The sequence below is a fragment of the Tepidibacillus sp. LV47 genome (assembly GCF_048381575.1).
Classification (GTDB): Bacteria; Bacillota; Bacilli; order Tepidibacillales; family Tepidibacillaceae; genus Tepidibacillus.
This window is the reverse complement of the sequence record NZ_JBLWIF010000003.1, coordinates 57,672-173,014: the sequence shown is the minus strand read 5'-3', so window position 1 is coordinate 173,014 and position 115,343 is coordinate 57,672. Positions and strand designations below refer to the sequence as shown.

General features: G+C 35.4%; 127 protein-coding genes, 4 tRNA genes and 1 pseudogene (1 of these 132 only partly in view). 127 read left to right on the top strand and 5 right to left on the bottom strand.

Going from position 1 to position 115,343, the window contains the following annotated elements; all coding sequences use genetic code 11:
• The 3 genes in view from aroQ to efp are tightly spaced (at most 32 nt apart) and all read left to right on the top strand, a layout consistent with a single transcriptional unit that may run on beyond the window.
• Positions 1-340, top strand: partial view of a type II 3-dehydroquinate dehydratase gene (aroQ, locus tag ACMW72_RS05795; RefSeq protein WP_418367900.1) — the 3' portion only. The gene continues 104 nt to the left of window position 1, outside the view; only the last 340 of its 444 coding nucleotides appear in the window; its start codon lies beyond the left edge, outside the window; it ends in the stop codon at positions 338-340.
• 17 nt (positions 341-357) lie between these two features.
• Entirely contained in the window at positions 358-1,428 is a 1,071-nt protein-coding gene (locus ACMW72_RS05790) for a M24 family metallopeptidase (protein ID WP_418367899.1), read from the top strand.
• 32 nt (positions 1,429-1,460) lie between these two features.
• Positions 1,461-2,018 carry an elongation factor P gene (gene efp, locus ACMW72_RS05785; RefSeq protein WP_418367898.1) on the top strand — a complete coding sequence of 186 codons (558 nt, stop codon included), beginning with the start codon at positions 1,461-1,463 and terminating at the stop codon, positions 2,016-2,018.
• Between the two features lie 15 nt (positions 2,019-2,033).
• Here the strand turns inward: efp and ACMW72_RS05780 are convergent, their stop codons facing one another.
• A complete protein-coding gene (locus ACMW72_RS05780; RefSeq protein ID WP_418367897.1) occupies positions 2,034-2,762 on the bottom strand; it encodes a 2-phosphosulfolactate phosphatase in 729 nt (242 codons plus the stop codon).
• 158 nt (positions 2,763-2,920) lie between these two features.
• Between ACMW72_RS05780 and ACMW72_RS05775 the strand changes: the two genes are divergently transcribed.
• From ACMW72_RS05775 to ACMW72_RS05535, 49 genes are all read left to right on the top strand, one after another.
• Complete coding sequence (locus ACMW72_RS05775) at positions 2,921-3,196, top strand: YqhV family protein (RefSeq protein WP_418367896.1); 276 nt, start codon at positions 2,921-2,923, stop codon at positions 3,194-3,196.
• Between the two features lie 55 nt (positions 3,197-3,251).
• Complete coding sequence (locus ACMW72_RS05770) at positions 3,252-3,692, top strand: CD1247 N-terminal domain-containing protein (RefSeq protein WP_418367895.1); 441 nt, start codon at positions 3,252-3,254, stop codon at positions 3,690-3,692.
• Between the two features lie 272 nt (positions 3,693-3,964).
• Positions 3,965-4,933, top strand: a complete 969-nt coding sequence (gene spoIIIAA / locus ACMW72_RS05765) for a stage III sporulation protein AA (RefSeq protein ID WP_418367894.1) — start codon at positions 3,965-3,967, stop codon at positions 4,931-4,933.
• Positions 4,926-5,444: a stage III sporulation protein SpoIIIAB gene (spoIIIAB, locus tag ACMW72_RS05760; protein ID WP_418367893.1), complete on the top strand. Its 519-nt coding sequence runs from the start codon at positions 4,926-4,928 to the stop codon at positions 5,442-5,444. Before spoIIIAA ends, spoIIIAB begins: the two co-directional genes overlap by 8 nt.
• 11 nt (positions 5,445-5,455) lie before the next feature.
• Positions 5,456-5,659, top strand: coding sequence for a stage III sporulation protein AC (gene spoIIIAC / locus ACMW72_RS05755; RefSeq protein ID WP_418367892.1), 204 nt, complete (start codon positions 5,456-5,458; stop codon positions 5,657-5,659).
• Positions 5,660-5,680: 21 nt separating this feature from the next.
• Complete coding sequence (gene spoIIIAD / locus ACMW72_RS05750) at positions 5,681-6,067, top strand: stage III sporulation protein AD (RefSeq protein WP_418367891.1); 387 nt, start codon at positions 5,681-5,683, stop codon at positions 6,065-6,067.
• A gap of 12 nt (positions 6,068-6,079) precedes the next feature.
• On the top strand, positions 6,080-7,249 hold the full coding sequence (gene spoIIIAE / locus ACMW72_RS05745; protein WP_418367890.1) for a stage III sporulation protein AE: 1,170 nt from the start codon (positions 6,080-6,082) through the stop codon (positions 7,247-7,249).
• An 11-nt stretch (positions 7,250-7,260) separates the two neighbouring features.
• On the top strand, positions 7,261-7,950 hold the full coding sequence (spoIIIAF, locus tag ACMW72_RS05740; protein WP_418367889.1) for a stage III sporulation protein AF: 690 nt from the start codon (positions 7,261-7,263) through the stop codon (positions 7,948-7,950).
• Between the two features lie 11 nt (positions 7,951-7,961).
• The gene (gene spoIIIAG, locus ACMW72_RS05735; RefSeq protein ID WP_418367888.1) at positions 7,962-8,594 is read left to right on the top strand and encodes a stage III sporulation protein AG; all 633 of its coding nucleotides are present in this window, start codon (positions 7,962-7,964) and stop codon (positions 8,592-8,594) included.
• Positions 8,595-8,613: 19 nt separating this feature from the next.
• Positions 8,614-9,177, top strand: coding sequence for a SpoIIIAH-like family protein (locus ACMW72_RS05730; RefSeq protein ID WP_418367887.1), 564 nt, complete (start codon positions 8,614-8,616; stop codon positions 9,175-9,177).
• A gap of 179 nt (positions 9,178-9,356) precedes the next feature.
• Positions 9,357-9,887 (top strand): acetyl-CoA carboxylase biotin carboxyl carrier protein, encoded by a 531-nt coding sequence (accB, locus tag ACMW72_RS05725; protein WP_418367886.1) that lies wholly within the window; start codon positions 9,357-9,359, stop codon positions 9,885-9,887.
• 13 nt (positions 9,888-9,900) lie between these two features.
• Positions 9,901-11,256 carry an acetyl-CoA carboxylase biotin carboxylase subunit gene (gene accC, locus ACMW72_RS05720; protein ID WP_418367885.1) on the top strand — a complete coding sequence of 452 codons (1,356 nt, stop codon included), beginning with the start codon at positions 9,901-9,903 and terminating at the stop codon, positions 11,254-11,256.
• A 240-nt stretch (positions 11,257-11,496) separates the two neighbouring features.
• Complete coding sequence (gene amaP, locus ACMW72_RS05715; protein WP_418367884.1) at positions 11,497-12,048, top strand: alkaline shock response membrane anchor protein AmaP; 552 nt, start codon at positions 11,497-11,499, stop codon at positions 12,046-12,048.
• 10 nt (positions 12,049-12,058) lie between these two features.
• Positions 12,059-12,274 (top strand): DUF2273 domain-containing protein, encoded by a 216-nt coding sequence (locus ACMW72_RS05710; protein ID WP_418367883.1) that lies wholly within the window; start codon positions 12,059-12,061, stop codon positions 12,272-12,274.
• Between the two features lie 86 nt (positions 12,275-12,360).
• On the top strand, positions 12,361-12,795 hold the full coding sequence (gene nusB / locus ACMW72_RS05705) for a transcription antitermination factor NusB (protein ID WP_418367882.1): 435 nt from the start codon (positions 12,361-12,363) through the stop codon (positions 12,793-12,795).
• An 8-nt stretch (positions 12,796-12,803) separates the two neighbouring features.
• On the top strand, positions 12,804-13,775 hold the full coding sequence (locus tag ACMW72_RS05700; RefSeq protein WP_418367881.1) for an O-sialoglycoprotein endopeptidase: 972 nt from the start codon (positions 12,804-12,806) through the stop codon (positions 13,773-13,775).
• 71 nt (positions 13,776-13,846) lie between these two features.
• Positions 13,847-14,704: a bifunctional methylenetetrahydrofolate dehydrogenase/methenyltetrahydrofolate cyclohydrolase FolD gene (gene folD, locus ACMW72_RS05695; protein ID WP_418367880.1), complete on the top strand. Its 858-nt coding sequence runs from the start codon at positions 13,847-13,849 to the stop codon at positions 14,702-14,704.
• A gap of 23 nt (positions 14,705-14,727) precedes the next feature.
• Positions 14,728-16,089, top strand: coding sequence for an exodeoxyribonuclease VII large subunit (gene xseA / locus ACMW72_RS05690; RefSeq protein WP_418367879.1), 1,362 nt, complete (start codon positions 14,728-14,730; stop codon positions 16,087-16,089).
• Positions 16,079-16,339 carry an exodeoxyribonuclease VII small subunit gene (gene xseB, locus ACMW72_RS05685; protein ID WP_418367878.1) on the top strand — a complete coding sequence of 87 codons (261 nt, stop codon included), beginning with the start codon at positions 16,079-16,081 and terminating at the stop codon, positions 16,337-16,339. Before xseA ends, xseB begins: the two co-directional genes overlap by 11 nt.
• Entirely contained in the window at positions 16,336-17,247 is a 912-nt protein-coding gene (locus ACMW72_RS05680; RefSeq protein ID WP_418367877.1) for a polyprenyl synthetase family protein, read from the top strand. The genes xseB and ACMW72_RS05680 overlap by 4 nt, the downstream gene beginning before the upstream one ends.
• A 741-nt stretch (positions 17,248-17,988) precedes the next feature.
• Positions 17,989-18,612, top strand: coding sequence for a hypothetical protein (locus ACMW72_RS05675; protein WP_418367876.1), 624 nt, complete (start codon positions 17,989-17,991; stop codon positions 18,610-18,612).
• Complete coding sequence (gene dxs, locus ACMW72_RS05670) at positions 18,593-20,473, top strand: 1-deoxy-D-xylulose-5-phosphate synthase (protein ID WP_418367875.1); 1,881 nt, start codon at positions 18,593-18,595, stop codon at positions 20,471-20,473. The genes ACMW72_RS05675 and dxs overlap by 20 nt, the downstream gene beginning before the upstream one ends.
• 4 nt (positions 20,474-20,477) lie before the next feature.
• A complete protein-coding gene (locus ACMW72_RS05665) occupies positions 20,478-21,290 on the top strand; it encodes a TlyA family RNA methyltransferase (protein ID WP_418367874.1) in 813 nt (270 codons plus the stop codon).
• Positions 21,291-21,402: 112 nt separating this feature from the next.
• Entirely contained in the window at positions 21,403-21,849 is a 447-nt protein-coding gene (gene ahrC, locus ACMW72_RS05660; protein WP_418367873.1) for a transcriptional regulator AhrC/ArgR, read from the top strand.
• A gap of 13 nt (positions 21,850-21,862) precedes the next feature.
• Positions 21,863-23,587, top strand: a complete 1,725-nt coding sequence (recN, locus tag ACMW72_RS05655; protein WP_418367872.1) for a DNA repair protein RecN — start codon at positions 21,863-21,865, stop codon at positions 23,585-23,587.
• 99 nt (positions 23,588-23,686) lie between these two features.
• Positions 23,687-24,997 (top strand): SpoIVB peptidase, encoded by a 1,311-nt coding sequence (gene spoIVB / locus ACMW72_RS05650; protein WP_418367871.1) that lies wholly within the window; start codon positions 23,687-23,689, stop codon positions 24,995-24,997.
• A 175-nt stretch (positions 24,998-25,172) separates the two neighbouring features.
• On the top strand, positions 25,173-25,961 hold the full coding sequence (spo0A, locus tag ACMW72_RS05645) for a sporulation transcription factor Spo0A (RefSeq protein WP_418367870.1): 789 nt from the start codon (positions 25,173-25,175) through the stop codon (positions 25,959-25,961).
• Between the two features lie 13 nt (positions 25,962-25,974).
• Positions 25,975-26,697 carry a M15 family metallopeptidase gene (locus tag ACMW72_RS05640; protein WP_418367869.1) on the top strand — a complete coding sequence of 241 codons (723 nt, stop codon included), beginning with the start codon at positions 25,975-25,977 and terminating at the stop codon, positions 26,695-26,697.
• 138 nt (positions 26,698-26,835) lie between these two features.
• Positions 26,836-27,990 (top strand): putative cytokinetic ring protein SteA, encoded by a 1,155-nt coding sequence (gene steA, locus ACMW72_RS05635; RefSeq protein ID WP_418367868.1) that lies wholly within the window; start codon positions 26,836-26,838, stop codon positions 27,988-27,990.
• Between the two features lie 12 nt (positions 27,991-28,002).
• Positions 28,003-28,665 (top strand): copper transporter, encoded by a 663-nt coding sequence (locus tag ACMW72_RS05630; RefSeq protein WP_418367867.1) that lies wholly within the window; start codon positions 28,003-28,005, stop codon positions 28,663-28,665.
• Positions 28,655-29,350 carry a glycosyltransferase family 2 protein gene (locus tag ACMW72_RS05625; RefSeq protein ID WP_418367866.1) on the top strand — a complete coding sequence of 232 codons (696 nt, stop codon included), beginning with the start codon at positions 28,655-28,657 and terminating at the stop codon, positions 29,348-29,350. The genes ACMW72_RS05630 and ACMW72_RS05625 overlap by 11 nt, the downstream gene beginning before the upstream one ends.
• Positions 29,347-30,135 (top strand): hypothetical protein, encoded by a 789-nt coding sequence (locus tag ACMW72_RS05620; protein ID WP_418367865.1) that lies wholly within the window; start codon positions 29,347-29,349, stop codon positions 30,133-30,135. The genes ACMW72_RS05625 and ACMW72_RS05620 overlap by 4 nt, the downstream gene beginning before the upstream one ends.
• 13 nt (positions 30,136-30,148) lie before the next feature.
• Complete coding sequence (locus tag ACMW72_RS05615; protein ID WP_418367864.1) at positions 30,149-31,867, top strand: sigma 54-interacting transcriptional regulator; 1,719 nt, start codon at positions 30,149-30,151, stop codon at positions 31,865-31,867.
• 175 nt (positions 31,868-32,042) lie between these two features.
• Positions 32,043-32,975: a phosphate butyryltransferase gene (ptb, locus tag ACMW72_RS05610; protein ID WP_418367863.1), complete on the top strand. Its 933-nt coding sequence runs from the start codon at positions 32,043-32,045 to the stop codon at positions 32,973-32,975.
• A 2-nt stretch (positions 32,976-32,977) separates the two neighbouring features.
• Complete coding sequence (locus tag ACMW72_RS05605; RefSeq protein ID WP_418367862.1) at positions 32,978-34,075, top strand: Glu/Leu/Phe/Val family dehydrogenase; 1,098 nt, start codon at positions 32,978-32,980, stop codon at positions 34,073-34,075.
• A gap of 53 nt (positions 34,076-34,128) precedes the next feature.
• Positions 34,129-35,241, top strand: coding sequence for a butyrate kinase (gene buk / locus ACMW72_RS05600; protein ID WP_418367861.1), 1,113 nt, complete (start codon positions 34,129-34,131; stop codon positions 35,239-35,241).
• On the top strand, positions 35,231-35,917 hold the full coding sequence (locus tag ACMW72_RS05595) for a hypothetical protein (RefSeq protein WP_418367860.1): 687 nt from the start codon (positions 35,231-35,233) through the stop codon (positions 35,915-35,917). Before buk ends, ACMW72_RS05595 begins: the two co-directional genes overlap by 11 nt.
• A gap of 21 nt (positions 35,918-35,938) precedes the next feature.
• On the top strand, positions 35,939-36,169 hold the full coding sequence (locus tag ACMW72_RS05590; RefSeq protein ID WP_418367859.1) for a 4Fe-4S binding protein: 231 nt from the start codon (positions 35,939-35,941) through the stop codon (positions 36,167-36,169).
• 18 nt (positions 36,170-36,187) lie between these two features.
• Positions 36,188-37,249 (top strand): 3-methyl-2-oxobutanoate dehydrogenase subunit VorB, encoded by a 1,062-nt coding sequence (locus ACMW72_RS05585; RefSeq protein WP_418367858.1) that lies wholly within the window; start codon positions 36,188-36,190, stop codon positions 37,247-37,249.
• Positions 37,249-37,998, top strand: coding sequence for a thiamine pyrophosphate-dependent enzyme (locus ACMW72_RS05580; protein WP_418367857.1), 750 nt, complete (start codon positions 37,249-37,251; stop codon positions 37,996-37,998). The genes ACMW72_RS05585 and ACMW72_RS05580 overlap by 1 nt, the downstream gene beginning before the upstream one ends.
• Complete coding sequence (locus ACMW72_RS05575) at positions 37,998-38,534, top strand: 2-oxoacid:acceptor oxidoreductase family protein (RefSeq protein ID WP_418367856.1); 537 nt, start codon at positions 37,998-38,000, stop codon at positions 38,532-38,534. The genes ACMW72_RS05580 and ACMW72_RS05575 overlap by 1 nt, the downstream gene beginning before the upstream one ends.
• 171 nt (positions 38,535-38,705) lie before the next feature.
• On the top strand, positions 38,706-40,133 hold the full coding sequence (lpdA, locus tag ACMW72_RS05570; protein WP_418367855.1) for a dihydrolipoyl dehydrogenase: 1,428 nt from the start codon (positions 38,706-38,708) through the stop codon (positions 40,131-40,133).
• A gap of 94 nt (positions 40,134-40,227) precedes the next feature.
• Positions 40,228-40,962, top strand: coding sequence for a DNA/RNA nuclease SfsA (sfsA, locus tag ACMW72_RS05565; RefSeq protein WP_418367854.1), 735 nt, complete (start codon positions 40,228-40,230; stop codon positions 40,960-40,962).
• A 130-nt stretch (positions 40,963-41,092) separates the two neighbouring features.
• Positions 41,093-42,745, top strand: a complete 1,653-nt coding sequence (locus ACMW72_RS05560; protein WP_418367853.1) for an acyl-CoA mutase large subunit family protein — start codon at positions 41,093-41,095, stop codon at positions 42,743-42,745.
• Positions 42,746-42,762: 17 nt separating this feature from the next.
• Positions 42,763-43,584 carry a methylmalonyl-CoA epimerase gene (mce, locus tag ACMW72_RS05555; RefSeq protein ID WP_418367852.1) on the top strand — a complete coding sequence of 274 codons (822 nt, stop codon included), beginning with the start codon at positions 42,763-42,765 and terminating at the stop codon, positions 43,582-43,584.
• Positions 43,585-43,596: 12 nt separating this feature from the next.
• On the top strand, positions 43,597-45,144 hold the full coding sequence (locus ACMW72_RS05550) for an acyl-CoA carboxylase subunit beta (protein ID WP_418367851.1): 1,548 nt from the start codon (positions 43,597-43,599) through the stop codon (positions 45,142-45,144).
• Positions 45,145-45,198: 54 nt separating this feature from the next.
• Positions 45,199-45,435 (top strand): hypothetical protein, encoded by a 237-nt coding sequence (locus tag ACMW72_RS05545; protein ID WP_418367850.1) that lies wholly within the window; start codon positions 45,199-45,201, stop codon positions 45,433-45,435.
• A gap of 24 nt (positions 45,436-45,459) precedes the next feature.
• Positions 45,460-46,578: a M20/M25/M40 family metallo-hydrolase gene (locus tag ACMW72_RS05540; RefSeq protein WP_418367849.1), complete on the top strand. Its 1,119-nt coding sequence runs from the start codon at positions 45,460-45,462 to the stop codon at positions 46,576-46,578.
• A gap of 337 nt (positions 46,579-46,915) precedes the next feature.
• Positions 46,916-48,028 carry a DUF3866 family protein gene (locus tag ACMW72_RS05535; protein WP_418367848.1) on the top strand — a complete coding sequence of 371 codons (1,113 nt, stop codon included), beginning with the start codon at positions 46,916-46,918 and terminating at the stop codon, positions 48,026-48,028.
• Here ACMW72_RS05535 and mciZ read toward each other — a convergent pair.
• Positions 48,019-48,150 (bottom strand): Z-ring formation inhibitor MciZ, encoded by a 132-nt coding sequence (gene mciZ, locus ACMW72_RS05530; protein ID WP_418367847.1) that lies wholly within the window; start codon positions 48,148-48,150, stop codon positions 48,019-48,021. The two genes, ACMW72_RS05535 and mciZ, sit on opposite strands and share 10 nt — an antisense overlap.
• 101 nt (positions 48,151-48,251) lie before the next feature.
• Between mciZ and ACMW72_RS05525 the strand changes: the two genes are divergently transcribed.
• From ACMW72_RS05525 to ACMW72_RS05375, 31 genes are all read left to right on the top strand, one after another.
• Positions 48,252-48,806, top strand: a complete 555-nt coding sequence (locus tag ACMW72_RS05525) for an NUDIX hydrolase (protein WP_418367846.1) — start codon at positions 48,252-48,254, stop codon at positions 48,804-48,806.
• Positions 48,803-49,963: an endonuclease Q family protein gene (locus ACMW72_RS05520; RefSeq protein WP_418367845.1), complete on the top strand. Its 1,161-nt coding sequence runs from the start codon at positions 48,803-48,805 to the stop codon at positions 49,961-49,963. The genes ACMW72_RS05525 and ACMW72_RS05520 overlap by 4 nt, the downstream gene beginning before the upstream one ends.
• A gap of 58 nt (positions 49,964-50,021) precedes the next feature.
• Positions 50,022-50,672, top strand: coding sequence for a stage II sporulation protein M (gene spoIIM / locus ACMW72_RS05515; protein ID WP_418367844.1), 651 nt, complete (start codon positions 50,022-50,024; stop codon positions 50,670-50,672).
• A gap of 103 nt (positions 50,673-50,775) precedes the next feature.
• On the top strand, positions 50,776-51,246 hold the full coding sequence (locus tag ACMW72_RS05510) for a Fur family transcriptional regulator (RefSeq protein WP_418367843.1): 471 nt from the start codon (positions 50,776-50,778) through the stop codon (positions 51,244-51,246).
• An 87-nt stretch (positions 51,247-51,333) separates the two neighbouring features.
• A complete protein-coding gene (locus tag ACMW72_RS05505; protein ID WP_418367842.1) occupies positions 51,334-51,582 on the top strand; it encodes a DUF4227 family protein in 249 nt (82 codons plus the stop codon).
• A gap of 89 nt (positions 51,583-51,671) precedes the next feature.
• The gene (gene xerD / locus ACMW72_RS05500) at positions 51,672-52,559 is read left to right on the top strand and encodes a site-specific tyrosine recombinase XerD (protein ID WP_418367841.1); all 888 of its coding nucleotides are present in this window, start codon (positions 51,672-51,674) and stop codon (positions 52,557-52,559) included.
• A 117-nt stretch (positions 52,560-52,676) separates the two neighbouring features.
• Positions 52,677-53,855, top strand: a complete 1,179-nt coding sequence (deoB, locus tag ACMW72_RS05495) for a phosphopentomutase (protein ID WP_418367840.1) — start codon at positions 52,677-52,679, stop codon at positions 53,853-53,855.
• A gap of 12 nt (positions 53,856-53,867) precedes the next feature.
• Entirely contained in the window at positions 53,868-55,169 is a 1,302-nt protein-coding gene (locus tag ACMW72_RS05490) for a pyrimidine-nucleoside phosphorylase (RefSeq protein WP_418367839.1), read from the top strand.
• Between the two features lie 304 nt (positions 55,170-55,473).
• On the top strand, positions 55,474-56,637 hold the full coding sequence (locus ACMW72_RS05485) for a D-alanyl-D-alanine carboxypeptidase family protein (protein WP_418367838.1): 1,164 nt from the start codon (positions 55,474-55,476) through the stop codon (positions 56,635-56,637).
• Between the two features lie 154 nt (positions 56,638-56,791).
• The gene (spoIIAA, locus tag ACMW72_RS05480; RefSeq protein WP_418367837.1) at positions 56,792-57,142 is read left to right on the top strand and encodes an anti-sigma F factor antagonist; all 351 of its coding nucleotides are present in this window, start codon (positions 56,792-56,794) and stop codon (positions 57,140-57,142) included.
• A gap of 15 nt (positions 57,143-57,157) precedes the next feature.
• Positions 57,158-57,583 carry an anti-sigma F factor gene (gene spoIIAB / locus ACMW72_RS05475; protein ID WP_418367964.1) on the top strand — a complete coding sequence of 142 codons (426 nt, stop codon included), beginning with the start codon at positions 57,158-57,160 and terminating at the stop codon, positions 57,581-57,583.
• Between the two features lie 10 nt (positions 57,584-57,593).
• Positions 57,594-58,346 carry an RNA polymerase sporulation sigma factor SigF gene (gene sigF, locus ACMW72_RS05470; protein ID WP_418367836.1) on the top strand — a complete coding sequence of 251 codons (753 nt, stop codon included), beginning with the start codon at positions 57,594-57,596 and terminating at the stop codon, positions 58,344-58,346.
• A gap of 124 nt (positions 58,347-58,470) precedes the next feature.
• Positions 58,471-59,082: a stage V sporulation protein AA gene (locus ACMW72_RS05465; protein WP_418367835.1), complete on the top strand. Its 612-nt coding sequence runs from the start codon at positions 58,471-58,473 to the stop codon at positions 59,080-59,082.
• Between the two features lie 11 nt (positions 59,083-59,093).
• Positions 59,094-59,513 (top strand): stage V sporulation protein AB, encoded by a 420-nt coding sequence (locus ACMW72_RS05460; protein WP_418367963.1) that lies wholly within the window; start codon positions 59,094-59,096, stop codon positions 59,511-59,513.
• 83 nt (positions 59,514-59,596) lie between these two features.
• Positions 59,597-60,013 carry a stage V sporulation protein AC gene (gene spoVAC / locus ACMW72_RS05455; RefSeq protein ID WP_418367962.1) on the top strand — a complete coding sequence of 139 codons (417 nt, stop codon included), beginning with the start codon at positions 59,597-59,599 and terminating at the stop codon, positions 60,011-60,013.
• 12 nt (positions 60,014-60,025) lie between these two features.
• Positions 60,026-61,036 carry a stage V sporulation protein AD gene (gene spoVAD / locus ACMW72_RS05450; protein WP_418367834.1) on the top strand — a complete coding sequence of 337 codons (1,011 nt, stop codon included), beginning with the start codon at positions 60,026-60,028 and terminating at the stop codon, positions 61,034-61,036.
• 3 nt (positions 61,037-61,039) lie between these two features.
• Entirely contained in the window at positions 61,040-61,393 is a 354-nt protein-coding gene (gene spoVAE, locus ACMW72_RS05445; RefSeq protein WP_418367833.1) for a stage V sporulation protein AE, read from the top strand.
• A gap of 8 nt (positions 61,394-61,401) precedes the next feature.
• Complete coding sequence (locus ACMW72_RS05440) at positions 61,402-61,989, top strand: stage V sporulation protein AE (protein WP_418367832.1); 588 nt, start codon at positions 61,402-61,404, stop codon at positions 61,987-61,989.
• Positions 61,990-62,041: 52 nt separating this feature from the next.
• Positions 62,042-63,511 carry a spore germination protein gene (locus ACMW72_RS05435; RefSeq protein WP_418367961.1) on the top strand — a complete coding sequence of 490 codons (1,470 nt, stop codon included), beginning with the start codon at positions 62,042-62,044 and terminating at the stop codon, positions 63,509-63,511.
• Between the two features lie 93 nt (positions 63,512-63,604).
• The gene (lysA, locus tag ACMW72_RS05430; protein WP_418367831.1) at positions 63,605-64,939 is read left to right on the top strand and encodes a diaminopimelate decarboxylase; all 1,335 of its coding nucleotides are present in this window, start codon (positions 63,605-63,607) and stop codon (positions 64,937-64,939) included.
• 26 nt (positions 64,940-64,965) lie between these two features.
• A complete protein-coding gene (locus tag ACMW72_RS05425) occupies positions 64,966-65,742 on the top strand; it encodes a segregation and condensation protein A (protein ID WP_418367830.1) in 777 nt (258 codons plus the stop codon).
• A complete protein-coding gene (gene scpB / locus ACMW72_RS05420; protein ID WP_418367829.1) occupies positions 65,732-66,304 on the top strand; it encodes an SMC-Scp complex subunit ScpB in 573 nt (190 codons plus the stop codon). Before ACMW72_RS05425 ends, scpB begins: the two co-directional genes overlap by 11 nt.
• Before the next feature lie 71 nt (positions 66,305-66,375).
• Positions 66,376-67,014, top strand: coding sequence for a DUF2953 domain-containing protein (locus ACMW72_RS05415; protein ID WP_418367828.1), 639 nt, complete (start codon positions 66,376-66,378; stop codon positions 67,012-67,014).
• A gap of 96 nt (positions 67,015-67,110) precedes the next feature.
• On the top strand, positions 67,111-67,569 hold the full coding sequence (ytfJ, locus tag ACMW72_RS05410) for a GerW family sporulation protein (protein WP_418367827.1): 459 nt from the start codon (positions 67,111-67,113) through the stop codon (positions 67,567-67,569).
• A gap of 98 nt (positions 67,570-67,667) precedes the next feature.
• Positions 67,668-68,789, top strand: coding sequence for a D-alanyl-D-alanine carboxypeptidase family protein (locus ACMW72_RS05405; protein WP_418367826.1), 1,122 nt, complete (start codon positions 67,668-67,670; stop codon positions 68,787-68,789).
• A 3-nt stretch (positions 68,790-68,792) separates the two neighbouring features.
• Positions 68,793-69,371, top strand: a complete 579-nt coding sequence (locus tag ACMW72_RS05400; protein WP_418367825.1) for a nucleoside recognition domain-containing protein — start codon at positions 68,793-68,795, stop codon at positions 69,369-69,371.
• 26 nt (positions 69,372-69,397) lie between these two features.
• Positions 69,398-69,928 carry a spore maturation protein gene (locus tag ACMW72_RS05395; protein WP_418367824.1) on the top strand — a complete coding sequence of 177 codons (531 nt, stop codon included), beginning with the start codon at positions 69,398-69,400 and terminating at the stop codon, positions 69,926-69,928.
• 95 nt (positions 69,929-70,023) lie between these two features.
• Positions 70,024-70,764: a pseudouridine synthase gene (locus ACMW72_RS05390; protein WP_418367823.1), complete on the top strand. Its 741-nt coding sequence runs from the start codon at positions 70,024-70,026 to the stop codon at positions 70,762-70,764.
• A gap of 59 nt (positions 70,765-70,823) precedes the next feature.
• A complete protein-coding gene (locus tag ACMW72_RS05385; protein ID WP_418367822.1) occupies positions 70,824-71,546 on the top strand; it encodes a response regulator transcription factor in 723 nt (240 codons plus the stop codon).
• Positions 71,547-73,310, top strand: a complete 1,764-nt coding sequence (locus tag ACMW72_RS05380; protein ID WP_418367821.1) for an ATP-binding protein — start codon at positions 71,547-71,549, stop codon at positions 73,308-73,310.
• A gap of 187 nt (positions 73,311-73,497) precedes the next feature.
• A complete protein-coding gene (locus ACMW72_RS05375) occupies positions 73,498-74,694 on the top strand; it encodes a M14 family zinc carboxypeptidase (RefSeq protein WP_418367820.1) in 1,197 nt (398 codons plus the stop codon).
• Positions 74,695-74,762: 68 nt separating this feature from the next.
• Here ACMW72_RS05375 and ACMW72_RS05370 read toward each other — a convergent pair whose 3' ends face one another.
• Positions 74,763-75,257, bottom strand: a complete 495-nt coding sequence (locus ACMW72_RS05370; RefSeq protein ID WP_418367819.1) for an inorganic diphosphatase — start codon at positions 75,255-75,257, stop codon at positions 74,763-74,765.
• Between the two features lie 131 nt (positions 75,258-75,388).
• Positions 75,389-75,598, bottom strand: a complete 210-nt coding sequence (locus ACMW72_RS05365; protein WP_418367818.1) for a ferredoxin — start codon at positions 75,596-75,598, stop codon at positions 75,389-75,391.
• A 264-nt stretch (positions 75,599-75,862) separates the two neighbouring features.
• Here ACMW72_RS05365 and ACMW72_RS05360 point away from each other — a divergent pair, with 264 nt between their 5' ends.
• The 15 genes and pseudogenes from ACMW72_RS05360 to ACMW72_RS05290 all read left to right on the top strand — a co-directional run bounded on the left by ACMW72_RS05360 (position 75,863) and on the right by ACMW72_RS05290 (position 91,240).
• Positions 75,863-76,453 carry a CPBP family intramembrane glutamic endopeptidase gene (locus ACMW72_RS05360; RefSeq protein WP_418367817.1) on the top strand — a complete coding sequence of 197 codons (591 nt, stop codon included), beginning with the start codon at positions 75,863-75,865 and terminating at the stop codon, positions 76,451-76,453.
• 96 nt (positions 76,454-76,549) lie between these two features.
• Positions 76,550-77,143 (top strand): LysM peptidoglycan-binding domain-containing protein, encoded by a 594-nt coding sequence (locus tag ACMW72_RS05355; RefSeq protein ID WP_418367816.1) that lies wholly within the window; start codon positions 76,550-76,552, stop codon positions 77,141-77,143.
• Positions 77,144-77,535: 392 nt separating this feature from the next.
• Positions 77,536-78,531, top strand: a complete 996-nt coding sequence (locus ACMW72_RS05350; RefSeq protein WP_418367815.1) for a 2-oxoacid:acceptor oxidoreductase family protein — start codon at positions 77,536-77,538, stop codon at positions 78,529-78,531.
• 17 nt (positions 78,532-78,548) lie between these two features.
• On the top strand, positions 78,549-80,831 hold the full coding sequence (locus ACMW72_RS05345; RefSeq protein WP_418367814.1) for a transketolase C-terminal domain-containing protein: 2,283 nt from the start codon (positions 78,549-78,551) through the stop codon (positions 80,829-80,831).
• Between the two features lie 165 nt (positions 80,832-80,996).
• Complete coding sequence (locus ACMW72_RS05340; protein ID WP_418367813.1) at positions 80,997-81,914, top strand: MerR family transcriptional regulator; 918 nt, start codon at positions 80,997-80,999, stop codon at positions 81,912-81,914.
• A 322-nt stretch (positions 81,915-82,236) separates the two neighbouring features.
• On the top strand, positions 82,237-83,862 hold the full coding sequence (locus tag ACMW72_RS05335; protein ID WP_418367812.1) for a lactate permease LctP family transporter: 1,626 nt from the start codon (positions 82,237-82,239) through the stop codon (positions 83,860-83,862).
• A 111-nt stretch (positions 83,863-83,973) separates the two neighbouring features.
• Positions 83,974-84,049, top strand: a tRNA-Asn gene (locus ACMW72_RS05330).
• Between the two features lie 192 nt (positions 84,050-84,241).
• A tRNA-Met gene (locus ACMW72_RS05325) sits at positions 84,242-84,318 on the top strand.
• Between the two features lie 5 nt (positions 84,319-84,323).
• Positions 84,324-84,397, top strand: a tRNA-Trp gene (locus ACMW72_RS05320).
• Positions 84,398-84,534: 137 nt separating this feature from the next.
• Positions 84,535-84,804 carry a hypothetical protein gene (locus ACMW72_RS05315; protein ID WP_418367811.1) on the top strand — a complete coding sequence of 90 codons (270 nt, stop codon included), beginning with the start codon at positions 84,535-84,537 and terminating at the stop codon, positions 84,802-84,804.
• A gap of 262 nt (positions 84,805-85,066) precedes the next feature.
• A complete protein-coding gene (locus ACMW72_RS05310; RefSeq protein ID WP_418367810.1) occupies positions 85,067-85,657 on the top strand; it encodes a genetic competence negative regulator in 591 nt (196 codons plus the stop codon).
• An 83-nt stretch (positions 85,658-85,740) separates the two neighbouring features.
• Positions 85,741-86,679 (top strand): D-alanine--D-alanine ligase family protein, encoded by a 939-nt coding sequence (locus tag ACMW72_RS05305; protein WP_418367809.1) that lies wholly within the window; start codon positions 85,741-85,743, stop codon positions 86,677-86,679.
• 109 nt (positions 86,680-86,788) lie between these two features.
• Positions 86,789-88,285 (top strand): DnaB-like helicase C-terminal domain-containing protein, encoded by a 1,497-nt coding sequence (locus ACMW72_RS05300; RefSeq protein ID WP_418367808.1) that lies wholly within the window; start codon positions 86,789-86,791, stop codon positions 88,283-88,285.
• A 78-nt stretch (positions 88,286-88,363) separates the two neighbouring features.
• Complete coding sequence (locus tag ACMW72_RS05295; protein WP_418367807.1) at positions 88,364-89,659, top strand: Glu/Leu/Phe/Val family dehydrogenase; 1,296 nt, start codon at positions 88,364-88,366, stop codon at positions 89,657-89,659.
• Positions 89,660-89,796: 137 nt separating this feature from the next.
• A pseudogene (locus tag ACMW72_RS05290) lies at positions 89,797-91,240 on the top strand (IS1182 family transposase).
• 131 nt (positions 91,241-91,371) lie between these two features.
• Here the strand turns inward: ACMW72_RS05290 and ACMW72_RS05285 are convergent.
• Complete coding sequence (locus tag ACMW72_RS05285) at positions 91,372-92,346, bottom strand: asparaginase (RefSeq protein WP_418367806.1); 975 nt, start codon at positions 92,344-92,346, stop codon at positions 91,372-91,374.
• 259 nt (positions 92,347-92,605) lie between these two features.
• On the opposite strand from ACMW72_RS05285, the gene ypeB reads away from it, so the two are divergent.
• The 29 genes from ypeB (at position 92,606) to ACMW72_RS05140 (ending at position 115,193) form a co-directional block, all read left to right on the top strand.
• Entirely contained in the window at positions 92,606-93,952 is a 1,347-nt protein-coding gene (ypeB, locus tag ACMW72_RS05280; protein WP_418367805.1) for a germination protein YpeB, read from the top strand.
• A gap of 103 nt (positions 93,953-94,055) precedes the next feature.
• The gene (locus ACMW72_RS05275) at positions 94,056-94,724 is read left to right on the top strand and encodes a flagellar brake protein (protein WP_418367804.1); all 669 of its coding nucleotides are present in this window, start codon (positions 94,056-94,058) and stop codon (positions 94,722-94,724) included.
• Positions 94,725-94,775: 51 nt separating this feature from the next.
• Positions 94,776-94,988: a hypothetical protein gene (locus tag ACMW72_RS05270; protein ID WP_418367803.1), complete on the top strand. Its 213-nt coding sequence runs from the start codon at positions 94,776-94,778 to the stop codon at positions 94,986-94,988.
• A 99-nt stretch (positions 94,989-95,087) separates the two neighbouring features.
• Entirely contained in the window at positions 95,088-95,771 is a 684-nt protein-coding gene (gene cmk, locus ACMW72_RS05265) for a (d)CMP kinase (protein WP_418367802.1), read from the top strand.
• Positions 95,758-96,351 (top strand): lysophospholipid acyltransferase family protein, encoded by a 594-nt coding sequence (locus ACMW72_RS05260; protein WP_418367801.1) that lies wholly within the window; start codon positions 95,758-95,760, stop codon positions 96,349-96,351. The genes cmk and ACMW72_RS05260 overlap by 14 nt, the downstream gene beginning before the upstream one ends.
• A gap of 370 nt (positions 96,352-96,721) precedes the next feature.
• Positions 96,722-97,882 carry a 30S ribosomal protein S1 gene (gene rpsA, locus ACMW72_RS05255; protein ID WP_418367800.1) on the top strand — a complete coding sequence of 387 codons (1,161 nt, stop codon included), beginning with the start codon at positions 96,722-96,724 and terminating at the stop codon, positions 97,880-97,882.
• Positions 97,883-97,975: 93 nt separating this feature from the next.
• Entirely contained in the window at positions 97,976-98,590 is a 615-nt protein-coding gene (locus ACMW72_RS05250; RefSeq protein WP_418367960.1) for a hypothetical protein, read from the top strand.
• Positions 98,580-99,482 (top strand): YIEGIA family protein, encoded by a 903-nt coding sequence (locus ACMW72_RS05245; RefSeq protein WP_418367799.1) that lies wholly within the window; start codon positions 98,580-98,582, stop codon positions 99,480-99,482. Before ACMW72_RS05250 ends, ACMW72_RS05245 begins: the two co-directional genes overlap by 11 nt.
• Positions 99,466-99,660 carry a capping complex subunit for YIEGIA gene (locus tag ACMW72_RS05240; protein ID WP_418367798.1) on the top strand — a complete coding sequence of 65 codons (195 nt, stop codon included), beginning with the start codon at positions 99,466-99,468 and terminating at the stop codon, positions 99,658-99,660. Before ACMW72_RS05245 ends, ACMW72_RS05240 begins: the two co-directional genes overlap by 17 nt.
• 83 nt (positions 99,661-99,743) lie before the next feature.
• Positions 99,744-101,063, top strand: coding sequence for a ribosome biogenesis GTPase Der (gene der / locus ACMW72_RS05235; protein WP_418367797.1), 1,320 nt, complete (start codon positions 99,744-99,746; stop codon positions 101,061-101,063).
• A gap of 19 nt (positions 101,064-101,082) precedes the next feature.
• Positions 101,083-102,138 (top strand): NAD(P)H-dependent glycerol-3-phosphate dehydrogenase, encoded by a 1,056-nt coding sequence (locus tag ACMW72_RS05230; protein WP_418367796.1) that lies wholly within the window; start codon positions 101,083-101,085, stop codon positions 102,136-102,138.
• A 5-nt stretch (positions 102,139-102,143) separates the two neighbouring features.
• Positions 102,144-102,491 carry a 2Fe-2S iron-sulfur cluster-binding protein gene (locus tag ACMW72_RS05225; RefSeq protein ID WP_418367795.1) on the top strand — a complete coding sequence of 116 codons (348 nt, stop codon included), beginning with the start codon at positions 102,144-102,146 and terminating at the stop codon, positions 102,489-102,491.
• A gap of 343 nt (positions 102,492-102,834) precedes the next feature.
• Positions 102,835-104,316, top strand: a complete 1,482-nt coding sequence (spoIVA, locus tag ACMW72_RS05220) for a stage IV sporulation protein A (protein ID WP_418367794.1) — start codon at positions 102,835-102,837, stop codon at positions 104,314-104,316.
• Between the two features lie 216 nt (positions 104,317-104,532).
• Complete coding sequence (locus ACMW72_RS05215; RefSeq protein ID WP_418367793.1) at positions 104,533-104,805, top strand: HU family DNA-binding protein; 273 nt, start codon at positions 104,533-104,535, stop codon at positions 104,803-104,805.
• 129 nt (positions 104,806-104,934) lie between these two features.
• Positions 104,935-105,498: a GTP cyclohydrolase I FolE gene (gene folE / locus ACMW72_RS05210; protein WP_418367792.1), complete on the top strand. Its 564-nt coding sequence runs from the start codon at positions 104,935-104,937 to the stop codon at positions 105,496-105,498.
• A 76-nt stretch (positions 105,499-105,574) separates the two neighbouring features.
• Positions 105,575-105,651, top strand: a tRNA-Pro gene (locus tag ACMW72_RS05205).
• Between the two features lie 134 nt (positions 105,652-105,785).
• The gene (gene mtrB / locus ACMW72_RS05200) at positions 105,786-106,007 is read left to right on the top strand and encodes a trp RNA-binding attenuation protein MtrB (RefSeq protein WP_418367791.1); all 222 of its coding nucleotides are present in this window, start codon (positions 105,786-105,788) and stop codon (positions 106,005-106,007) included.
• A 65-nt stretch (positions 106,008-106,072) separates the two neighbouring features.
• Positions 106,073-106,594, top strand: coding sequence for a hypothetical protein (locus ACMW72_RS05195; protein WP_418367790.1), 522 nt, complete (start codon positions 106,073-106,075; stop codon positions 106,592-106,594).
• Between the two features lie 108 nt (positions 106,595-106,702).
• Positions 106,703-107,593, top strand: a complete 891-nt coding sequence (locus ACMW72_RS05190; protein WP_418367789.1) for a heptaprenyl diphosphate synthase component 1 — start codon at positions 106,703-106,705, stop codon at positions 107,591-107,593.
• A 32-nt stretch (positions 107,594-107,625) separates the two neighbouring features.
• On the top strand, positions 107,626-108,357 hold the full coding sequence (locus ACMW72_RS05185) for a demethylmenaquinone methyltransferase (protein ID WP_418367788.1): 732 nt from the start codon (positions 107,626-107,628) through the stop codon (positions 108,355-108,357).
• Positions 108,358-108,360: 3 nt separating this feature from the next.
• Complete coding sequence (locus ACMW72_RS05180) at positions 108,361-109,821, top strand: menaquinone biosynthesis decarboxylase (protein WP_418367787.1); 1,461 nt, start codon at positions 108,361-108,363, stop codon at positions 109,819-109,821.
• Positions 109,808-110,677, top strand: coding sequence for a UbiA-like polyprenyltransferase (locus tag ACMW72_RS05175; RefSeq protein ID WP_418367786.1), 870 nt, complete (start codon positions 109,808-109,810; stop codon positions 110,675-110,677). The genes ACMW72_RS05180 and ACMW72_RS05175 overlap by 14 nt, the downstream gene beginning before the upstream one ends.
• Positions 110,677-111,288: a UbiX family flavin prenyltransferase gene (locus ACMW72_RS05170; RefSeq protein WP_418367785.1), complete on the top strand. Its 612-nt coding sequence runs from the start codon at positions 110,677-110,679 to the stop codon at positions 111,286-111,288. Before ACMW72_RS05175 ends, ACMW72_RS05170 begins: the two co-directional genes overlap by 1 nt.
• Entirely contained in the window at positions 111,275-112,156 is an 882-nt protein-coding gene (locus tag ACMW72_RS05165; RefSeq protein ID WP_418367784.1) for a menaquinone biosynthetic enzyme MqnA/MqnD family protein, read from the top strand. Before ACMW72_RS05170 ends, ACMW72_RS05165 begins: the two co-directional genes overlap by 14 nt.
• A gap of 10 nt (positions 112,157-112,166) precedes the next feature.
• Positions 112,167-113,132 carry a polyprenyl synthetase family protein gene (locus tag ACMW72_RS05160; RefSeq protein ID WP_418367783.1) on the top strand — a complete coding sequence of 322 codons (966 nt, stop codon included), beginning with the start codon at positions 112,167-112,169 and terminating at the stop codon, positions 113,130-113,132.
• Positions 113,133-113,276: 144 nt separating this feature from the next.
• Positions 113,277-113,720 carry a nucleoside-diphosphate kinase gene (ndk, locus tag ACMW72_RS05155; RefSeq protein ID WP_418367782.1) on the top strand — a complete coding sequence of 148 codons (444 nt, stop codon included), beginning with the start codon at positions 113,277-113,279 and terminating at the stop codon, positions 113,718-113,720.
• Between the two features lie 145 nt (positions 113,721-113,865).
• Positions 113,866-114,648 carry a CheR family methyltransferase gene (locus tag ACMW72_RS05150; protein ID WP_418367781.1) on the top strand — a complete coding sequence of 261 codons (783 nt, stop codon included), beginning with the start codon at positions 113,866-113,868 and terminating at the stop codon, positions 114,646-114,648.
• Positions 114,649-114,673: 25 nt separating this feature from the next.
• Positions 114,674-114,979 (top strand): hypothetical protein, encoded by a 306-nt coding sequence (locus tag ACMW72_RS05145; protein ID WP_418367780.1) that lies wholly within the window; start codon positions 114,674-114,676, stop codon positions 114,977-114,979.
• A 61-nt stretch (positions 114,980-115,040) separates the two neighbouring features.
• Positions 115,041-115,193, top strand: a complete 153-nt coding sequence (locus ACMW72_RS05140; RefSeq protein ID WP_418367779.1) for a hypothetical protein — start codon at positions 115,041-115,043, stop codon at positions 115,191-115,193.
• Positions 115,194-115,343 lie beyond the last annotated feature (150 nt).

The window sequence follows — 115,343 nt, the reverse complement described above, 5'->3', positions numbered from 1 at the left end:
AATGAATGATTTGGCGCTAAGGTTTGATGTTGAGTTAACTTTTTTTCAATCCAATCATGAAGGAGAAATCATCGACAAAATCCATGAGGGTATGGGTACCTATGATGGGTTAATCTTAAATCCAGGTGCATTTACTCATTATAGTTATGCAATACGGGATGCGATTGCAGGAACAAAAATCCCAACAGTTGAAGTTCATATTTCCAATATATATCAACGTGAATCCTTTCGCCACCAATCGGTGATTGCCCCGGTAGCTATTGGTCAAATCTCGGGTTTAGGGATGTTTGGTTATATAGCAGCCCTTTATTTTTTTGTTGATCTTTTTAAACAGGGGTAGAAGGAGGTGAAAATGGGATGGAGAAACGAATTTTGCGTTTAAGGGAAGTGTTGAAAGAGCGAAATTTAGATGGGATGTTAATCACAAGCTTAAGTAATCGGCGTTACATTTCAGGGTTTACAGGAAGTGCGGGCACTGTACTTATCACTCAAAATGAGGCTTTTCTTGTTACTGATTTTCGCTACATCGAACAAGCGACCGATCAGGCTCGAAATTTTACTATTATTAATCAAGAAAGTTCACTAATAAACAAATTAAAAGAATTAGTCACAAAAACAGGGATTCATACCTTAGGATTTGAGCAAGATTATGTTACATATTCACAATATAAACAGTTTGAAGAAAGTTTTTCGCCCATGAAACTCGTCCCGCTATCCCAAGTGATTGAACAATTGCGAATGATAAAAGATGAAACAGAAATTCAGTTGATTCGTAAGGCAGCACAGATTGTGGATCAGACTTTCAATCATATCCTTACCTTAATAAAACCTGGAATACGTGAAGTTGAAGTGGCGTTAGAATTAGAATATAAGATGCGTCAACTTGGCGCACAAGGAGCCAGTTTTGATACCATTGTAGCATCAGGATATCGCTCCGCCCTTCCTCATGGTGTTGCTAGTGAAAAGAGAATCGAAGTGGGGGACTTTGTCACGATCGATTTTGGTGCGATCTACCAAGGATATGTCTCCGATATCACTCGTACAATCGCTATAGGAAGAGTAGATGAAAAACAAAAAGAAATATATAATATCGTTTTGGAAGCGCAGGTTAATGGTATAAACCATGTAAAAGCAGGGATGACAGGTAAAGAAGCGGATGATTTAACAAGATCCATTATTTCCCGTTATGGTTATGGTAAATATTTTGGTCATAGTACTGGGCATGGAATTGGTTTGGATGTACATGAAGGTCCTTTACTCTCCATGAAAAGTGATGTAATCTTAAAACCAGGTATGGTCGTTACCATCGAACCAGGAATCTATATCTCTAAATTTGGCGGCGTTCGCATTGAAGACGATGTATTAATTACTGACTATGGTAGAGAGGTATTAACATATTCACCAAAAGAGTTAATCATTATTGAATAGGAAATGAAATATAGAATTTAGGAGGTTTTTTCATGATTTCATCCAATGATTTTAAAACAGGATTAACGATTGAAGTAGACGGAGATATCTGGCAAGTTATTGATTTCCAACATGTAAAACCTGGTAAAGGGGCAGCATTTGTTCGCTCAAAATTAAGGAACTTACGCACTGGTTCCATTCAGGAAAAAACATTCCGTGCTGGAGAAAAAATTGCAAGAGCTCGTATTGAGACGAAAGAAATGCAATACTTGTATAATAGTGGCGATGATTATATTTTTATGGATACCAACACCTATGATCAAATCTCTATTCCTGCTTCAAGATTAGAAAGAGAAAAAAAATTTCTATTAGAAAATATGAATGTATTCATCATTAGCTATCAAGGTGAAATTATTGGTATTGATCTACCAAATACCGTGACTCTTGAAGTGATTGAAACAGAACCTGGCATCAAGGGAGATACTGCAACAGGTGCTACTAAATCCGCAACTTTAGAAACGGGGTTGAAAATCCAAGTTCCCCTTTTTGTTAATGTAGGAGATAAAGTGATTATTGATACACGTACTGAATCTTATGTATCAAGAGCTTAAAAAAAACTACCCTCTTCAATCTGAAGAGGGTTTTATCTTATTTAAGGAAGGATCATAAATCGGGGAAATGGAATAAAGATTAAGCTGACTACTAAAATCGATGTCTTCTGTAAATCCTAGTTGAGTTAATTTTTTTCCTGTTTCTGTATTTTTCAAAATATCAGGGAGTTTATCCTCGTAATATTTGTACATCCCATATACAGCTTTTCCAAAATCATTGATCTCATAGGACTGATCCGATTTTTTCAACAATAAATCGATGAAAAATCCAGCAGCTAATCCATCTTCTAACGCAAATTCGTTTCGATTTCCCACACATAATATCACAAGATCCCGTTTTAACTTTAGTGCCTCACTGATACAGCTATCCCCATTTATAAATCCGCCGATTAGAATGTGTTCAGCTCTTCCAGCCTTTTGCATAGCTCTTGTTCCATTCGTTGTAGTCATGATGATTTTTTTATCTTTCATTGTGGATGATATATATTCCAAAGGTGAATTTCCTAAATCGAATTCCTGTATTTTTTTAGAAAAACGATCACCGGCCAAAAGGACGCTACTTTTGATATTTTTCATCGTTTTTGCTTGGCCGATCGTTTCAACAGGAATGATCCATTTTACTCCATTGGCTAACGCAGTAATCATTGTTGTGGTAGTTCGAAAAATATCGACGATGATGACTGTTTTTTTATAAAGAGTTTCAACCTTCATCTCATCTACAGTGGGAATGACATCGACATACATCTTTCCCTCACCTTCCTTATATGGGGGATGATTCCCCATGCCATTAATATATGCGTTAGGCAAGAAAAAGTTCTTAGATGGACATTTATGGCATTTCTTGGACAATCAAACATATTAGTAGTAATAGGGAAAAACGACGAGATTTATGGAGGGGAAGCATGAGGGATGTAAACAAGTTCGTACTCGGTATGGCGTTTTTGCGCTTTTTTTCTGGTTTAATGGAATTACTAGCGGGGATGATTATGTTAAAATTAAATGAAATCAGTAAAGCGTTAATGGTTAATTCTCTGCTTGCTTTTCTAGGTCCTACGATTCTTTTATCTACGACAGCCATTGGCTTAGTTGGAATCTCTGATAAATTGTCATATGGTAAAATATTGGTGATTTTTATTGGTGTCGGTTTGATTTTATATGCGGTCAGGAAAGTAGGATAAACGATTTCATTAAGGTACATACTATAAAAGATGAATTTATAGGGGGTGTATCTACATGGATCGAATCCAAGAAAGAATTTCTTATTTACAAGGTCTAGCCGAAGGTCTAGATTTATTCCAAAATAAAAAGGAAGGAAAATTTCTCCAAGAATTAATAGATGTTATAACGGAACTAAACGAAAACTTACAGCATACAACGAATCGATTAACAGAATTAGAAGAATATGTTGAAGCGATTGATGATGATCTTAATGATTTAGAAGTGGATTATTATGATGAGCCTGATTTCGATGTTATAGATGAAGAAGATACAGAGACTCATGACGAAGAAGAGGATGACGATATTCAATATTTTGAAGTTGAATGTCCATCTTGCCACGAATTGATCATGGTTGATCAAGATTTATTTGAAGATGAAGGACCTACAAATGTGGTTTGTCCAAACTGTGAGCATGTTTTTATCCTGAACGATGAAGAATCAATGGCTAATACATAAAAAAGAATATATATTTTAAATATTGAGCTTTTTCTTGAAATGGCTTGTATGTTCTAACACTGCTCCTAACCTTACGGCTTTCCGTAAATAAGGTTGGTGGGAAATCACGCTCTAAAGAATCAGCTTATAGAACATACAAGCCAGTGGTTCTAAGGGTTTGTATATTTCCATAAGCATTGGAATATACAAACCTTTTTTAATTTTTTCCTAGCATAATTTGTCCAAGTCAGAATATGTATTAGTGAAGAATGATAATGGACAGGAGGGACAAAATGAAAAAAGAGATATTAGCCATATTCCCAAATCCTATAAGACAACTCATACAAACGCTTGAATCATCAGTAGCAAAAGAAATAGAAGAAATTCGCTTAAGAGAGAACCGTCCATTAGAAATTTCTTACTTGAATCAATTTGCTTTTCTTTCGCCTAAAGGAAAAATGACGTTAAAAGAACAGGAAGCTTATATTGTTACGCATGAAGATATGGTGAAAATGTTGAATTTAATTAGTAACCATTCGATCTACCGCTTGGATGAAGAGTTAAAACGAGGATATATTACCGTAAGTGGAGGCCATCGAGTTGGGATTAGCGGGAAAGTGATCCTTGAACATGGTGAAGTAAAAACAATCAAAGATATTTCTAGTTTCAATGTCCGAATTGCAAAACAAAAAATCGGTGTTGCTGATAAAGTCATTCCCTATTTGCTATTAGACCGGGAAAAGGTTCATAATACTTTGATTATCTCTCCGCCTCAATGTGGAAAAACCACGATTCTGCGAGATATTGCAAGACAATTAAGCTCAGGGATTAAAAGCCTTGGATTTTCCAGCAAAAAAGTAGGGATCGTCGATGAAAGGTCTGAGATTGCCGGGTGTGTATTTGGTGTTCCCCAAAATGATGTTGGACCCCGCACAGATGTTTTAGATGCATGTCCAAAAGCCGAAGGAATGATGATGATGATTCGTTCTATGTCACCTGAAATACTCATTGTCGATGAAATAGGTCGTAATGAAGATGCTGTAGCAATCTTTGAAGCGCGAAATGCAGGGGTTTCTGTCATTGCTACAGCACATGGAAGCAATATTGCAGATATAGCAAAGCGTCCTTCGATTTCTTCATTAATTCAGCAAAGGGCTTTTACTCGCTATGTCATCTTAAGTAGAAATCAAGGTGTAGGAACCATTGAGCGTATTCTTGATGAAGAATTAAACTCAGTGTTTAGGGAGAAGGCGTATGCTTAAACTAATCGGTTCAACATTAATCATTGCTGCCTCCACATATGGTGGAATGATTATCGCAAAATCATACCATGAAAGGCCAAAACAATTACGTTATCTTCGCCAAGGACTACAAATGCTTGAAACGGAAATTGCCTATAGTTCAAGACCACTTCATTTGGCTATGGACTTAATTGGTGAACGGATCCCTGGCATCATCGGCCAATTATTTCAAGAAATGGGGAAAAATTTACGGGATCAAGATGCCATCTCAACGTTTGAATGTTGGCAAAAAGCGATTGATGCGATATTCTCCAAAACCTCATTAAAGATCCAAGATAAGCAAATTCTGCTCCAATATGGCCATACATTAGGAATGACGGATAAGAACGATCAAATCAAACATATCCAATTAACTATACAACAACTAGAAACAGAAGAAGAATTAGCACGAGATGAGCAAAAAATATATGAAAAATTAAGTAAAAACTTAGGTGTTTTATTAGGGTTGTTAATTGTAATTCTAATGTATTAGGCGGTGAATCTATGGGCTTTGATGTGAATACCATTTTTCAGATTGCTGGGATCGGTATTATTTTATCAATGATACACACGATTTTAAAACAAATGGGAAAAGAAGATGTTGCCCATTGGGTTACGTTGATTGGTTTTGTTGTTATTCTTTTTATGGTTGCCTCATTTGTCAATGATTTATTTCAAGAAATTCAGAGAGTGTTTCTTTTTCACTAACCTTAAAAGAGGTTGTTCAATATGGAAATTATTCAAATTGTTGGTATTGGGTTGATTGCAACAATATTAGCAATACTGTTAAACGATCAAAAACCCCAATTTTCTTTTTTAATTGCTTTATTTACTGGAATTGTAATTTTTCTTTTTCTTATCGGTAAGATTTCATCAGCCATTCAAGTGTTAGAGAGATTAGCCGTCCAATCGAATATTAATATGGTTTACCTAGAAACGATTTTAAAAATTATTGGAATTGCATATATTGCAGAATTTAGTGCGCAAATGGTAAAAGATGCTGGGCAAGGAGCCATCGCCTCTAAAATTGAACTTGCAGGCAAAATCTTAATTATTGTCATGGCGATCCCAATCATTACTGTAATTATTGAAACCATTATCCAATTGTTACCTTAAAGGATGATCAAAATGAACAAAAATCTAGTTGTCTTTTTTCTATTTTTCGTTGTCTTTCTTACATTTTCTTCACAAACAGTTCTAGCAGAGAACAATTTGGACGAAATGGTAAAAGAGCAACTTAAACAGGTAAATACACAAAAAATTGAACAATTTTGGGATAAATTGATGAACCAATATGGTGGTTTTTTTCCCGAAAACCAAAAAAGTTTGTTTGATCTTGTGGTACCTGGTCATCATTTTGAATTTCAATCTTTTTTTATGGGGTTAATTAAATATATTTTTTACGAAATTTTCTACAACAGCAAATTGATCGGGACGATCATTTTACTTACGGTATTTAGTACGGTTTTGCAAAACATTCAGACTGCCTTTGAGCAAAGCACAGTGAGTAAAGTGGCGTTTTATATCTCCTATATGGTTGTGATGATCATTGCGATTAATAGTTTTACTGTTGCGATCAATTCTGCAAAAGATTCCATTCAAGAAATGATCAATTTTATGATTGCATTAATTCCCTTAGTCCTTGCCCTTGTAGCCTCATCAGGGGGAGTTATCTCAGCAGCAATGTTTCACCCGTTTATCATCTTTTTAATCCATGTGATTGGTGCGATGATTTATAAAATCATCTTTCCTTTAATTTTCTTTTCAGCTGTTTTATCGATTGTAAGCAAAGTATCGGAAAAATATCAAGTTTCACAATTGGCCAAGCTTCTGCGCAATATTAGTATTGGAGCGCTAGGAATCTTTACGACCATCTTTCTTGGAGTGATTTCAGTACATGAAGCAACTGCTTCAATCGCTGATGGTGTTACTTTACGAACGGCAAAATATATAACAAGCAATTTTGTTCCCGTAGTGGGAAAAATGTTTGCCGATGCGACAGATACTGTAGTTAGCGCATCATTGCTTGTAAAAAATGCAGTAGGAATGGCAGGAGTTCTGATTCTTTTATTAATTGTAGTTTTCCCATCTATTAAAATTTTAACTTTAGCTTTTATCTATCAATTATCTTCAGCGATTATGCAACCTTTAGGCAATAATCCAATGAATGAAACCTTAAATATGATCGGAAAAAATTTAATCTTTGTTTTTGCGGCATTAGCAACCGTAGGTTTAATGTTCTTTTTAGCACTAACGATTATTATTTCGGCAGGTAATATTACTGTTATGATGAGGTAAGGTGTATGCAGATGATGGAATGGATAAGCCATTGGCTTCAAAACATTATTCTAGTGGTTTTACTGGCTACTTTTGTTGATTTATTGCTGCCAACAGCGAACATGCAAAAGTATGCAAAAATGGTATTAGGATTAATTGTTATTTTATCGATGATTACACCGATTTTAAGTCTTATCTCAAAAGAATTCTCTCTACAAACAATGATCCAAAAAATCAATGAAAAAGCTTTATCAGATGCCAATATCAATATCCCTGTAATGGAAGAAATGGCAAAAAATGAAAATAAACTGAATCAACAATTTAAGCAGAGCTTAATCCAGCAAGTAGAAAAATCGATGAAACAACACTTAACTTCTTTATTAGAGAATCGTTTTAATGTAACGGTTCGTAACGTAGCTCTTAAAGCAAAAGTAAATGAAAATTTAAGTTGGCAAATTGAGAATGTCCAAATTGACTTACTTAAAGGCAAAAGGGATGAAATGAATCAACAAAAAAAAGAAATCAAAGAGATTGAGAATGTAGAAATCGTATCCGTAAATACTGACAAACCTTTAAACCAAATATATTCAAATGATAACAAGGAAATAAAAAATACAAAGGATGATTCTCATTTAAGAGAACAGATCGTGCAAGTGATTAAGGAACAATGGGGATTAAAAGAAGAACAAATTATGCTTAGGATTGGGCATGATTTGGGTTAGGGGGGGTTTTTATGAGCGGTGAAAAACAGGAGAGTTGGTTATCAAAACTATTAGGAGGTGATCACCTAAGCAAGGGTAAGAAACAATTGTATTGGCTTCTTTTAATTCTGCTTATTGGGATAGGGATTATGATTTTATCTTCCTTTTTCAATATTACAGAACAGGTTATGCCAGAAAATGAGCCTCTGCCTCCTTCAAAGGAAACAGCTGGAATTATCAATAAAGATGATCATCCTAAAACAATGGAAGACTATGAAAAGCTTTATGAAAATAAAATTACAGAAATCTTAACGGATATGATCGGTGTGGATGAGGTCACTGTAAAAGTAAACCTGGATTCTACTGAAGAAATCGTAGTAGAAAAAAATCAAAATTATTCTGAGCAAAATACCAAAGAACAAGATAAACAAGGGGGTACAAGAGAAATTAAAGACGTGAAAAAAGATGATCAAGTCGTCTTATACCAATCAGAGAATAAAGAACAACCTTTGGTTCTAAAAACATTAAAACCTAGAGTAAGGGGGGTTGTGATTGTTGCGAAAGGTGCTGATAAGGTCCAAGTAAAAACGATGATTGCAGAAGCTGTCCAACGCTTACTCGACATTCCACCTTATAAAATAGCAATATTACCAAAAAAAGGTTAATGAAAGGGAGGATATTTCAATGAAAAAGAAGATTGAAAAATCAAAACAAACAGTATGGGTACTTACAATGTTAACCGTTATGGTTGTTTTATCCGTATATTATCTTGTATCCGAACCCATCGATCCAACAAGATTGGTAAATCAAGATGTCAAGAATGAAACAACAGTGGATAAAATCGTAACAAATGATGCAACCGATGTTTCGCAGATGACTGATGAAATTGGCGAGAACACAAGTGATTACTTTGTAGGATTAAAATATGAAAAGAAAAATATGAGAAGTAAACAACTTGACGAATATTACTCGATGCTTAAATCCAATGCTTCTGCTGATGCAATGGCGAAGATTCAGGATAAGATTGAACGTTTACAGTCCTTAGAAGAACAAGAACTTGTTCTTGAAAAATTATTAATTGCCGATGGTTATAAGGATGCAATTGTGATTACGAATGATAATGGTGTTGATGTGATTTTACAAGCAAAAAACGTAAAAAATGAAGAAGCAGTACGCATTATTAAATTAGTAAGTGAACATTTAGATATACCAGCAACAAAAGTTCATATTAAGCCAATTGAATCTTAGTTTTGAATAAAGTATAAAAGTTAAAAAATTTTCGCAAAATTATAAAAAATATTACTCGATCTGCAGGAGATCGAGCTTTTTTGTTGAATACATAAATGGTAAGTTTTTTTTGTGGTCTTACCACTAGAGATAAAGGTATGCTATAATCATGGTAATGTTTTTTGAAGGGGGAAAAGGTGATGTACAAAATCCACGAACTTAGGGAACTCATTAAACTCATTGACCAGTCCAGTATCCAAGAATTTGAACTGGAACATGAAGACTCGAAAATTTCGATTAGAAAACAAAGTGCAGAAGTAGTAACTTCAATGGTAACACCACAGCCTCAAACTGTTGTAATGGAACAAACACCTGTTGTTCAACCTACATCTGTTACTCAAGTAGCACCAACTGTGCAAAATGCTGAACCAAAAGAAACTCCTCAATTAGCTCAGGTGACAAAAGAAGAAAAGAAAGCGATCGATCATAAACTTCATCAAATTAAATCTCCAATGGTAGGCACATTCTATCGTGCTCCTGCACCTGATGCCGAACCATATGTAAAAGTTGGAGATCGCGTTAATGAGAAAACGATTGTTTGTATTGTAGAAGCAATGAAGTTGTTTAACGAAATTGAAGCTGAAGTAAAAGGAGAAATTGTTGAGGTACTTGTAGAAAATGGACAGCTCGTGGAATACAATCAACCTTTATTCCTTGTAAAGGTTGACTAGGAAGGAGATTTCTATGTTCCAAAAAATCTTAGTAGCGAATCGTGGCGAGATTGCTGTTCGAATTATTCGGGCTTGTAAGGAAATGGGAATTCATACAGTTGCTGTCTATTCGGAAGCAGATAAGGACGCTCTTCATGTAAAAATGGCAGATGAGGCTTATTGTATAGGGCCAACAGCATCGAAAGATTCTTATCTAAAATTTGCTAATATTATTTCGGTTGCTAAATTGACGGAGTCAGATGCGATTCATCCTGGTTATGGTTTCTTAGCAGAAAATCCTGATTTTGCAGAAGTGTGTTCTGAATTTCAGATTGAATTTATCGGACCATCTCCTGAAGCGATAAAGAAAATGGGGGAAAAGGCCGTTGCAAAAGAAACGATGAAGGCAGCCGGTGTTCCAGTTGTACCAGGTTCTGATGGATTAATTGAAGATGTTGAAGAGGCCATTTTAATTGCTGATAAGATTGGTTATCCCGTGATTATTAAGGCTACTGCTGGCGGTGGTGGCAAAGGAATGAGAGTCGCTTACAATCCTGAAGAATTGAGAAAATCGATACAAATGGCTCAACAAGAAGCAGCACAAGCCTTTGGCAATCCAGGGGTTTATCTTGAAAAATATTTAGAAAATCCTCGCCATATTGAAATTCAGATTATTGCCGATAAATATGGAAATGTTGTCCACTTAGGAGAAAGAGATTGTTCAATCCAAAGGCGACACCAGAAACTAGTAGAAGAGGCCCCTTCACCAGCGTTGACACCAGAGTTAAGGCAGAAAATGGGTGAAGCTGCAGTTAGGGCTGCAAAAGCGGTGAATTATCATGGAGCCGGTACCATTGAATTCCTATTGGATGGAGATCAATTCTACTTTATGGAAATGAATACTCGCATTCAAGTGGAACACCCTGTTACTGAACTGATAACTGGAATAGATCTTATCAAAGAAATGATTCGTGTTGCTGCTGGAGAACCCCTTTCCTTTAAACAGGAGGATATTAAGTTTAATGGTTGGGCAATTGAATGTCGAATTAATGCTGAAGATCCAGCCAAAAACTTTATGCCTTCCCCTGGAAAGATTGACTTTTATTTACCACCTGGCGGTTTAGGAGTAAGGGTAGATAGTGCAGTATATCCTGGTTATACCATTTCTCCATTCTATGATTCGATGGTTGCGAAACTCATTGTTTGGGGAAGAGATCGAGAAGAAGCTATTTCCCGGATGAAACGGGCATTAAGTGAGTTTACAATGACTGGAGTAAAGACAACAATTCCATTTCACTTAAAACTATTCGAACATGAATTATTTATAAAAGGTGAGTTTGATACCAAGTTTTTAGAGAAATATCCCATACATAAGGAATTAAACAATTAAAGAAGGTAAAATTGTAATTTTTGCCTCCCGTTGTTATAATGGAAAATAGACGATGGGAGGTATTTTTATGGAACCATTCAAATCTCCCCTCCATATCATCGATATGATCACAAAAATTAACGGCTGTTGAAATAAATGTACATATCGATGGATTCATTTTGATGTAACGAAAACAAGGAGAACAAAGTATATATCATCCCCCCTGTTATGACAGGGGGTAAAATGTTGGGAGGAAATGAAATGAAACTATTTGATCGCTTGGTTTTGTTTTTAGCTAGTTTATCGTTAATGCTTATTTCATTATTTGTAATCGTAATTGGGATTGGTTTATTTAATCCGATGCTATTGAATCAATGGCTTACTCAATTTTTTAATCAATCGGATGTGAAGACAAGCGTACTTATTATTAGTCTAATCTTATTTTTCATTAGTTTATATCTAATCACAAAAAGCCTTCAGCGAAGAGAAGTATTACCAATTAGCAAACATTCGGAAATTGGCGAGATAAAGATTTCCATGGAAACATTAGAAAATCTAGTTACAAAAATCACTTCTCGTATAAAAGGGATACGGGAGTTAAAAGCAAAAGTAAGACCTGACGAACAGGGAACGATGTCGGTACTCGTTAAGATCGTATTTGATGGAGAAACACCTATTCCTCAAATTACAAAAGAGATTCAAGAGTTAGTAAAAGAAAGATTAGAACAGCTTACTGGTATTACCGTTGGACAAGTTCATATTGTAATTTCTAATGTGAGTCAGTCTACTAACAAAAAAGTTCTCGTAGAATAGGAGAATGTTTATGCTGTTTAAAATATGGGAAGAACATCCTGGGAAAATTTTAGGTTTATTCATTGGATTCGTTGTTGGTTTTATCTATTTATTTGTCGGTTTCATTAAGACACTCATTTTTATTGGATTTGTTTTAGCGGGTCTTTATATAGGACATAAATTGGATAGAAAAGAAGACTTGCATGATGTACTTGAAGAGATCTTACCCGACAAGTTTTTTAAATAACCTTTTCTAACCACCTTTGTATGGTGGTTTTTCAATTACGGTATGATATAAGAAAAAAATAAAATTTTATAAAAGGAGCAATAATTGTGAAACGAAGAGTACTTAGAGAGAAAATTTTACAAATTTTGTATCAGATTGATTTAACGAAAACAGAAGCAAATGAAGCGATCCATACGACGATTGACGAAAACAGTATCGATGATCATGATTTAGAGTTTATGGAGGATCGAATTTATGGTGTGTTAGAACATCTTGAACGGATTGATCAAAAAATAAGCCGATATTTAAAAGGTTGGAACATTGAGAGACTTGCGAATATTGACCGAGCAATATTAAGAATGACAGTATATGAATTAATGTTTAAAAAAGATGTTCCAGTTCGTGTTTCTATTAATGAAGCAATAGAGTTAGCAAAAACCTTTAGTACATCTGAGTCATCAAAATTTATCAATGGCGTTCTTGGCTCAATGGTCAAAGATCATCCAGAATGGGAAAAAGAAAAAATTCAGATTATTGATTAGGGGTAACTATGAAGAAAAAAGTATTTTTAGGAATCGATACGAGCAATTATATGACTTCAATCTGTTTTATTGATGAAAATCGAAAAATTCTCTACGAAGCAAAAAAGCTCCTTCAGGTAAAACTAGGTAAACGTGGTCTACAACAATCGGAAGCTGTGTTTCAGCATATTAAGAACTTACCAGAACTGTTTAAGGCAAATACAATCACGAAAGATTATCGATTAAGTGCAATTGCTGTCAGTCGTTCTCCAAGACCTGTGGAAGGTTCTTATATGCCTGTTTTTCAAGTGGGTGTAACAGTGGCGGAAAGTATTTCTGCAACATTTTCTATCCCTATTTATTATACTACTCATCAAGAAGGACATATCGCAGCAGGAATCTATAGTAGCGATGAATCACCAGAGCAATCTCATTTTTTAGCGGTTCATCTATCAGGTGGAACTAGTGAGATCCTTTCAGTAAAAGTGATGAAAAATGGAAACGGGTACGAAATTGAACAAATTGGGGGCACATTGGATCTTCATGCAGGACAATTTATCGATCGGATTGGGGTATTACTTGGGTATCCTTTTCCTGCAGGAAAAAATATTGAGCAACTAGCAGCTACACTTACCGATGATTTTGAACGGATTCCAACGACAGTGAAGAACTTTTCATTTCACTTTTCTGGTGCTGAAACAGAGGCAAAAAGAAGATTAGAAAAGGGAGTACCTGCGAATCAAATTGCAAGGGCGATTGAACACCATATTGCTATATCGATTGGCAAAGCATTAAAAAATGCCATAGAAGCAGCTTTTCCTAAGGAGATATTAATGGTAGGAGGTGTCGCTCAAAATCAGTATATAAGAAAACAGTTAGTCAAAATGCTTGAGAAACCCACAATTGGTGCTAAATTATTTTTTGCAAATCCTACATATTCTGGAGATAATGCGTTTGGCGTTGCCAATATTGCTTTAAACCATTATTTAAAATCTACTTAAAAGTTCTTTCCAAAATTAGAATATCTTTATAAACTACTGTAGAGGGAATTGGAAATTAGGAGGGGAAAAATATGTCAGCCCAAATTATTAGTGGAAAAGAAGTGGCAAAATCGATCAGAGAAGATTTAAAACGAGAAATTGAGGAATTAAAAAGACAGGGAGTTCATCCTGGTTTGACCGTCATTTTAGTCGGTGACGATCCAGCGTCTCAGATTTATGTGAATATGAAAGAAAAAGCCTGTAAAGAAATTGGGATCCGTTCGGAAGTGATTCGTATGGATCAATCCACATCTCAAGAAGAATTACTAAAGGAAATTCATCGATTAAATCAAGATGAAAATGTTCATGGTATCCTCGTTCAACTTCCTTTACCAAAGCAAATCGATGAAAAAGCAATCATTAATGCGATCTCACCAGTGAAGGATGTGGATGGCTTTCATCCCGTCAACGTTGGCAAGCTAGCTATTGGGGAAGATTCATTATTACCTTGTACGCCTCATGGAATTCTTGAACTCATTCGTCAGACTGGAACAGAGATAAAAGGGAAACACGCCGTTGTTATTGGAAGAAGTAATATTGTTGGCAAACCTGTCTCATTATTATTGTTGAGAGAAAATGCAACGGTAACCATAACTCATTCAAAAACGAGAGGCTTAAAAACAATAACAAAACAAGCAGATATCTTAGTTGTAGCTATAGGGAAACCTGAAATGGTTACAAAAGAATATGTCAAACCTGGCGCGATCGTCATTGATGTTGGTACAAACCGATTAGAAAATGGAAAGGTAGTTGGAGACGTTAAATTTGAAGAAGTAAAAGATATTGCTAGCTATATCACTCCTGTTCCGGGAGGAGTCGGGCCGATGACGATTACGATGCTTTTAAAGAATACAATTGAAGCTGCTAAGAATATCCATCATTTAAAATAGTACGATAAATAGGAGGGGGATCTGTGGACCAAGGGAATATTATCTTTTCCGTAAGTGAATTAACAAATTATATTAAAAACCTTTTGGATGAAGATCCAATCCTTCAGGAAATATGGATTCGTGGTGAAATATCCAATTTTACTCATCATGCAAGTGGGCATATGTATTTCACGTTAAAGGACGAGAATAGTCGAATTAAAGCGGTTATGTTTACGAGAAACAATCGTCTTTTGCGTTTTATACCTAAAAACGGGACAAAAGTAATTTGTCGTGGATATGTTTCCATCTTTGAAAGAGATGGACAATACCAAATATATGTTCAAGAAATGCAACCTGATGGAATCGGGCAATTGTATTTGGCTTATGAACAATTAAAACAAAAATTAGAAAACGAAGGCCTGTTTGATCCAAGGAAGAAAAAGCCTTTACCCCCTTATCCCAAGACGATTGGAATTATTACTTCACCAACTGGTGCAGCGATAAGAGACATCATCACCACCATTCAACGAAGATATCCAATAGTCAATTTGTTGCTGATTCCAGTATTAGTCCAAGGAGAAGAAGCAGCACAATCGATCGCACAAGCCATCGAAACCTTTAATCGCTATGGTAAAGTGGATTTACTCATTGTGGGACGTGGGGGCGGTTCCATCGAAGAGCTTTGGGCGTTTAATGAAGAGATTGTAGCTAGAAGTATCGATCAGTCCCAGATCCCAATCATAAGTGCAGTTGGACATGAAACTGATTTTACCATTGCTGATTTTGTTGCCGATGTACGAGCAGCAACCCCAACTGCTGCTGCGGAATTAGCGGTTCCCCATATCGATGAATTAAAGGTACATGTGGCATATTTAACAAAGAGATTAGAAAGACAGTTATTAAAAGAATTAGAACAAGCAAAAAACTCTTTTTACCACCTTTTACGTTCGACAGTCTTTCGTAGACCAAAGCAACAATGGAATGAATATTCCCAAAGGCTTGATCGTATCGAAGAAAAACTGAAATATGCACTTTTAAAAAATATCTCGATAAAAAAAGAAAATTTCACCACTATACATCACCGATTATTACAAGAAAGGCCAAATCAAAAAATAAAATATGCAAAAGAAACGGTTACACGTCTCAAAAAACAATTAATTCGGGAAATGAAGGTCTATAAAAAACGTTATGAAGAACAATTAGCGATGAAATTAGCTAAACTGGATGCTTTAAGTCCTTTAAAAGTCTTACAAAGGGGATATGCTGTTTTATATAATGAGAATAGGTCATCTTTGATTCGTTCAGTAAAACATGTAAATCTTGGCGACATTATCCATCTCGATTTATGGGATGGATCATTGGATTGCCAAGTATGGGGTTTGGAGGAAAAAAAAGATGAGTCATGAGTTCTTAACAGATGAACAAATGGAGGAACTAACTTTTGAAGAAGCTTTAGAACGGCTAGAAAAAATTGTAGATCTATTGGAGTCGGGAAATGTTCCCCTAGAATTAGCCATTGATTTATTTCAGGAAGGAATGAAGTTGGCAAAACGATGCCACCAAAAATTGGATAATATCGAACAAAAAATAGAGATTTTATTAGAAAAGGATGGGGAATTCTTAAAGAAACCCTTTGAACAAGAAGAGGTGGAATGATGGAACTAGGGAAACGGGAGTCAATTCATCAATTTTTAGCGGAAAAAGCAGAACTGATTAACCAAATGATCCCCCAATTTCTACCATCTGACAATGTTCCACCTATATTAAAAGAAGCAATGGAGTATTCTTTACTTGCTGGAGGAAAACGAATCCGCCCAATTTTGACGATGATTACTTATGAAGCCTTTGGGAAAAATAGCAATGAAATCCTGCCAATTGCCATTAATTTGGAATTATTGCATACTTATTCTTTAATTCATGATGATTTGCCTGCGATGGATAATGATGATTATCGTAGAGGTAAACTGACCAATCACAAAGTATATGGTGAGGCATTGGCCATTTTAGCAGGAGATGCTCTCCTTACTCACGCATTTGGTAATATGGCCAAATATCTAAGAAAATTCAATCACCTATCTCCCGATATCAGGCTCCAAATGATTGAGGAATTTGCACAATATGCTGGGGCATCAGGAATGGTTGGGGGACAAGTATTGGATACTTTGGGGGAGCAGGGAAAATCTACTTTCCAAGATTTAATTTATGTCCATACTCATAAAACTGGAGATTTATTGGTTTTCTCCATCCGTTTGGGTGCATTACTTGCAGAAGCAAACGACACACAAATTGAAAAACTAACCCAGTTCGGCCAAAAAATTGGTCTAGCTTTTCAAATCCAGGATGATATTCTGGATGTTATCGGCGATAGTGAAAAATTAGGCAAAAGAGTTGGAAGTGATCAAAATAACAAAAAGATTACGTATCCATATTTTAAAGGGATTGATGAATCTAAAGAAGAGGTAATCAAATTGGTAAAAGAGGCGAAACAAATGATCCAAGATATTGGAATTAAAACCAAACATTTATATCAAATCGCCGATTTTATGGTTTTTCGAGATAAATGATAAAAGGAATCTTTTCTCTCTTTATAAAGATTCCCAATTCTACCTATTACTTTTTTGTTCAAGATTTGACGAATATGGTATAATAAAATCTGCAATTGGAGTGGTGCAGTATTTCTAGTCAATCCTCCTATTCTGAAGGCGGGCCTAAAAATCTGCCAAAGGGCACATCGATGAAGTTCTTGGTGTTGGCTTCTGACGCCCAGTCAGGGGTCGATACTGGGAGTTAAGGTTAGAGGGCGATCCACAATGGCATGTGGGCGTTGACCCTCTTTCCGCGGAGGCCCAAGTGCGTAGGAAGAAGGCACTGTCCAACTTGTTATGGCTTGGGGTATGAACCTGCATGCGAGTTAAAACTTGTGTGCAGCGTAGCCTGCCTTGAGTGATATAGTTTGGGATTATAGGATAAGATGATATTTTTCTGGCCAAAAAAATCATCTTAAACTATATGAAATCTATATTGCAAAAGAGGCTAGGAATAGGGTACGGATTGTTGAGGAAAGCTCCTAGACTGTTCGAAAAGAGGCTCTTTAGGGATTAAAGTGTGGACTAAGTGGTAATCTAGTCCAATGGTTGGCAACACCATTGAGAAGGGCGTAAAGGGAAACCGCCTCTTTGGCGACAAAGAGGTGCCCCTTCTGGGAAAACCTACTAGACCTAAGCCACAGCATTTACCTAAAGAGTTACCACTCCATCATACATAATGAATGAAGGAAAAGATATTATTTTAGGGGTTATCTATAAATGAAATTTTCATTTAAAGACTCCGCCAAGTGGAGTTTTTTTATAGCTATTGTAACCTTGATACTTTCTTCCAGTTTTAGCATCGTTTCTACGTTTGCTTTAGCAGGCGTAAGTTTTGGTATTGGTATTCTTATTGTATTTGTAATTATCTTTATTGGTATTTTTTTTGATATGTTAGGTTTAGCTGCAGCTTCCGCGGAGGAAAAGCCATTTCATGCGATGGCTGCAGAAAGAATAAAAGGTGCTAAACAGGCGATTCGTATCGTACGTAATGCAGATAAGTTTTCTAATTTTTGTAATGATGTAATCGGCGACATAAGCGGGATCGTTAGTGGGACAGCTACTGCAGCCGTCGTTTTACATTTGATGTCAAATATTGGGATAAAGCAAAATACTTTCCTCTATTCACTTGTATCTGTCGCTTTTACCGCAACAGTTGCTGCATTAACCGTTGGAGGAAAGGCATTAGGTAAATCCTTTGCGATTACGAATTCAACCCAAATTATTCTTTTTGTGGGGAAATTTTTTTCTTTTCTAGAAGAAAAATTGCATATATTCATATTTAATGGAAATAAAAAAGGCAAACAGAAAGCGAGGGGGAATAATGGATTTAAGTCGAATTAAAGATCCCAAACAAATTAAACCCCTTACAATACCAGAATTGGAAAAATTAGCGGCAGATATTCGAGAATTCTTGATTCAAAAATTATCAGTAACAGGTGGGCATTTAGCATCAAACTTGGGTGTAGTCGAATTAACTCTTGCCCTTCATTATTTATTTGATAGTCCTAAAGATAAATTTATATGGGATGTTGGTCATCAAGTCTATGTACATAAAATATTAACGGGACGTGCGGCTCAATTTGATACGTTAAGACAATTTAAAGGGTTAAGCGGTTTTCCAAAACGGGCAGAAAGTGAACATGATATTTGGGAAACAGGTCATAGCAGTACTTCTTTATCAGCTGCAATAGGGATGGCTATTTCCCGGGATCTAAAAGGTGAGGAACATCGAGTCATTGCGATCATAGGCGATGGTGCAATGACAGGTGGAATGGCTTTAGAAGCATTAAATCATATCGGCCATGAACAAAGAAATATGATGATTATTCTGAATGATAATGAGATGTCCATAGCACCAAATGTGGGTGCTATACATAATTATTTGGGTAAGTTAAGAACGGATAATCGTTACAAAAAAGCAAAAGAAGAGCTGGAGTTATTATTGAAAAAAATTCCCGCAATAGGTGGAAAACTAGCAAAAACAGCAGAAAAAATAAAAGATAGCTTAAAATACCTTGTTTTAAATGGAATCCTCTTTGAAGAACTAGGACTGACTTATTTTGGACCAATTAATGGGCATGATTTTCATGACTTATTTACTGCACTAAAACAGGCAGATAAAACCCCAGGACCTGTATTAGTTCATGTAGTAACCAAAAAAGGGAAAGGATACAAACCTGCAGAATTAGATTCAGACAAGTTTCATGGAATAAGCCCATATAAAGTGGAATCTGGAGAAGTACTTAAGAAACCTTCCCCGCCAAGTTATACAGAAATTTTTGGCCGTACAATTGTAAAAATTGCCGACCAAGATAAAAAGATCGTAGCCATTACAGCAGCAATGCCAAGTGGGACCGGATTGACTTTATTTCAGGCGATGTATCCAAAACGCTTTTTTGATGTTGGAATTGCAGAACAACATGCAACAACGATGGCGGCAGGACTTGCCGTTGACGGTATGAAACCAGTAGTTGCCATTTATTCTACTTTTCTTCAACGAGCGTATGATCAATTAATCCATGATGTTACAAGGCAGAATCTTCATGTAACTTTTGCGATTGACCGAGCTGGGTTTGTTGGTGCAGATGGGGAAACACATCATGGTGTGTTTGATATTGCTTATTTACGTAGTTTGCCAAACATGACAATCATGATGCCAAAAGATGAAAATGAGTTACAACATATGATCTATACTGCAATCGAGTATTGTGATGGCCCTGTTGCTGTTCGTTATCCGAGAGGTAACGGACTGGGTGTAGACTTAGATGAGGAATTTCAAGTGATTCCCATTGGCAAATTTGAGATTGTTCATCCAGGGAAAAATGTAGCGATTTTAGCTGTAGGACCTATGGTGCATCTGGCTGAGGAGGCAGCTAAGAAACTTACCGAAATTGGGATTGAACCAATGGTGATCAATGCCCGATTTATTAAACCATTAGATGAAGAATTGCTATTACAATTAGCAGATAAAGGGATGGATATCCTAACGGTAGAAGAAGGTGTGCTAAAAGGCGGTTTTGGTAGCTCTATTTTAGAATTTTATTCGGAACATCAAAAAGAAATGCATGTTAAAATGATGGGAATACCCGATCGTTTTATCGAACAAGGAAGTATTCCAGAGCTACGGAAATTAGCTGGTTTAACTGCTGATCATATTGCAGAACAAGTAAAAAATATGATTTTTCAAAAACAAAGGACATAATACGATGGCAAAAAAAGAACGAATCGATCTTCTTTTAGTTGAAAAAGGGTTTTTTGATTCTAGAGAAAAAGCGAAACGTAGTATTATGGCTGGTTTAGTTAAAGTAGATGATCAAGTGATTGATAAACCAGGAACAAAAGTGGATGTAGAAGCAAAAATCGACGTAAAAAGAGAACTGCATCCATTTGTTTCAAGAGGTGGCCTAAAGTTATTAAAGGCCATTGAAACATTTCATTTGGATTTAACAGGAAAAGTGGTAATGGATATAGGTGCTTCTACAGGTGGATTTACAGATTGTGCATTACAACATGGAGCAAAAGAAGTTTATGCCATTGATGTTGGATATGGCCAACTTGCTTGGCAATTAAGGCAAGACCCTCGTGTCCATGTCATGGAAAGAACCAATTTTCGTTATCTAAAAAAAGAAGATTTGGTTTCCTCTCTGCCAAATTTCGCGACCATTGATGTATCGTTTATCTCTTTAAAAATCATATTCAATCATTTAAAAACCATACTCCTTCCAAATGGAGAAGTCGTTGCGTTAGTAAAACCCCAGTTTGAAGCAGGAAAAGAATTTGTGGGCAAAAATGGGATTATCAAAGACCCCAAGATTCACCAACAAGTTTTACGGAATATCATCTCATTTGCATTAGAAGCAGGGTATGATATTCAAGGGCTTACCTATTCACCGATCAAAGGTGGAGAAGGAAATATCGAGTTTTTAATGTATATGTTTTATAAAAAGAGTAAACATATAGTAGCCGATTATGAGGATATCATCATCAAGACTGTTCAGACTGCTCATATTGAACTTTAAGAAAACAATCCTAAGTAAGGATTGTTTTTCTTTCTTAATTATACATTTTTTTTCATATTAAATTCATGTATAATTATACAATAACATTAATTTCTCTTAGTGGAGGATTTGAATGAAAGGGAAAAGACATATTAAAATTCGCGAGATCATTGCAAATAAAGAGATTGAAACCCAAGATGAATTAGTAGAAGAACTTCGTATGGCGGGTTTTAATGTTACTCAAGCTACTGTCTCAAGAGACATAAAAGAACTTCATTTGGTGAAAGTACCATTACCAAATGGAAAGTATAAGTATTCTTTACCTGCTGATCAGCGTTTTAATCCTGAACAAAAATTAAAACGTATATTAATCGATAGTTTTGTTGGGTTAGATTATACAGACCACCTTATTGTATTAAAAACGCTACCAGGAAACGCCAATGCAGTAGGTATTTTAATTGATAATTTAGGTTGGGAACAAATCATGGGTACCATTTGTGGTGATGATACCTGTCTAATTATTTGCCGAACAAAAGAGGGGGCAGAAGAGGTCGCAAAAAAATTTTTAGCGATGTTATAAGTTGGTGAGGAGAATGTTACTTGAGTTAGTTATTCGTAATTTTGTGATTATTGATGAATTGAAAATAAGTTTTGACAAAGGGTTAAATATTTTAACTGGAGAAACAGGTGCTGGTAAGTCAATTATTTTTGACGCAATGCAATTAGTGACTGGAGGAAGAGGATCAACGGAATATATTCGGTATGAAACAGATAAAGCTGAAATCGAGGCTTTATTTGATCTTCCATCCAGCCACCCTGTTTTTGCGATTATTGAATCCCTTGGGCTAGAAGTACCGAGCGATCATCTAATCTTGTTAAAACGGGAGATTTTAAAAAACGGAAAAAGTATTTGTCGAGTAAATGGACATCTTGTTACTCTTTCGATGTTAAAAGAGATCGGCGAATGGTTAATTCAGTTTCATGGACAACATCAACAACAACATTTACTTTTTGAAGAAAAACAATTAGAAATGTTAGATGCTTATGGTCATAAGGCGATTCAATCATCGAAACAAGAATTTCAATCTTTATATCAAAAATATCAAAGTTTGGTAAAAGAGGTAAAACATTTAATTGATCATGAAAAGGAATTAACTCAACGCTTAGATTTGTTAAAATACCAAATTGACGAAATTACGCGCGCCAATTTGACATTAGGTGAAGATGAAGAATTAACGAAAAAACGAAATCAGATTCGTCATGCCGAAAAGATTGTAAAGGGGCTAACGGATACATTACGAATCTTATCGCAAGAAAACGGGGTTATTGATCTTTTATCTTATGTAACCTCTGTTCTTGATTCAATAAGCAATTATGATGCAAAAGTCGCAAAGATTAATGAACAATTACAAAGTTTTTACTATCAAATTGAAGATTTTGCAATGGAAATGAACCGGATCATTCAAGAATATGATTTTGATCCAAAGCAAATTGATTATATTGAAGAACGCTTATCAACGATTCATACATTGAAGAGAAAATATGGAGATACAGTTAAAGCCATCCTCGAATACGCTGCTTCCATTGAAGATGAAATTGAGCTTTTAGAACATAAAGACCATCATTTACAAAAATTGCAATCAGAACTCGCTGAAATTGAACAAGACCTTATCATTGAAGCTTTAGAACTCTCAAAAATTCGAAAATCTTTGGCAAAAACTTTATCAGATCAGATCGAAAATGAATTAAAAGATTTGCAAATGAAGAATGTAAAATTTAAAATTGAACTAACTTATCAAGAAGATCATCAAGGCATACAAGTAAACGATAAACGTTATTTTATATCTCAAAATGGTTTAGATAAAATTCAATTTCTTATTTCCCCAAATCCCGGAGAGCCTTTAAAGCCATTACATAAAATCGCTTCTGGTGGAGAATTATCACGGATTATGTTAGCAATACAAACCATTTTATCTCATCAAGATGCGATTACCACTTTAGTATTTGATGAAATTGATTCGGGTGTTAGTGGTCGTGCGGCTCAAGCGATTGCTGAGAAGTTATCATTCGTTGCAAAAAATAAACAAATTTTTGTCATTACCCATTTACCTCAAGTTGCTGTAATGGGAGATCATCATTATTTAATACAAAAGAAAGTCGTAAAAGACCTTACTTTTACTGAAATTGTTATGTTGAATGAGATGGAAAGAATAAATGAAATCGCAAGAATGTTAGGTGGAGTCGAAATCACTGAGATAACAAAAAAACATGCCAAAGAAATGCTGGATAAAGCAAAAGAATATAAACATGAAAAATGAAGAAAAAAGGAATGATTTAACGTCATAAAGACGATCTTTGAAGGACAACTTAAATATACAGAGAAAATGGAGGTGTATAGGCCCTAGGAGTGTGATGTAATGTCCCTAAACATGAAAAAGTGGTTAGGATTGTTTTTAACCTTTATTCTTGTATGTTTTTCTTTTACTCCCACTTATGAAGCATTAACTTCTTTCCCTAAAGAAATACGAATATTTCAGTCAGCCATAAAGCAATTCAAATTATCATTACCTTTATCAGTAAGTGTAAGCTCCACCCAACCTAATATTGTTGAGATTAATGGGCATAAGAATTCCTTTACCACTTCCTTAAACAATCCAATTACAATTAAACCAAATAAAATTGGAAAATCATCAGTTGAACTAAAGTTATTAGGAGTTATTCCTTTTAAAAAAGTCGATGTTCATGTATTAAAGGATATCAAAGTAATACCTGGGGGACAAACCATCGGTGTAAAATTAAAATCTGCAGGAATTATGGTCGTAGGGGAATATTCAATTCAAACGGAAGATGGCAAAACCATTTCCCCTGCTGAATTAGCAGGAATACGCATCGGGGATATCCTTTTGAAAATAAATGGCAAGTCTTTATCTAGTGTCAATGATGTATCTAATTACTTAAATAATTTAACAAAAAATACAAAAAGTATCGAATTAGAAATACAACGCGCAAAAGAAAGGATAAAACTAAAAATCAATCCTGTTTTTGATCCAAAATCACAGGCTTATCGCTTAGGATTATATATTCGTGATTCGGCTGCGGGAGTTGGTACTTTAACTTTTTATGATCCGAAAACAAACAAATATGGTGCTTTAGGTCATGTTATTACCGATATAGACACGCAAGAACCAATTATTGTAAAGGAAGGTAAAATATTATATTCTGATGTAACAGCGATTGAAAAGGGAAAAAATGGAAAACCAGGTGAAAAAAAGGCAACTTTTGTTAATGAAAACAACGTGATTGGGAACATTACCAAAAATACCCCATTTGGGATCTTCGGAGTTTTAAATCAAAAACCCATTCATGGATTGATTAATGAGCCGATTCCAATTGCTCTTTCGGAAGAAGTGAAAGAAGGACCTGCAGAAATATTAACAGTGATTGAAGACCAGAAAGTCGAGAGATTCAAAATTGAAATTACCAAAGTTGTTCAACAAAAATATCCTGCAACAAAAGGAATGGTTATTAAAGTAACAGATCAAAAACTAATTGAAAAAACAGGTGGTATCATTCAAGGGATGAGTGGAAGTCCCATTATCCAAGATGGTAAATTGGTTGGAGCTGTCACACATGTATTTGTCAATGACCCAACATCTGGTTATGGCTCTTATATTGAGTGGATGATTCAAGATGCAGAGATTGGCCAGCCCCGTCTTAAGGCAAGTTAGCCTTAAGACGTTTTTATATGCTTAAATAATAATGAATAAAGTTAAAAACACGAGAATACAAACGTATTACTAAAAAAATTTTAAATATTATGCAGGAAACTTAATTTGGTTGGCGAATAATTCAAAAAAAAAGTGAAATCGGAGCAATTGCTAAATTATAAAGGAGGAAATGAAATTGTCTAAGATAAAAGTATTAGTGGCTGACGATAACCGTGAGTTCGTTGATTTACTCAGGGAATACATGATGGAGCAAACAGATATGGAGATAATAGGGGTTGCTTATAATGGAAATGAGGTACTTGAGATCTTAGAAAAAGAAATTCCTGATGTTCTTATTTTGGACATCATTATGCCTCATTTAGACGGTTTAGGAGTTCTTGAAAAATTAAGGACAATGCAATTATTGAAACAACCCAAAATCATTATGTTAACAGCTTTTGGACAGGAAAATATTACCCAGAGAGCTGTTGAACTTGGAGCTTCTTATTATATACTTAAGCCTTTTGATATGGACGTAATGATCAACCGCATTCGTCAAGTCGTTGATCAACCACTTCCAAAATCATCACCTACAACCCATTACCAAAAGGCAATGAAAGTACCATCTTCTAAAAGTCTTGATGCTAGTATTACCAATTTAATTCATGAAATTGGTGTTCCAGCACATATAAAAGGATACCAATATTTACGTGAAGCCATTATGATGGTATATAACGATATCGAAATACTTGGATCAATTACAAAAATCCTTTATCCAAAGATTGCAGAAAAATTTAATACAACTCCTAGTCGAGTTGAACGGGCCATTCGCCATGCCATTGAAGTCGCTTGGAGTCGTGGAAACGTTGAAGCAATCAAAAATTTATTTGGGTATACGGTAAATATCAGTAAGGCAAAGCCAACGAACAGTGAGTTCATTGCAATGGTGGCTGATCGTCTAAGGTTACAAAATCGTGTAAGTTAAGAGGAAGATGACCATGCAAAAATGGCTAAAAACAGTCATTATTTTTTTCTTTTTTTTTCTGTTATTTTTATTATCAACTGGTACGAAATCTATGCCTGATTTAAGGCAAGCAAATAACAAGATTGTACAAGAACCAAATCAAAATGAAATAAAACAAAAACAAAATAAAGACAACCAATATTTAATTTTAGTGAATAAACATCATTCTTTACCTGCAAATTATGTTCCTAATGATTTAGTCGTACCGAATGTTCCTTTTTCATTTAATGGAAATCTACCAAAAAAGTTAATGAGAAAAGAAGCAGCTCATGCATTAGAACAACTTTTTCAAGCAGCAAAAAAGGAAAATCTTGCTTTATACGCTCAATCAGGATATCGTTCTTATGAAAAACAAAAAGCGATTTTTACATATAATGCGAATCAAAAAGGAGAAGAAAAAGCCAATCAAACGAGCGCTTACCCTGGACAAAGTGAACATCAAACTGGATTAGCGATGGATCTGACAAGTAGTCGGATTTATTTCCAATTAAATGAAAGCTTTGCAAAAACTCCTGAAGGAAAATGGGTTGCAAAACATGCTCATGAATTCGGCTTTATCATTCGTTATCCAAAAGGAAAAGAGGAAATCACGGGATACCAATACGAACCATGGCATATTCGTTATGTGGGTAAAAAAGCAGCAGAAGAAATTTTCAAAAAACAACTTACATTAGAAGAATATTTAAGAAGAAAGTGACACATAAAAGGTTTGTATATTCCAAAAGTATTGGAGTATACAAACCATTTTTATTTTTGGTAAAAAATGTATATTTAAGAATGGGGATTTTTAAACTGGTGAATAATAACAATTAGGAAAAATAAAAGGAATGATTTTATGTTTTTTCCTAAAATGAAAAAATCGATTAAAGGAAATTATGTAATCGATAAAAAAACAAAACATTTATTAAGAAAAATTCGTCCGAATGAGATTGCAGTTATTAATCACTTAGATCTTGATGAAATCGCTTCAGTTGGGCTAATCGAAAAAAAAGTAAAAGCCATCATTAATTTTTCTCCTTCCTTCTCAGGTCGTTATCCTACTTTTGGATTAAAAAAAATTTTAGAGGCAAAAATTCCCGTTTTTGATGTAAAAAATAAATTTCATCTTTTTTCAAACATTTCAGATGGAAAAGTTGAGATCGACATCGTTAATCATTTGGCTTTTTTTGAGTCATATAATAAAAGATTTAATATTGAACTTGAGCCATGGACGATGCAAAAATGGCAGGATTTGTTTCGAAAAGCTAGACAAAATCTTGAGAATGAATTGAGTCGTTTCATTGATAATACCTTAGAATATGCGTTTAAAGAGAAGGATTTTGTTCTAAAACCACTAAAAATTCCTTCATTAAAGACAGAGATCAAAGGCAAACATGTGGTTGTTGTCGTAAGAGGTACTCATTATCGCGAAGACCTTTCTGCAATACAAGCATATATTGAAGATATGAAACCTGTATTAATTGGCGTTGATGGTGGAGCGGATGCATTACTTGAATATGGATTAACCCCAGATATTATTATCGGTGATATGGATAGCGTATCCGATCAAGCGCTTTTTTCTGGAGCAGAAATTCTCGTTCACGCATACCCGAATGGTTTTGCTCCTGGATTAGATCGGATTTATAATCTGGGCTTGGAAGCAAAGATTATTCCTTCTCAAGGAACCAGTGAAGATGTGGCGATGTTATTAGCGTATGAAAAACAGGCAGAAATTATTGTGGCTTTAGGAACCCATTCCCATATGGTGGAATTTCTTGAAAAGGGGCGTAGGGGAATGGCAAGTACTATATTGGTTAGAATGAAAATTGGAACCAAACTCGTTGACGCCAAAGGTGTTAACCAGCTATATCATCCCAAAATTCGATGGAAGTCTCTCTCTTTTATCGGCTTAGCAGCAACAACACCAATATTGGCGATAAGTATGATTAATCAAGACATGGTTTATTTGCTTCAAATGATGTGGATTAATATTAAAATGTTGTTTATGTAGGTGAATAAATTGATGACAAACCGTTATTACACAACAACAATCATCGCAATATTTTTATCTTTAAGTTTGGGAATCTTAATTGGGGGAACCTTAGGTCAACAATGGATATTACAAAATCAACAAAAAGTCGTTTCCTATTACCAAACAGAAGTAAGAAAATTAAGGGAAACGAACAAGGAATATTTACAAAGACAAAAAAGATTGGAAACGGAATTAGAAGAAGAAAAAGAAGAGATTAGAGAACTATTTCAAAATAGTGTGATAAATCTGATTGAGGGAAAAAGAGTGCTATGGATCGAAAATCAGAAAGAAGATGAATTTAAGAACCTAAAAGAAGCTGTAAACATAGCAGGTGGTATAAACGATCAAATTAAAAATGATACGACGGTATTTCGAACTTTAACAGTACAAGAAACGAAACAAAATGAGAATCCTTATGATGTGATTATTTATATTCCAAACGAAAAAGAAGTTTTAAACCTAGATGATCTTTCTAGAATATCTTCTACGATTCCTATTATCATTCTTGTAAATTCGGAAAAAACAATGACAAAGAAAATGGATTCAACAGGTAAGATGTATTATCAAAGCATTTGTAATACTTCTGTAAATGATCAATATAAATTCTTAATCTTTTTAAAGAATTTGTTAGAGGGGTATAAAGATGGAAAGTAAATTCGTTTCCATTATCATTCCAGCTTTTAATGAAGAAGATTATATCGAAAAAACGATTCACTCTGCCATGAAATTACCTTATTTAAAAGAAGTCATCGTTGTCGATGATGGAAGTAGAGATCATACGAAAAAGATTTTATCCCTTTTAAAACCACTTTATAAGGAACTTCGTGTTTTTTCTTTAAATCATAATCAAGGCAAAGGTCAAGCATTGATGTATGGGGTCAAGCAAGCAAATGGAGAAATTCTTGTATTCTTAGATGCAGACTTAGGGGAATCGATAAGCTATGCGACGAAATTAATTGATCCTGTGTTGCAACAAAATGCAGATATGACGATCGCGATTTTCCCAATGTCGAAGAAAAAGGGTGGCTTTGGTATAGTAAAGAAATTGGCTCAACAAGGAATCTACCTTGCTACTGGCTTTAAAACTAAGGCTCCACTTTCTGGACAAAGAGCAATGAAACGGGAAGTATTGACCAATATTCACGGTTTAGATAAAGGGTTTGGTATCGAAGTAGGATTAACGATTGACGTTTTAAAACGAGGGTTTCACATTCAAGAAATTAAAATTCCCTTTTCTCATCGTGAAACAGGAAGGGACTTACAGGGATTTATCCATCGAGGAAGGGAATTCATCGATGTTTTTAAAACTTTAATAAAAAAATGGAGAATGAGTGAATGATCACATTATTATCTACAATGATTGCAATGTTTTTATTTCCCATCTATACTTTTCTCTTAAAAAGATTCAATAAAGTGCAAGCCAATTACAAAAATGAACAGATACCCATTAGTTTTGGCTTATTTATTCTTTTTTCCGAGTGGTTGATGATGGTACTTCTTATCAAGAAGGAAATCTTTTATTTTTGGGCTTTATTTTTCATTACGATGATTGGTACCTATGATGATTTTTATGGAGATAAAAAGATTAAAGGTTTTAAAGGGCATTTTTCTGCTTTTTGTAAAGGTGTAATTACATCAGGATTTGTTAAGGCAATAGGTGGAGGGATCGTTGCTTTTCTTCTTTCTCTTCAATTGGCAGTAAACCCTATCGAGATAACAAGTAATGCTTTATTAATCGTACTGATGCAAAATACAATGAACCTTTTTGATTTGCGGCCAGGTAGAGCCATAAAACTCTATCTTTTTCTCTTTCTATTATTGGAAATACTAAATCCGCTTTTTTTTCAAAATGAACTTCCTCTCATCCAAATTGGCATTCTATTTGTCGTGTTCTTTTATGATATCCGTGCTAAAATAATGCTGGGAGATAGTGGAGCGAATCTATTAGGTTTTCAATTAGGAATATGGTATAGCCTCCTCATGCCATTATATGGAAAGTTATTTTTAATATTTTTATTATTTGGTATCAATTTATATAGTGAACGACATTCGATTAGCCAATTCATCGATCAACATAAATGGTTAAAAGCGATTGATCGGTTAGGCCAGAAAGGAATTGGATAGAGGGTGTAAAAAGATGAATGAACTTAAAGCGATTTTAAACTCCACCCACGATGGCATTATCGCCGTCAATAAAGAAGGAATGATTACTGTATTCAATAGAGCAGCAGAAAAATTGTTTAAAATTGAGGCAAATCAGGTGATTGGCAAACCAGTTGAAAAGTCGATTCCCAATACTCGTTTACATATCATTTTAAAAACGGGAAAAGAGGAATTAAATCAAGAACAACAATTAAATGAGAAGATTCGAATAATTACGAATCGAGTCCCTATTTTTGATGAAAATGGCAACGTAGTAGGAGCTGTTGCTGTATTTCGAGATATAAGTGAAATCCTTGAACTTACTGAACAGATTTCGGATTTAAAATCGATTCGTAGCATGTTAGAGGCAATTATTAATTCTTCAAATGATGCCATTTCTGTAGTTGATGAACATGGGAAAGGATTAATGATTAATCCCGCATATACAAAATTAACAGGTTTAACACCAGAAGACGTTATTGGTAAGCCGGCTGATGTGGATATCTATGAGGGAGAAAGTATGCATATGCAGGTTTTACGTACACGAAAAGCGGTTCGTGGTGTTCACCTAAAAGTAGGTACAAAGCGGAGAGATGTTGTTGTCAATGTTGCGCCTGTGATTGTGGATGGGGAATTAAAAGGAAGTGTCGGGATTATCCATGATATGTCAGAGATTAAAAAATTAACCGAGGAGCTAGAAAATGCGAGAAGAATCATCCGCAACCTTGAGGCAAAATATACGTTTGATGACATTATTGGAAAAAGTAGCGAAATGATGGTTGCAATTGAAACGGCGAAAAAGGCAGCGTCAACTCATGCAACAGTACTTATAAGAGGGGAATCGGGGACGGGAAAAGAGTTATTTGCTCATGCGATTCATAATGCAAGTGATCGTAAATTCCACCAGTTTGTACGTGTAAATTGTGCCGCAATTAGTGACAATCTTCTTGAAAGTGAACTTTTTGGATATGAAGAGGGCGCTTTTACTGGGGCCAAAAAAGGAGGGAAAAAAGGTTATTTTGAAGTAGCTAGTGGAGGGACAATTTTTTTAGATGAAATTGGCGAACTAGATCTAAGCACACAGGCCAAATTATTACGTGTTCTTCAAGAGAAAGAGATTGTTCGGGTTGGTGGAACAAAGCCGATTCCTGTTGATGTTAGAATCATCGCTGCAACCAATGTAGACTTAGAAAAAGCAATAAAGAGAGGAAAATTTCGTGAGGATTTATACTATCGTTTAAATGTACTTCCAATTATAATCCCATCTTTACGGGAAAGAAAGTCTGATATTCCTTTTTTGGTGAATCATTTATTAAAGAAATTAAATATGGATTATGGAAGAAATATAGATCGTGTTTCGTTGGATGTTCTGCAAATTTTTTTGGAATATTCATGGCCTGGAAATGTTCGGGAACTTGAAAATGTATTAGGGCGGTCTATGATTAACATGCGCTATAATGAAACGATTATCGAAGCTCATCATCTACCTCCATTAGGTAAAGGGAATCGATTATTACTAAAACAGGAACAAGGGTTTGATTTATTACCTGGTGAATCGATGGTTTCTTTAAATGAATTGGTTGAGAGAACGGAGAAAAGTTATATTGAACAGGTATTAAAAAAAGCGAAAGGAAACAAAACAAAGGCAGCTAAATGGTTAGGTATATCCGTTCGCAATCTCTATTATAAAATGGAAAAGTATGGATTAGATTGATAATCTGCAAATTTTAGCTTGCAATTACTTGCATAGCTCTGCAATAAATTGCAGTTTTTTTTTTCTTTCTTTATATTTATAAAAAGTTAATACGCTTACAAAAGTAAGTTGGCATGATTATTGCTATTAGTATAATATGCGCAAAGGAGAATAAGTATTTGGAGAAGGTGATGCAGTGAAATCTTTTCAAGAAATGTTAAGAAAGATTAATCGGGAAAAAGTGCCAGAAATCGCGGTTGCTGTTGCAGAAGATACAGAAATATTGCAAGCAGTAAAAGAAGCAATGGATTTAGGAATTGCTAGATTTCATCTCGTTGGTAATCAAGAGAAAATAAAAGCATTACTGAGTGAATTGATGATTGATGAGAATCAAGTAAAAGTGACACATGAAGAAGACCCTTTACAGGCTTCATTAAAAGCAGTCACTTTGGTGAGTCAAGATAAAGCTGAAATTATTATGAAAGGGATCGTACCTACAGCAACCATCTTAAAAGCCGTTTTAGACAAAGAAATTGGACTTCGTACTTCTCGAATGATGAGCCACATTGCCGTCTTTGAATTAGAACAATATCCGAAATTACTTATCGTAACTGATGCAGCGATGAATATTGCACCGAAATTAGAACAAAAAATTCAAATTGTGGAAAATGCTATTCAATTTGCCCATTCAATTGGCATTTCGCTACCAAAAGTTGCACTTATTGCAGCGATTGAAACGATTAATCTAAATATGGAAACAACAACAGATGCTGCAATCCTTGCTAAAATGGCAGATCGAGGGCAAATCAAAGGTGCAGTCATCGATGGACCATTAGCCTTAGATAATGCGATTTCATTCGAAGCAGCTAGACATAAAGGAATTATGAGTCAAGTGGCAGGAGATGCAGATATTTTATTTGTTCCCAATCTTGAAGTGGGAAATGTCTTATATAAATCTCTTGTTTATTTCGCAAAGGCAAAAGTCGGTGCAATCGTTGTAGGAGCTAAGGCTCCAGTTGTATTAACATCAAGAGCTGATTCACATGAAGCAAAGCTTTTATCCATTGGTTTAGCTGTATTATCGGTACAAAATAAAAATAAGATAGCTGGATCGGATAGGGAGGAGTAAATATGAAACTTTTTGACTATCTACAAAAATATGATTACGAGGAACTTATTTTTGCTCAAGATAAGGAGTCTGGATTAAAAGCGATCATTGCCATCCACGATACGACGTTAGGACCTGCTTTGGGTGGAACGAGAATGTGGACTTACGCAACTGAAGAAGATGCGATTATTGATGCATTACGTCTTGCTCGTGGAATGACTTATAAGAATGCTGCGGCAGGATTAAACCTTGGCGGTGGGAAAACCGTTATTATTGGCGATCCAAGAAAAGATAAGAGCGAAGCATTATTCCGGGCCTTTGGTCGCTATATCCAAGGACTTAATGGCCGATATATTACAGCTGAAGACGTGGGAACAACTGTTCAAGATATGGATTATATCCATCTAGAAACAGATTATGTCACTGGTATCTCTCCTGCTTTTGGAAGCAGTGGTAATCCTTCTCCTGTAACCGCTTATGGTGTTTATCGTGGGATGAAAGCGGCAGCAAAAGTGGCATTTGGAGATGATAATCTAGCAGGCAAAACGATCGCAGTACAAGGAGTAGGGAATGTTTCCTATAACCTTATTAAGTATTTACACGAAGAAGGAGCCAATATTATCGCTACCGATATTCGTGAAGAAAATGTGCAAAAAGTGGTCAAAGAATTTGGAGTAAAAGCTGTAGGCGTAAACGAAATTTATAGTGTGAAATGTGATATTTTCTCACCAAATGCTTTAGGTGCGGTAATCAATGATGATACGATACCTGTTCTCAAAGCGAAATTAATCGCCGGGGCTGCAAACAATCAATTAAAAGAAGAGCGTCATGGTGACCTACTTGAGGAAAAAGGAATTATCTATGCCCCTGATTTTGTCATCAATGCAGGAGGGGTAATCAATGTTGCCGATGAATTAAATCCAAATGGTTATAATCGCGAAAGAGCAATGAAAAAAGTAGAAATGATCTATGATAACATCTTAAAAGTTTTTGAAATTGCTGATCGTGATAAAATTCCTTCCTATCTAGCAGCCAATAGAATGGCAGAAGAAAGAATTGAACAAATGCGAAAAGTTCGAAGTAATTTCTTAAGAAAGGAAAAAAGCATTCTAAGCCGATAAGAGAAAATGTAGTATAGGGAGAAGCGTCTTCGGACGTTTCCCTTACCCTTTGAATGGAGTGTGAAGAAGTGGAACAACTCTTTCGATTATTAGTCATTAACCCAGGGTCAACCTCAACGAAATTAGCAATCTATGATAATGAAAAAGTAATTTTTACAGAAAACTTAAGGCACGAACATGACGAACTTCGATCTTTTAAAAAAGTGATCGATCAATACCAGTTTCGTAAGAATTTAATTCTGGAAGCAGTAAATCAACATGGTATCAATCTAACGAAATTAAGTGCAGTGGTTGGTCGTGGTGGTCTTCTTCGACCCATTATCGGTGGAACATACTTAGTTGATGAAGTGATGATCCGGGATTTAACAGAAGCTAAATACGGAGAACACGCCTCGAATCTAGGTGCGATCATTGCTTATGAAATTGCAAAACAATTCAATATTCCTGCTTACATTGTTGATCCGGTCGTTGTAGATGAGTTGCAACCATTAGCACGTTTTAGCGGATTACCTGAGATTGAACGTAGAAGTATCTTTCATGCATTGAATCAAAAAGCAGTCGCGAGAAAAGTAGCAAAACAGATGAACCTTGAATACCAAAAAGCCAACTTTATTGTCTGCCATATGGGTGGAGGAATTACCATTGGTGCGCATCATCATGGTAGGGTCATCGACGTGAACAATGGATTAGATGGTGAAGGACCATTTTCCCCTGAACGAACGGGAACATTACCTGTTGGCGATTTGATCTCTCTTTGTTATTCAGGTAAATATTCAGAAAGAGAAATGCGCAAAAAAGTTGTAGGGAATGGAGGATTAAGTGCTTATCTCAATACAAATAGCGCCGTGGAAGTAGAAAGGCGAATCAAAGAAGGCAATAAACAAGCAAAGCTCATTTATTCGGCAATGGCTTATCAAATCGCCAAAGAGATAGGAGCTTATAGTACCGTATTAAAAGGGAAAGTGGATGCGATTATCTTAACAGGTGGTTTGGCATATGGAAAGGAATTTGTCCAAGAAATTATCGAATATATTGATTGGATCGCACCCATTCGCGTCATTCCAGGGGAAAATGAACTTCAAGCTCTAGCAGAGGGAGCACTAAGAGTCTTAAGAGGTATAGAAGAAGTAAAACGTTATAAACAGGAGAACGTTTATGCGAAATAGACCAAGGATTACTATTTTTACTGGTCACTTTGGCAGTGGTAAGACTGAGATCTCGATTAATTTTGCTTTAAAAATAAAAGAAGAGTATGAAAAAGTGGCATTAACGGATTTAGATGTGATCAACCCTTACTTTCGTTCAAGAGAAGTAAGCTTTTTACTTGAGGAAAAAGGGATCGAATTAATTTCTCCAAAGGGGCAGTTAGCCACTGCAGATTTACCGATTGTTTCAGGTGAGATTTATCGGGTTTTACACGATCCCAACTATCATCTCATTATTGATGTAGGTGGGGATAAAGATGGAGCAACTGCTTTAGGTCAATATTTCAATGATATTAAGGATCAGGATCACCAAATGATTTTCGTTGTCAATATAAATCGACCTTATGTAAGCACGGTCGAAAGGATTTGTGAAACAATTCAAAATATCGAAAATGCTTCTCGCCTAAGAGTGACGGGATTAGTCAATAATACGAATTTAGGTCTGGAAAGTACCATCGAACATGTTCAAGCTGGATATGAAATTACAAAAGAAGTAAGCAAAAAATTAAATATCCCCTTCTTATTTAGCACGGTATCTGATCACTTAATGGAAGAAATAAAAAAACAAACCTTTAGAAATGATCTCCCAGTTATTCCGATTCATCGTTTTATGAGGTTACCGTGGGAAATCGATTGATAGATTGGAGGAACAAAAAGAATGGAAGTTCGTGTTGTTTTTAATGAGGAGATCTGTAAAGGCTGTGGCCTTTGTGTTTCTGTTTGTCCGACTGAAATCATTTTTTTAGCGGATCAGTTAAATAAAAAAGGTTATCGTCCAGCAACGGTTGTTGATCAAGACAAGTGTATAAGTTGTGCTGCTTGCGGTCGAATTTGTCCTGATGCAGTGATTACCGTTTATCGACCAACGAAAAATAAAGCAGCTTCTTAATTGAAGGGAGAGGACAAAATGGCAAAAGTATTAATGAAAGGAAATGAAGTGATTGCAGAAGCAGCAATTCATGCAGGCTGTAAATATTTTTTTGGTTACCCAATTACACCGCAAAGTGAATTGGTTGCCTATATGGCGAAACGATTACCTGAAATAGGTGGATTATTTTTACAAGCTGAAAGTGAAATTGCTGCGATTAATATGGTTTATGGCGCTGCAAGTGCAGGAGTTCGCGTTATGACTTCTTCATCTAGTCCTGGAATTAGTTTAAAACAAGAAGGGATTTCATATCTTGTTGGGTCAGAATTACCTGCTGTCATCGTCAATGTGATGCGCGGCGGTCCAGGGCTTGGCAGTATTCAACCTGCTCAATCTGATTACTTCCAAGCAACTAAAGGTGGAGGACATGGCGATTATCATATCCCCGTCTTTGCTCCAGCAAGTTTACAAGAGATAGTTGATTTAATGCAAGATGCGTTTGATGTTGCTGATCGTTATCGGACACCGGTTATATTATTGGCTGATGGAATGTTAGGACAAATGATGGAACCAGTAGAGTTTACAGAAAAACAACCTGTAGAGCTTCCGAAAAAAGATTGGGCCACAACAGGAACCAGAGGAGATGGAGGACCAAAGATTGTAAACTCTTTACGTCTTGACCCAGCTGAACTTGAAGCACATAATCATCATCTACAGAAAAAATATCAAGAAATCAAGGAAAAAGAAGTCAGATACGAAATGTATTTGACTGATGGAGCAGATTATATTGTGGTTGCTTATGGAACGGTTGCTCGAATAGTGAAAAATGCCATTCATAAAGCGCGAAAACAAGGAGTTAAGGTGGGGTTAATCCGTCCAATCTCTTTATGGCCTTATCCACAAAAACCATTTGACGAAACAAGAGAAAGGGTAAAAGCCTATTTAACTGTAGAAATGAGTGCTGGACAAATGGTAGAGGATGTTCGCCTAGCCGTAAATGGAAAATGCCCTGTTCATTTCTATGGTAGAACAGGTGGAATGGTCCCAAGTCAGGATGAAATTTATGCGAAGATTATGGAGATTGTCGGAGGTGAACAATAATGGAACTCGTGTTTAAAAAAACGACTGGTTTAACCGATACACCGACCCATTATTGCCCAGGTTGTACACATGGAATTATTCATCGTCTTATAGGAGAAGTATTGGAAGAGATGGATATTCTGGAAGATACAGTGGGTGTGGCTTCAGTTGGGTGCTCTGTTTTAGCGTATGAATATTTTAACTGTGATATGACACAAGCAGCTCACGGAAGAGCTCCTGCAGTTGCAACCGGATTGAAACGAGTATTACCGAAAGATCGTTTTGTTTTTACTTATCAAGGCGATGGAGATCTTGCTTCGATTGGTATAGGGGAGATTGTTCATGCCGCCGCACGGGGTGAAAATATTACCGTTATCTTTGTCAATAATGCGATTTATGGGATGACAGGTGGCCAAATGGCACCAACATCAATCATCGGTCAAAAGACGGCGACTTCTCCGTTAGGCCGGAATCAATCATTACAAGGTTATCCCATTCGCGTTTCTGAATTATTAGCAACATTAGATGGAACCGCTTATATTGAGCGTGTTTCCACACACGATGTTCCCAATATCATAAAAACCAAAAAAGCCATTCGCAAAGCTTTTGAAATACAGAAAAAAGGATTAGGGTTTTCGATGGTTGAGGTTCTATCCACTTGTCCCACCAACTGGGGATTAGATCCTGTTGAATCACTAAATTGGATTAAAGAGAAGATGATACCTGTTTATCCTTTAGGTGTTTTTAAAGAGAAAGAAGGTGAAAATTAATGTTGCATGAAATTATCATTGCCGGGTTTGGTGGTCAAGGAGTGATGTCAATGGGACAATTACTTGCTTATGCTGCAATGATAGAAGATAAAAATGTTTCTTGGCTTCCCTCTTATGGTCCAGAACAACGTGGCGGAACAGCGAATGTATCTGTAATTATTAGTGATGAACCAGTAGGATCACCTGTGATCACCCACCCAACAACTGCGATTGTACTAAATAAACCATCTTTTGAAAAATTTGAACCGTTAGTTATACCAGGCGGTATCTTAATTGTGAATTCTTCACTCATTGATATTCAATCAAAGCGAACAGATATAACGATTATTGAAGTGAAAGCATCCGAATTAGCGAACGAAATGGGAGAACCAAAAGTAGCCAATTCGATTATCTTAGGTGCATTTCTTGAAATCTCAAAAGCAGTCAGACCTGAATCGGTTTTAGAATCTTTAAAGAAAGTTTTACCTGAAAGAAGGTATCATTTAATTCCGCTAAATAAAGAGGCATTAAAAAGAGGGGCACAATTGGTTCATTAAAGAATTTTAGACTAGGTTTGTTTAACCAAGTCTCTTTTTTTGATTCTTATTCTTCATTTTTAATTATTTTTACTTGAGTAGTTGGATAAGCTTTAATACAATGATATTTGTAAAAATAGTAATGTTTTTTACATAAGAATAACTACGATATAGAAGGGAAGATGGTAAGAAATGTCCGAATTACAACAATTTGATGTCGCTTTTATTGGTGGCGGCCCTGGGGGATATGTTGCAGCCATTCGCGCTGCCCAACTTGGATTAAAAGTGGCCGTTGTAGAAAAAGAGCGTTTAGGCGGTACTTGTTTACATCATGGATGTATTCCAAGTAAGAGTCTTCTTCGTAGTGCTGAAATTTATCGTAATGCAAAAGAAGGAGAAGAATTCGGAATTATTGCCGAAAATGTTACGTTCAATTTTGCACAAGTTCAAGAAAGAAAACGTAAAGTTGTTGATCAGCTAACAAAAGGAATTGAACACTTGTTCAAGAAAAATAAAATTACTGTTTTTGAAGGATATGGTCGCATTATTGGTTCTCTGAGCACAGCACTTGCAAATGGGACAATCTCTGTAGAAAAAGCAAATGGGGAAAAAGAGATAATCTATGCTAAGAATGTCATTATTGCAACAGGTTCCCGTCCAAGAACATTGCCAGGTTTAAAAATTGATGGAACTTACGTGTTGACCAGTGATGAAGCATTGGAGTTGCAAGAACTTCCCAATTCAATGATTATCATTGGTGGCGGCGTAATTGGGATGGAATGGGCATCTTTACTTAATGATTTCGGGGTAGATGTTACGGTTGTTGAATTCCTACCACGTATTCTTCCATTAGAAGATGCTGACATTAGTAAAGATATGACTCGTGTAATGAAAAAGCGTAAAGTTAAAATTTATACAAGTACAGCAGTTATCCCAGAGTCTGTAAAAGTCATCGATGGGCACGTAGAACTTGAAGCAAAAAAAGGGGATCAAATCATCCAACTTTCAGCTGATAAAGTCCTCGTATCGGTTGGTCGTCTCGCAAATATCGACGATATTGGTCTTGAAAACACCAAAGTAGAAGTTGAAAGAGGCGTTATTAAAGTCAATGAATTCTACCAAACTGCTGAACCTAATGTCTATGCAATTGGTGATGTCATAGGTGGTTTACAATTGGCTCATGTTGCTTCTCACGAGGGGATTATTGCTGTAGAACACATAGCAGGAAAAGATCCTCATCCAATGGACTACTTGGCAGTTTCTAAATGCACGTTTACAAATCCCGAAGTAGCTAGCGTAGGGATGACTGAAGATGAAGCAAAAGAAAAAGGCTATGACGTAAAAGTAGGTAAGTTTCAATTTAGAGGAATCGGTAAAGCTCTTGTCCATGGTGAAGTAGACGGTTTTGTTAAAATAGTTGCTGATAAAAAGACCAATGAGGTACTTGGGGTTCATATGATTGGGCCTCATGTAACTGATATGATCACGGAAGCTGGATTAGCAAAAGTCTTAAAAGCGACACCATGGGAAATTTCTCATACCATTCATCCACATCCAACCTTATCTGAAGCAGTATTAGAAGCGGCTTTGGATGTAGACGGAAAAGCCATTCATGCTTAGTTTAAACAGGAAAATTGAAGCGATCTCCGACGTTTAGGGGATCGTTTCTTTTTTGAACATAAAAAAACTTAAATGAAGTCAAAGGGGAGTTATCATGAAAACATTTAATGCTATTTCTATTCCTTTTTCAGTTCCGCTTCAAAAAGCTAGATTTATTGAACGGCCCAATCGATTTCTTGTCCGTTGTAAATTAGAAAATAATGGCGAGGTCGTAGAAGCTCATTTAGCTGATCCTGGACGAATGAAGGAACTTCTTGTTCCAGGCCTAGTCATTTGGATTCGCCCGGAAAGTAAACCAAAGCGTAAAACCAATTGGACTGCTGTTCTTTGCCAAACCAATGATAGAGATGGATTTGTTTCTCTTGATTCTTTCTTGCCCAATCAACTGATTGGAAAAGCTCTAGCAAAGAAAGCTATTGAAGAATTGAACGAATGGACTTTGGTGCGGCCAGAATTTAAGATGGGGGATTCGCGATGGGACTTTTTATTAGAAAAAGAAAATGGGAAAAAGCTAATCGTAGAAGTAAAAAGTGTGACGTTAGTAGAGAATGGCATAGGTCTTTTTCCTGATGCAGTAACCAAAAGAGGGGCAAGACATGTAAATGAGCTCAGTCACATTGCCTCATCTATGCCTGATTATGAAGCGGCCATTTTATTTGTAGCACAGCGGGAAGATATCATCCAAATCCAACCCGCACGATCTATCGATCCTATTTTCGCTGATGCGTTAGATACGGCAAAGAAATCAGGAGTGAAAATTCTGGGACGGAAATGTCATATTACTCTTGATGGAATTACATTAGGGGAACCTGTTTTTGTTTATATTTAATTTTTTATTTATATTTCTTTTTGTAATTTTTATTCTCGACAAAAAAGGAAAATTTTCATCGCGAATAGAATATAAATAATATTAAAATTTTTTTGAAAATATATATAATTCTAATTAGGGGGGATTGAATATGGAGGAACATAGATTTGAGGATCGATATCAAGAATGGAGACAAAAAACAGAAAAATTAATAAACAAAGTTCCAGAAAGAAAAGAAAAGTTTGAAACAAGTTCTAAAATTCCTATAGAAAGGCTCTATCTTCCTGAGCAACTAACAGAGAGCTATATTGAAAAACTAGGCTTTCCTGGAGAATATCCCTATACTCGGGGAATCCAACCAACAATGTATCGTGGCCGATTATGGACAATGAGGCAATACGCAGGGTTTTCTACAGCAGAAGAGTCGAATCAACGTTATAAATATTTATTACAACAAGGTCAAACAGGATTAAGTGTTGCTTTTGATTTGCCTACACAAATTGGTTATGACTCAGATGATCCACATGCAACAGGTGAAGTTGGAAAAGTAGGAGTAGCGATTGATTCCTTAAAAGATATGGAAATTCTTTTTCAAGATATTCCTTTAGATAAAGTAAGCACATCAATGACCATCAATGCTCCTGCAGCCATTCTTTTAGCGATGTATATTGCTGTCGCTGAAAAGCAAGGGGTTTCACCAAAGGTGCTCTCTGGAACGATTCAAAACGATATCTTAAAGGAATATATTGCAAGAGGTACATATATCTTTCCACCTAAACCTTCAATGAGACTCATTACGGATATATTTCAATATTGTGCGACTGAATTACCAAAATGGAACACCATCAGCATTAGCGGCTATCACATTCGTGAAGCTGGATCAACCGCCGTTCAAGAAGTTGCTTTTACTCTTGCTAACGCGATTGCATATGTGGAAAGTGCGATTCAAGCAGGTTTACAAGTTGACGATTTTGCACCTCGATTAGCCTTTTTCTTTAATGCTCATAATCAATTTTTCGAAGAAATTGCCAAATTCCGTGCAGCTAGAAGAATTTGGGCTAAGATTATGAAAGAACGTTTTCATGCTCAAAATCCAAAATCGATACAACTTCGCTTCCATACCCAAACAGCGGGTTCTACATTAACAGCACAACAACCAGATAACAATATTGTCCGTGTAGCTCTTCAAGCACTTGCTGCTGTTTTAGGCGGAACTCAAAGCCTGCATACGAATTCTAGAGATGAGGCATTAGCTTTACCAACAGAATTATCTGCCCGCATTGCCCTTCGTACGCAACAGATTATTGCTTATGAAACAGGTGTTACTGATACCGTGGATCCTTTAGGAGGATCATATTATATTGAAGCTTTAACCGATTCGATTGAAAAAGAGGTTTGGACTTACTTAGAAAAGATCGATGAACTAGGTGGAGCTGTAGCAGCGATCGAACAAGGGTATATTCAGCGTGAAATTCATAAGGCTGCATATGATTACCAGCGAGATATTGAAGCGGGTAAGCAAACGATTGTTGGATTAAACGCTTTTAAGGTTGAAGATGACGTAAAACCTGAAATTTATCGGGTTGATCCAAAAGTGGGTGAAAGACAAGCACAAAAATTAAAAGAATTGCGGGAAACAAGGGACAACGCAAGTGTAAATCAAAGGTTATTGGAGTTAAGTCAAGCAGCAAAAACCGACGAAAATCTTATGCCTTATATCTTAAATGCTGTTAAAGCGTATGCTACACTTGGTGAAATAACCAACGTATTACGAGAAGTTTTTGGGGAATATCGACCAAGTTAAGGAAAAGGGGGAGTACAATGAATAAAACGATAAGAGTTTTAATCGCAAAACCGGGTTTAGATGGGCATGATCGGGGAGCGCTCGTGATTGCTCAAGGATTGCGTGATGAAGGAATGGAAGTGATCTATACTGGTCTAAGACAAACTCCAGCGCAAATTGTAGCCACTGCAATTCAAGAAGATGTGGATTGTATTGGACTTTCAATTCTATCTGGTGCTCATAATGAATTATTCCCAGAAGTTATGAAACTTCTTAAAGAAAATCAAGCCGACGATATCTTAGTGATCGGGGGCGGAGTCATTCCAGATGAAGATATATCTTTCTTGAAAGAGCATGGAATTGCAGAAATATTTACACCAGGTACATCAATAAAGGAGATTGCTGATTTTATTCGCACAAATATTGAAGAAAAAATTAACAAACAATCTAGACCGGCCTCAGTTAATAAAATTGATCATATCGGAATAGCAGTCAAGAATTTAGATAATGTCATTCCCTTTTATAAAGATATTCTTGGGCTTACCTACCTTGGGATGGAAGAGGTAAAAGACGAAGGAGTGAAAATTGCATTTTTTGAAATTGGTGGAATAAGGATCGAACTTCTTGAAGCATTACATCAGGAAAGTCCAATCTATAAACATATCGAAAAAAGAGGTGAAGGGATTCACCATCTTGCTTTTGAAGTTGAGAATATCACTGAACAATTTTCTCGATTACGACAAAGACAAATTTCACTTTTGCAAGATCATCCAAAAAATGGAGCACATGGAACAAAAGTTGGCTTTATTCATCCAAAATCATCATACAAGGTCTTAATTGAACTTTGTGAAAAGAGTTAAGGGGGAAAAAGTATGTTAAGCAAGATTGAAGAGTTAGAAAGAAGAAGAAGCAAGGTTGAATTAGGCGGGGGTCAAAAGCGAATTGACGCGCAACACGAAAAAGGGAAATTAACGGCAAGAGAGAGAATCGAACTTCTATTAGATGAAGGAACATTTGTAGAACTAAATCCTTTTATAGAGCATCGGGGTACTCATTTTGGCATGGATAAAATGGAGGCACCAGGTGAAGGGGTTGTCACAGGTTATGGGAAGATCAATGGGCGTGGTGTATATGTTTTTGCTCAGGATTTCACAGTCTTTGGCGGGGCTTTGGGAGAGATGCATTCTAAAAAAATCACAAATATTATGGATTTAGCAGCAAAAAATGGCTGCCCAATAATTGGACTTAATGATTCTGGCGGAGCAAGAATCCAAGAAGGAGTCGTTTCATTAGATGCTTATGGCCAAATCTTTTATCGGAATTCCATCTATTCTGGAGTGGTACCTCAGATTTCTGTGATTATGGGGCCAAGTGCAGGAGGAGCTGTTTATTCACCGGCAATTACTGATTTTGTTTTTATGGTTGAAAATACAAGCAAAATGTTCATTACTGGGCCAAAAGTAATCGAAACTGTGACCGGTGAAAAAATTAGTGCTGAGGATTTAGGGGGAGCCAAAGTTCATTCGACGATTAGTGGAAATGCTCACTTTATTGCACCATCCGAGCCGGAGGCTTTAGAACTTGTTCGCCAACTTTTAAGTTACCTTCCTCAAAATAACCTTGAAGACCCTCCACGTATACCTGTTAAAGAGGAAGATGACGACGGATGGTGTGAAGAACTGATCAATGTTGTACCCATTTCACAAACAAAAGTTTATGATATTCGCAATGTGATCGAATTAGTTGTTGATGATGGAGAATTTATGGAGGTCCATGCGAATTTTGCAAAAAATGTGGTCGTTGGTTTTGCAAGAATAGGCGGACAAAGTGTTGGAATTGTTGCGAATCAGCCGAAAGTAATGGCTGGTGGATTGGATATTGATTCTTCAGATAAATTAGCTCGATTTGTTCGTACTTGTGACGCTTTTAATATTCCACTTATTACATTTGTTGACGTAACAGGATTTTTCCCAGGTGTTAACCAGGAGCATGGTGGAATTATTCGTCACGGTGCAAAGATTCTATATGCCTATTCAGAAGCTACGGTTCCTAAAATCTCTGTCATTGTTCGAAAAGCCTACGGAGGTGCCTATGTTGCTTTGAATAGTAAGTCGATTGGTGCCGATCTCGTTTTCGCATGGCCAAATGCTGAAATTGCAGTGATGGGGCCTGAAGGGGCAGCCAATATTATCTTTAGCAAAGAAATTGAAGAAAGTGAAGATCCTGTTGCCACAAGAGCACAGAAAATTGCTGAATATCGGGAGAAATTTGCCAATCCTTATGTTGCCGCAGCTATGGGAATGGTGGATGATGTTATTGATCCAAGAGAAACGAGAAAAAAATTAAAACAATCGTTAGAGATGTTAAAGAATAAAAAAGAAACAAGACCACCAAAAAAACATGGCAATATTCCACTTTAAAAAAAGCTTGGCCGATTGTCAAATCCAATCTATTTAGGGAAGAGGGTGTTCCATTTGTTAGATAATCAATTATATATTCTTCTAAAAAAGAAAAATAACATAGAATTACTTCAAGAGCTTTTCCCCAAAAAAAAGATTCCTTTGATCGAAAATGACCATGAAGATACGACTTGGAGAAAGTTTAATCTTCAGCAGCAAATGATGAATCGAAATACCTTACATGTTCATACCATCAGATCAGAATGGTTTTTGAAAGACCTCCATGATAAAATGAACTATATGCGCGGTTAAACTTTAACATGGAGGTATAAAACGTTGGTCCAACAAGATAGACTTGTTAAAGAATTTATAGAGCTTGTTAAAGTGGATAGCGAAACAGGAAATGAAAGAGCAATTGCTGACCTTTTAAAACAGAAGTTCTTCGAGCTTGGTTTGCAAGTTGTTGAAGACGATTCGATGCAAAGAACAGGGCATGGTGCAGGTAATTTGGTGATGACGATGGAAGCAACTTCTGGCAAGGAGAATCATCCTGTCATCTATTTTACTTCTCATATGGATACGGTAACACCTGGGAAATCGATTCATCCATCGATTCAAGGTGACGTCATTGTCTCTGATGGTACGACAATTTTAGGAAGTGATGATAAAGCAGGAATTGCAGCGATGTTAGAAGCAATCAGAGTGGTGAATGAACAACAGATTCCTCACGGTAAGGTTCAATTTTTAATTACGGTTGGTGAAGAATCTGGATTAAAAGGTTCTCACCACCTACAAAAAGAGTTACTTGAAGCAGAATATGGTTATGCCCTAGATAGTAACGGTCCTGTTGGAGATATTATCGTGGCTGCACCTACACAAGCAAAAATTCATGTGATTGTTAAAGGCAAATCAGCACATGCTGGCGTCAATCCGGAAGATGGCATAAGTGCCATTCAAGTGGCCAGTCATGCCATCTCAATGATGAAGTTAGGGAGAATTGATTCTGAAACGACAGCAAACATCGGCAAGTTCCAAGGAGGTACAGCCACCAATATCGTTTGTGATCAAGTTGAGATTTTTGCCGAAGCGAGAAGTTTAGTAGACGAAAAAATGTTAAAACAAGTGGAACATATGCGTAAAGTGTTTGAAGATGCTGCTGCTAAATTCTTAGCAACTGTCGATTTCAATTATGAAATCATGTATCCTGCCTTTCGTTTTCAAGAAGATCATCCACTTGTTATAAAAGCAATAGAAGCAATTACTGAGATTGGTAGAACTCCAAGAATTCTTGCCAGTGGTGGGGGGAGTGATGCCAATGTGATTAATGGGTATGGCATCCCGACCATCAATCTAGGGATTGGCTATGAAAATATTCATACCACGAAGGAAAAAATGCCGATTCGTGAATTAGTCAAGACGGCAGAATTAGTGATTTCGTTAATGAAACAAAATTGAAAGAAAAAATCGATATATGATAAAGGCCTTGGTGTATAAGTAACCAAGGTTTTTTTTTTAACGTTTTAGAAAATATAAGATTTTGGGCGCAATAGCTCCCTTATCCCTAATAAGCTTGGTTTGTATGATTCTATTAGCGCGACTTTAGCGAGCGAGCTTTCCCTCCAACCGTTTATTCAAGGAAATCCATAAGGTTAGGAGCGCGTTAGAATTTTGCAATATATATTAATACTCCATAAGCGTAAGGCTTCTTATTCATTATTTGATAAATGCACTGGCTCTATTCTTTGGAATGGAATCAGGAAAATATTCATATGCTGAAAAGGGGGGGATGAGGATGATCATATGGGGAAAGGGAAAAGTGGCGGAAATACTTGAGGAAACCGACAAGATTCAGATTGTAAAAATCCAAACTAAAGATAAAGAAGGAAAAGCCATTTATTATTTGCAATTCGGGGATCCCTTAAAAATAGGTGATCAAGTGATTCTTAATCAAACAGCAACCCATCTCCAGTTAGGTACTGGTGGGTATGATTTTGTCGTCATTCCTATTAAAAAAAAAGAACAGATTATTTTTACCAACAATCAACAAGTTGGTCATATTATGAAACTTCGTTATACCCCTTATCAATTTTCGGTAATGTCCTGTGAGGAACAATCAAGCCCTTATCATGATCTATTTACTGAACCAAAGTCACTAGAAGGGCTACCTGTTCTCATTGGTGAATTACATAGTATGTTACCGATTGTGACCACGATCATTCGACAGTTAGAAATACAAGATCATCATATCCCACGAAAAATTGTGTATATTATGACAGATGGTGCTTCCCTTCCCCTTTCGCTGAGTCAGCATGTTACCATCTTAAAGGAGAAAAAATGGTTGGATTATACGATTACCATCGGCCATGCTTTTGGGGGCGATCTTGAAGCGATCAACATCTATACGGGATTAATCGCAGCAAAATATATTTTACATGCAGATATTGTTGTAGTATTAATGGGGCCTGGCGTTGTCGGTACGGGAACATGGTTAGGATATACAGGTGTTGAACATGGAGAAATCATTAATGCAGTCAATATTTTAAAAGGTTATCCCATTTCAATCATCCGTGCGAGTGAAAAAGATCAACGCTTAAGGCATCATGGGATTAGCCACCATAGTATTACAGCCTTAAAAACGATCAGCTTAACTTCTAGTGTCGTTCCTTATCCTGAATGGTTGGAAAAAGATTATCCCAATATATTTGATTTATTGAGAGAATTTGCATTAACAAAACACAAACTTATTCCAATTAGACTTCAAAGAAAAGATGTGGTTAAGATGATTCAGCAATACCCAATACCGATTACGACAATGGGACGTACAGTGATAGATGATCCGTTATTTTTTGATTTCGTTGCTAGTGCTGCTTACTTTGCACATCAATATCAGAAACATTATTCATAGCGAAACTTACTTAAATACTCTTTTACCGTTAAATGGGATTGGGAAAGCTCCCGTAGTTTCGCTTTAATTTCCCAAGCTTTTCCGACGATCTTCAGTTGATTTTTATTTCTATATACTTTCATATGGAAACCTCCTAGGATAAAATGATAGATGATTATTACTTAGTTAGATCATATGGCGATGTTGGACAAGTTATGACTAATTTGAAGGAAGGGAATAAAAGTTGAATCAAAAATATGTGGAAAAAACAATAGAAAGCAAACAGATTTTTGATGGGAAAATCATTAAAGTATTTGTTGATACAGTAGAGTTACCAAATGGAAAACAGGCAACAAGAGAAATCGTTCGTCATCCAGGGGCAGTAGGAATTCTTGCTGTGACTAAAAAAAATCGGGTTCTGATGGTAAAACAATACCGAAAACCAATGGATCAAATCCTTTATGAGATTCCCGCAGGAAAATTAGAACCAGGAGAAGACCCAAAATCATGTGCAATTCGCGAATTAAAGGAAGAAACAGGTTATGTTGCTACCAATATGTCACTTTTTACCAAATTTTATACATCCCCTGGATTTGCTGATGAGTTGATCCATTTATTTTACGCAGACGGAATTGAAGCAGGAGAAGCGACTCCTGATGAAGACGAGTTTGTAGAACTTGTAGAATTGACATTAGATGAGAGTATGGAGATGATTGAAAAGGGGAAAATTGTAGATGCAAAAACAATCATTGCGATTTACTACTGGCAAATCATGCAACTAAAGGGTAGGGAAAAATGAAATCTTATTTTGCTGATTTGCATATTCATATTGGATGGACGGAAACGAAAAAGCCTGTAAAGATAAGTGCTTCGAAAAACTTGACGTTTCGCAATATTATTCAAGAAGCTTATCATCGTAAAGGATTAGATATGATAGGGATCATAGATGCCCATTCTCCTTTGGTTCAGAGGGAGATTCAATCGTTACTCCAAGAAGGAATGATTCAAGAATTAGCAGAAGGCGGTTTGCGTTATCAAGATTTAACGATTCTTTTAGGTTCTGAGATTGAAATAAAAGAGGAAAATAGAGGGGAAGCTCACTATCTTGTATTTCTTCCTTATTTTGAGGATATGGTTCTTTTTTCAGATTGGATGAAAAAACGGATGAAGAATATTCAATTAAGCTCGCAACGCCTATATGTATCTACGAGAGAACTTCAGAAGGAGACGAAGATAAGAGAAGGGCTTTTTATCCCTGCTCATATCTTTACTCCCTTTAAATCGGTTTATGGGAATTGTTGTAAAAGAATGGAAGAAGTTCTTGATCTGTCATTGATTGATGCCGTCGAATTAGGATTAAGTTCTGACACGGAGATGGCGGATCAGATTGTTGAATTACATCCTTTCACTTTTGTTACTAATTCTGATGCCCATTCATTAGCAAAAATCGGAAGAGAATATAATCAGATTCAAATGGAAACACCTAGTTTTAAAGAATTAACGTTAGCTTTAAGGAGAATAGATGGAAGAAGAGTAATCAGCAATTATGGGTTAGACCCCAAACTTGGTAAATATTATAAGAGTCGTTGTGCGAAATGTGAGACATTGGTGATAGACGAAAGCGTTTGTCCCAAATGTGATAGTCAACAGATGATAAAGGGTGTTTCCAATCGTATTAGGGAAATTGCAACCTTAGCTCATCCTAAACATCCTGAACATCGTCCACCCTATATTCATCAAGTACCTTTAGAATTCATTCCGAAACTAGGTCCAAAAACATTAGATCGGTTACTTGAGCATTTTGGAACAGAAATGAATATTATTCATCGCGTGAAAAAGGAAGATTTATTGACTGTTGTTTTTGAACCAATCGCCGATATGATAATCAAGGCGAGAACTGGACAATTAAAGGTTGAAATGGGTGGAGGGGGCCTTTATGGGAAAGTCTTAAATTAGTTCATATTCTTACCTTGTCCAACATATGATGTATTGAGTTGGACAAGGAGGGATTTTTATGAGACGGCAACCAATCAATAATCAAATTGGGGATTATGTGAAGCAACATTTCACATTATATATTTTTACGATTGTTTTATTTATCATGGGTGTGATTTATGGATCGATCATCATTCAATCTTTATCACTTCAGCAGAAACAAGAAATGATCGGATATTTAAGTCAATTTTTTCATGGTTTAACGAGTAATGGAGATACAATTTTTTCTAAGAAGATCGCTTTAAAACAAGTGATTTTTGATCATTTAAAGTATTTGGGAATGATCTGGTTTTTGGGATTATCGATTATTGGCATGCCGTTAATTTTTATTTTAATCTTTATGAAAGGGTTTGTAATTGGCTTTACGGTCTCTTTTTTGATATCACAATTACAATGGAAAGGATTTGTTTTTTCTTTTGTCTCAATCTTGCCGCAAAATCTCTTGATTGTTCCCGCTTTCATTATCGCAAGCGTTGCTGGAGTAGCTTTTTCATTATCCCTTGTACTGACTAGAATAAAAAGAAATCCATATTCAGCGTTAACGCATCAACCTTTTTTATCTTATTCGTTTCTATTTATCATGATGGGTGCAATCTTAGTTGTTGCTTCTGGATTTGAAACTTACGTATCCCCTTATTTAATGCGAAGTGTAGCAAATTGGTTTTATTAATAATAGATCATAAATCTTAGTAATTATCATATGATTTTCAATTAATTGACTTTTATATCTAAACTGTTATAATTTGGATAAATGCTAGAGGAGGTGATACGTTTTGGAAAAACGTATCGAAAAGATAAAACAACAGCTTCATTCTTATAATTTTAAGCTTACTCCTCAACGCGAGGCATTGGTTAGGGTTTTAATAGAGAATGAAGAAGGGCATTTAAGTGCTGAAGAAGCATTTTTATTGGTCAAAAAAAAGGTTCCTGATATTGGGTTAGCAACTGTTTATCGTACGTTAGAATTACTTAGTGAATTAAATATTCTGCAAAAACTAAACTTTGGAGACAACGTGACAAGGTACGAATTTCGCTCAGAAGAAGCGGAACATCATCATCATCATTTAGTTTGTATCAACTGTGGAAAAGTTGAAGAAATTAATGAGGATTGGCTTGGGCCAATTGAAGAACGGATAGAAAAACAATTTGACTTTGAAATCTTTGATCACCGCTTAATTTTCCACGGAATATGTAGTGAATGTAAGAAAAAACGAAAAGAAGACACTTCTTCAAGTATGAAATGAAGGACAATCTAATAAAATAGTTTAAAATGGCTATTACATATATAGCCTTTTTTTCATCTTTTGTAAAGGATTAAAGGAGTGAATATTTTGTTTGTCACAATAAAAAGGATGGTTGAATGGATTTTATTGGTATTCCTCTTTTTTGGTTTTACTTTATTGATGTATCGAATGGTGCTAATTGTGAATACATGGATTGAGCCTAAGCAATTAAAGGAACCAAAAGGGCATTCGATCAAGGTTGATGAGGCGGTTGATTCTTCATTTCAATATCCCATACAACCACAAAATGATAGTATGATCGAACGTCTGAAGCTGTTTTATTGGTATGGAGGTTAATAAATTTTTCTCCTTATAGAAGGAGTTCGGCTCGTTATGTTGAATAAACATACTAGAAAATCACCTAGCTATAAAGGAGAAAGTTATTGATGGAAAGATTTATCGAGCAATTTACCCATTACCTTCTGGTAGAAAAGGGGTTAGCTCAAAATACAATTGATTCCTATAGAAGAGATTTAATCTCTTATTTTAAATTTCTAAAAAAATATGAGATTGCATCCATAGAGGATACGAATCGTTCACATATTATTGCCTATTTACTCTCACTAAAAAACAACGGAAGAGCGACAACGACGATATCGAGGAATCTTGCATCGATACGGGCCTTTTATCAATTCTTGGTAAGAGATCGATTCATTGAAAAAGATCCATCGCAAAATCTTGAATCTCCTAAAATCGATAAACGATTACCAAAAGTACTAACCGTTGAACAGGTTGAAATTTTATTAAATATGCCAGATATAAATACACCAGCAGGTATTCGCGATCGGGCCATGCTAGAATTGTTGTATGCTACGGGAATACGGGTTTCAGAACTTGTTGCCTTAAATGTTGATGATTTAAATTTAACGATGGGGTTTTTGAAATGCATTGGAAAAGGCGCAAAAGAACGAATAGTTCCTTTAGGGAGTATGGCGATCAAAAGTATCAAATCATATCTCGATTCTGCTCGAGGAAAGCTTCTTAAACGGACAGTAGAAGAAGCGCTTTTTGTCAATCATCATGGCAAACGCTTAACACGACAAGGCTTTTGGAAAATTATTAAAAAATACGCGAAAATGGCTTCGATTGAAACGCAAATTACACCTCATACCTTACGCCATTCTTTTGCCACTCATCTTTTAGAAAATGGAGCAGATTTAAGATCCGTTCAAGAGATGTTGGGTCATGCTGATATTTCGACAACACAGATTTATACTCATATCACAAGATCAAAATTAAAAGAGGTTTATTCTAAAGCTCATCCAAGGGCATAAAGGTACTTCGTATAGTACCTTTTTCTCTGATGGAAGTTGTTAGACATCTGTCAATATAGGAAATCCCATTTCTGGCCATAATAAAACATCATGAATGTAAAAGGAAGGGAAAATGAGATGAATCCATTTAAGAGAGTTGTATTAATCGTATTAGATAGTGTAGGGATAGGAGAATTACCTGATGCTGAAAAATTTGGTGATAAAGGAACAAATACGCTTCTACATATATCCGAACAAATGAACGGATTGCATGTACCCAATTTAGAAAAAATGGGTTTAGGCCATATTTATCCTCTTAAGGGAGTTAAAAAAGTAGATCAACCGATTGCTTCATATGGAAAAATGAAAGAAGTATCGGTAGGAAAGGATACCATGACTGGCCACTGGGAAATCATGGGATTAAAAATTGATCTTCCCTTTAAAACATATCCAAATGGTTTTCCTGATTCGTTAATTAAACCTTTTGAGGAAAGAATCGGGAGAAAGGTAATAGGAAATAAGCCAGCGTCAGGAACTGAAATTATTGAAGAATTAGGGGAAGAACATATGAAAACAGGTGCAGTGATCGTTTATACATCAGCAGATAGTGTTTTTCAAATCGCTGCCCATGAAGAGATCATTCCCTTAGAAGAATTGTACCGAATTTGTGAAATTGCCCGAGAAATGACTTTAGACGAAGAGCATATGGTAGGTCGGGTAATCGCAAGACCCTTTATTGGAACTCCTGGACATTTTAAGAGAACGGCTAACCGCCATGATTATGCAGTAAAACCTCCAGCAAAAACAGTGATGAACTATTTAAAAGAGGCAGGACTAGACTCTATTGCCGTCGGAAAAATTTCTGATATTTATTCAGGAGAAGGAATCACGCAAGCAGTGAAAACGAAATCAAACATGGATGGAGTTGATAAAACTATCGATGGATTGAAATCTGATTTTCATGGCTTGCTTTTTACGAATCTCGTCGATTTTGATATGCTGTATGGTCATCGTCGTGATCCAATTGGCTATGGAAAAGCCATTGAAGAGTTTGATGCCAGACTTCCAGAACTTTTTGCCGCTTTAAAAAAGGATGACCTTCTGATGATTACAGCAGATCATGGAAATGATCCAACTCACACGGGAACCGATCATACAAGAGAATATGTTCCATTATTGGTTTATAGCAAGGTATTAACAGGCGGTGTCAATCTGGGGATAAGAGCAACATTTGCGGATGTTGGCGCCACAATTGCTGATATTTTTGGTGTTACAAAGCCCCAATATGGGGAGAGTTTTTTACGAGAATTAAAATAGGGGGAAGAACAAATGAAAATGGTGGATATTATTCATAAAAAAAGAGATGGAAAAGAATTAACAAGAGAAGAGATTTACTTTTTTGTTCACGAATATACGAAAGGAACCATTCCCGATTACCAAGTTTCTGCTTTGCTAATGGCCATTTATTTTCAGGGAATGACAGCTGACGAAACAGCTGCACTTACCATGGCGATGGTTCAATCGGGAGATGTCATCGATTTATCCAACATTCACGGACATAAAGTAGATAAACATTCAACTGGAGGTGTTGGTGATAAAATAAGTCTCATTGTTGCTCCATTAGTAGCATCGGTTGGTATACCCGTTGCAAAAATGTCTGGGAGAGGTTTAGGACATACAGGAGGAACCATTGATAAGTTAGAATCAATTGCTGGTTTTCAAGTTGAAATGACAAAAGAGGAATTTATTGAAAATGTAAACAAGTATAAAATTGCAATCGCAAGCCAAACAGGAAATTTAGCACCTGCAGATAAGAAATTATATGCATTACGGGATGTAACAGCAACAGTTGATTCCATTCCATTAATTGCAAGTTCCATTATGAGCAAAAAAATTGCATCTGGAGCAGATAGTATTGTACTTGATGTAAAAACAGGGAGTGGAGCCTTTATGAAAACATTAGAGGATTCAGAGGCCCTTGCAAAAGAAATGGTTCGTATCGGTAAAAAATTAGGGAAAAATATAGTGGCTGTGATTAGTGATATGAATCAGCCCCTTGGTTTTGAGGTTGGAAACGCCAATGAAGTAAAAGAGGCAATTCGCGTTTTAAGAGGTGAAGAGATAGAGGATTTAAAAACCCTATCCCTTGAATTGGCCACCCAGATGGTGTTATTAGCTCAAAGTTACCCTGATTATGGAACAGCGAAAAAGGAATTAGAAAAAAACCTCAAAAACGGAAAAGCATACGAGACATTTAAACAATTTATCCAGGCTCAACATGGGAATACGAAAGTGATTGACCATATTGAGCTGCTTCCAGATGCGAAATATCATATTGAAGTAAAAGCTGAAGAAGATGGATATATTGCATCGATTGATGCTGAAGCAGTTGGTTTAGCCGCTATGTATTTAGGAGCAGGGAGAGTAACGAAAGAAGATCAGATCGATCATGCCGTTGGAATCACATTAAAGAAGAAGGTTGGTTATAAAGTTATAGCTGGCGAAACGATTGCGATTCTTCATAGTAACCATCCTAATCCGACCGAATCTATGGTGAAATTAAAAGAAGCATATCACTACTCAAATACAAAACCCCAACCTCGACCATTAATCTATCAGATCATACAATAAAAGGATTGAATTCGGAGCTTATAAAACTTGAAATGGCATGTATGTTCTAACGCTGCTCCTAACCTTACGGCTTTCCATGAATAAACGGTAAGCAGGGAAGCTCGCTCTAAAGGATCAGATTATAGAACATACAAGCCAAGCTTATTAGGTTTGTATATTCCATTGGCAGCGACTTTTGGGAGTGTATACAGACAACGAAGTGCGTTGGAATATACAAACCTTTTTTTTATAAAAATATTTTTTAAAAATGGAATATTTCTCCTCAATGTGCGAACAATAACAAATAGAAAAAGGAGGAGTTAAAATGTGGAAAAAAAATATCATCATTGGAGTAATTAGTTTTCTTCTCTTTTCCTTACTCCCGACTCAACTGATTCATGCAGAAGAAATTAATTTGGCTCCAAATGCAAGATCTGCAATTTTAATTGACCAAGATACTGGTACGGTATTATTTGATAAAAATAGCCATGATCGTCTACCACCAGCCAGTATTACTAAAATTATGACCATGTTATTAATCATGGAAGCGATCGATACTGGAAAAATTACCTTTGATGATAAAGTACGAGTCAGTGAAAAAGCAGCTTCTATGGGAGGATCGCAAATCTTCTTAGAGGCTGGAGAAGAAATGACAGTCAGGGATTTATTGAAGGGAATTGCTATTGCTTCAGGTAATGATGCAACTGTTGCTATGGCAGAATACATTGCTGGCACAGAAGAAGAATTTGTTAAAATGATGAACAAAAAAGCTGAAGAATTAGGTTTAAAAGACACTCATTTTGTCAATACCAATGGTTTACCTGAAGAGAATCATTACACAACAGCTTATGATATTGCAGTCATGTCAAGAGAACTGCTAAAACATGAAAAAATCACAGAATTTACAGGTATCTATCAAGATTATTTACGAAAAGATAGTCATGAACCTTTTTGGTTAGTCAATACGAACCGTCTTGTTCGTTTTTATCAAGGTGTAGATGGCTTAAAAACAGGATATACGAGTGAAGCGAAATATTGTCTTGCTGCGACAGCTAAAAAAGGAACATTTCGCGTGATCGCCGTTGTAATGGGGGAACCTGACTCTAAAACAAGAAATAAAGAAGTATCAGAATTATTAGATTATGCGTTTAATCAATATAAAAATGAAGTCTTATATAAAAAGGATCAATTGGTTACCGATGTTGAAGTAAGTAAAGGATCGATTTCAACGATTCCGCTAAAAGCTCCTTATCAAATTGGGCTTCTATTAAAAAAAGGAGAAAAAACAGAAGACTTTGAACAAATATTATCGATTAAGGAGCAAATTCAAGCCCCAATTCAAAAAGGTGATGTTTTAGGAAAACTACAGATTGTGAAAGCCGGAAAAGTAATCAATGAGATACCTTTAATCGCTGCAGAAGAAGTATCGAAAGCGAATATTTTTCAAATGTTTAAGAAGGTATTACGAAAACAATTCTTAATTGATTAAAAATTGACTTAATATGACTTTTTTTGACAACGAGATGCCGCATAATGACGAGGTATCTCGTTTTTTTTGTACTTTTGTCATCTAGCAGGAACTTTGAAAGCAAAAGTAGAATTAAAGAAGACAAAATAAGGGAAGAAGGAGTGAACTACAGTCAATGAGTGTTCATATTGAAATGGAAATGGAAAAAAATACGTTAATTGTTCGCTTAAAAGGGGAATTGGATCATCACACTTCTGAGATGGTCCGGGAAAAAATTGAAAAAGAATTAGACAAAGGTATCGTTAATAATCTACTTTTGAATTTAGAACAACTCACTTTTATGGATAGTTCTGGTCTTGGAATGATCTTAGGAAGATATAAAAAAATTCGTCAACTTAAAGGGAAAATGTCAATTTGTTGTGTAAGACCAAGTATTTATAAGATTTTTGAATTATCGGGTTTATTTAAAATTCTGTCTGTTTACGATAATGAAGTTGAAGCATTAGAGTCATTGGGGGTGGCTTAATTGCTACATAATTATATGACTTTACAATTTGCAGCAAAATCCGAAAATGAGTCTTTTGCCCGTGTAGCTGTTGCTTCCTTTGTCTCACAAATAGATCCTACATTAGAAGAAATCGATGAAATCAAAACGGTTGTTTCAGAAGCTGTGACAAACGCCATCATCCATGGCTATGAAGAAAACCCTGAAGGATTAGTAACGATACATGTTGTGTTGAAAGATTCAATAGTAGAGATTACGATTGAAGATCAAGGAAAAGGGATAGAAGATATTGAGAAAGCTCTTCAACCGTTATATACGACTAAACCAGAATTAGAACGATCTGGAATGGGATTTACCATCATGGAAAATTTTATGGACGAGATGAAAGTAGAATCTAAAATCGGTAAAGGGACAAAAGTTTTTCTGCGAAAAAAGTTAAATTCCACTCGTAATGTTAGTTAGGGGTGAACATATGGAACTGGATACAAAAAACAATCAACACTCCTATCTAAGCGACGAAGAAATGAAAGAATTGATCATTAAAAGTCAAAATGGTGATCAAGAAGCAAAAGAGATCATCATCAATCATAATAAACGACTGGTTTGGTCTGTTGTTCAACGTTTTTTAGGTCGTGGCTATGAGGCGGATGATTTATTTCAAATTGGTTCTATTGGTTTGCTTAAAGCGATCGATAAGTTTGATATGTCCTTTGACGTTAAATTTTCCACTTATGCTGTCCCGATGATTATCGGCGAAATTCAACGATTTATTCGTGATGACGGAAGTGTTAAAGTAAGCCGATCGTTAAAAGAAACGGGGAATAAAGTAAGAAAGGTTAAAGATGAACTATCAAAAGAATTAGGGAGATTGCCTACGATAAAAGAAATTGCTGAAAAATTAGAAATTTCACCAGAGGATGTCGTATTTGCTCAAGAAGCGAGCCGTACACCATCGTCGATTCACGAAACGGTATTTGAAAATGATGGAGATCCCATTACGTTGATGGACCAAATTTCTGATGAATCGCAAGAGAAATGGTTTGATAAACTAGCTTTATACGAAGTGATACGAAATTTATCCCAACGGGAAAGGTTAATTGTTTATTTGCGTTATTTTAAAGATTATACTCAATCAGAGGTAGCAAAACGATTAGGGATTTCCCAAGTACAAGTTTCTAGATTAGAAAAAAAGATATTGTCAACGATCAAAGACCAGTTGGAATAATCCGAATGGTCTTTTTCTTTAGCATAAATTGGAATGAATGGTTTTTAAAAATTCTCTAACATACTAATAGAGATACAGATAAAAAAGAAAAGATTAAATTTAAAAAGGAGAGAATGATTGGTTTATGAGTACGGTTTATCTTCGCTTTCGTAATCGCCATTATGCAAAACCCGATGATTTGATTCTTTTAAAAGATATTGCCCAAATTGTTGCTCCAAAAGAACTAGAGGAAAAGATCAAACATTTACCTGTCCATCAAATTATACCTGAAGATAAACATTTAGTTGTCATAGATATGATGAAAGTGGTTAAGATATTAAAACAGAATTTTGATGTAGAAGTAAGGAATATTGGCCAACCAGAAATCATTGTTGAAATTCTTACCAAATCCATGATGAAAAAACCAAATTTTTTTGCTGTATTATTTGTTTGGATTCTTTTATTTATCGGTTCAGGGGTAGCGATCATGAATTTCCATCATGATGTTAGCATGCAGGAAGTACATCAACGGCTCTATTATTTAATCACAGGAGTTAAAAAGGACCATCCTCTTTTATTACAAATTCCTTATTCATTGGGTATTGGGCTTGGAATGATTCTTTTTTTTAACCATGTATTTAGAAAAAAAATTAATGAAGAACCAAGCCCTCTAGAAGTGGAAATGTTTTTGTATCAACAAAATTTGGATCAATATGTATTTCTGAATGAAAATACAGAAAATAGGAAGAGAATTTAAAAATGGCGAGTATGGGGCAAAATATTTTTGTCATCCTTGTAGGTTTTGCAGGAGGATTGGCCGTAGGAAGTGGGTTTGTGGCTTTTATCACCGTACTTGATATCATTCCAAGACTTACGCAAATGACAAAGGGTTTTGCTTATATTCCTTGGTTTCAAAGGGCACTAGTCGCTGGAGTAATGACATTTACTTGGATTGACTTAAGGGGAGTTATTTTCCATTTTCCTCAAATCATTTTGTCTTTTTTTGGATTATTTCATGGCATGTTTGTGGGTTTATTTGCCGCAGCCTTAACAGAAGTACTGAATGTTTTACCTATACTTGCAAAGCGACTCAATATGGCGGGTGCCATATTATTTCTTTTAATGGCAATGGTTTTTGGGAAAGTAACTGGTTCATTGCTACATTGGATGATTTATATACCAAAATAAAACAAAAGAAAAGAGGTGTAATGATGTCAAATTCAACAGGCAAAAAGAGAGAAGAAAATGAAGCAAAGCGTCAATATCAGCAAATGACACAACAACTCAGGCCACAACGTCCAGTTTTATTAAATAGCATTAAAGCGTTTATTGTTGGAGGATTGATCAGTTTATTGGGCCAATTTATCCAAAATATCTATATTCAATATTTCGGGTTTTCAAAAGAGAAGGCTGGAGATCCTACTGTTGCAACTTTAATTTTTATATCAGTTTTGCTAACAGGTTTAGGGGTTTATGATAAAATTGGTCAATTTGCAGGTGCTGGTTCTGCTGTACCAGTAACTGGTTTTGCCAATTCAATTGCTTCTGCTGCAATTGAGCACCGTTCGGAGGGATTTGTTTTAGGAGTTGGAGCAAATATGTTTAAATTAGCAGGCTCTGTCATTGTTTTTGGTGTTGTGGCCGCTTTTATTATCGGTCTAATCAAAACATTAGTAAAACTCATTTAGAAGGGGATACTTATGCAAAAACAATTGGGAAGAAGTACTTGGAAATTTGATGAAGTAAGAATTCTATCAAGTGCGGTTGTTGTTGGGCCAAAAGAGGGCCAAGGACCACTTGCTCAATATTTTGATGTAATTCATGAGGATCCTTATGTTGGCCAAGAAACATGGGAGAAAGCTGAACGAAAGCTTTTTGAAGAAGCTGTTGATTTAGCGATAGAAAAGTCAGGATTAACCAATAATCAAATCGACTTGATGGTGGCTGGAGATTTATTAAACCAAATTATCTCAGCATCGTTTACAGCTCATTATACACAGATCCCATATCTGGGAGTGTATGGAGCGTGTTCCACTTCAATGGAATCTTTAGCACTTGCAGCTTCTTTCGTTGAAGGTGGTTTTGCCAATTACGTTCTTTCTGGTTGTAGTAGTCATAATTCTACGGCAGAAAAGCAGTATCGCTATCCAACAGAATATGGTGGACAAAAACCACCTTATGCCCAGTGGACAGTAACGGGGGCTGGTGTTGCTGTTGTTGGAAAAGGAAAAGTAGGGCCAAAAGTTACGTATGCAACGATAGGAAAAGTAATCGATATGGGAATTAAAGATCCTTTTGATATGGGTTCGGCAATGGCACCAGCGGCCGTATATACGATTGCTACACATTTTAAAGATACGGGACGAACTCCTAATGATTATGATTTAATCGTGACAGGCGATCTGGCAGGGGTTGGTTATCCATTAGCAAAGCAAATGTTATTAGAACAAGGATATGATATGTCAAAAGTTTATAATGACTGTGGGTTAATGATTTACTCTCAAGATCAAAATGTTTTTGCTGGTGGAAGTGGTTGCGCTAGCAGTGCTTCTGTCACATACGGATATATTATGAATCAAATGAAAAACAAGAAATTAAACAAGGTTCTGGTCGTTGCAACTGGGGCACTTTTAAGTCCAATTTCATATCAACAGGGTGAATCGATTCCTTGCATAGCTCATGCTGTAGCAATTGAAAATGAGGAGGATTAAAAAGTGGGAACATATTGGACAGCTTTTCTAGTGGGTGGTCTTATCTGTGTGATCGGACAATTGATGATGGATTTAACGAAGATGACTCCTGCACATGTCATGTCAACTCTAGTTGTTGCAGGTGCAATATTAGATGGTTTGGGTTTATATGAACCGTTAATCAAATTTGCTGGCGCTGGTGCAACCACACCAATTACGAGTTTTGGAAATGCATTGGTCCATGGCGCACTTGCTGAAGCAGAACAAAATGGATTAGTTGGGATTATTACTGGTATATTTGAGGTCACCAGTGCAGGTATATCATCAGCAATTGTTTTTGGATTTTTTGCTGCTTTAATTTTTAAACCAAAAGGGTAATGAGTGGTTTGATGAGCAAAAAGAGAAGAGTCATTTTTATCACAGATGGGGATATCGTCGCTAAAGAAGTGATTGAAGAAGTGGCAAAGACCATTGGTGGCCGTTGTATTTCCCGTTCTGCCGGCAATCCAACCCCTTATAATGGTTCACAATTAGTGGAAATGATAAAACAAACCCCATATGACCCGGTTCTTATTATGTTTGATGATAATGGACAGGGGAATAAAGGAGAAGGGGAAAAAGCAATGGAATTTATTGCAAAACATCCGGATGTGGAAGTATTAGGTGCTATCGCTGTTGCTTCAAATACAAAATACGTTGAAGGCACAACCGTTGATTTTTCTGTAGATCGAAATGGAAGAATTGTGGAAAGTGGTGTGAATAAAGATGGGGAAACGGTGGGAGGGCCACTTCGAGTTTATGGGGATACAGTTGATATCTTAGACAAATTAGATATTCCAGTGGTAATTGGAATTGGTGATATCGGAAAAATGGGTGGACGAGATCATGTAAAATATGGTTCTCCAATCACTTTAAAGGCGATACAAACCATTTTAGATTGGGGGGTACAGCGTGAAAAAGGGAATGAAAATTAAAAGCAAAAAAGTAAATGATAAAAAAGGCCAAGAAACAGATGTTGTTGATACAATGGAAGAAAGTTTAAAGAATACGATTCACATTTCTAAAGATCTAGAAGCAAATAAAAAAATATTGAATGAAAAGCTTGGCATAGGTGAAAGTTTTGATTTAGTATGTCGAGAAATGAATTTTGGCGGTAAGGATTTTGCTCTTTATTTTGTCAATGGTTTTGCTAATTCTGAGATTATGACTCAGATCTTAAAAGAATTGGCCAATTTAAAACGGGAAGATTTAGTTCCAAATGTTTTAAAACATTTAATTGAAAGATATGTTTCCCATATTCAAGTGAAAAAATTGAAGATGATCAACGAAGCAAATGATAATATTTTATCTGGTCAATTGGTAATGTTAATCGATGGTGAGGAAGAGGGGTTAGTGATTGATGTTCGAAGTTATCCCGGAAGGCCCCCTCAGGAGCCTGATACAGAAAGAGTTGTACGTGGTTCAAGGGATGGATTTACAGAAACGCTACTTGTTAATACAGCATTGACGAGAAGAAGAATTCGTGACGAAAGATTAAGAATGGAAATTCAACAAGTAGGTGAACGATCAAAGACAGATGTTTGTATCGCATATTTAAAAGACGTTGCTGATCCTGGTTTAGTGAAATTAGTGAAACAAAAAATACAGGAAATCAGTATCGATGGTCTTCCTATGTCGGAAAGAACTCTAGATGAATTTTTAATCGGAAAAAGTTGGACCCCTTATCCCCTTGTTCGTTATACCGAACGGCCTGATGTTGCTTCACAGCATTTGTTAGAAGGACATGTACTGATTTATGTGGATAGCTCTCCTGGGGTGATTATCACACCGACAACGTTTTTTCATCATGTTCAACATGCAGAAGAATCAAGACAAAATCCAGTTACTGGTACATATATTCGCTGGATTCGTTTCTTAGGTGTTTTAATTTCTTTATTTTTATTACCCTTATGGTTAATTTATGTTTTTGAACCTGATTTACTTCCTCATTCATTACAATTTATCGGTCCAAAGGATACATCAAAAATACCCATTTTCTTTCAATTTTTATTTGCTGAATTAGGGCTCGATTTAATGCGCATGGCAGCTGTGCATACACCAACACCTCTTGCGACTGCGATGGGGTTAATCGCTGCTGTTTTAATAGGAGAGGTTGCGATAAAGGTCGGTTTTTTTGTTCCTGAAGTTATCCTTTATCTTTCCATTGCAGCAATTGGGATGTATGCGACACCAAGTTACGAGTTAGGATTAGCGAACAAAATAGCTAGATTAATTTTTCTTATAGCAGTATATTTGTTTAAGGTTCCTGGATTTGTACTTGCGACGACTCTTTGGATCGTTATCTTAGCAACTACCCGCTCCCTTAATACCCCGTACCTTTGGCCCTTTATTCCTTTTAATTTTCACGCGATGATGAATATTTTGTTTCGAAAACCTACTCCATTTATGAACAAACGACCAAGTCTGGTTCATCCGCAAAACCAAAATCGTCAATAATTCATAATTGAAAAATAAAAATCATTATGATATATTCACATATTAATACGATTAAGTCTTTCTAACATACAAAAAAGGATGGGGAGAGCAATTATGTATTTAACTGGTTCGAGTAAAGTCAATGAAAAACAACATCTAGAAATTGGCGGTGTAGATACCGTTGAACTTGCAAAAAAATTTGGAACCCCTTTGTATGTATTAGATGAGTGGGAAATCAGAAGGCGAATGAGAGAATTTGTTGGGGCTTTTAAAGAACTAAATGTATCTTTCCAAGTTGCTTATGCTAGTAAAGCTTTATGCACGAAAGCGATCTGTTATATTGCTGATGAAGAAGGTTTATCATTAGATGTTGTCTCTGGCGGAGAATTATATACTGCATTATCAGCAGGTTTCCCAAAAGAACGGATCCATTTTCATGGGAATAACAAGACGTTAGAAGAGATCGAAATGGCGGTCGATCAGGAAATTGGGGCTTTTGTGATTGATAATTTTTATGAAATTGAATTAATTGAGAGAACAGCGAAGGAAAAAGGAAAAGTAGTGAAAGCCTTAATCCGTGTCAGCCCTGGGATTGAAGCCCATACCCATGAATATATTCAAACAGGTCAGGAAGATTCTAAATTTGGTTTTAATCTCTTTGATCAAGCGCAAGAAGCGGTAAAAAGAGTGATGCAATCGAAGCAAATTAAACTTTTAGGATTTCATTTTCATATTGGATCACAAATTTTTGATATGGAAGGATTTGATAAAGCAATCGAACGAATCGCTGATTTTTATCAACGATTGAAAGAACAGTATCAGATGGAATTTCCGATCTTAAATACGGGTGGCGGTTTTGGTATCCGCTACACAGATGAGGATCAACCTCTACCCATTCGTAGTTACGTCCATGCTTTAGTTGAATTTGTAAAAAATCATTTCAACGCGCGGAACTTAACATTCCCTGAAATCTGGATTGAACCTGGTCGAAGTATTATTGGGGAAGCAGGTACAACCCTTTATACAATAGGTTCGAATAAGACAATCCCTCATATTCGCAAATATGTTGCTGTGGATGGGGGAATGATGGATAATCCACGACCGGCTTTGTATCAAGCCAAATATGAGGCTGTTATCGCGAACAAGATGAATCACACGAATACAGAAAAGGTATCGATTGCTGGAAAAGCTTGCGAAAGCGGAGATATGTTAATTTGGGATATTGAACTACCCAAGCCCGAGCCTGGAGACATACTAGCGGTTTTTTCCACTGGAGCTTATAATTATTCGATGGCAAGTAATTATAATCGGGTACCACGACCAGCTATGGTTTTAGTTAAAGATGGGAAAGCAGATCTCATTGTACGCAGAGAAAGTTACGATGATCTTATTCAATACGATCTTGTCCCTGAAAGATTAAAATCTAAGAAAATGATTCAATCGAAATAAATCATCGATAGAATAGGTAGGGAAGTATGTCATATCAGGTAAAATTAGATACCTTTGAAGGCCCATTAGACCTTTTATTACACCTCATTGATCAAGAAGAAATGGATATTTATGATATTCAAATCTCCAAAATTACTGATCAATATCTGGAATATTTAGATACAATGCAAACGCTGCAACTAGACATAGCAAGCGAGTTTTTGGTAATGGCTTCTACTTTATTATCAATCAAAAGTAAAATGTTACTCCCAACACGAAATGAGCATTCCTTCCAAGGTTCGTTAAGTTTAGTAATTGAAGAGGAAGATCCAAGAGACGAATTAATTCGACGCTTAATTGAGTATAAAAAATTCAAAGAAGTGTCCTTTTTTTTAAAGGAAAAAGAAATCTCAAGAAGTAAAATCTTTACAAAGGCTCCAAGCGATCTTTCGCTTTTTATAGAAACGGAAGAAGTAAATCCAGTAGAAGGAATTAATATTTATCATTTAATCGAGGCTTTTCAAAAAGCATTAAAACGATATTCCTATAAAGATCCCATTACAAGACTAAAACGTGAAGAAATCTCGATTAAAGATCGAATGAACCATATTTTACAAATGCTTCAATCAACAAAACATGATCTTTTCTTTTCGGACCTTCTAAAAGACATAACCGATCGATCAGATATTGTGGTTACTTTTTTAAGTCTATTAGAGTTGATCAAGCAAAAGCAAATTATTTGTATACAAAAAAACCCTTTTGATGATATTATCATTCGTTATTCCCCGCCGTATATAAGAGGAGGGAATATTCATGGATTATAATAAGATCAAAGCAGCGATAGAAGGATTGCTTTTTGTTGTAGGAGATGAAGGAATTGAAGCAAAACAACTGGCAGAAATTCTTGAAATGGATGTAGAGACAATCGAAGATATAATATACGATATGCAAGCAGATTTCAGAAGAGAAAATCGAGGATTGCAAATTATTCAAATGGCGAACTTATATCAATTGACAACATTACCTGAACATGCGATCTATCTCGAAAGGTTAGCAGCCTCGCCTACCCATGCTACTCTTTCACAGGCTGCGTTAGAAACGTTATCGATTATCGCTTATAAACAACCCATTACCCGTTTAGAGATTGAAGAAATTAGAGGAGTTAAATCAGAAAAAGCAATCAATACTTTAATGAGTAAAGGATTAATTAAAGAAGTGGGGCGTATGGAGGGAGTAGGACGTCCTATATTATATGGAACAACGAGAGAATTTCTTAATTACTTTGGTCTAAAGGATATAGATGAATTACCACCTTTGCCAGAAGACGTTACCGTTGATGAAGAAGAAGAGATCGATTTATATAGACAAGAAAAATCAGAAAATTGAGGCTTCTATAGCCTCTTTTTTTTGTATTCAATTCATAAGAATGGCGAATACTACCAATGGGTGATAAATGAATGAATAGATTATTATGGATCATTCTTATTTTATTGATCTTTTTCTTTTTTATCCTAATCTCAGATATTAAGATTCTTATTCGTGTGAAAAAAGAAGATAAAAATGATCGAATTGAAGTCGATGGGTGGATGTTATACCACATGATCCATATTCGGAAGACAGTACCATTAATCATTTTTGAATCATCAGATGAAGGAGTAAAATATAAAAGCCATTCTAATCTTCCCCATCAGCAGAAAAAAAAAGATCGCATTACGAAAAAAAAGATCAAAAAATGGCAATGGAATGTTTCTAAATTGTTATCGCAAGTTCAGGACTTTTACGGGGCTTTTAAGAGCTTTCTAAAAAAAGTTCATATTGATCGACTGAAATGGGAGACAAAAATTGGACTAGATGAAGCTTTTTTAACAGCGATTTCAGCGGGAATGATTTGGAGTATAAAAGGCATCTTTTTAGGATTTCTTTCCAAATATCTAATTTTAGACGATAAACCTAGTATTCATGTGAGGCCAATGTTTAATCAATCCTTTTTTCATACATATATAGAGGCGGCATTTCACTTTAGAATGGGAGTTGTGGTTTGGTTTGGAATCAAAGTTATAATCCGATTGTTTAAAACATGGTTAAAAAAAACGTAAACATTTGTTTATCTTATCAAAAAGTACATAGTTTCAAAAACGATGGGTAATTATATACATATGAATCCTTAAAAGGGTGTAAAGGAGGTATCTGAATTGCAAGAACATCCTATACAAGGTTTAATGAAAACTGCAATGGAAAATCTAAAGGAAATGGTAGATGTGAATACAATCGTAGGGGAACCCGTTGAAACCCCTGATGGAACAGTTATACTCCCCATTTCTAGGGTAGGCTTTGGTTTTGCTGCGGGTGGAAGCGAATTTCGATTTGAAGACGATACCGCTTTGCAAACCAATTCAACGAAACAAAATGAAAAACCATTTGGTGGTGGGAGTGGTGGAGGGGTTTCCATCTCGCCAGTCGCATTTCTTGTGGTTGGAAAAAACGGGGTTCAATTACTTCCCCTTGATTCAGAAACACATCTTTATCAGAAATTAATGGATCTAGCACCACAAGTGATTGACAAAATACAAAATGCACTAAAATCGAAAAATAGTGAAAAGTCAAGTCAAAACCAAAATCCTACAACCAACCAAACAAATATCATTGTATAAAAGCGCATTTTATTGCGCTTTTTCCTTTAGTGAATGTGAAAATCATACCGACTAAAAATTCACATATATATTGTAATAGACAAGTTAGGAGGAAAATCATGTTTTTTACAATCAAAAGGAGCTTCATTGTTGTTACTATTTTTCTACTTTTGTTGTTTCCAAAGTCCGTATTTGCCAATTCAAATCAACTTGGATTAAGTGCACAAAGTGCCGCTTTAATCGATGTGAATAGTGGTAGGATATTATACGAAAAAAACGGAGATCAAAAAATGAGAATTGCCAGCCTAACGAAAATTATGACGGCTATAGTTGCCATTGAAAATGGAAATCTAAAAGAGATGGTCACAACAAGTGACCATGCTTTTGGCACAGAGGGATCATCGATTTATTTAAAAAAAGGAGAAAAATTAACATTAGAAGATATGTTATATGGGCTGATGTTACGTTCTGGAAATGACGCAGCGGTTGCGATTGCTGAGCATATCGGCGGCTCGGAAGAAGGGTTCGTCTTTATGATGAATCAAAAAGCTGCTGAATTAGGGATGGCGAGGTCACGATTTATGAATCCGCACGGTTTAGACCATAAAGAACATTATTCCACAGCAAAAGATATGGCGATCTTAACCGCTTATGCATTGAAAAATCCAGTATTTAAAAAAATCGTGAGTACGAAAGTTAAAACCGCTCCTTTAGCTGATGAATCATGGGATCGAAAATGGGTAAATAAAAATAAATTATTGCGTATGTATGAGTATGCTGATGGTGTAAAAACAGGGTATACCAAATTAGCAAAAAGATGTCTAGCCTCTTCGGCTACAAAAAACGGTGTACAATTAGCAGCAATAACCTTAAATGCACCAGATGATTGGAACGACTCCATTCGACTGTTAGAATATGGATTTCAAGAATACGTTCAAACCCCAATTGTTCAAACGAATCAAGTGATCAAAAAAATAAAATTGGATGATGAAGAGAAAAATATTGTACCCGTTAGGGATTTTATCTATCCATTAAAATCTGGAGAAGAAAAGCAGATAAAAAAAGTGATCGAACTGTATCAACCTGATCAAAAGATTGTGGATAGTCATTTAATTGGTAAGATCAAAATTTATTTCAACCAAAAATTTATTGGTGCAGTACCATTACAAATTAAGGAAGAGGAAGAAACGTTATCTAAAACAATGAAAAGCGTATGGAGAAGAGTATGGAAAGGGGATTAACGGTTGGTTAACTGGATTTGGTTGTCATTTATTTTGTTTGGCATTGTTACAGCAGCATTACAGGGGAATATGGAGGCGTTAAATCAAGCGATTTTTGAGGGAGCAAAAACAGGAGTCACTGTTAGTTTTGGATTAATTAGCATCTTGGTTTTTTGGTTAGGAATGATGAAAATTGCTGAAGAAGCTGGCTTGTTAGCATGGATAAGCCGACTTCTTCGCCCTTTTGTCCATTGGTTATTCCCAGAACTACCTAAAAATCATCCAGCCGTCGGATATATTTTGTCAAATATGACGACAAACATTTTTGGGCTTGGTAACGCAGCAACGCCAATGGGAATTAAAGCTATGCAAGAATTACAAAAATTAAATAAAGAGAAAGATAAGGCATCTCCTTCAATGGCCACATTGTTAGCGATTAACACATCAAGTATTACCATTATCCCCACAACAATTATATCCGTACGTATGACCTACCATTCAGCAAATCCAACGGAAATTGTCAGTACGACCTTATTTGCGACAACATGTTCTACAATTGCTGCACTGTTATTAGATCGTTATTATCGAAAGAGATATCGTTAAATGTCTAATGGGAAGAGGGTTATACAATGCAATCTTTAATTACTTCTATTTCAATATGGATCATACCAGGACTGATCAGTTTAATCATGGTCTTTGCCATATGGAATCGTATACCTGTTTATGAAACATTTGTAGAAGGTGCCAAAGAGGGTTTTGTTACAGCAATGAAAATTATGCCACATTTAGTGGGAATGATGGTTGCGATTACGATTTTTCGCGAGTCAGGCGCTTTACAAATGATCATGAACTTTCTTGAACCTATTTTTGATTGGCTTCATTTTCCAAAAGAAGTTTTTCCTTTAGCAATAATGAAACCGCTAAGTGGAACGGGATCATTAGCGATCGCAACAGATCTGATTGCTCGTTACGGCCCAGACTCTTATATTGGTCGGTTAGCTTCAACCATGCAAGGGAGTGCAGATACAACTCTATTTATCGTAACCGTTTATTTCGGTGCAGTTGGTATAAAAAAAGTAGGTTATTCTATTAAGGTAGGGTTATTTGCAGATTTAGTAGGAATTATTGCTTCCTTTATCATTGTTTCTTTGTATTTTTGAATTTCAAAGCCTTAAAAATGAAGTTGATTGAAGAATAATAAAAATATGTGATAAACTGAACATAGTAAATGATTTAGAATAAAGTAGGGATGATCTTGCAACGTTTACAAAAAGTGATTGCTGAAGCGGGAATTTCCTCAAGAAGAAAAGCAGAGCAATTAATTATCAATGGACAAGTTATGGTGAATGGGAAAATTGTTACAACACTCGGAGTTAAAGTAGATCCAGATCGTGATCAAATTATAGTTAACGGGAAAAAGATTAAATCACATCCGAAAAAAGTGGTCGTATTATTAAATAAACCAAAAAAAGTCATTACCAGTATGAAAGATCCTCAAGGGAGAAAAACTGTTGTTGATCTCATTCATATTTCAGAAAGAATTTATCCTGTTGGAAGATTAGATTATGATACCGAGGGTTTATTATTATTAACAAATGACGGGGAATTAGCGAACCGTTTAATGCACCCTCGATACGAATTAGATAAAACTTACGAAGCAATTGTAGATGGCAATCCAAAAGAGTTTGAATTAGAGCGACTAAGAAAAGGAATTCAATTAGAAGATGGTCTTACATCCCCAGCAAAAGTTGAGAAAATAACCATAAATAAAAAGAATCAAGCGAAGATAAAAATTACGATCCACGAAGGGCGAAACAGGCAGGTAAGAAGAATGTTTCAAGCCATTGGTTATTCTGTTATCCATTTAAAAAGAGTTCAATATGGTTTTCTTACATTAAAAGGTGTATCGGTAGGCCAATATCGTTTTTTAAACGAAGAAGAGATTTGTCGGTTAAAACAGCTAGTTTCCTTATCATGTAAAGAGAAAGAAAGATAGTCTATTTTAACAAAATCAGATAAAATTTGTTGTAAGGAAAGCATTGAGAGGTGAAACGAATGGATCAAGAAAGGGAATATACAATTTTAGTTGTTGATGACGAAGAGAGAATCCGTCGTTTATTAAAAATGTATTTAGAAAGAGAAGGTTATAAGATTGATGAAGCAGAAGATGGAGATACTGCTTATTCAAAAGCGATGCAATTTGATTATGATTTAATTATCCTTGATCTCATGTTACCCGGAATGGATGGAATTGAAGTGACCAAACTGATTCGAGAGACAAAGTCGACACCGATCATTATGTTAACGGCAAAAGGTGAAGAATCAAACAAAGTTCAAGGTTTTGAGGTAGGTGCCGATGATTATGTAGTAAAACCTTTTAGCCCGAGAGAAGTTGTCTATCGAGTCAAAGCAGTATTAAGACGTGCATCAGCAACAGCATATTTAACAACCAGCAAGAATATTACATCGAATGTGATTGTGTTAGATGACTTAGTGATTGACAATGATGCCCATCGTGTTACTGCTTCTGGTGTTGAAGTGAATTTAACTCCAAAAGAATATGAACTATTATATTATTTAGCGAGTTCGCCCGATAAAGTATTTAGTCGTGAAGAATTGCTCCATGACGTATGGAATTATGAATTCTTTGGTGATCTCCGGACAGTTGATACCCATATTAAAAGACTTAGAGAAAAATTAAATAAGGTATCACCAAAAGCTGCAAAAATGATCACGACTGTTTGGGGCGTAGGATATAAATTAGAGGTGCAAAAATAAGTGATTTTCCGCAAAGTGGTTGGAAAATTATGGATGACAATTGTTGGACTTGTTACCGTCATTTTATTGTTACTTAGTTTGTTTCTCATTCAATATTTCGATCACTATTATTATTTAGAACAATCCAAAAATCTGTCCAAGTTAGCATACAAAATATCAGAAACTTTGCAAGCACACCCAGAACGAAAAAATACAGTAAGTACAACGAAAGAGTTGGTAGAAGCTTATGATATTCATTTGATTGTGGTTGAATTACCTTCAAAGAAAGAACATACCGATACACCAATCAAGCTTCGCTCCATCATTCCGAAAGAAGAATTGAATCTTATTTATTCTGGTAAAGAATTGATTACTCGAATTAGTTATAAAACCTATCAAAATATAAAAACTGATCATGAAAAAAGTGATCTTTTAGTGGTATCTGTTCCGATTAAAAGGGATCAGAAACTTATCGGTGCTACTGTTTTATATCAATCCCTGGATATTGTGAATCAAACTACCAACGATTTTAAGAAAATTATTTTTGCATTTGCAGCTGTAGGCTTTATCATTGTTACTTTTTTTTCATTTTTCTTATCTACAAAAATAACTGTGCCGATTCGACAAATGCAAAAAGCAGCCAATCGAGTCGCTCAAGGAGATTTTAACATTCGTATAAATGTTCGAACCAATGATGAAATTGGCGATTTAGGAAAAAGTTTTAATCAAATGGCTAGTCAATTAGAACAGACAGTAAAAGATCTATCAACAGAAAAAGAAAAATTATCTAATATTTTAAAGAGTATGGCAGATGGTGTGATCACCATGAACCCAAATGGGGAAATAATAATGACCAACCCACCCGCTAAAAAACTATTAAATACTTACCATTTTGGAAATCACCTTTATGACTCTTTAAAAGAAATGTTAAATGATATTCTTTTAAAAAAAGAGGTCAATTTGTCTAAAGATTTGCAAATTAATGGCAGAATTATATCCGTTATCATGACCCCACTTTATTCTGGTCAAGTCATTATTGGGGCAGTTACGATTTTACAAGATGTTACTTATGAACGAAAGTTAGACAAACTTCGCAAAGATTTTTTAGCAAATGTCTCTCATGAATTAAGAACACCGATTTCTATGCTTCAAGGTTATAGTGAAGCGATTATTGATGGAATCGCACAAACCGATGAAGAAATAAGGGAACTAGCTCAAATCATTTATGATGAATCATTACGAATGGGCCGATTAGTGAATGAATTATTAGATTTGGCAAAAATGGAATCAGGTAATCTTCATCTACAATATTGCGAAACGGATATGAACAAACTAATTAAAAAAATCATTCGTAAATTTTCTAATATTGCCAAAGAACATGAAATTAAATTGAATAGTGAAGTGGATGTAGGTCTTTCTAATGTTGTCATTGATCCAGACAGGATTGAACAAGTATTAACCAATTTGATTGACAACGCATTACGACATACCAAGAAAGATGGAAAGATCACGATTAAAGCGAAGAAAAAATCAATTAGTGAGATGTTAATTGAGGTTTCTGATACTGGAGTTGGGATTCCTGAAGAAGATTTACCTTTTGTTTTTGAACGTTTCTATAAAGCGGACAAAGCAAGAACAAGGGGATCGGGTACAGGGTTAGGATTATCCATTGTTAAAAATATTATTCAAGCCCACGGTGGTACTATTTCTGTTTCGAGCAAAATTGGACAAGGTACGACATTTTCTATGGTATTACCCACTCATAATTTAGTGAATTCATTTTGATTTCGTCGAAAAAAGAATGAAAATCTTGTTTAACGTGAAACAATTACGTTGCTATTTAACAGAGGTTTGTATATTCCTATTAGCGTTGGAATATATAAACCTTTTTTATTTAGTTTATTTAGGCACTTATAAAAAAACTAAGACATATTATTGTATAAGTAGAGGAAAGGGAAGGAGGGTAAAATCGTTGAAATATATCGTAAAAAAAGGGGATACATTATATAAAATTGCGAATCGTTTTGGTTTAACAGTAAATGGGTTATTTGTAGCTAATCCAATGTTGGAAAGAGATGCATATATCTATCCTGGACAAGTGATTATCATTCCTGATACCTATGTAATGGAATATTCTATTCAACGAGGAGACACATTATTTAGCATTGCAGAGAAGTTTGATTTAAGGCTTGATCATTTAATAAGGGCAAATCCGCAAATCGTAAACTCAAATCAAATCAATGTTGGACAGATCATATATATTCCCAAAAGCAGATCCTATGATATTGTCCAAACAAATCAAGAATATAGTTATGATGACCTTGTTTCCAATATTGAGACACTTAAACAAAAATATCCTTTTCTTCATACGGAAATCATCGGTTCATCGGTAATGGGAAAATCGATTTATGCCATACGTTTAGGTACAGGTGAAAAGGAAGTTTTTTATAGTGGGGATTGGCATGCCAATGAATATTTAACAGCGCCTTTATTAATGAAATTTGTTGAAGATTATGTAAAAGCTTATGTGCATAAGAGAACCATTAGAGGTTATGACATTCAATATCTTTATAATCATACCTCGATCTGGATCGTACCTATGGTCAATCCTGATGGTGTTGAATTAGTGGTTGAAGGAATTACACCATCTCATCCATTTTACCAAAGTGTACTGAAAATCAATTCGGGATCCAAAGATTTTCGAGGTTGGACAGCAAACATTCGCGGAGTCGATTTAAATCATCAGTGGCCGGCAGATTGGGAAGAAGAAAATGCAAGAAGTCCTCAAGTCTCTTCACCTAGAAAATATGGGGGTCCTCGCCCATTATCTGAACCAGAAGCGATTGCTGTTTATGAATTCACGCGAAAACATAATTTTCGAATGGTCATCGCGTTTCATTCTCAAGGTCAAGAGATTTATTGGGGATTCAAAGGACTGGAACCTTCCGAATCGGAAAGAATTGTGAATCGCTTTGCTGTTTTAACTGGTTATACACCAGAAAGTACGGCATATAGTGCGGCTGGTTATAAAGACTGGTTTATCCAAGAATATAGTAGGCCAGGGTTTACGGTCGAAGTAGGACTTGGAATTAATCCTTTACCAGTTAGCCAATTTCCAAAAATTTATAGAGAAAACCTTTCCTTACTACTAGAAGCACCATTATTATAAATATAATATATTATAAAAATAAAAGAAAAAAGAGTTCATCTGAAATATTGATGAACTCTTTTTTAACATTATTTACCTTCATTGTATCTAGCCACGCACTCTTCGTATAACTTAATCGCCTCTTCCTTATCTTTCCATCCTTCAATGATCGTTTTCTTATTTTCTAAGTCTTTATAAACTTTAAAGAAATGCTCGATCTCTTTTAATTTATGGGAAGGAACATCATTGATAGAATTGATCTCTTTAAATCGAGGATCATCAACAGGAACAGCAAGTAGCTTTTCGTCTTGACCTTTATCATCAGACATAATTAAAACCCCAATTACCCGAGAAGGAATGACACAACCAGGAAAAGTAGGGAAAGAAGTCAATACTAAGATATCTAATGGATCTCCATCAAGTGCTAGGGTGTTTTCTAGATAGCCATATTCTGTGGGATAATGTACAGCAGAGTAAAGTACTCGATCTAAACGAAATACACCTTTTTCTTTGTCAAATTCATATTTATTTTGGCTACCTGTCGGGATTTCGATAAATGCATCTACAATTAATTCTTTTGACATGAATGTTCCTCCTATGTATTAAAATATTTTTTAGAAATATTATAGCAAGTATGGTAAAAAATGAAAAGTTTATGAAAAAACCACCTAGTTTCTAGGTGGTTATGTAGCCATACTAAATTGAGAAATTTAAACTATTCCTCAATTTTAATCGAATCAGTTGGACAACCTTCTGCAGCATCACGAACATCATCTTGTAATTCTTCAGGAATCTCAGCTGTTCCTTGGTTATTATCTAAGATGTTATATGCAATACCATCATCATCGTAATCAAATACATCAGGAGCAGTTGCACCGCAAGCACCACAAGCGATACATGTCTCTTTATCTACCCAAGTTTTCATTTTTTCACCTCCTATATCAGGTTAAGTGCCTTGTCCACTTCCTTTTTTTATTTTAGAATGACTTTAACGAGATTGCAAGTAAGATTTCATATTTTATTAAACAAAATTAAAACCGTTTTCTTTTTAAAATAATCCTTTGCTATAAATGTTCTGCAAATATGGTGTTAAAAACTTCTTTATCAATATTTTGGTTATTTTACGTAGTTCTTTATACCAAACTGTTTAAAAAAATAAAGGGTCCAGGTTGAAAAAAGGATGAATGATATGCCTAAATTGAAGAAGATTTCAATTGAAGAATTAGATACACAAACCCTATTGATAAATCTATATTTAACACAATTTATTACCTTGATGATTGGTTTTTTATTATATTATTTTATTTACCATCTTCACCCTATTGCAGTCATCTTACAAGTAGTTATTCCGGAAATTGGAATACATTCATTCTTGTATGGTTGCGTATTTAGTTTGATTGTAATTTTAATTGATTTGATCCTTACGAATACCGTTCCAAAAGAATGGATCGATGACGGGGGGATTAATGAAAAAATCTTTAGCAATATCCCTATTTGGCAAATTGGAATCATTGCATTGATTGTGAGTTTTTCAGAGGAATTATTATTCCGTGGAGTGCTTCAAAGTTTAATAGACAATGCTCTTACTAGTTTTCTTTTTACTATGATCCATTTTCGTTACTTGAAAAAATGGATTCTTACCATTGAAACTTTTCTGATCAGTTTGGGTTTAGGTTTTTTATTAACCCATTGGGGGTGGTTTAGTAATTTTATCGCTCATTTTCTTATTGACCTTCTTCTAGGTATTTTATTGCGAAGGGAAGCTTTGAAAAAGTCATAGGAACATGTTGTATATGAAGGATTCCCGCTAATTATGTCGAATAAATAAATCGACCAACTTTTTAGAGATTTAATGATTAACCTTTGGGGGTGAATCATGGAACAACAATTTCGACAGGAAGAATGGTTTAGCCACCCATTGCCACCAAGAAGTACAGTACATCGAAAAGATAATAAAAAAAAGAAGGTGCCTTTGAGCACAAAAAAGTGGAATTCATTGCAAATTATCGTTTTTCTTTTTATCTTTTTAATTATTGGAACGGCTTATGGAGTTTATCAATATGGAAAAACAAAAGAAGTAATGAATCAAAGAACACCTATTAATCCTTCTATTTTGCAAGGTTCACAAGAAACTGGAGACCCCAATCATCAAAGTAAAAATATAAATCAATCACGGCTGTCTCAAGAATATTCTGAAAATGATTCTAAAACAAAAAATATACAACCGTTAAATCAAGATTTAGAGAAATCTTATACAAATGAAAAACCGATTCGGCCAATGATTCTCCATCTAGTCCAATCTGGAGAAACAATGTTTCGCATTTCTTTAAAGTATTATAAAACGGGGAGATATGCAGAAAAGTTAGCTAAGTATAATCAAATTAAAGATTTTTCAAAACTTGAAACAGGTTCTACCTTAAAAATTCCGGACATTAAAGAACTGACTCAATTCAGTAAAAATACACCATAAATATAGTAAATAAGACACCAATTTTAGATCCTTGACTATAAAGGATCTTTTTTTATGGATTAAAATGTTTTTATTTTAATAAAAAAACTGTTTCAATTTTAAAATTGAATCTGTTATATATCTGATTCATCTCCTTTTAAAAATTAAGTAATAATAAAAAATGGCTCTACACAAGTATTTTCACTATGATCGTGTTGTTAATTAAGATTCTTAAATTTTTTTTAATAAACTGTTGCTATATATTTTTTGAACTGTTATAATCGAAATGTAAACATTTTATATTTCATACTTTTACGAAAATACTGAATGTAACACGAGAAAATAAAACATTTGTTACATTCTTTTTCAGAAAACTGTTTTAATTTGATCATTGGGGTAAGGAGGTTTCTGTCATGTCGAAGCTACCTATTAAAAACGAACTTGGATTTTTTGAAATTCGTTTAGAATCCATTGGAGGACTTGGTGCTCATCTGGCAGGTAAGATGTTAGCAGAAGCTGGAGTGCTTGGATTAGGATTATACGGTTCCCATTTTTCATCATATGGCTCCGAGAAAAAAGGTTCACCGGTAAAGTCTTATGTAAGATTTGGTGAAAGAGAAATCCGTGCAAGTAGCCCAGTTGAACGTCCCCATATTGTCGGGGTCTTTCATGAAAATCTTTTTAAAACCATTGATGTTGCAAACGGTTTATATCCTGATGGCGTTATTATTGTGAATACAACAAAAACTCCTGAAGAAATTCGTGAAAGATTTAATATTAAATCAGGTACAGTAGCTGTTGTTGATGCATTAGGCATTGCTGTTGAGGAAAAAACACGGGTAAATACTGCAATGTTGGGTGCTATTTTCCGTGTGGCTGATTTCTTAGATCCAGAAGCGATGAAAAATGTCCTTCGCGCTACATTTGAAGAAAAGTATCCTCAACTTGTTGATGCAAATATCCGTACCTTTGAACGTGGATATAATGAAGTTCAATTTAAAACTTATGAGCCTGAAAAAGGGGCAGTAGCAGAGTATATTCGCCCAATATCAGCTTTAGGCTATGAGACTCAACCAATCGGTGGAGTGATTATCAATCCTGGAAATAGTATATTAAAAGACTTAAGCAGTTCTCGTCAGGGTTTCTTACCAGCATTTGAACAAGAAAAATGTATTAACTGTGCAAGTTGTGACTTTGCTTGTCCAGACTTTTGCTTTGTTTGGGAAGAGAAAGAAGATAAAAAAGGCCGTCCACAAATGTTTTTACAAGGGATTGATTACCAATATTGCAAAGGTTGCATGAAGTGTGTTGCTGTATGTCCAACTGGTGCTTTAACGAAGATTCGTGAAGTTGACGGTTATGCTGACGAGCATCGTGTACCTCATCAATTTGTATTAGCGTCAAATTAAGGGGGAGGGATATTAAAATGGCGATTGAAGAAAAAGATTTAAAAAAACAACAAAAAGTTGATTTTAAAACAGGTAATGAAATGGCAGCATTGTCTGTCGCGCAAATTAACTTCCATGTCATGGGTTATTTTCCAATCACACCATCTACTGAAATTGCTGAATTTCTAGATGAAATGAAAACACGTGGGGAACACGATATCGTAATGATTCCTGCTGATGGAGAACATGGTTCAGCTGGTATTAACTATGGTGCAGCGACTGGTGGCGGACGTGTATTTAATGCAACAAGTGCCAATGGTTTCTTATATATGTTAGAACAATTACCTGTACAATCTGGAACTCGTTTTCCAATGGTATTGGACCTAGTTACTCGTTCTGTTAGTGGTCCATTAGATATTCGTGGTGATCACTCTGATTTGTATTATGGTTTAAATATAGGTTGGCCGATTCTAATTGCAAGAGATCCTCAAGCAGTATATGATATGAATATTATCGCGACTCGCCTTTCTGAGCATGAAGATGTACGTCTACCAGTCATTGTTGCTTATGATGGCTTTGTAACATCACATCAAAAACGAAAAGTGCAATATTTTGTTGATCGTAAGGTCGTTCAAGACTTTGTTGGTGAACCACCAAAAGGTTTTGTCAATGCATTAGATCCAAAAAATCCAGTAACAATTGGACCATACATGAATGACCCAGACTATATCAACAACAAGTATCAACAATCTCTAGCAATGTATAAAGCTGGTGAAGTGTTTAAACAAATTGCCGCTGAATACAAAGAACTATCTGGACGTGACTATCCTGTTCTTGATGAATATATGATGGAAGATGCTGAAGTTGCATTATTCCTTCTTGCATCAGCTGCTGAAACAGCCAAAGACGTTGTTGATAAGTTACGCAGACAAGGAATTAAAGCTGGGGTTATTTCTCCGAATATGATCCGTCCATTCCCTGTAGAAGAAATTCGTAAATCATTGAAAAATGTAAAAGCATTATTAGTGGGTGAGCGCGCTGATTCTTATGGTTCATATGGTGGTAACTTAACGCATGAAGTGAAAGCAGCTTTGCAAGAAGATAAAGAGAACAAGACAATCGTCTTAAGCAGGATTTTCTCCCTTGGTGGGAAAGATTTTTATGCTGATGAGGCTGAAGAGTTCTTTAGACTAGCCATTGAAGCAGCTGAAAAAGGTTATGCAGAAGTACCGTTTGATTATTATGGTGTTCATCCTGGTGATCCAGAAAAGGCGCCTAAGCGATTGCTTGAGCCAGTAAAAACCGAACAATGGAAAACAGGACTCATTAAAGTGGAGAAAGATGAGACTACTGGCAAGTTAAATGTGAAGATTCCACCAATTCGTGCTTTAACGAAAAAACCAAAACGTTTGGCACCAGGTCATGGAGCATGTCCAGGTTGTGGTATCTTCCCAGGACTTGAAACGTTCTTCAAGGGGATTGAAGGCGATATTGTTGTTCTTTTCCATACTGGTTGTGGAATGGTTGTTTCAACAGGATATCCATATAGTGCGCATAAGGGAACTTATATCCACAACTTATTCCAAAATGGTGCTGCAACTCTATCCGGTTTAGTTGAGATGTTCTATGAGAAGAAACGTCGCGGCGAAATTGAAATAAGTGACGATTTCACCTTCATCATGGTAACTGGTGACGGTGGTATGGATATCGGTATGGGACCAGCAATCGGTGCTGCATTACGTAACCATAAGATGATTATTCTTGAATACGATAATGAAGGATATATGAATACGGGTAGCCAGTTGTCCTATTCCACCCCAATTGGTCATTTAACGACAACATCAGGTGTAGGTGAAAAACAAGGGGGTAAAGCATTCCACCATAAAGATACTGCCCAAATCATGGCTGCTACGAACATTCCTTATGTATTTACTGGTACTGAGGCTTTTCCACAAGACCTTATTAAGAAAGCGGCAAAAGCTCAATGGTATGCTCAAAATGAAGGTCTTGTTTATGGAAAAATCTTAATTTCCTGTCCTTTAAACTGGAAAGCGAAAGATGATCAAGGTACCGCTATTGTTGGTGCAGCTGTTAACTCTTGCTTCTTCCCGCTTTATGAAGTTGAACATGGTATTACAACGATTACTTATAATCCAGAAGAGAAAGGGAAGAGGGTACCTGTTAGTGAATGGTTGGGAATGCTTGGTAAAACCAAACACTTATTGAAACCAGAATATGAAGCAACTCTTAAAGCTTTTGAAGAAGAAGTAGAACGTCGTTGGCAACGTCTAAAAGCAAAACACGAAAACCCATTATTATAAGATAAACCTTATAAAAACTCGTAATGGAGAGATTCATTACGAGTTTTTTTGTTGTTATATAAAATATAAACAAAATAGAAAAAATTAGATTTAATAATCCTAATATTCAAAAATTTGTTATAATATTGTTAAATTAATCAATTTCAAAGCAAGGGGGGATGCTGGTTGACAAATAAGGATTCTGAAAGGGGCATATATAATGTTAAAGCAATTTCTAGAAAAATTGGAATCCAACCAGGAACTCTAAGAGCATGGGAAAAAAGGTACCAGATCATCACACCAAAAAGAAATGAAGTCGGTCATCGTATTTATACTGAACAAGATCTAGCCATCTTAAAATGGTTAGTGGATAAAGTAAATCAGGGATTTACGATAAGTCAGGCGGTTGACTTACTATCTGAAAAAACAAAAGAGTCTCCTTCGTTATTCGCGAATGAGAATGTTCTTGATTCAAAAAAAGAAGAGATTTCACAAAATATTTTTAATGCACTAATCAACTTTAATGATGCAGAAGCAGAATCATTGATGGAATATGCGCTTAGTTTATATCGAGTCGAAGTGGTTCTTTTTGAAATCATTGCTCCTTTCATCAATGTAAATAATAAGCATACTAGAAAGGTGACAGAAGGGCAGATTCAGTTTGTTTTGAATTGGGTTCGAATGAAACTTTTTAGAATTTACCAGCAGATACCACTACATCCTTTTTTGGCAAAAGTCTTAACTATTGCACCACAAAATATAAATGACTATAGTAGCGAAATACGGATTTTGTTATATTCCATTTTCTTAAAATTGCGTGGCTTTGAAGTGTATTATCTTGGATCAGTTGATGAGTTAACTTTGCAACAATTATTACAAAAAATCGAACCGTTATTTGTATTTACCCTTCAAACTAAAGAGAGTTCATTCATCCAAAATATTAAAAAATGGTTAGAGGAGAATTATCCTAAAGTTAAATTAGGGGTTATTGGCCAGCAATCAAATGAACCAACCTCTGATATATTTATGGGAAATCAAATGAGTGAATGGATGGAATGGCTCAATCAATATTTCCGTAAGAATCAATTCGTTATGAATGTCTAAAAGCTTCAACAATTGAAGCTTTTATTTTTTTGGTGCAACTATTTTTCCATGAAATCATTTTTAATTTTTTTTTCAAAAGGGAAATTTGATTATTCTATGTTGTTTTATAAGGAAGATTGAATCAATAAAAAAATTATTGATTATTTTAAAGATTTGTTATTTAATAAGAGTGTATAGTTTACAGGTTATCTGATGACCATGCAATCAATAAATATGATTTTTTTTTTTGAAAAAGAAAACGTTTTAATTCTTAGGGGGTGTCAAAGGGAATAAGGATAAAAGATTCATTCAATATGATTAATTTGATTATGGGGTGAGGTATATGTGGACTCAGATTTATGATCCAATGAATTCAATTTTTCTTTCAGCATTAATCTCTGCAATTCCAATGGTTTATTACCTTTGGGCTTTAGCCATTAAGAGGATGAAAGGCCATATTGCAGGAATAACAACTGTTCTTCTTTCTATTATTATCGCTATTCTTGTATATGGAATGCCAATAAATCTAGCATTATTAACAACAGGGTATGGAGCATTATATGGTATTTGGCCAATCAGTTGGATTATTGTTACTGCCGTATTTTTGTATAAAATCACAGTAAAAACAGGACAATTTGATATTATTCGTTCATCTGTAGTTACAATTACAGAGGATAGACGTTTACAGGCATTATTGATTGCGTTTTCATTTGGTGCTTTTCTTGAGGGAGCAGCTGGTTATGGAACACCAGTTGCTATCTCAGCAGCGTTATTAGTTGGATTAGGATTTGAACCGTTATACGCTGCTGGTTTAGCGTTAATTGCAAATACGGCACCTGTAGCCTTTGGAGCGATTGGTATCCCAGTTATTGTTGCAGGAAATACAACAGGTATTGACCCTTTTTTGATTAGTCAAATGGTTGGCCGTCAGTTACCATTCTTATCATTCTTCGTTCCATTCTGGTTAGTCTTTATAATGTCAGGATGGAAAGGTACAAAAGAGGTTATGCCAGCAATTCTTGTATCTGGTGGATCCTTTGCTATTGCACAGTATTTCACATCGAATTTTATCGGGCCAGAGCTTCCTGATATTACTTCCGCTTTATTCAGTTTAGTGGCTACAGCTTTGTTTTTAAAGGTTTGGAAACCAAAAACTATTTTCCGATTTAAAAATGAAACCGTTAAGACAAGTACTCAAAATCATCAAACATATACTACTGGACAAATTATTAAGGCATGGTCTCCATTTATCTTATTAACAGCTTTTATTATCATCTGGGGTATTCCATCGATAAAAAATATTCTAGGTCAAACCACTATTAAATTCCATATTCCTGGATTAGATAAAGCAGTGATGCAAACGGCACCTATCGTGACCAAAGCAACACCATACGCAGCAGTGTTCAAATTTGATTGGCTTGCAGCAGCTGGTACAGCAATCTTATTAGCAGCTTTTATAAGTAAGTTTATCGTTGGAATGAGCATGAGAGATTGGTTAAATACATTTGCTGAGACACTTAATGAATTGAAGTTTCCGATCATTACGATTTCTTCTGTTTTAGGTCTTGCATATATTTATAACTATGCAGGTATGAGCGGAACACTGGGATTAGCATTGGCAAAAACAGGACACTTATTCCCATTCTTTGCACCAATTCTTGGTTGGTTAGGAGTATTTTTAACAGGTAGTGATACTTCTGCAAATGCATTATTTGGTAATTTACAAAAAATCACTGCTAATCAAATTGGCGTAAATCCGGTTCTAACCGTTGCAGCGAACTCAAGTGGTGGAGTAACAGGTAAAATGATTTCACCACAATCGATTGCTGTAGCAACCGCTTCTACTGGTTTAGTCGGAAAAGAAGGAGACCTTTTCCGTTTTACTTTTAAACATAGTATTATGTTTGTAATCATCATCAGTATTATGACCTATGTTCAAGCGTATTTTTTATCTTGGATGATTCCTTAAGAAAACGAGAAAAAATATCCCTAATGGCTTTCTCATTAGGGATATTTTTCTTTAATTTTTTAAAAAAACTTGATTTTTTCTTTTGCTCTGATTAAAATATATAACGTACGTTCCTCGTTAGCTCAGTCGGTAGAGCACTCGGCTGTTAACCGAGTTGTCGCAGGTTCGAGTCCTGCACGAGGAGCCATTTTTTTATCTTCTTTTCCTTGTGGAGAGTACTAAAGTGGCTAAAGAGGGCGGTTTGCAAAACCGTTAGTGGGCAAATGATCAGCAGGGTTCGAATTTCTCTCCGTCTTAAGAGAGATCAAAAATTCATATGTCGGAAATCAGATTTAGTAGAAACAAACGAATTGTCAATTTTAAAAGAGAACAAATATTTGGCGGTGTAGCTCAGACGGCTAGAGCGTACGGTTCATACCCATAAGGTCGGGGGTTCGATTCCCTTCGCTGCTACCAAATAAAGGGGTGTAGTTTAATGGTAGAACAGCGGTCTCCAAAACCGTTAGTGTGGGTTCAATTCCTGCCACCCCTGCCAAAATAGCAATGAGAAGTTGGAAGTCAGAGGTCAGTTACGAAACATACCAGAAATGGTATGTTTTTTCTGTATATATCGGTCTATTCTTAGGAAAAATCTATAATTGATGACATTTTTTATTTAGGAGTTGATTGTAAATGTTTAATCGACATAAAAATCAAAATCGTTCCTTTTTTTGGGGAATGGTTGCAGGAATGCTTGGGGGCATTTGGATTGCAAATAAAATGATGCATAAAAGCAACCAAAATCAAAACCAAGAATCTCGAATTCAGCAACAAAAACATGATCAATATGAATTACAGAATTTAAATCATTTAGAAAGCAAACAAAAAGGAGAACTATTTGATACTTTCTTGCATGGGTCTGAAAAAGAATTAGCTCAAAAAGCGAAAGAACTTCAATCGTAATTTAAGAAAGAAAACAAAAAAAGTGTACGATTTCTGGTACACTTTTTTTGTTTGCAATAGTTTCTCCGATTTTATTATTTAGAAACAAATAAAAAAGGTTTTACGTTAATAAGATGATATAAAAAATATATCATTCATTTTCATTTGAAGTAATTGCTGTTATAATATCTTTTATACTCTTTAAATTTTATTCATGTTGAACGAAATCATTTTTTATAACATATTCTGTATTACAGTTTTAAATAGAAGGGGGGACCCTTATATGCGTGTTGAAAGATTGGGTCAAGATAAAATAAAAATATTCTTAACGTTCGATGATTTAAGTGATCGGGGTATAAAAAAAGAAGACCTTTGGAATGACGTACCAAAAGTTCATGATCTATTTAATGAAATTATGGAACAAGCATATCAGGAATTAGGGTTTGAATTATCTGGTCCTGTTGCTGTTGAAATATTTGCCATTCCTGCTCAGGGTATGGTTGTGATTGTTTCAAGAGGAAAACAAAGAATATGGAATGAAGAAGAATTTGATGATGACTTATTTGCCTTAGAGGTAACATTAGAAGAAAGTGATGCTATTATTTTTGCTTTTAAAGATTTCGAAGATGTGTTAAGTGCTGCTAAAACAATCAATCCGTATTTGCTATACGGAGGAACACTTTACTATTATAAAGAACATTATATTTTACTCATTGACCCGATGGATGTTCGGGATAATGGGATTGAAACCTTTATTGCTTTATTATCTGAATATGGCGAGGTCTCGCCAATTTCTAAGGCAGTCTTAGAGGAATACGGGACCGTGATTATCGAAGAAGATGCGGTAAAGGTATTAGTTTCTCACTTTTCATAAGAAAGGTAGTCGGTTCACGTCGAACCGACTTTTTTGAACCTATCTAAGAGATTAACAATATTATTTGGGGAGTTGAACGAAAAGTGAATGTAGCTGTCATTTATGGTGGCAAATCAAAAGAAAGGGAAGTTTCAATAAAAAGCGGAAAAGGTGTGGCAAGTGCTCTAAGATCAAAGGGATGCAATGTGAAAGAAATTGACTTTGTATCAAAAGATTTTATTCATGAATTAAAGGATATTGATGTAGTTTTTTTAGCTTTACATGGTCGTTATGGAGAAGATGGAAAAATTCAAGGTCTTTTAGATATTTTAGAAATTCCTTACGTTGGTTCTGGTGTATTAGCTAGTGCATTAGCAATGGATAAGGCAAGAGCAAAAAGAATATTTGACCATGCAGGAATACGTACCGCAAAAGATATTGTATTAACCCGTGAACAATTTATTGACATAAAGAGAATTGAAGAGGAGATTGGGTATCCCCTTGTTGTTAAACCTAATCAAGAAGGTTCAACGATTGGTTTATCGATCGTAAAAAAACGAGAGGATTTAACAAAAGCGCTAGAAGAAGCCTTTTTATATGATACAGAGATCCTCATAGAGGAATTTATTGATGGAACCGAAGTCACAGTAGCAATCCTTGAAACGGAACAAAATATCGAAGCTTTACCTATTATAGAAATCGTACCAAATAAAAATTCTTATTATGATTATGAGTCTAAATATTCAGTTGGTGGCAGTGAACATATTATCCCAGCAAGGATTGATAAAAATGTGGAAAATATGATCAAAAAATGGGCGGTAGCTGCTCATCAAGCATTAGGTTGCTCTACCCTCTCAAGAGTAGACTTTATTATTCCAAAAGATAAAAGCTTACCTGTCATTTTGGAAGTAAATACTCTTCCTGGGATGACCGAAACCAGTTTATACCCTGATGCTGCAAAAGCAATTGGCCTTAGTTATGAAGATATGGTCTATCGTCTTGTAGAAATTACTTTACATCGTTTTACGAAACAAAACAAGTAATGTGAAAAATAAGAGCTTCTTGTAGAAAATAAATACAGGAAGTTCTTTTTATTAAAAAAGAATTTTCTGATAATTAAATCTTCGATACAATAAAAGGGGGAGGGAAAAAATGGAGGAACCAAACAAAAAAGTGCAAAGATCGATTTCTGATGAAGAGATGATTCGATTAGTAAAATATTATCAAGACCAATTATCTGAGGAAGCCAAACAATATTTAAGAGAAAGAGGAATTACGCAGGATACGATTGAAAAATTTAATATTGGTTATGAAAAAGATACGATTGGTTTTAAACCCTATTATAAAGATTTTAAAGGATATTTTCGAAATCGTATTGTTTTTCCGTTATATACAAAAAAAAGAAAAGTTGTTGATTTTATTGGTCGAAGTTTAGATGGTAAAGAACCAAAATATAAATCTCTTATTGGGATAGGAAATGTCTTTTTCAATGAAACCGTATTAGAACAATCACAAGATGTCATTTTTTGTAACTCCATTTTTGATGTATTATCACTAGATCAAGTGAATTTACCAGCCGTTTGTATGGTTGATCATCAATTATATAATGAACAAATCGCACAAATGGAAGGAAAACGGGTTTTTATTTGTTTTGGCAATGATGAGTTAGGAAGAAGAGAAAGCATTCGTTTAGCAAAAATCTTAGAACCTTATATAAAAGAGCTATATGTAATCAGACTGCCTCAAGGTCTAAAAGATATTAATGATTTTTTCGTTCGAGTAAAGGATCCAGTGGAACAATTTATTAAATTGATTAATTTAACATTAGAAGAAAGTATCTCTCGTCCGATTGCTTCTGAACAAAAGAACCTGATCATCTATCAAGAAGAATACAATAAAAGGCATAAGGGAATCGTAAGCGGGATTAAAACAGGTTTTCAAGATTTAGATCACTTACTTATGGGGGGCTTACAAGAAGGATTATACCTATTTGGCGGAAATGTATCCGTAGGAAAAACAACGTTTTTAAAACAACTCACAGATCAAATTGCCAAACATGTTCCAGTTATTTATGTATCATGGGATATGACTGCTTTTGAGTTGTGGGTTCGGACAATGGCGCGATTTTCCAAGCATCCTATTCAGGTTGTACTGTCTGGAAAGGCACAGATTAAAGATATTCAATTAGCAAATCAAAAGTATGCAGAGATTGCCAAACGTATTTGGATAGTTGAAGCTTCGCTAACATCAAGTTTAGAGGAAATTACCATTTATATCAGTAAAATTCTTCAAGGATTAGATACAAAACCTGTGATTATTTTTTATCACTTACAAAGGATTCAAGTGAATAAGGGAAAAGGCATTGTAAACGAGGAACAACAACTTCAAGTAACTTTCCACCTGAATTCATTATCAAGAGCCTGGGGGTTACCGATAATTTTGGCAACATCATTAGCAGAAGAGGAATTGCCAAATGGTTTACTTGCATCTGTCGATGTTTATTTAAGCTTAGAAGAACAATCAAAAGACCACAAAATTCCTATTATATTAGAGCTTAAGAAGAATCGAAATGGAGCTTTAGGAAGGGTTCAATTCCTATTTAATCGCGTAATCGGCGAGTTTTCAGAAGCATCAGAATATACAGATTAGGAAAAAATATCTTCTCATTCGAAATTTAACGATGTATACTACTGGTAGAACTTATAAACATATTAGAGGTGGTAAACAATGGGACAAAACGACGTGATAACCGGTGAAAATAGTGAAAGTGAAGTTAAAGATAAAGAAAATTTAAATGTACTTCACGCAACACAGGCCGTTATTAAAGAAGCATTAGAAAAACTAGGTTATCCAGAAGTGATGTATGAATTGTTAAAAGAGCCTTTACGACTCCTTACCGTTCGTATACCTGTAAGAATGGATAATGGTGAAGTAAAGGTATTTACCGGTTATCGTGCTCAGCATAATGATGCTGTCGGCCCAACAAAGGGTGGAGTTCGATTTCATCCAGATGTAACAGAGGATGAAGTGAAAGCGCTTTCGATGTGGATGAGTATTAAGGCAGGTATTATGAATTTACCCTATGGTGGTGGTAAGGGCGGAATTGTCTGTGATCCCCGTGAAATGTCTTTTAGGGAACTAGAACGATTAAGTCGTGGATATGTACGTGCGATTAGCCAAATCGTAGGCCCTACAAAAGATATTCCTGCACCAGATGTTTTTACCAATTCGCAAATTATGGCCTGGATGATGGATGAATATAGCCGTATTCGTGAATTCGATTCTCCTGGTTTTATTACTGGTAAGCCTCTTGTATTAGGCGGATCACACGGGCGTGAGTCAGCAACTGCAAAAGGAGTTGCAATCATGATTCGAGAGGCTGCAAAGAAAAAGGGAATCCAATTAGAAGGTGCAAAGGTCATCGTTCAGGGTTTTGGCAATGCGGGGAGTTACTTATCCAAGTTCATGTATGATGCCGGCGCAAAAGTTATCGGTATTTCTGATGCTTATGGTGCCTTGTACGACGAAAATGGTTTAGATATTGATTATCTTTTAGATAAAAGGGATTCGTTTGGTACCGTGACGAAACAATTTAACAATACGATTACCAACAAAGAATTACTGGAAAAAGAATGTGACATTTTGGTTCCTGCGGCAATAGAAAATCAAATCACAGCAGAAAATGCTCATCGCATTAAGGCGAAAATTATTGTTGAAGCAGCAAATGGACCAACAACAAATGAGGCGACAAGAATTCTTACGGATCGTGGCATTTTAATTGTACCCGATGTTTTAGCAAATGCTGGTGGGGTTACGGTATCCTATTTTGAATGGGTACAGAATAACCAAGGGTATTATTGGTCAGAAGAAGAAGTTTGGAGAAAATTAGAAGAGGTAATGGTAAAGGCTTTTGAAAACGTATATAATACTGCAATTTCTCGTAAAGTTAATATGAGGTTAGCAGCCTATATGGTCGGTGTTCGCCGAATGGCTGAAGCTGCCCGATTCCGTGGTTGGGTATAATGAACAAGAGGCTGTCCCAAAAGCGTTCGCATAGCGTTCGCTATTGGGACACTTTTTTAGGCAAAAAAAGAAGAAAACCGTTCCTTTTTTGGTATAATAGAGTCACCACAACCCTACCAAGAAAGGACGGTTTTCTTATGTACATTTATTATAACCGAGATCAACTCATTTTGCCAATGGATCTTGAAATTCTCATTCCAGAACATCATCTTTGCCGGATCGTGGATCTAGCAGTGGAAAAATGGATCCGGCTCTGCTCGTTTCCCTCTATCCTGGCGGAGGCCGCCCAGCCTATCATCCGAAAATGATGTTAAAAGTCATCCTGTATGCCTATGCCAATCGGATCTACTCCTCTCGCCAAATCGCCAAGCAGTTGAAAGAAAACATTTACTTTATGTGGCTATCCGGCCATCAAACACCGGATTTTCGCACGATCAACCGATTTCGGTCGGAACGGATGAAAGACATCATTTACGAAACGTTTTTCTCCATTGTCGATCTTCTGCGTCAAGAAGGGCTCGTCAAACTAGAGGATTACTTTCTGGATGGAACGAAAATCGAAGCCAATGCCAACAAATACACATTTGTTTGGCGCAAATCAACGGAAAAGTACGATCAGAAGTTGGAAGAGAAATTCCGGCAAATCGTGGCCACGATCGAACAGGTGGCGAAAGAAGACGAAGAGGCAGAACAAGAAGGGGATTTTCAAGAAAAGCTGGAGGCTTCACCGATCACGTCCGAAGAGATCGAAGCCGTGATCGAACAAGTGGAAGAGCGCCTAAAGAAAGAGCCGAAGAACCGCACGTTAAAGAAAGCCAAACGGCAATTGGAACAAGAGCTTCTTCCACGCAAGAAAAAATATGAAGAATACAAAGAAGTATTAGGTGAACGGAACAGCTTTTCGAAGACAGATCCGGATGCGACATTCATGCGGATGAAAGACGACCATATGAAAAATGGCCAGTTAAAACCGGGATACAATGTACAAATGGGAACGGAAAACCAATTTATCGTAGGATTTAGCGTGCATCAACGGGCGGGAGATGCCGGATGTTTCATTCCGCATTTTGAGCAATTGGCCGCCTATGGACGCCCGATGCCCAAACGAGCCATTGCGGATTCCGCCTATGGGAGTGAGGAGAACTACACGTACTGCGAGAAAAAGAGGATGTCGCACTGATCAAGTACAACACGTTAGACCGAGAACAAACGAAAGCGTGGGCGAAAGAGATCGGGCGAATCGAGAACATGACGTATGATGAGGAGCTGGATGAGTGGATTTGCGCCAAAGGCAAAGGCACGAAAACCATCTGCGTATCTTTAAAACATCAACAACAACGGCAGGAAATCCGGGAACGGCTGTCCACGGAAGAAGGGGCGGCGACGTACCGAAAACGACAAGTCGAAAACGAGCCGGTGTTTGGGCAAATCAAGCACAACCAGCAATTCCATCGCTTTTTGTTAAGAGGGCTTCCAAAAATTACTGTGGAATGGGGGCTTATTTGTGCTGCCCACAATTTGAAAAAGTGGGCGGTCACCGTCCACCCAAGGAAAAGAAAAAGGGAGAACATACGGGGATGAGAAGAAACAGATCCTTTGAGAAAGTAAAAAATATCCAAATGATGTAAAAACAAAAGCAGGAGGCTGTCCTCAAAAAGTCGTTTTACCGACCTTTTGGGACATCCTCCTTTTAACGTTTTTAACGCATTTTTTTATCGATCAAAATATTTCTGTAAATCTTCGCTTTTTTCTTTAAATAAATGATAGGTCACCATTAACTTAATTCTCGCTTTTTGCCCATTTAAGCCATTAGAGAATATAACTCCTAATTGTTTTAACTGTTTTCCCCCACCTTCATAATCATAGACATCATCAACAAATCCGTTAAAAGACCTTGAAACAAGGACAATAGGTATTTGCTTATCTATAGCCCTTTTAATCCCTTTTACCATTTTTGGGGGTAAATTTCCTTGTCCTAACGCCTCAATCACAATCCCTTGATAATTATTGTCAATATAGGTATTGATTAATAAATCATCCATTCCAACTGCTGCTTTAATTAGGCCAATTTTTGCACTTGGAGGAACTGATTCGTAAGTATCCCGAATTAAGGGAGCGTGAGAAAAACGTATCTCTTTTTTGGTAACTGTTCCAATTGGACCTGTAGAAGGGGATTGGAACGTTGCAATATTACTGGTGTGCGTTTTCGTCACATATCGTGCAGCATGAATTTCATCATTAAAAACGACAAGAACTCCTTTTCCACGAGAAGATGGAGCTTTTGCAACGCGTACGGAATTGATCAAATTTAAGGGTCCGTCAGCTCCAAGTTCATTACTACTTCTCATTGCCCCTGTTACAACGACAGGTTTTTCGCTTGTAATAAGTAAATCAAGAAAATAGGCAGTTTCTTCTAATGTATCTGTACCATGAGTGATGACAACTCCAGAGATATCCTCTTTTGATAGATATTGATTCGTATGTAATGTAAGTTGATACATAATTTCTGGAGTCATATGAGGGCTTGGAATATTAATAAAATGATCCATTTCTACAGGCCCGTATTCTTCCAAATAAGGCATCATTTGAACAAGCGTGTCTTGGTCAATAGGTTTTATTGTTTTCGTTTTTAGATCTTCACTCATGGCGATCGTGCCACCAGTTGTGATAATGACAACTTTACTCATTTTTACTCTGTCCTCCATGCAGTAAAAGTGATATATCTTCAATTATTATATACAACTTAAATAAGGACCAGTTAAATTTTTCATTATTCTGGATAAAATGATTGAAGTGGAGGTTTTTGCATAATATGCATTTTCTAAACTCAAAATAATAAAGATCATATATTACCCAATAACAAAATAAAACTAGATGGATTATAAAAGTTGCAAGGAAAAAAATGGGTAAATCGGATATTTGCCGATAAAAGGAGTGACATTTGTAATGATTAAATGGGTTACTGGAATATTAATTCCTGTTCTACTTATCGCATTAGTTGGAGTAGCTTATTGGGGCTATCAAGAGAATCAAGAGAAAAATTCAATTCTAATTAAGGCTGAAAACCAGTATCAACGAGCTTTTCATGATCTCAATTATCATATTGATTCTCTTCATGATGAAATTGGAAAGGCGCTTGTTGTAAATTCTAGAAGACAACTTTCTCCTTCACTAGTGAACGTTTGGAGACTTGCTTATACTGCTCAAAATGACGTCTCCCAACTACCTTTAACATTAATGCCCTTTAGCAAAACCGAAGAGTTTTTATCGAAAATCGCTGATTTTACATATCGTGTAGCTGTAAGAGATTTGGAAAAAGAACCATTAACAGATAAAGAATACAATACGTTGAAAACATTGTATAAACATTCAAAAGATATTAAACATGAATTAAATCAAGTTCAAACGAAGGTGCTTACCAATCAATTACGCTGGATGGACGTGGAGATCGCTTTAGCAGACCAAGATAAAAAAACGGATAATACGATTATTGATGGATTTAAAACCATTGAGAAAAAGGTTCAAGAATACCCTGAAATTGATTGGGGACCAGCAATAGCCAATCTTGAAAAGAAAACAAAAGAGAAAGAGAAAAATTTGCAGGGGAGTTTGATAACACAAGAGCAAGCAAAACAAATTGCATTACGCTTTTTAGGTTTATCAATTAACGATAAAGATGTAAGAGTATCATCATCTGGAAAAGGATCCAATTATGAAGTGTATAGTGTCCAAATCGAAAAAGATCCAACAATTGACCTTGATGTAACCAAAGTTGGGGGAAAGGTCGTTTGGATGATCAAAAATCGCCCAGTTAATGAAAGCCGTTTAACTACTGAACAAGCGCTGGCAAAAGCTAAACAATTTTTAGAAAATCATCATTACAAGTCTATGGTTCCAATTGGCATCGATGATTTTGATAACACGAATATCATCACATATGCTTATCAGCAAAACGGTGTAGTGATTTATCCAGATGTTGTCAGTGTAAAAGTGGCTTTAGATAATGGCGAGATTATCGGTTTTCAGTCAACGGAATATGTATTTAATCACAAAAATCGAAAAATACCTACTCCAAAAATCACAAAAGAGGATGCTCGTAAGAAAGTAAATTCTAACCTAGAAATATTAGCTACACGTCAAGCAGTGGTTAACAATAACATTGGAGAAGAAGTATTAACCTATGAATTTACGACTTTATTCGATAATAACCATTATAAAATCTATATTAATGCATTAACTGGAGAAGAAGAGTTAGTTGAAAAAATGAAAAATGGAGATATTCTGCCAAAATAAGCTGTAGAATTGGGACTTTTGAAGATTTGTATGGCAAATCACGAAGGTCCCTTTTCATGTTATAATGAGTAAAAAGTTTTTTCACAATAGCGGAGGGGAGAGAATGTTACCACAAATCAATCAAGTGGTGTATCTGAGTACCGATTTTAAATATGAATTTCCACTTAAAACCAGAATTGCAGAGATCAATCATCAATACCTTAGTATTGAGATACCAATCAACGAAAAAACAGGAAAAATGGAGAAAATAGCAGTTGGAAGAAGAATTATACTGTTCTTTGTAACCAAAGATCAAGGCCAATATATGTTTGATACAACCGTAATTGATGAAAAAAAAGATCAAGTAGAATTACTCGTTTTACAACTTCCAGAACCTCACCAAATAAAACGGTCACAACGAAGAAATTTTCTAAGAGTTCCTGTAAGTATCGAAACTTCCTTTCACCTTGAAGATGGGCCAAAAAAAGAATGGTTTGTTGTAAAGGCCCTTGATTTAAGTGGCGGGGGAATGCAAATGGTTGTTCCAAATTCAATTCCCCTACAAAAGGGTATAAAAATAAATGGTTGGCTTGTTTTGCCTTATATTATAGAAGACAAGATTGAACATATAAAATACCAAGCAGAAATTGTAAGGATTTCTACTCCAAAAGAGGATGCAAAAGTAAACTGGGTCTCAATTAAATTCACAAAAATCACAGAAACATCTAGAGCAAAAGTCATTCGCTATTGTTATCAAAGGCAAGTAGAGCTACACAAAAAAGGAATGATCTAAATTTGAATGTTCCTAAAAGAAAGTGGAAAAAATAGTTTACAGGTGATGAATATGGGGACTAAAAATCGTTATCAACCTTTTGAAGAGCGTTTTTTGCGGTTATCGATTAAAGTAGAATCCTTATTAAAAAAAATTTTACTCTTATTTATTGCCATTTTAATCATAGTGCAATTGCTCCTTTCATTTGATTTTTTTCGAAAAACCTTTATACCTATAGAAAAAATGGAAGGTTCGATTCAGTTTAAAATTGATTTCCCAACCTGATTATAGTACAATTAAAAATGTCTTTCTAAATAAATTTCAGTCAGCATTAGCAGGCAATTGTCCTGCTTTTTGTATGTTTTTTGTTTGGAGGATTTTTCGATGAAGATTTCCATTGATGGACCAGCGGGAGCCGGAAAAAGTACTGTTGCAAAGAAAGTGGCAAAAGAATTGGGTTTTGTATATATCGATACGGGTGCCATGTATCGAGCCTTAACATATATGGCAATAAAAGAACAAATTGATTTACATAATGGGGAAAAATTAGCAACATTGTTAGTCAAACATCCAATCGAATTTCAAATAGAAAATAATCAACAAAGAGTAAAGATAGCTAACCAAGATGTAACTGAGTACATCAGAACGCCGGAAATATCAAAATATGTATCACTTGTTGCTAAACATGAACAGGTTAGAAAAGAGATGTTAAAAATCCAACGTCAATTGGCGGAAAAAGGAAATATCGTTATGGATGGGCGGGATATAGGAACGAATGTTCTACCTGATGCTGATTTAAAAATCTTTCTTACCGCTTCCATTGAAGAAAGGGCAAAAAGGCGTTATCAAGAATTGTTACTGCAAGGGTATAAAGGATCAATTGAAGAGATAAAGCAAGATATCGCGAATCGGGATAAACAAGATCAAGAAAGAAAATTCGGCCCATTAAAAAAAGCAAATGATGCCATTTTAATTGATACAACCCAATTATCCATTGATCAAGTGGTAACTCGTATCCTTCAATTAGTCAAAAAATTTCAAGAGGGTGGAAAAAATGAAATTATATAAAACCCTCAGGCGTATTGTTTTAACCTATTTTCAATTATTTTTTAAGTTTCGTGTAAAAGGAAAAGAAAATATTCCTTCCTCTGGACCAGTAATTCTTATTGCAAATCATATCAGTAATTATGATCCGCCAGTATTAGCAAGTGCAATTGATCGTCCAATACGTTTTATGGCAAAAGAAGAACTATTTAAAATTCCCTTATTTGGAGCTTTTTTATATAAGGTTGGAGCTTTTCCTGTGAAAAGGGGAGGCAACGATCGAAAAGCGATTAAACAAGCCTTTCAAGTGCTAAAGGAGAATCAAGTGCTTGGGATATTTCCAGAAGGTACACGAAGTAAAACAGGGCAATTAGGAAAAGGTATGCCTGGAGCTGCATTACTTGCGATTAAATCAGATGCGGAAATTATTCCAGTAGGGATTCAATCAACCTATAAATGGTTTCAGCCAATCCATATTAATATTGGTCGACCAATTCCTTTAGATTCATATAAACAAGAAAAGGTCAAATCGGAAGATTTAGAGGAAGTTATTGGAATTTTAATGGCACATATCCAAAAACAACTGGATGAAATGAAAGGTTAGATAAATGACTGTTTTTATCATTAGTATGATCTATTATGGAATCATCTTTTTTTTATTGAGCATAAGTAAAATCATCGTAAAAAGATGTTTGCTTTTCAATTGTTCTTTATTACAAATAAAGAAAATGGTATGGAACGTTTTAATTCGCTTTATAATAAATTTAACTGTTTTATTTCTTTTTATCTTACTTTTTTTTCTAAAGCAAATTTCTCTTTCTATTTTATTTTTATCAATCGTAGTAACAAGTTTTTTATTTGTGCTTATGTTCATTTATTTTTTTCGAAAATTAAAATAGTGTATATGCACTTTCCCGATCGGCAAGTGTACTATTTATACAAATGAATGACTTTTCTTAGGAGGGAACTCATTTATGGAAATGAATCATTATGAATTAACCAACCTAACGACATTAAAAAAAGGGGATATCGTTAAAGGAAAGGTAATCAAAATTGAAGATAAACAAGCCATTATTGATGTTGGTTATAAATTCGATGGAATTCTTCCAATCGGTGAAGTCTCCAATATTCATATTGAGAAGATAGAAGAAGCAATACAAGTGGGGGACGAATTAGAATTAAAAGTTCTTCGGATTAATGATGAGGAAAAAAAATTAATTCTTTCAAAAAGAGCTGTGGATCGTGAAAAAGCTTGGAAAATATTGCAAAAAAGAATGGATAGCAATGAAGTGTTTGAAGTGAAAGTAGCGGAAATCGTTAAAGGTGGTTTGCTTGTCGATGTAGGCGTCCGCGGCTTTATTCCCGCTTCGTTAGTAGGAAATCATTATATTGAAGATCTATCTGATTTTAAAGGAAAAACGTTGCGAGTTAAGATTGTAGAACTAAATCCAGAAAAAAATAGAGTTATCCTTTCACAAAAAGATGTATTAGAAGAAGAAGAAAAGGAAAAGAAGAAAGCTTTATTTTTAAAGTTTCATGTAGGTGATATTACAGAAGGAACTGTAAGAAAAATTACAGATTTTGGCGCATTTGTTGATATTGGAGGAATTGATGGACTTGTTCATATATCGGAAATTTCTTGGGATCGTGTAGCAAAGCCTTCTGATCTTTTAAAAATAGGTCAAAAAGTGAAAGTAAAAATCATTCGTTTAGATCCCGAAAATGAAAAGATTAGTTTAAGTATTAAAGAAACAGAACCAAGCCCATGGGATAAAGCTATGGAAATATTAAAAATAAATGAAATCTACCGGGGTACAGTTAAGCGACTAACAAGCTTTGGTGCTTTTGTAGAAGTGTTGCCAGGTGTCGAAGGTCTAGTACATATTTCTCAAATTACAAATCGGCACATTGGTCAACCAAGTGAGGTATTAAAGGCAGGCCAACAAGTCAATGTGAAAGTATTAGATATCGACCGTGAAAAAGAGCGCCTCAGTTTAAGTATAAAAGAAGCGGAAGAAAAAGAAACGAAGATTGAAAAAATTCCTTCGGAATACGAGAAAAAAGATTCAGGGTTTACTATTACTTTAGGTGATGTTATCGGAGATAAATTAAAAGAATTTAAAAACTTGTCTTAGAAGTCTTAAACCCATGTAAATCATGGGTTTTTTTTGTTGAAAAAAAGAAATAATACTTATATAAGCAAGGAAGGTGGTTGAAACCGTAATGGGATAACAGGTAGTCTACTTCTTCTTATTTTTATTATTTTATATAGTACTGGATGGTTTCGTTCTAGAATTCCTTTAGAGCCAAAAAAATTATTATTTTTTATCATCTTATTCTTTTGCTTATCTTGGATTGAGATTCCTTTTTTGAAAGGAAAAGCAAATCTTGGAGGATTTGTCCTTCCTCTGATCATTTATTTTTATCTATGGATTTATTTTGATCAGAATCGGATTTATTCGTTTACTTCAACCATGTTTGTTGGTGCCATCTATTTTGCGGTAAAGAATGTTTTGCATATGGAGCCAGTTTTTATCATTTATGATGAATCTTTGCAAATTTCCTTGTTTCTTACCATGATTATTCTCTTTATGGCCCAGAATTTGCTGGAAGCCATTCAATTGTATTTGGGTGGAACAATTGCTTTTGAATTATTTTTTCTTTATTCCAATGAAAGGCATTTAGTAAAGGAATTTATATTAGGAGAACAAATGGTAAGAGATATCCTTGTGTTTGGGTTAATAGAAGTCTGGATGACATGGATGTTGTTTGAACATATCAAACAATGGTTCAAACAAAGAAAAATTCACATTTGGAGGAATAAACAAATCAATGGTGAATAAAGAGATGGTTGCTGTTATTCTTGGAGTATTCGCAGGATTTTTCAGTCGAATCTTCATGTTGCGAACAGATTATCGCCAATACCCTACCCATAGACACGGTAAAATCATTCATCTATCGTTAGGATTTATTGCTGCAGGATTAGGTGCAGTTGCAGTACCTGCTTTGTTGGAAGAAAATTATACAGCAATTACCTTTTTAGGATTAGCTGCTCAACAATTTCGTGAAGTTCGAAATATGGAAAGGCAAACATTATCAAGATTAGATGAACTAGAATTAGTTCCAAGAGGTTTGACCTATATTGAAGGAATTGCGATGGTTTTTGAAGGTAGAAATTATTTAGTGATTTTTACTGCTTTTTTTACTTCTATGGTTACTAGTTTTTCCAATTGGAAATTAGGTATTGTGGCTGGAATCCTATCTATTGTCATTAATCAAAAATATATGTCAGGTTTAAATATCAAAGATATCGCAGATGTAAGACCAGCAAGGATTAAAATAGAGGGACCTCATCTATATGTTGAAAATATATATATCATGAATATTGGTTTACATACAACACAGGAATTAATTGAAAAACAGGGTATAGGTATCATCATAACGCCTAAAGATTTAAATAGCAGTGTAACATTAGCGAATTTAGGACAACGTCAAGCGATTCTTCATAATTTATCAACCATATTAGGGATATATCGTGATTCAGGTGAACCATCACTAGTTCCATTAATTAAAAGAGATTTAAATGATGGAAGGTTAGGCATATTTTTTCTTCCTCAAATTAAAGATGTAAAAGAAGCAATACGTATTGTCAATCTTGTACCAGTATTAGAAAGTGCAATTCGGTTACCATCTGATTCGCAAGAAAAGAGGGACAAAAATGGGAATGACAATTGAGAAATATATTTTAGCGATTGTTACCATGAACGCAGATCAAGTGAAAAGTAGTGGCACTCCAATCTTTTTCGCGAAAAGTGAAGAAGAATTACAAAGAACAGCATTTCTGCTTGAAAAAATTTTAGACGGAATCGCTCATGATTTAGAAAATGGAACGTTGATTATCGTGCGACATTAAGGATTGACTTGATCGATTAATTCTTTTGTTGATAATATTATAGACGCAAATATTTTCCATTCGAATAGAAAGGTTGATCGTTGATGTCAAAACCAGTAGTAGCACTTGTAGGTCGACCAAATGTAGGGAAATCTACACTTTTTAACCGTATTGCACAAAAAAGGATTGCCATTGTTGAGGATACTCCAGGAGTCACACGAGACCGAATTTATAGTACAGCTGAATGGCTGAACCATAAATTTCACATTATTGATACGGGCGGCATTGAAATTGGAGCAGAAGATGAAATTCTTGTTCAGATAAAGCACCAAGCAGAATTAGCTATTGATGAATCAGATGTCATTGTGTTTGTGGTTGATGGAAAAACGGGATTGACACCAGCAGATAAAGAAGTGGCCGACTTACTTTATCGTTCTAAAAAACCAGTTGTCTTAGCTGTGAACAAAATCGATAATAAAAAAATGCTGGATGAGATTTATGAATTTTATTCTTTAGGTTTTGGCGATCCCTATCCTGTATCAGGCGTTCATTTGACTGGATTAGGAGATTTACTAGATGCCATCGTTTCCCACTTTCCACCACAAGAAGAAGAAGTAGAGGATGACGATGTCATTCGGGTGGCGCTAATTGGTCGTCCCAATGTTGGTAAATCTTCTCTAGTAAATGCAATATTAGGAGAAGAACGTGTGATTGTAAGTAACGTAGCAGGCACAACTCGTGATGCGATTGATACACCATTTTCAACAGAAGATCAAGATTATATTTTAGTGGACACTGCTGGTATGCGAAAAAGAGGTAAAATTTATGAAACAACGGAAAAATACAGTGTTTTAAGAGCTTTAAAGGCGATTGATGACGCCGATGTTGTCTTAGTTGTTCTTGATGGCTACACAGGGATAACGGAACAAGATAAGCGCATTGCCGGATATGCTCATGAAGCAGGAAAAGCCAGTATTTTTGTTATAAATAAATGGGATATCGTAGAAAAAAATGATAAAACTATGCATCAATTCACACAAAAGATTCGCGATGAGTTTCAATTCATGACTTATGCTCCTGTTGTTTTTGTTTCGGCAAAAACAAAACAAAGAGTTCACAAGATATTGCCCCTTGTAAATGAAGTTGCAGAGGCTCATTCCATGAGGGTATCTACTTCAATTCTCAATGATGTGATTGCAGATGCTATTATGATGACACCTCCTCCATCGGATAAGGGGAAACGCTTAAAAATAAAATATGTGACCCAAGTAGCGGTAAAACCACCTACTTTTGTGATTTTTGTTAATAATAAAGAGTTAATGCACTTTTCCTATGAAAGATATTTAGAAAATAAATTAAGGGAGGCTTTCGGATTTGAAGGTACCCCAATTCGTTTGATCACTCGTGATACAGAGGAATCATGATAAGAAAGGGGATTTAAAAATGGGGGAAAAACTCTCTGTAGCCGTAATTGGGGCTGGAAGTTGGGGTACTGCCCTTGCGATGGTTTTAGCCAATAATGGTATCCAAGTGGAGCTTTATACAAGGAGAGAAGATCAAAAGAAGGAAATCAATACCAAACGTACAAATCAGAAATATCTTCCTGGTATCTATTTACCCGATTCGATTCACGCAGATACAGATTTAGAAAGAGTTGTTAAGAAGAAACCTTTTATCATTCTTGTTGTTCCTTCTCATGTGATGAGATCAACGGTTAGAAAGATAAAAGATTTGGTTACTGAAGATACGATGATCATTCACGCTATAAAAGGACTAGAGGAAAATACCTATAAAAGAATGAGTGAAGTGATTCACGAAGAACTCCCTTACCTTCCTAAGAATCAAATCATGGTTTTATCTGGGCCAAGCCATGCTGAAGAAGTAAGTCGATTTACACCAACAACGGTTGTTGTTTCTGGTGAAGATCTTACTCTAGCTGAAAAAGGACAAGATTTATTCATTAACCAGAATTTTCGTGTTTATACCAATACCGATTTAATTGGGGTAGAAATTGCGGGGTCACTTAAAAATATTATTGCTTTAGGTGCAGGCCTTTCCGACGGATTAGGGTTTGGAGATAATGCAAAAGCAGCTCTTATTACACGAGGGCTTGCAGAAATCACTAGGTTGGGGATAGAATTAGGAGCAAACCCATTAACATTCCTTGGCTTAGCAGGAGTGGGGGATCTTGTTGTTACTTGTACTAGTCGGCATAGTCGAAACTGGAGAGCTGGATTCCAACTAGGTAAAGGGGAAAGGCTTAAGCAAGTTTTAGAACAGATGGGAATGGTTGTTGAGGGTGTAAAAACAACGAAAGTTGCTTATCAACTTTCTCAACATCTCCAAGTAAAAATGCCCATCACCCAAGAATTATACCGAGTATTATTTGAAGGAAAATCCCCTAAACAAGCAGTGGAAGATTTAATGGGCAGGGTTAAAACACATGAGATGGAAGAAATTGCATTTGAACAGTTACTACGATTTGAACAGAAAGGATGACATCTTTGTCAGTAATCATCAGTTTTTTTCCTAATAATAAAAAGATCGAAGTGAAACCTGGAACAACGATATTAAAAGCAGCGATTAAAGCAGATATCCACCTTGCTCACAAATGTGGGGGTAAAGGTGCTTGTCTCACTTGTAAAGTAAAAGTTGAGGATCCATCCAAAGTTTTAGCACCTAGCAAAATTGAACAAAGAAAATTAGGACCAACATATCTTCAACAAGGAATGCGGTTAGGTTGTCAAACAAAGGTATTGGCAAGCGTTAAAATAGAGATTCCTGAAGATCCTTTAAAGGCTGCCATACGCAAACAATTGGCAAAACAAAGGGAGCAAAATTTTGATGATTAGTGTGTCATCAAAGCTTGTATTTTCCATACACTAGAAAATACAAGCCTTTTTTTATTATGTGGCTGCTTTGTAAACACAACTCCTTGATATTTTTGTATAAATTTGTTTTAGGTTTAAAGTGATGGTGTTCTATTCTGTGTTTCTTTATCATAGATATTTAGTGTTTAGTGAACCAAGCATACTAAGAGGCAAGAAAGAAAATTTACTATTGATGTCATAAACGAAATAACGATCACATATATATATACTGTCCAATTTTGGTGTACGAGTCATTGTGGCTATTAGGGAGGGATGGCAATTTTCCTTGGTTTATTCATGCCATGTGAAATAGAGGAGGGATATAGTGGAAAAGTTTGATATTTTCAAAGATATAGCTGAACGAACTGGCGGAGATATCTATATCGGCGTTGTTGGTGCTGTAAGAACCGGAAAATCAACGTTTATTAAAAAGTTTATGGAAACCTTAGTTTTACCTAAAATTTTAAATGAGAATGAAAAAGTGAGAGCAACGGATGAATTGCCGCAAAGCGCTGCTGGTAGAACGATTATGACAACTGAACCCAAATTTGTTCCTAACCAAGCGGTTCAAATTCATGTTGACGAAGGTTTGGATATTAATGTGCGTTTGGTTGATTGTGTTGGTTATGCAGTAACAGGGGCAAAGGGCTATGAAGATGAAAACGGTGGACCAAGAATGGTTAATACTCCTTGGTTTGACGAACCCATTCCTTTTCAAGAAGCAGCGGAAATTGGGACAAGAAAAGTTATACAAGAACATTCTACAATAGGGGTTGTGATTACGACCGACGGAACAATCACAGATATTCCAAGAGAAGATTATATTGAGGCAGAAGAAAGGGTTGTAGCTGAACTAAAAGAAATAGGAAAACCATTTGTGATGATTATCAATTCTGTTAACCCAGAATCAGAACAGACCCAATTATTAAAAGAAGAGTTAAGTGAAAAATACGATATACCAATACTAACAATGAGTGTGGCAAATATTCAAGAAGAGGACATTTTGAATGTTTTAAGAGAAGTATTGTTTGAATTTCCTGTTCATGAAGTAAATGTAAATCTTCCAAGTTGGGTTATGGTATTAAACGAGGATCATTGGTTATTAAAGAATTTTCAAGAAGCAATACAAAATACGGTGAAAGATATTCGAAGGCTACGAGATGTCAGAGTGGTGGTTGACCAATTTAAAGAATATGAATTTATTGCTGATGCCACATTAGCCGAGATGAACATGGGTCAAGGGATTGCAGAAATTGACTTGTTTGCTCCAGATGAACTCTATGATCAAATATTAATGGAAATTGTTGGAGTTGAGATTAAAGGAAAAGATCATTTATTACAATTAATGGTTGAATTTTCAAATGCAAAAAAAGAATATGATAAAGTGAAAGATGCTTTGATCATGGTGAAACAAACGGGATATGGTATTGCCCAGCCATTACTAGAAGATATGACGCTTAAAGAACCAGAGTTGATCCGTCAAGGTTCTAGATTCGGCGTTCGCTTAAAAGCAACAGCTCCATCAATCCATATGATCAAAGTTGATGTAGAATCAGAATTTGCTCCAATTATAGGGTCTGAGAAACAAAGTGAAGAGCTTTTAAGATACCTGATGCAAGACTTCGAAGAAGATCCATTAAAAATGTGGGATTCTGACATATTTGGACGTTCATTGGCAAGTATTGTACGTGAGGGAATTCAAGCCAAATTATCGATGATGCCTGAAAACGCGAGATATAAATTAAAAGAAACTTTGGAAAGAATCATTAATGAGGGTTCAGGTGGACTCATCGCCATCATTTTATAAAATATGAATTTTTTTCAACAAAAAAGCACTCTTTGAGTGTTTTTTTGTTTTTTTAAGTGTAATTTTGATGAAAAAGCCTTGAATTTACTAAGTTTGTATATTACTATATGCTTGTCTACAAAAAAAATGAAAATCCTTGTTAATCGAGTATAATTTTTGAAAAAACGGTTAACACATGATATAACGGTATTTTTCCCTTGGGAGGAGGTGAATAAATTGAATAAGACAGAACTAATCGCTAGAGTTGCTGAAATGGCTGAATTAACAAAGAAAGATGCGACTAAAGCAGTTGATGCAATCTTTGAAGCCATCTCCGAGGCTTTAAGAAAAGGAGATAAAGTTCAAATTATTGGTTTTGGTAATTTTGAAGTTCGTGAACGTTCTGCACGGAAAGGACGTAATCCTCAAACCGGAGAAGAAATCGAAATAGCTGCAAGCAGAGTACCAGCTTTTAAACCTGGTAAAGCTTTAAAAGATGTTGTTAAATAATAATCGTACATAATTTTTGAAGAGTCACAGAAGGTAACACTTCGTGACTCTTCTTTTTTTGATTTTCCACTATAAAAATGTTAAAATTAATTTTGTTTTTTGGGAGTGTTGTGAAGGAGGCAATTTTTGATGAGTGTGAATCATGAACAAATAAAAGAGGCCGTCAAATTAATTTTAAATGCCATCGGAGAAAATCCAGAAAGAGAAGGTTTAGTGAATACGCCCGCTCGTGTAGCAAGAATGTATGAAGAGATCTTTGCAGGGCTTGAACAAGATCCAAAGGATTATTTTGATGTTATCTTTAGCGAAGAACATGACGAGGTTGTTCTTGTAAAAGATATTCCATTTTATTCAATGTGTGAACATCATTTAATCCCTTTTTTTGGTGTTGCACATGTGGCCTATATTCCTAGAGATGGCAGAGTAACTGGACTAAGTAAATTAGCCCGAGCTGTTGAAGCCGTTGCGAAAAGACCCCAATTGCAAGAACGAATTACCGATACTGTAGCCGATGCGATTATGGAGAAGTTAGAACCTTATGGAGTATTTGTCATGATTGAAGCTGAGCATATGTGTATGACCATGCGTGGGGTTAAAAAACCGGGCGCTAAAACGGTGACGATAGCTGCAAGGGGAATTTATCGAGAAGATCCCCAATTAAGAAACGAAATCCTACAATTAATTCGGTCATAAAAAAATAGAAAAGTAAAACATTTTTCAAAGACCTTGAAATCTTTTTATTTTTGATTAAAATAATATTATGTGAATTCGGGACGTGGCGCAGTCCGGTAGCGCGCACCCTTGGGGTGGGTGAGGTCGCAGGTTCAAATCCTGTCGTTCCGACCATCTTCGCTAACAAAACATCTCGTTGCAAGACGAGGTGTTTTTTTTTAATACTTTATGGAATATTTCGTTTCGGTTACAATAATGATGAAAAGATGAAAAGGATTACATAATATAGATGAGAAGAGGGTGATTTAATGTTTTATAATCAAAATGGATTTTTTGTGATAAAGGCAAAGGAAAATGGTGTAAACGTGATTGGTTTAACTCGTGGACAAGATACCAAATTTCATCACCTTGAAAAATTAGATAAAGGGGAAGTAATGATTGCAGAATTTACTGAGCATACTTCTGCAGTAAAGGTAAGGGGAAAGGCTGAAATCCTAACTCCATTTGGTAAAATCAATACCGATGAATAGAATATTTTATACAAGCTGGCATAGCCAGCTTTTTTTTATTGTAAGATATATTGGAGGTGTTTTTGGTGCATAGTTTACGTAATGTTTCAAAAGGAATGATGGCCGCATTGGTTTTATCGGTAGTGATTGCATTTACAATATCTCTTATTCCCAGTGTACAATTTTCACAATTACAACCTGATTTTCCCGTGTTTAAACATATAAGTCAATCCACTTTATCAGAAGAAAATTTGGTTGACTTTATTTCATCAACACCCACTCAATTATTAATTAAAAAAGTAATTTGGAAAGAAGAAACATTAGCCATTGATTTTTTAATTGACAAAAATCACCGGGTTGAAACTAATGATATGTATAGAGATTTATATACAGTTACTAAAAAAGGATTTGTTCAAACCAAAAATGTAAAAAAAATTTTACTTCGAGTATTTGTGAATAATATGGATACTCTTTTTATGTCTGTTGCTGCAGATAAAAAAGATATTTTAAAAAATCCAACGATGGAATTAGAAGAGTCGATGACTTACAAAGAATTTTTAGAAAAGCATTTTAGAACTAATTATGGAAATGCTATCAAACCAGACTAAAGGATAAAATGTTGTATTGATAAAAACCTGTTACCTAGATGATAATTATGTTATACTTGTCTGGGTAAGAAATGTTAAATGTTGATTATTTTTTGGAGGATTTTGATCATGATGATTACTCATGGTACATTTCATCTAGAGATCAATGAAATTTTGACAGAGCTTAAGAACAAGGTTGATCATATATTTATAAAAAAGTATGTTACGATTCCAAAGTTCCCACTCATTCGTTTACAATTACTCAATTTGCTTTTGTTCCAAGCCTCTTTTCCCCGTTCATTAAGGAAACTATACTGTGTGACAACGGGTCTCGTTCAGATGGGATTAGATGTTCATGAAGAGATTGTAAACCAAAAAGAATATAATGAAAGAGAAATTCGTTCAAGGCAATTGTCTATCCTTGCAGGCGATTATTATAGCAGTCAATATTATTCTTTATTATCCAAGGCGAATTTAGTAGATGGGATTAAACGAATCGCTGCCGGAATACGAGATGTTAATATCGCAAAGATGAATCTCTATACAGAAAATGATGGAAAGGGATTTGAGTCAATTGAACAAATGATAGAGATTGTTAAAGTAAAAGAAAGTACCTTATATCTTCAATTTTTAGACCTGCTTAAAACAGAAGAAGAGCGATTATTCTGGAAAAAACTCATAGAAGATATGATTTTACTTTCCAGTCTAATAGAAGAGCAAAAACAACATCAAATTTCCCGCCACCAGATTTCATATCTATTAGTGAATTATTTTGCAAGCACTACTGAAAGAAGAGAGATCGTCGATAATAAACCTGAATGGAAAATAAAAGTAAAAAAGCTCTATCATAAGTATAATATACAGCGAAAAATTGAAGAATTGATTTTAAATATTCAAGAGAAACTCGCAAAGCAAATCAATCAAATTGAGAATTTATTTCTGAAGAATGAGCTTTATAATATTTTTGAGCAAATTCAAGGCTCGATTCATGAAATCGAAAATATCGTAAAAGATGTTTAGATAATGGTAAATAATGGAAGGGAGAAGAATAGGTGGAAAAGACAACCTATGTAAGAGGGAAAAAGAAAGAAGAATTTGTTCACGCTGTATTTGAAAATATTGCAGATAAATATGACATGATGAATACTGTACTAAGTTTTCGTAGGCATAAAGCTTGGCGAAAATTCGCAATGAAAAAAATGAATGTCAAAGTAGGAGAAAACGCAATTGATGTAGCTTGTGGTACAGCCGATTGGACGATCGCTTTAGCGAAGGCTTCAAAAACAGGAAAGATCATCGGTTTAGACTTTAGTGAAAAGATGTTAGAAGTAGGACGAAAGAAGATCCATAAACTTCAATTGGACAAGCAGATCGAATTGATACAGGGAAATGCGATGAAACTACCATTTGAAGATAATCGTTTTGATCATGCTACCATTGGTTTTGCACTAAGGAATGTGCCAGATATTGAAGTTGTTTTATCGGAAATGAAAAGAGTGGTTAAACCAGGGGGGAAAGTGGTTTCTTTAGAACTATCCAAACCTAATTGGCCTCCTTTTAGAAAAATATATTACTTCTATTTTTATAAATTACTTCCCTTACTAGGGAAAATATTTGCTAACCGTTATGAGCAATATTCATGGCTGCCTGAATCGTTAACGAACTTCCCTGATCAAAAAGAATTGGCAAAAATCTTTGAAAAAGTAGGTTTGGAACGAGTGGAAGTTTATCCATTAACAGGTGGCATTGCCGCATTACATATTGGATATAAAAAGGGGAAATAAGTAATGGCTTATCGCGATTTAAGGGAATATATGCAAGTATTAGAGAAAAAAGGTTTGTTAAAACGGATAAAAACAGAAGTGGATCCTGAGTTAGAGATTGCTGAAATTACAGATCGAGTATCCAAAATGTCTGGAGGTGGCCCAGCGCTTTTATTTGAGAATGTAAAAGGTTATGATATACCTGTTTTAACAAACGCAATGGGCTCTTATGAACGAATTAAATTAGCATTAGAAGTCGATGATCTTGATGACATCGGAAAACGAATCATGGATTTTTTAGAGAACCCATCACCTACCGGTTTAATGGCAAAGATTAAAGCTTTGCCTAAATTAGCTGAAATTAACTCTTATATTCCTAAAATCGTAAAAAGCGGTCCTGTTCAAGAAGTTGTTATTACGGATCAACCATCATTGGACAAGTTCCCGATCTTAAAAACCTGGCCAAAAGATGGTGGTAAGTTCATTACAATGCCTTTAGTCTTTACGAGAGATCCAGAGACGGGCACACGTAATTGTGGAATGTATCGAATGCAAGTTTATGACAGTCAAACCACAGGAATGCATTGGCATAAACACAAAGATGGTGCGTTACATCAATATAAACTAAAAAAATCGAAAGACAAACCAAAACGTATGGAAGTAGCCGTTGCCATCGGAGCTGATCCAGCGGTCATCTATTCGGCAACAGCACCATTACCACCAGAAATTGATGAGATGCTGTTTGCTGGTTTCTTAAGAAAAGCACCAGTTGAGTTAGTAAAATGTAAAACAGTAGATCTTGAGGTTCCTGCACATGCAGAAATTGTTTTGGAAGGTTATGTTGATGTAGATGAGCTGCGAATTGAAGGACCGTTTGGAGACCATACGGGTTACTATTCCCTTGCTGATTTATATCCAGTTTTTCATATCACCGCTATTACGCATCGAAAAAATCCTATATATATAAGCACTATTGTAGGGAAACCACCACAAGAAGATGTTTATTTAGGCAAAGCGACAGAAAGAATTTTTTTGCAACTCTTAAAAGTAATGGTACCTGAAATCAAAGATATGAATATGCCGCCAGAAGGAGTATTTCATAACTGTGTGATTGTTTCCATTAAAAAGAGATATCCTTTTCAGGCTAAAAAAGTGATGAATGCATTATGGGGTTTAGGCTTGATGATGTTATCTAAATTAATTATTGTGGTCGATGAAGATGTAAATGTTCAGAATATCTCTGAGGTTGCTTGGAGGGTATTTAATAATATCGATCCCCGTCGCGATGTGACGATCATTGACGGACCTTTAGATGATCTTGATCATTCCTCTCCGATGCCATTTATTGGTTCAAAAATGGGGATCGATGCAACGAAAAAGTGGCCTTCAGAAGGCCATATGAGGGAATGGCCGGATGACGTAGAGATGTCCCCAGAAATAAAAGCCTTAGTAGATCGGAAGTGGAAAGACTATGGGATTGAATAAACTAAAAACGATTTTAGAAATGATTAAGTTTGAACATACGATCTTCGCATTACCTTTTGCCTATGTAGGTATGATATTAGGAAGTATGGAACAATTTGGGCACCTCCCAACATGGGGACAATTCTTTTGGATTACAATGGCAATGGTTGGGGCTAGAAGTGCTGCTATGGCACTAAACCGTCTCATTGATCGAACGATTGATAAATTAAATCCAAGAACAGCAAATCGGGCAATTCCAGCTGGCAAAATTGGGACAAATGAGGTTGTTATTTTTATTATTGGATCGTTTTTGTTACTTTTTATTGCAGCTTGGAATTTAAGTGACCTTGCTTTGAAATTATTACCGATTGCCGTTTTTGTACTTGTCTTATATTCTTATACAAAACGATTTACTTGGACTTGCCATTTTATTTTAGGGATAGCGATCGGTTTAGCACCTCTAGGAGCTTGGGTAGCTGTTACAAACGAAATTACTTATCCAGCTGTTATTCTCTTTATTTCTGTCGCTCTTTGGACTGCTGGATTTGATATAATTTATGCCACACAAGATATGGAATTCGATAAAAAATATGGTCTTTACTCGATTCCTTCAAGATTTGGTTTAAAAACCTCGTTAATCTTTGCGAGAGTGATTCACGGAGTTACGATCCTTGGTTTATTTTATCTCTTCTTTATTACTCATCTGGGTTGGTGGTATTTAATCGGTGTGATTGTAGCGAATTTTATTTTGCATTATGAACATTCTATTATTTCTCCAAACGATATGTCGAGATTAGATACAGCATTTTTTACGATGAATGGAATTTTAAGTGTAGTTATTTTTATTTTTACTTCCATTGATCTGGTGATGAAATAATGACGCAACGAAGAATCTTTACAGTAGGAATTACAGGAGCTAGTGGAGCGATTTATGGAGTGCGATTGACGCAAGAATTGTTAAAATTAGGACATAAAATTCATCTTGTTGTAACTGAAGCAGGTTGGCAAGTATTTGAACAAGAGTTAGATTGGAAGATTAAAGATCGAAATATTGTAATTGATGAACAATTTCAAAGGTTTGTTGGTGAATTGCATTTTCATTCATTACACGATTTTTCTGCACCAATTGCTAGTGGTTCTTATCAGGTAGATGGAATGGTTGTTATTCCGTGTTCAATGGGGACTTTATCGGGGATTGCAAATGGGGCATCTGGCAATCTTTTAGAACGGGCAGCGGATGTAGTATTAAAAGAAGGAAAAAAGTTAATTATTGTTCCAAGAGAGACACCACTTCATCAAATTCATCTCGAAAATATGCTAAAACTAGCAAAAGCAGGAGCTAGAATTTTGCCTGCTATGCCTGGGTTTTATCATAAACCGCGAACCATCGATGAGTTAGTGAATCATTTAGTAGGGAAAGTATTAGACTCTTTAGAAGTGGAGCATTCATTGTTTAAACGGTGGGGGGAGAACATTGGCGAAACTTAGAATTGGCAGAATTACATACACAAATATTTGGCCTATTTACCATTTTTTCGATCAGAAACAATTTCAAGATGAAATTGAGCTCATTCCCCAAGTTCCAAGCCAATTAAACCAAAGAATGAAAGATGGTACCATTGATATGGGTGCGATTTCATCTTTTGCTTATGCAGAACAAGCAGAAAACTATGTTTTATTACCCAATTTATCGGTTAGTGCTTATGGTAGAGTAGGGTCTATATCCCTATTCTTAAAAGATGATCTAGAGAAAATTAAAAACAAAAAAGTCGCTTTGACGAACACATCCGCAACTTCTGTAAATTTAGTAAAGATCCTAATAGAAGGGTTTCTAGGCGGGAAACCCGAATATATAATCATGGAGCCTAATCTGGAGAAAATGATGAAAGTGGCAGATGCAGCTTTACTCATTGGAGACGAAGCCCTTATTCAGGGGTGGGAAAATCAATTAAAGCAAAAATATCATGTAATTGACCTTGGTGAAGAATGGAAAAAAAGAACAGGCCTTTGGATGACTTTTGCTGTTTGGGCCGTTCGCAAAAAAGTAGTTGAACGCTTTCCCGAGTTATTATATAAAGTATATCGGGCTTTTTTAAATAGCAAAAATGAAGGATATCAAAAAAGAGATGTCATTGTGGAAGAATCTATGTTGAGATTTGGCGGAACGAAACAATTTTGGGAAGACTATTTTCGTGGGCTATCTTACGATTTTAGCGACCCTCAGATCGAAGGGTTAAATCATTATTATCAGATGGCTCAGAGAATTGGTGTGTTGGAGAAGGCACCAAAGATTGAGATTTTAAATATGGAAAATTTACAACCATACCCACTTTTTGCATCAGAAAAATATAAATAAGGTGAATTGGATGAAGCTTTTAGATATTTACGCAAAAATGAAAAGTGACATTAAGGAGATTGAAAAAGAACTCTCCCGTGCAGTATCTACTAATCAAATGATTCTGAATCAATCATCAAGCCATCTTTTAAAAGCTGGTGGGAAACGGATTCGTCCAATTTTTGTATTGTTATCGGGTCATTTTGGCGATTATCAATTTGATAAATTAAAGAAAGTCGCTGCTGCTTTAGAATTAATTCATATGGCCACCCTTGTTCATGATGACGTGATCGATGATGCTGACAAAAGAAGGGGAAAATTGACAGTAAAAGCTCAGTGGGATAATAAGGTGGCAATGTATACTGGGGATTATATTTTAGCCCAAGCTTTAATGTTAATCACCGAATTTGAACAACCTGAGATTCATCAAACATTATCAAAGGCCCTTGTGCAAATGAGTGAAGGAGAAATTGATCAAATACGGGATTTTAACAATTGGAATCAATCTTTAAAACATTATTTAAAAAGAATAAAACGGAAGACTGCCTTATTAATTGCCATATCCTGTAAACTTGGAGCTTTAGCTAGTCATGCTAAACCAAAAATTGTAAGAGGGCTCTACCAGTATGGTTATAATGTAGGTATGGCTTTTCAGATTATTGATGATATTCTAGATTTCACTGGTACCACAGAACAACTTGGCAAACCTGCTGGAAGCGATTTACGACAAGGAAATATCACGATACCGGCTTTATATGCTTTGCATTATTCAATGGATCGGTTACGACTACAAGAAATTATACGTAATCGTGATATGGAAAAGCGAATCGACGAGGTTATCGATATGATTCGTACATCTGAGGGGATTAAATATGCACATCATTTAGCAGAGCGATATATTGAAAAGGCAAAGAAAGCATTGCTAGACCTGCCACCTATTCGGGAACGGAAGATACTATTTGAGATCAGCGATTTTATTATTGATCGAACATACTAATTTTTGCAGGGTTGTATATTCCATAAGCATTGGAATAACACCTCTTTTTTTATAAGATTTATTTTCAGATAGTTGATACAATATCAAAAATTTGTTAAAATCTTCCTTGGCAGCTTATTTGTGATTTGGATGGAGGAAGAAAAAATGGAAAGAACATTTTTAATGGTTAAACCAGATGGAGTACAACGCTCTTTAATTGGAGAAATCGTTTCTCGCTTTGAGAAAAAAGGATTTACCCTTGTAGGTGCTAAGCTGATGCAAATTGACTCTAAATTAGCTGAAAAACACTATCAAGAACACATAGGAAAACCATTTTTCCAAGAGTTAGTGGAGTTTATCACTTCTGGACCAGTATTTGCAATGGTTTGGGAAGGAAAAAATGTGATTTCTGTTGCGCGAAATATGATGGGAAAAACCAATCCACAAGAGGCCTTACCTGGTACAATTCGGGGTGATTATGGTTTATCAGTAGGAATGAATATTATTCATGGGTCTGATTCTAAAGAAAGCGCAGAAAGGGAAATTAAACTCTTTTTTAAAGAGGAAGAATTGATTACATATGAGAAAAATATCAATCGTTGGATTTAAAGAAAGTATCATCTTAATCTTTTAAGGAAATAGGCTACATTTAGTAGCCTATTTTTCTTTTTGCTTGAAAAAGAGGATTTTCAACCTCAATAGAGAATAATGTTTTAGTAATGACAATCAAGGATGATTAAAGGAGAAAATAATCATGACAGCATTTGATCAAGATTATCAATTCTTTGTTAGTAATTTTCGGAAGAAAACAGGTATCGACTTGAATCTTTATAAAGAACAACAGATGAAAAGAAGATTAAATTCCTTACGGATGAAAAGAGGATTTAGTAATTTTCGTGAATATTTTAAGGCGATAGAAACAGATGAAACATTATATTTAGAATTATTAGATCGAATAACCATTAATGTTTCTGAATTTTTCCGTAATCGTCCTAGATGGAAAGTCTTAGAAGAAAAAATTCTTCCTTATCTTCTGCAAACAAAGACATTGAAAGCTTGGAGTGCAGCTTGTTCTACAGGGGAAGAACCATATACATTGGCTATGATCATAAATAAGAAATACCCTTCAACACGTTTAGATTTGTTAGCTACCGACATCGATGAAGGAGCATTAAGAAAAGCAAAAGAAGGAATCTATCATGAAAGATCAATCCAAGAAGTTCCAAAAGAATATATTCATACTTATTTTACCGTGAACCAAGATCTTTATTATATTTCTGATAGAATTAAAAATCAGGTTAAGTTTAAGAAACATAATCTTCTATCTGATTCATTTGATGACAACTACGATTTGATCATTTGTAGAAACGTTATGATCTATTTTACTGAAGAAGCAAAACATCAACTTTATCAAAAATTTAGTGATTCTCTACGTTCCGGTGGTATTCTATTTGTTGGCAGTACAGAACAAATTTTTAATCCAGTCCAGTACCAATTAGAACCTGTTGAAACATTTTTTTACCGCAAAATGAGATGAAAAAATTGAGTAAGGAGACGTATAAATGTTATCTTTTCTTATCATTATTGGAATGAGCACAATCTTTCATCAATACGGTTTTCGTTTTCTTTTAAAACATAAAATTTTTGGACAGCAAAAAGATGAGTTATATGCTTATACTTTTTTGATGTTAAGTGGAATTGTCGTTGGTGAGTATATTTCGATTGTAATTTTACCTGATTTTTTTCACCTATCATATATTGAATTAATTGGAACGGGTACATTGATTTCCATTTTGATGGGTGAGACCGTTTATTATCGTAATGATCGATTAATAAAACGAATGATCACAATGGAGAACAAGAAATAGGTATATATTTGGCTATTTTTTCCTATACTAAAAATAGTAGATTTTTTATTGGAGGTATAGCATGGATAAAGGAACCATTATTGAAGCCTATTCTCGTGGCCTTTTATCAAAAGATGAATGTACCAAATTGTTAGGTATTGATCCAAGTATATTATTAAAGGATGATCAGCCGAATCGGTATATCCAGCAAGATCGGAAACCTTTTGCTAATTGATCGCTTTTAAGAAGTCTAGTTCACCTATACAAACTAGACTTCTATTTTCATATAAAAATAGACAGAATTGAGAAGAAATTAGAAATTTTATGTTGCTTTGCGAGGATTTATAATATAATAAAATTTATTATGAGCTGAGAGGAGAGAAGA

Excerpts from the sequence above, each read along its gene's own strand:
- ACMW72_RS05425 (WP_418367830.1), top strand. The coding sequence starts at position 64,966 with ATGTCATATCAGGTAAAATTAGATACCTTTGAAGGCCCATTAGACCTT.
- ACMW72_RS05230 (WP_418367796.1), top strand. The coding sequence starts at position 101,083 with ATGGGGGAAAAACTCTCTGTAGCCGTAATTGGGGCTGGAAGTTGGGGT.
- ACMW72_RS05730 (WP_418367887.1), top strand. The coding sequence starts at position 8,614 with ATGAAAAAGAAGATTGAAAAATCAAAACAAACAGTATGGGTACTTACA.
- ACMW72_RS05355 (WP_418367816.1), top strand. The coding sequence starts at position 76,550 with ATGGAACAACAATTTCGACAGGAAGAATGGTTTAGCCACCCATTGCCA.
- ACMW72_RS05640 (WP_418367869.1), top strand. The coding sequence starts at position 25,975 with ATGCAAAAATGGCTAAAAACAGTCATTATTTTTTTCTTTTTTTTTCTG.
- ACMW72_RS05260 (WP_418367801.1), top strand. The coding sequence starts at position 95,758 with ATGAAATTATATAAAACCCTCAGGCGTATTGTTTTAACCTATTTTCAA.
- xerD (WP_418367841.1), top strand. The coding sequence starts at position 51,672 with ATGGAAAGATTTATCGAGCAATTTACCCATTACCTTCTGGTAGAAAAG.
- spoIIIAF (WP_418367889.1), top strand. The coding sequence starts at position 7,261 with ATGATGGAATGGATAAGCCATTGGCTTCAAAACATTATTCTAGTGGTT.
- ACMW72_RS05335 (WP_418367812.1), top strand. The coding sequence starts at position 82,237 with ATGTGGACTCAGATTTATGATCCAATGAATTCAATTTTTCTTTCAGCA.
- ACMW72_RS05360 (WP_418367817.1), top strand. The coding sequence starts at position 75,863 with ATGCCTAAATTGAAGAAGATTTCAATTGAAGAATTAGATACACAAACC.
- ACMW72_RS05315 (WP_418367811.1), top strand. The coding sequence starts at position 84,535 with ATGTTTAATCGACATAAAAATCAAAATCGTTCCTTTTTTTGGGGAATG.
- mtrB (WP_418367791.1), top strand. The coding sequence starts at position 105,786 with ATGTTTTATAATCAAAATGGATTTTTTGTGATAAAGGCAAAGGAAAAT.
- spoIIM (WP_418367844.1), top strand. The coding sequence starts at position 50,022 with ATGAGACGGCAACCAATCAATAATCAAATTGGGGATTATGTGAAGCAA.
- ACMW72_RS05285 (WP_418367806.1), bottom strand. The coding sequence starts at position 92,346 with ATGAGTAAAGTTGTCATTATCACAACTGGTGGCACGATCGCCATGAGT.
- buk (WP_418367861.1), top strand. The coding sequence starts at position 34,129 with ATGGAGTGTGAAGAAGTGGAACAACTCTTTCGATTATTAGTCATTAAC.
- sfsA (WP_418367854.1), top strand. The coding sequence starts at position 40,228 with ATGAAAACATTTAATGCTATTTCTATTCCTTTTTCAGTTCCGCTTCAA.
- ACMW72_RS05580 (WP_418367857.1), top strand. The coding sequence starts at position 37,249 with ATGGAACTCGTGTTTAAAAAAACGACTGGTTTAACCGATACACCGACC.
- ACMW72_RS05300 (WP_418367808.1), top strand. The coding sequence starts at position 86,789 with ATGGAGGAACCAAACAAAAAAGTGCAAAGATCGATTTCTGATGAAGAG.
- spoIIIAC (WP_418367892.1), top strand. The coding sequence starts at position 5,456 with ATGGGCTTTGATGTGAATACCATTTTTCAGATTGCTGGGATCGGTATT.
- ACMW72_RS05175 (WP_418367786.1), top strand. The coding sequence starts at position 109,808 with ATGGGATTGAATAAACTAAAAACGATTTTAGAAATGATTAAGTTTGAA.
- ACMW72_RS05345 (WP_418367814.1), top strand. The coding sequence starts at position 78,549 with ATGGCGATTGAAGAAAAAGATTTAAAAAAACAACAAAAAGTTGATTTT.
- ACMW72_RS05675 (WP_418367876.1), top strand. The coding sequence starts at position 17,989 with ATGAAATTTTCATTTAAAGACTCCGCCAAGTGGAGTTTTTTTATAGCT.
- spoIIIAB (WP_418367893.1), top strand. The coding sequence starts at position 4,926 with ATGCTTAAACTAATCGGTTCAACATTAATCATTGCTGCCTCCACATAT.
- amaP (WP_418367884.1), top strand. The coding sequence starts at position 11,497 with ATGAAACTATTTGATCGCTTGGTTTTGTTTTTAGCTAGTTTATCGTTA.
- lpdA (WP_418367855.1), top strand. The coding sequence starts at position 38,706 with ATGTCCGAATTACAACAATTTGATGTCGCTTTTATTGGTGGCGGCCCT.
- ACMW72_RS05615 (WP_418367864.1), top strand. The coding sequence starts at position 30,149 with ATGAATGAACTTAAAGCGATTTTAAACTCCACCCACGATGGCATTATC.
- spoIIIAD (WP_418367891.1), top strand. The coding sequence starts at position 5,681 with ATGGAAATTATTCAAATTGTTGGTATTGGGTTGATTGCAACAATATTA.
- ACMW72_RS05415 (WP_418367828.1), top strand. The coding sequence starts at position 66,376 with ATGAATAGATTATTATGGATCATTCTTATTTTATTGATCTTTTTCTTT.
- efp (WP_418367898.1), top strand. The coding sequence starts at position 1,461 with ATGATTTCATCCAATGATTTTAAAACAGGATTAACGATTGAAGTAGAC.
- ACMW72_RS05575 (WP_418367856.1), top strand. The coding sequence starts at position 37,998 with ATGTTGCATGAAATTATCATTGCCGGGTTTGGTGGTCAAGGAGTGATG.
- ACMW72_RS05780 (WP_418367897.1), bottom strand. The coding sequence starts at position 2,762 with ATGTATGTCGATGTCATTCCCACTGTAGATGAGATGAAGGTTGAAACT.
- ACMW72_RS05790 (WP_418367899.1), top strand. The coding sequence starts at position 358 with ATGGAGAAACGAATTTTGCGTTTAAGGGAAGTGTTGAAAGAGCGAAAT.
- ACMW72_RS05775 (WP_418367896.1), top strand. The coding sequence starts at position 2,921 with ATGAGGGATGTAAACAAGTTCGTACTCGGTATGGCGTTTTTGCGCTTT.
- ACMW72_RS05140 (WP_418367779.1), top strand. The coding sequence starts at position 115,041 with ATGGATAAAGGAACCATTATTGAAGCCTATTCTCGTGGCCTTTTATCA.
- ACMW72_RS05350 (WP_418367815.1), top strand. The coding sequence starts at position 77,536 with ATGTCGAAGCTACCTATTAAAAACGAACTTGGATTTTTTGAAATTCGT.
- recN (WP_418367872.1), top strand. The coding sequence starts at position 21,863 with ATGTTACTTGAGTTAGTTATTCGTAATTTTGTGATTATTGATGAATTG.
- ACMW72_RS05370 (WP_418367819.1), bottom strand. The coding sequence starts at position 75,257 with ATGTCAAAAGAATTAATTGTAGATGCATTTATCGAAATCCCGACAGGT.
- ACMW72_RS05160 (WP_418367783.1), top strand. The coding sequence starts at position 112,167 with ATGAAGCTTTTAGATATTTACGCAAAAATGAAAAGTGACATTAAGGAG.
- spoIIIAE (WP_418367890.1), top strand. The coding sequence starts at position 6,080 with ATGAACAAAAATCTAGTTGTCTTTTTTCTATTTTTCGTTGTCTTTCTT.
- ACMW72_RS05395 (WP_418367824.1), top strand. The coding sequence starts at position 69,398 with ATGCAATCTTTAATTACTTCTATTTCAATATGGATCATACCAGGACTG.
- ACMW72_RS05665 (WP_418367874.1), top strand. The coding sequence starts at position 20,478 with ATGGCAAAAAAAGAACGAATCGATCTTCTTTTAGTTGAAAAAGGGTTT.
- ACMW72_RS05270 (WP_418367803.1), top strand. The coding sequence starts at position 94,776 with ATGGGGACTAAAAATCGTTATCAACCTTTTGAAGAGCGTTTTTTGCGG.
- deoB (WP_418367840.1), top strand. The coding sequence starts at position 52,677 with ATGAATCCATTTAAGAGAGTTGTATTAATCGTATTAGATAGTGTAGGG.
- ACMW72_RS05365 (WP_418367818.1), bottom strand. The coding sequence starts at position 75,598 with ATGAAAACTTGGGTAGATAAAGAGACATGTATCGCTTGTGGTGCTTGC.
- ahrC (WP_418367873.1), top strand. The coding sequence starts at position 21,403 with ATGAAAGGGAAAAGACATATTAAAATTCGCGAGATCATTGCAAATAAA.
- ACMW72_RS05435 (WP_418367961.1), top strand. The coding sequence starts at position 62,042 with ATGGAAGAAAGTTTAAAGAATACGATTCACATTTCTAAAGATCTAGAA.
- accC (WP_418367885.1), top strand. The coding sequence starts at position 9,901 with ATGTTCCAAAAAATCTTAGTAGCGAATCGTGGCGAGATTGCTGTTCGA.
- ACMW72_RS05535 (WP_418367848.1), top strand. The coding sequence starts at position 46,916 with ATGATCATATGGGGAAAGGGAAAAGTGGCGGAAATACTTGAGGAAACC.
- ACMW72_RS05770 (WP_418367895.1), top strand. The coding sequence starts at position 3,252 with ATGGATCGAATCCAAGAAAGAATTTCTTATTTACAAGGTCTAGCCGAA.
- accB (WP_418367886.1), top strand. The coding sequence starts at position 9,357 with ATGTACAAAATCCACGAACTTAGGGAACTCATTAAACTCATTGACCAG.
- ACMW72_RS05520 (WP_418367845.1), top strand. The coding sequence starts at position 48,803 with ATGAAATCTTATTTTGCTGATTTGCATATTCATATTGGATGGACGGAA.
- ACMW72_RS05145 (WP_418367780.1), top strand. The coding sequence starts at position 114,674 with ATGTTATCTTTTCTTATCATTATTGGAATGAGCACAATCTTTCATCAA.
- ACMW72_RS05630 (WP_418367867.1), top strand. The coding sequence starts at position 28,003 with ATGACAAACCGTTATTACACAACAACAATCATCGCAATATTTTTATCT.
- ypeB (WP_418367805.1), top strand. The coding sequence starts at position 92,606 with ATGATTAAATGGGTTACTGGAATATTAATTCCTGTTCTACTTATCGCA.
- ACMW72_RS05170 (WP_418367785.1), top strand. The coding sequence starts at position 110,677 with ATGACGCAACGAAGAATCTTTACAGTAGGAATTACAGGAGCTAGTGGA.
- ACMW72_RS05710 (WP_418367883.1), top strand. The coding sequence starts at position 12,059 with ATGCTGTTTAAAATATGGGAAGAACATCCTGGGAAAATTTTAGGTTTA.
- ACMW72_RS05405 (WP_418367826.1), top strand. The coding sequence starts at position 67,668 with ATGTTTTTTACAATCAAAAGGAGCTTCATTGTTGTTACTATTTTTCTA.
- cmk (WP_418367802.1), top strand. The coding sequence starts at position 95,088 with ATGAAGATTTCCATTGATGGACCAGCGGGAGCCGGAAAAAGTACTGTT.
- ACMW72_RS05310 (WP_418367810.1), top strand. The coding sequence starts at position 85,067 with ATGCGTGTTGAAAGATTGGGTCAAGATAAAATAAAAATATTCTTAACG.
- ACMW72_RS05620 (WP_418367865.1), top strand. The coding sequence starts at position 29,347 with ATGATCACATTATTATCTACAATGATTGCAATGTTTTTATTTCCCATC.
- ACMW72_RS05550 (WP_418367851.1), top strand. The coding sequence starts at position 43,597 with ATGTTAAGCAAGATTGAAGAGTTAGAAAGAAGAAGAAGCAAGGTTGAA.
- sigF (WP_418367836.1), top strand. The coding sequence starts at position 57,594 with ATGGAACTGGATACAAAAAACAATCAACACTCCTATCTAAGCGACGAA.
- spoIVB (WP_418367871.1), top strand. The coding sequence starts at position 23,687 with ATGTCCCTAAACATGAAAAAGTGGTTAGGATTGTTTTTAACCTTTATT.
- ndk (WP_418367782.1), top strand. The coding sequence starts at position 113,277 with ATGGAAAGAACATTTTTAATGGTTAAACCAGATGGAGTACAACGCTCT.
- ACMW72_RS05490 (WP_418367839.1), top strand. The coding sequence starts at position 53,868 with ATGAAAATGGTGGATATTATTCATAAAAAAAGAGATGGAAAAGAATTA.
- xseB (WP_418367878.1), top strand. The coding sequence starts at position 16,079 with ATGAGTCATGAGTTCTTAACAGATGAACAAATGGAGGAACTAACTTTT.
- spoIIIAA (WP_418367894.1), top strand. The coding sequence starts at position 3,965 with ATGAAAAAAGAGATATTAGCCATATTCCCAAATCCTATAAGACAACTC.
- mciZ (WP_418367847.1), bottom strand. The coding sequence starts at position 48,150 with ATGAAAGTATATAGAAATAAAAATCAACTGAAGATCGTCGGAAAAGCT.
- ACMW72_RS05485 (WP_418367838.1), top strand. The coding sequence starts at position 55,474 with ATGTGGAAAAAAAATATCATCATTGGAGTAATTAGTTTTCTTCTCTTT.
- lysA (WP_418367831.1), top strand. The coding sequence starts at position 63,605 with ATGTATTTAACTGGTTCGAGTAAAGTCAATGAAAAACAACATCTAGAA.
- spoVAC (WP_418367962.1), top strand. The coding sequence starts at position 59,597 with ATGACACAACAACTCAGGCCACAACGTCCAGTTTTATTAAATAGCATT.
- spoIIAB (WP_418367964.1), top strand. The coding sequence starts at position 57,158 with ATGACTTTACAATTTGCAGCAAAATCCGAAAATGAGTCTTTTGCCCGT.
- ACMW72_RS05245 (WP_418367799.1), top strand. The coding sequence starts at position 98,580 with ATGGTGAATAAAGAGATGGTTGCTGTTATTCTTGGAGTATTCGCAGGA.
- ACMW72_RS05560 (WP_418367853.1), top strand. The coding sequence starts at position 41,093 with ATGGAGGAACATAGATTTGAGGATCGATATCAAGAATGGAGACAAAAA.
- steA (WP_418367868.1), top strand. The coding sequence starts at position 26,836 with ATGTTTTTTCCTAAAATGAAAAAATCGATTAAAGGAAATTATGTAATC.
- ACMW72_RS05465 (WP_418367835.1), top strand. The coding sequence starts at position 58,471 with ATGAGTACGGTTTATCTTCGCTTTCGTAATCGCCATTATGCAAAACCC.
- ACMW72_RS05385 (WP_418367822.1), top strand. The coding sequence starts at position 70,824 with ATGGATCAAGAAAGGGAATATACAATTTTAGTTGTTGATGACGAAGAG.
- mce (WP_418367852.1), top strand. The coding sequence starts at position 42,763 with ATGAATAAAACGATAAGAGTTTTAATCGCAAAACCGGGTTTAGATGGG.
- ACMW72_RS05240 (WP_418367798.1), top strand. The coding sequence starts at position 99,466 with ATGGGAATGACAATTGAGAAATATATTTTAGCGATTGTTACCATGAAC.
- spoIIIAG (WP_418367888.1), top strand. The coding sequence starts at position 7,962 with ATGAGCGGTGAAAAACAGGAGAGTTGGTTATCAAAACTATTAGGAGGT.
- ACMW72_RS05190 (WP_418367789.1), top strand. The coding sequence starts at position 106,703 with ATGATGATTACTCATGGTACATTTCATCTAGAGATCAATGAAATTTTG.
- ACMW72_RS05585 (WP_418367858.1), top strand. The coding sequence starts at position 36,188 with ATGGCAAAAGTATTAATGAAAGGAAATGAAGTGATTGCAGAAGCAGCA.
- ACMW72_RS05150 (WP_418367781.1), top strand. The coding sequence starts at position 113,866 with ATGACAGCATTTGATCAAGATTATCAATTCTTTGTTAGTAATTTTCGG.
- ACMW72_RS05625 (WP_418367866.1), top strand. The coding sequence starts at position 28,655 with ATGGAAAGTAAATTCGTTTCCATTATCATTCCAGCTTTTAATGAAGAA.
- ACMW72_RS05590 (WP_418367859.1), top strand. The coding sequence starts at position 35,939 with ATGGAAGTTCGTGTTGTTTTTAATGAGGAGATCTGTAAAGGCTGTGGC.
- ACMW72_RS05275 (WP_418367804.1), top strand. The coding sequence starts at position 94,056 with ATGTTACCACAAATCAATCAAGTGGTGTATCTGAGTACCGATTTTAAA.
- ACMW72_RS05680 (WP_418367877.1), top strand. The coding sequence starts at position 16,336 with ATGATGGAACTAGGGAAACGGGAGTCAATTCATCAATTTTTAGCGGAA.
- ACMW72_RS05595 (WP_418367860.1), top strand. The coding sequence starts at position 35,231 with ATGCGAAATAGACCAAGGATTACTATTTTTACTGGTCACTTTGGCAGT.
- ACMW72_RS05460 (WP_418367963.1), top strand. The coding sequence starts at position 59,094 with ATGGGGCAAAATATTTTTGTCATCCTTGTAGGTTTTGCAGGAGGATTG.
- spoVAD (WP_418367834.1), top strand. The coding sequence starts at position 60,026 with ATGCAAAAACAATTGGGAAGAAGTACTTGGAAATTTGATGAAGTAAGA.
- der (WP_418367797.1), top strand. The coding sequence starts at position 99,744 with ATGTCAAAACCAGTAGTAGCACTTGTAGGTCGACCAAATGTAGGGAAA.
- dxs (WP_418367875.1), top strand. The coding sequence starts at position 18,593 with ATGGATTTAAGTCGAATTAAAGATCCCAAACAAATTAAACCCCTTACA.
- scpB (WP_418367829.1), top strand. The coding sequence starts at position 65,732 with ATGGATTATAATAAGATCAAAGCAGCGATAGAAGGATTGCTTTTTGTT.
- folE (WP_418367792.1), top strand. The coding sequence starts at position 104,935 with ATGAGTGTGAATCATGAACAAATAAAAGAGGCCGTCAAATTAATTTTA.
- ACMW72_RS05605 (WP_418367862.1), top strand. The coding sequence starts at position 32,978 with ATGAAACTTTTTGACTATCTACAAAAATATGATTACGAGGAACTTATT.
- ACMW72_RS05700 (WP_418367881.1), top strand. The coding sequence starts at position 12,804 with ATGAAGAAAAAAGTATTTTTAGGAATCGATACGAGCAATTATATGACT.
- rpsA (WP_418367800.1), top strand. The coding sequence starts at position 96,722 with ATGGAAATGAATCATTATGAATTAACCAACCTAACGACATTAAAAAAA.
- spoIIAA (WP_418367837.1), top strand. The coding sequence starts at position 56,792 with ATGAGTGTTCATATTGAAATGGAAATGGAAAAAAATACGTTAATTGTT.
- ACMW72_RS05180 (WP_418367787.1), top strand. The coding sequence starts at position 108,361 with ATGGCTTATCGCGATTTAAGGGAATATATGCAAGTATTAGAGAAAAAA.
- folD (WP_418367880.1), top strand. The coding sequence starts at position 13,847 with ATGTCAGCCCAAATTATTAGTGGAAAAGAAGTGGCAAAATCGATCAGA.
- ACMW72_RS05295 (WP_418367807.1), top strand. The coding sequence starts at position 88,364 with ATGGGACAAAACGACGTGATAACCGGTGAAAATAGTGAAAGTGAAGTT.